The 110174-nt window shown below is 67.3% G+C and carries 120 protein-coding genes, 1 tRNA gene and 2 pseudogenes (2 of these 123 cut by a window edge); 77 read left to right on the forward strand and 46 right to left on the reverse strand.

What is annotated here, in order from left to right:
• The 8 genes from hisA to glnT form a co-directional block, all read left to right on the forward strand.
• Positions 1 to 304, forward strand: the end of a protein-coding gene (gene hisA, locus KBY65_RS00645) for a 1-(5-phosphoribosyl)-5-[(5-phosphoribosylamino)methylideneamino]imidazole-4-carboxamide isomerase (RefSeq protein ID WP_255000319.1). The gene continues 458 nt to the left of window position 1, outside the view; the window shows 304 of its 762 coding nt (coding positions 459–762); its start codon lies beyond the left edge, outside the window; the stop codon is at positions 302 to 304.
• Positions 305 to 480: 176 nt separating this feature from the next.
• Positions 481 to 885 (forward strand): transcriptional repressor, encoded by a 405-nt coding sequence (locus tag KBY65_RS00650; protein ID WP_254994240.1) that lies wholly within the window; start codon positions 481 to 483, stop codon positions 883 to 885.
• A 61-nt stretch (positions 886 to 946) separates the two neighbouring features.
• Positions 947 to 2581 carry a DUF3685 domain-containing protein gene (locus KBY65_RS00655; protein ID WP_255000097.1) on the forward strand — a complete coding sequence of 545 codons (1635 nt, stop codon included), beginning with the start codon at positions 947 to 949 and terminating at the stop codon, positions 2579 to 2581.
• A 36-nt stretch (positions 2582 to 2617) separates the two neighbouring features.
• Positions 2618 to 3202, forward strand: coding sequence for a thylakoid membrane photosystem I accumulation factor (locus KBY65_RS00660; protein WP_254987111.1), 585 nt, complete (start codon positions 2618 to 2620; stop codon positions 3200 to 3202).
• Positions 3202 to 4575, forward strand: coding sequence for a class II fumarate hydratase (gene fumC / locus KBY65_RS00665; protein ID WP_409996602.1), 1374 nt, complete (start codon positions 3202 to 3204; stop codon positions 4573 to 4575). Before KBY65_RS00660 ends, fumC begins: the two co-directional genes overlap by 1 nt.
• 68 nt (positions 4576 to 4643) lie before the next feature.
• Positions 4644 to 5561: a fatty acid desaturase gene (locus KBY65_RS00670; protein ID WP_255000098.1), complete on the forward strand. Its 918-nt coding sequence runs from the start codon at positions 4644 to 4646 to the stop codon at positions 5559 to 5561.
• Positions 5558 to 6559: an alpha/beta fold hydrolase gene (locus KBY65_RS00675; RefSeq protein ID WP_255000101.1), complete on the forward strand. Its 1002-nt coding sequence runs from the start codon at positions 5558 to 5560 to the stop codon at positions 6557 to 6559. The genes KBY65_RS00670 and KBY65_RS00675 overlap by 4 nt, the downstream gene beginning before the upstream one ends.
• Positions 6552 to 7868, forward strand: coding sequence for a type III glutamate--ammonia ligase (glnT, locus tag KBY65_RS00680; protein ID WP_255000103.1), 1317 nt, complete (start codon positions 6552 to 6554; stop codon positions 7866 to 7868). The genes KBY65_RS00675 and glnT overlap by 8 nt, the downstream gene beginning before the upstream one ends.
• A 10-nt stretch (positions 7869 to 7878) precedes the next feature.
• Here the strand turns inward: glnT and KBY65_RS00685 are convergent, their stop codons facing one another.
• Positions 7879 to 9291: a PhoH family protein gene (locus KBY65_RS00685; protein ID WP_255000104.1), complete on the reverse strand. Its 1413-nt coding sequence runs from the start codon at positions 9289 to 9291 to the stop codon at positions 7879 to 7881.
• A gap of 93 nt (positions 9292 to 9384) precedes the next feature.
• Between KBY65_RS00685 and KBY65_RS00690 the strand changes: the two genes are divergently transcribed.
• The 15 genes from KBY65_RS00690 to fba all read left to right on the forward strand — a co-directional run bounded on the left by KBY65_RS00690 (position 9385) and on the right by fba (position 22527).
• On the forward strand, positions 9385 to 10581 hold the full coding sequence (locus KBY65_RS00690) for a F420-0:Gamma-glutamyl ligase (RefSeq protein ID WP_233128411.1): 1197 nt from the start codon (positions 9385 to 9387) through the stop codon (positions 10579 to 10581).
• A 111-nt stretch (positions 10582 to 10692) separates the two neighbouring features.
• Complete coding sequence (locus KBY65_RS00695; protein ID WP_255000105.1) at positions 10693 to 11772, forward strand: GNAT family N-acetyltransferase; 1080 nt, start codon at positions 10693 to 10695, stop codon at positions 11770 to 11772.
• The gene (gene ruvX / locus KBY65_RS00700; protein ID WP_255000107.1) at positions 11765 to 12265 is read left to right on the forward strand and encodes a Holliday junction resolvase RuvX; all 501 of its coding nucleotides are present in this window, start codon (positions 11765 to 11767) and stop codon (positions 12263 to 12265) included. Before KBY65_RS00695 ends, ruvX begins: the two co-directional genes overlap by 8 nt.
• A 19-nt stretch (positions 12266 to 12284) precedes the next feature.
• Positions 12285 to 12839 carry a DUF3727 domain-containing protein gene (locus KBY65_RS00705; RefSeq protein ID WP_254993898.1) on the forward strand — a complete coding sequence of 185 codons (555 nt, stop codon included), beginning with the start codon at positions 12285 to 12287 and terminating at the stop codon, positions 12837 to 12839.
• Positions 12839 to 13348: a YqeG family HAD IIIA-type phosphatase gene (locus KBY65_RS00710; protein WP_094559260.1), complete on the forward strand. Its 510-nt coding sequence runs from the start codon at positions 12839 to 12841 to the stop codon at positions 13346 to 13348. The genes KBY65_RS00705 and KBY65_RS00710 overlap by 1 nt, the downstream gene beginning before the upstream one ends.
• Complete coding sequence (gene proB, locus KBY65_RS00715; RefSeq protein ID WP_233128412.1) at positions 13348 to 14436, forward strand: glutamate 5-kinase; 1089 nt, start codon at positions 13348 to 13350, stop codon at positions 14434 to 14436. Before KBY65_RS00710 ends, proB begins: the two co-directional genes overlap by 1 nt.
• A gap of 37 nt (positions 14437 to 14473) precedes the next feature.
• Entirely contained in the window at positions 14474 to 15526 is a 1053-nt protein-coding gene (gene lpxD / locus KBY65_RS00720; RefSeq protein WP_094559262.1) for a UDP-3-O-(3-hydroxymyristoyl)glucosamine N-acyltransferase, read from the forward strand.
• A 78-nt stretch (positions 15527 to 15604) separates the two neighbouring features.
• A complete protein-coding gene (leuB, locus tag KBY65_RS00725; RefSeq protein ID WP_254987106.1) occupies positions 15605 to 16687 on the forward strand; it encodes a 3-isopropylmalate dehydrogenase in 1083 nt (360 codons plus the stop codon).
• Between the two features lie 81 nt (positions 16688 to 16768).
• Positions 16769 to 17671 (forward strand): phosphoribulokinase, encoded by a 903-nt coding sequence (locus KBY65_RS00730; protein ID WP_255000108.1) that lies wholly within the window; start codon positions 16769 to 16771, stop codon positions 17669 to 17671.
• A gap of 41 nt (positions 17672 to 17712) precedes the next feature.
• The gene (locus tag KBY65_RS00735) at positions 17713 to 18102 is read left to right on the forward strand and encodes a hypothetical protein (protein WP_255000109.1); all 390 of its coding nucleotides are present in this window, start codon (positions 17713 to 17715) and stop codon (positions 18100 to 18102) included.
• A gap of 7 nt (positions 18103 to 18109) precedes the next feature.
• The gene (locus tag KBY65_RS00740) at positions 18110 to 18955 is read left to right on the forward strand and encodes a prepilin peptidase (protein WP_255000110.1); all 846 of its coding nucleotides are present in this window, start codon (positions 18110 to 18112) and stop codon (positions 18953 to 18955) included.
• A gap of 48 nt (positions 18956 to 19003) precedes the next feature.
• Positions 19004 to 19879 carry an acetyl-CoA carboxylase, carboxyltransferase subunit beta gene (gene accD, locus KBY65_RS00745; RefSeq protein WP_094559265.1) on the forward strand — a complete coding sequence of 292 codons (876 nt, stop codon included), beginning with the start codon at positions 19004 to 19006 and terminating at the stop codon, positions 19877 to 19879.
• A 48-nt stretch (positions 19880 to 19927) separates the two neighbouring features.
• Positions 19928 to 20314: a hypothetical protein gene (locus tag KBY65_RS00750; protein ID WP_255000112.1), complete on the forward strand. Its 387-nt coding sequence runs from the start codon at positions 19928 to 19930 to the stop codon at positions 20312 to 20314.
• A complete protein-coding gene (locus KBY65_RS00755; RefSeq protein WP_254987102.1) occupies positions 20311 to 21381 on the forward strand; it encodes a Gfo/Idh/MocA family protein in 1071 nt (356 codons plus the stop codon). The genes KBY65_RS00750 and KBY65_RS00755 overlap by 4 nt, the downstream gene beginning before the upstream one ends.
• A 72-nt stretch (positions 21382 to 21453) precedes the next feature.
• On the forward strand, positions 21454 to 22527 hold the full coding sequence (fba, locus tag KBY65_RS00760; RefSeq protein ID WP_094559267.1) for a class II fructose-bisphosphate aldolase: 1074 nt from the start codon (positions 21454 to 21456) through the stop codon (positions 22525 to 22527).
• A gap of 92 nt (positions 22528 to 22619) precedes the next feature.
• Here the strand turns inward: fba and KBY65_RS00765 are convergent, their stop codons facing one another.
• A complete protein-coding gene (locus tag KBY65_RS00765) occupies positions 22620 to 25415 on the reverse strand; it encodes a UPF0182 family protein (protein ID WP_255000114.1) in 2796 nt (931 codons plus the stop codon).
• 204 nt (positions 25416 to 25619) lie between these two features.
• Here KBY65_RS00765 and thrC point away from each other — a divergent pair, with 204 nt between their 5' ends.
• From thrC to KBY65_RS00780, 3 genes are all read left to right on the forward strand, one after another.
• Positions 25620 to 26885, forward strand: a complete 1266-nt coding sequence (gene thrC, locus KBY65_RS00770) for a threonine synthase (protein ID WP_254987194.1) — start codon at positions 25620 to 25622, stop codon at positions 26883 to 26885.
• A 50-nt stretch (positions 26886 to 26935) separates the two neighbouring features.
• A complete protein-coding gene (locus KBY65_RS00775; protein WP_094559270.1) occupies positions 26936 to 27211 on the forward strand; it encodes a MoaD/ThiS family protein in 276 nt (91 codons plus the stop codon).
• A gap of 100 nt (positions 27212 to 27311) precedes the next feature.
• Positions 27312 to 28295, forward strand: coding sequence for a cupin domain-containing protein (locus tag KBY65_RS00780; protein WP_255000115.1), 984 nt, complete (start codon positions 27312 to 27314; stop codon positions 28293 to 28295).
• On the opposite strand, the gene ftsH is transcribed toward KBY65_RS00780, so the two are convergent.
• On the reverse strand, positions 28233 to 30086 hold the full coding sequence (gene ftsH / locus KBY65_RS00785) for an ATP-dependent zinc metalloprotease FtsH (RefSeq protein WP_409996606.1): 1854 nt from the start codon (positions 30084 to 30086) through the stop codon (positions 28233 to 28235). The two genes, KBY65_RS00780 and ftsH, sit on opposite strands and share 63 nt — an antisense overlap.
• A gap of 144 nt (positions 30087 to 30230) precedes the next feature.
• Between ftsH and rpmF the strand changes: the two genes are divergently transcribed.
• Positions 30231 to 30410, forward strand: a complete 180-nt coding sequence (gene rpmF, locus KBY65_RS00790; RefSeq protein WP_094559272.1) for a 50S ribosomal protein L32 — start codon at positions 30231 to 30233, stop codon at positions 30408 to 30410.
• Here the strand turns inward: rpmF and KBY65_RS00795 are convergent.
• Genes KBY65_RS00795 through KBY65_RS00805 form a run of 3 tightly spaced genes read right to left on the reverse strand, consistent with a single transcriptional unit; the run spans position 30371 to position 32351 of the window.
• Positions 30371 to 31255 (reverse strand): hypothetical protein, encoded by an 885-nt coding sequence (locus KBY65_RS00795; RefSeq protein ID WP_255000117.1) that lies wholly within the window; start codon positions 31253 to 31255, stop codon positions 30371 to 30373. The two genes, rpmF and KBY65_RS00795, sit on opposite strands and share 40 nt — an antisense overlap.
• Positions 31255 to 31602: a DUF565 domain-containing protein gene (locus KBY65_RS00800; RefSeq protein WP_094559274.1), complete on the reverse strand. Its 348-nt coding sequence runs from the start codon at positions 31600 to 31602 to the stop codon at positions 31255 to 31257. Before KBY65_RS00800 ends, KBY65_RS00795 begins: the two co-directional genes overlap by 1 nt.
• Positions 31599 to 32351 carry an HAD-IA family hydrolase gene (locus tag KBY65_RS00805; RefSeq protein WP_255000119.1) on the reverse strand — a complete coding sequence of 251 codons (753 nt, stop codon included), beginning with the start codon at positions 32349 to 32351 and terminating at the stop codon, positions 31599 to 31601. The genes KBY65_RS00800 and KBY65_RS00805 overlap by 4 nt, the downstream gene beginning before the upstream one ends.
• Before the next feature lie 587 nt (positions 32352 to 32938).
• On the opposite strand from KBY65_RS00805, the gene KBY65_RS00810 reads away from it, so the two are divergent.
• The 4 genes from KBY65_RS00810 to KBY65_RS00825 are packed head-to-tail and all read left to right on the forward strand — an operon-like array spanning position 32939 to position 36125.
• Positions 32939 to 33820: a hypothetical protein gene (locus tag KBY65_RS00810; protein ID WP_255000120.1), complete on the forward strand. Its 882-nt coding sequence runs from the start codon at positions 32939 to 32941 to the stop codon at positions 33818 to 33820.
• A 10-nt stretch (positions 33821 to 33830) separates the two neighbouring features.
• Positions 33831 to 34724, forward strand: coding sequence for an MGDG synthase family glycosyltransferase (locus KBY65_RS00815; protein WP_255000121.1), 894 nt, complete (start codon positions 33831 to 33833; stop codon positions 34722 to 34724).
• Positions 34660 to 34971 (forward strand): glycosyltransferase, encoded by a 312-nt coding sequence (locus KBY65_RS00820; protein ID WP_255000122.1) that lies wholly within the window; start codon positions 34660 to 34662, stop codon positions 34969 to 34971. Before KBY65_RS00815 ends, KBY65_RS00820 begins: the two co-directional genes overlap by 65 nt.
• Positions 34971 to 36125 (forward strand): glycosyltransferase, encoded by a 1155-nt coding sequence (locus tag KBY65_RS00825; RefSeq protein WP_255000124.1) that lies wholly within the window; start codon positions 34971 to 34973, stop codon positions 36123 to 36125. Before KBY65_RS00820 ends, KBY65_RS00825 begins: the two co-directional genes overlap by 1 nt.
• Positions 36126 to 36200: 75 nt before the next feature.
• Here KBY65_RS00825 and KBY65_RS00830 read toward each other — a convergent pair whose 3' ends face one another.
• Positions 36201 to 36611: an SRPBCC family protein gene (locus KBY65_RS00830; protein ID WP_255000126.1), complete on the reverse strand. Its 411-nt coding sequence runs from the start codon at positions 36609 to 36611 to the stop codon at positions 36201 to 36203.
• 250 nt (positions 36612 to 36861) lie between these two features.
• Here KBY65_RS00830 and KBY65_RS00835 point away from each other — a divergent pair, with 250 nt between their 5' ends.
• Positions 36862 to 37911, forward strand: a complete 1050-nt coding sequence (locus KBY65_RS00835) for a hypothetical protein (RefSeq protein ID WP_255000128.1) — start codon at positions 36862 to 36864, stop codon at positions 37909 to 37911.
• 136 nt (positions 37912 to 38047) lie between these two features.
• Positions 38048 to 39298: pseudogene (locus tag KBY65_RS00840) on the forward strand (cytochrome P450).
• Here the strand turns inward: KBY65_RS00840 and KBY65_RS00845 are convergent.
• Both KBY65_RS00845 and KBY65_RS00850 read right to left on the reverse strand, forming a co-directional pair.
• Positions 39282 to 41081, reverse strand: a complete 1800-nt coding sequence (locus KBY65_RS00845; protein WP_255000129.1) for a hypothetical protein — start codon at positions 41079 to 41081, stop codon at positions 39282 to 39284. The pseudogene KBY65_RS00840 and the gene KBY65_RS00845 overlap by 17 nt on opposite strands.
• Positions 41082 to 41114: 33 nt before the next feature.
• The gene (locus KBY65_RS00850) at positions 41115 to 43592 is read right to left on the reverse strand and encodes a GumC family protein (RefSeq protein WP_255000130.1); all 2478 of its coding nucleotides are present in this window, start codon (positions 43590 to 43592) and stop codon (positions 41115 to 41117) included.
• A 174-nt stretch (positions 43593 to 43766) separates the two neighbouring features.
• Here KBY65_RS00850 and KBY65_RS00855 point away from each other — a divergent pair, with 174 nt between their 5' ends.
• The 7 genes from KBY65_RS00855 (at position 43767) to KBY65_RS00885 (ending at position 47707) form a co-directional block, all read left to right on the forward strand.
• Positions 43767 to 44870: an SLBB domain-containing protein gene (locus KBY65_RS00855; RefSeq protein ID WP_255000132.1), complete on the forward strand. Its 1104-nt coding sequence runs from the start codon at positions 43767 to 43769 to the stop codon at positions 44868 to 44870.
• Position 44871: 1 nt separating this feature from the next.
• Positions 44872 to 45345, forward strand: a complete 474-nt coding sequence (locus KBY65_RS00860; protein ID WP_255000133.1) for a dual specificity protein phosphatase family protein — start codon at positions 44872 to 44874, stop codon at positions 45343 to 45345.
• A gap of 422 nt (positions 45346 to 45767) precedes the next feature.
• On the forward strand, positions 45768 to 45926 hold the full coding sequence (locus KBY65_RS00865) for a hypothetical protein (RefSeq protein ID WP_255000136.1): 159 nt from the start codon (positions 45768 to 45770) through the stop codon (positions 45924 to 45926).
• Between the two features lie 161 nt (positions 45927 to 46087).
• Complete coding sequence (locus KBY65_RS00870; RefSeq protein WP_255000137.1) at positions 46088 to 46705, forward strand: transposase family protein; 618 nt, start codon at positions 46088 to 46090, stop codon at positions 46703 to 46705.
• A complete protein-coding gene (locus KBY65_RS00875) occupies positions 46699 to 46992 on the forward strand; it encodes a PIN domain-containing protein (protein ID WP_255000139.1) in 294 nt (97 codons plus the stop codon). The genes KBY65_RS00870 and KBY65_RS00875 overlap by 7 nt, the downstream gene beginning before the upstream one ends.
• 205 nt (positions 46993 to 47197) lie before the next feature.
• Positions 47198 to 47494, forward strand: coding sequence for a hypothetical protein (locus KBY65_RS00880; protein ID WP_255000141.1), 297 nt, complete (start codon positions 47198 to 47200; stop codon positions 47492 to 47494).
• Between the two features lie 78 nt (positions 47495 to 47572).
• Complete coding sequence (locus KBY65_RS00885; RefSeq protein WP_255000143.1) at positions 47573 to 47707, forward strand: hypothetical protein; 135 nt, start codon at positions 47573 to 47575, stop codon at positions 47705 to 47707.
• Between the two features lie 49 nt (positions 47708 to 47756).
• On the opposite strand, the gene KBY65_RS00890 is transcribed toward KBY65_RS00885, so the two are convergent.
• The 5 genes from KBY65_RS00890 to KBY65_RS00910 form a co-directional block, all read right to left on the reverse strand.
• Positions 47757 to 48107 carry a hypothetical protein gene (locus KBY65_RS00890; protein WP_255000144.1) on the reverse strand — a complete coding sequence of 117 codons (351 nt, stop codon included), beginning with the start codon at positions 48105 to 48107 and terminating at the stop codon, positions 47757 to 47759.
• A gap of 219 nt (positions 48108 to 48326) precedes the next feature.
• Entirely contained in the window at positions 48327 to 48596 is a 270-nt protein-coding gene (locus KBY65_RS00895; protein ID WP_255000146.1) for a hypothetical protein, read from the reverse strand.
• Positions 48597 to 48739: 143 nt separating this feature from the next.
• Positions 48740 to 49111: an integrase core domain-containing protein gene (locus KBY65_RS00900; protein WP_255000148.1), complete on the reverse strand. Its 372-nt coding sequence runs from the start codon at positions 49109 to 49111 to the stop codon at positions 48740 to 48742.
• A 21-nt stretch (positions 49112 to 49132) separates the two neighbouring features.
• The gene (locus KBY65_RS00905) at positions 49133 to 49486 is read right to left on the reverse strand and encodes an IS3 family transposase (protein WP_315860007.1); all 354 of its coding nucleotides are present in this window, start codon (positions 49484 to 49486) and stop codon (positions 49133 to 49135) included.
• Positions 49487 to 49619: 133 nt separating this feature from the next.
• Positions 49620 to 49862 (reverse strand): hypothetical protein, encoded by a 243-nt coding sequence (locus tag KBY65_RS00910; protein ID WP_255000151.1) that lies wholly within the window; start codon positions 49860 to 49862, stop codon positions 49620 to 49622.
• A 134-nt stretch (positions 49863 to 49996) separates the two neighbouring features.
• Between KBY65_RS00910 and KBY65_RS00915 the strand changes: the two genes are divergently transcribed.
• From KBY65_RS00915 to KBY65_RS00925, 3 genes are all read left to right on the forward strand, one after another.
• Positions 49997 to 50959 carry a LysR family transcriptional regulator gene (locus tag KBY65_RS00915; RefSeq protein ID WP_255000153.1) on the forward strand — a complete coding sequence of 321 codons (963 nt, stop codon included), beginning with the start codon at positions 49997 to 49999 and terminating at the stop codon, positions 50957 to 50959.
• A 90-nt stretch (positions 50960 to 51049) separates the two neighbouring features.
• On the forward strand, positions 51050 to 52945 hold the full coding sequence (recJ, locus tag KBY65_RS00920) for a single-stranded-DNA-specific exonuclease RecJ (RefSeq protein ID WP_255000155.1): 1896 nt from the start codon (positions 51050 to 51052) through the stop codon (positions 52943 to 52945).
• A 1-nt stretch (position 52946) separates the two neighbouring features.
• Entirely contained in the window at positions 52947 to 54284 is a 1338-nt protein-coding gene (locus KBY65_RS00925; protein WP_255000157.1) for a chloride channel protein, read from the forward strand.
• Here the strand turns inward: KBY65_RS00925 and psb30 are convergent.
• Positions 54263 to 54370, reverse strand: a complete 108-nt coding sequence (gene psb30, locus KBY65_RS00930; protein WP_094559277.1) for a photosystem II reaction center protein Ycf12/Psb30 — start codon at positions 54368 to 54370, stop codon at positions 54263 to 54265. The two genes, KBY65_RS00925 and psb30, sit on opposite strands and share 22 nt — an antisense overlap.
• 127 nt (positions 54371 to 54497) lie before the next feature.
• Here psb30 and KBY65_RS00935 point away from each other — a divergent pair, with 127 nt between their 5' ends.
• The 12 genes from KBY65_RS00935 to KBY65_RS00990 all read left to right on the forward strand — a co-directional run bounded on the left by KBY65_RS00935 (position 54498) and on the right by KBY65_RS00990 (position 65003).
• Positions 54498 to 54884 (forward strand): YkgJ family cysteine cluster protein, encoded by a 387-nt coding sequence (locus KBY65_RS00935; RefSeq protein WP_255000159.1) that lies wholly within the window; start codon positions 54498 to 54500, stop codon positions 54882 to 54884.
• A 20-nt stretch (positions 54885 to 54904) separates the two neighbouring features.
• Positions 54905 to 55258, forward strand: coding sequence for a TMEM165/GDT1 family protein (locus KBY65_RS00940; RefSeq protein ID WP_094559278.1), 354 nt, complete (start codon positions 54905 to 54907; stop codon positions 55256 to 55258).
• 15 nt (positions 55259 to 55273) lie between these two features.
• Entirely contained in the window at positions 55274 to 55606 is a 333-nt protein-coding gene (locus KBY65_RS00945) for a TMEM165/GDT1 family protein (RefSeq protein WP_094559453.1), read from the forward strand.
• A gap of 138 nt (positions 55607 to 55744) precedes the next feature.
• On the forward strand, positions 55745 to 58090 hold the full coding sequence (locus KBY65_RS00950; RefSeq protein WP_255000162.1) for an RNB domain-containing ribonuclease: 2346 nt from the start codon (positions 55745 to 55747) through the stop codon (positions 58088 to 58090).
• A gap of 3 nt (positions 58091 to 58093) precedes the next feature.
• Positions 58094 to 58750, forward strand: coding sequence for a flavin prenyltransferase UbiX (locus tag KBY65_RS00955; RefSeq protein WP_094559280.1), 657 nt, complete (start codon positions 58094 to 58096; stop codon positions 58748 to 58750).
• A gap of 1 nt (position 58751) precedes the next feature.
• Positions 58752 to 59234: a hypothetical protein gene (locus tag KBY65_RS00960; protein ID WP_255000163.1), complete on the forward strand. Its 483-nt coding sequence runs from the start codon at positions 58752 to 58754 to the stop codon at positions 59232 to 59234.
• A 48-nt stretch (positions 59235 to 59282) separates the two neighbouring features.
• Positions 59283 to 59684, forward strand: coding sequence for a DUF2996 domain-containing protein (locus KBY65_RS00965; RefSeq protein ID WP_094559282.1), 402 nt, complete (start codon positions 59283 to 59285; stop codon positions 59682 to 59684).
• Between the two features lie 48 nt (positions 59685 to 59732).
• Complete coding sequence (gene acsF / locus KBY65_RS00970) at positions 59733 to 60803, forward strand: magnesium-protoporphyrin IX monomethyl ester (oxidative) cyclase (RefSeq protein WP_255000164.1); 1071 nt, start codon at positions 59733 to 59735, stop codon at positions 60801 to 60803.
• 44 nt (positions 60804 to 60847) lie between these two features.
• Positions 60848 to 62266, forward strand: a complete 1419-nt coding sequence (locus KBY65_RS00975) for a TldD/PmbA family protein (protein ID WP_255000165.1) — start codon at positions 60848 to 60850, stop codon at positions 62264 to 62266.
• Positions 62267 to 62268: 2 nt separating this feature from the next.
• Positions 62269 to 63639 (forward strand): TldD/PmbA family protein, encoded by a 1371-nt coding sequence (locus KBY65_RS00980; protein ID WP_255000166.1) that lies wholly within the window; start codon positions 62269 to 62271, stop codon positions 63637 to 63639.
• A 35-nt stretch (positions 63640 to 63674) separates the two neighbouring features.
• Positions 63675 to 64715, forward strand: coding sequence for a methionyl-tRNA formyltransferase (fmt, locus tag KBY65_RS00985; RefSeq protein WP_255000168.1), 1041 nt, complete (start codon positions 63675 to 63677; stop codon positions 64713 to 64715).
• Positions 64716 to 64817: 102 nt separating this feature from the next.
• A complete protein-coding gene (locus KBY65_RS00990) occupies positions 64818 to 65003 on the forward strand; it encodes a hypothetical protein (protein WP_094559287.1) in 186 nt (61 codons plus the stop codon).
• 6 nt (positions 65004 to 65009) lie between these two features.
• On the opposite strand, the gene KBY65_RS00995 is transcribed toward KBY65_RS00990, so the two are convergent.
• The 5 genes from KBY65_RS00995 to KBY65_RS01015 form a co-directional block, all read right to left on the reverse strand.
• Positions 65010 to 65195 (reverse strand): hypothetical protein, encoded by a 186-nt coding sequence (locus tag KBY65_RS00995; protein WP_094559454.1) that lies wholly within the window; start codon positions 65193 to 65195, stop codon positions 65010 to 65012.
• Positions 65196 to 65280: 85 nt separating this feature from the next.
• The gene (locus tag KBY65_RS01000) at positions 65281 to 66558 is read right to left on the reverse strand and encodes a DEAD/DEAH box helicase (protein ID WP_409996607.1); all 1278 of its coding nucleotides are present in this window, start codon (positions 66556 to 66558) and stop codon (positions 65281 to 65283) included.
• A gap of 236 nt (positions 66559 to 66794) precedes the next feature.
• A complete protein-coding gene (locus tag KBY65_RS01005; RefSeq protein WP_255000169.1) occupies positions 66795 to 67478 on the reverse strand; it encodes a hypothetical protein in 684 nt (227 codons plus the stop codon).
• Positions 67471 to 67836, reverse strand: a complete 366-nt coding sequence (locus tag KBY65_RS01010) for a DUF6464 family protein (protein WP_094559289.1) — start codon at positions 67834 to 67836, stop codon at positions 67471 to 67473. The genes KBY65_RS01005 and KBY65_RS01010 overlap by 8 nt, the downstream gene beginning before the upstream one ends.
• A complete protein-coding gene (locus KBY65_RS01015) occupies positions 67833 to 68615 on the reverse strand; it encodes a TerC family protein (protein WP_255000170.1) in 783 nt (260 codons plus the stop codon). The genes KBY65_RS01010 and KBY65_RS01015 overlap by 4 nt, the downstream gene beginning before the upstream one ends.
• 91 nt (positions 68616 to 68706) lie before the next feature.
• Between KBY65_RS01015 and KBY65_RS01020 the strand changes: the two genes are divergently transcribed.
• A complete protein-coding gene (locus KBY65_RS01020; RefSeq protein WP_254987076.1) occupies positions 68707 to 69423 on the forward strand; it encodes a hypothetical protein in 717 nt (238 codons plus the stop codon).
• Here the strand turns inward: KBY65_RS01020 and KBY65_RS01025 are convergent.
• Complete coding sequence (locus KBY65_RS01025) at positions 69420 to 70172, reverse strand: hypothetical protein (protein WP_254987075.1); 753 nt, start codon at positions 70170 to 70172, stop codon at positions 69420 to 69422. The two genes, KBY65_RS01020 and KBY65_RS01025, sit on opposite strands and share 4 nt — an antisense overlap.
• 73 nt (positions 70173 to 70245) lie before the next feature.
• Here KBY65_RS01025 and mfd point away from each other — a divergent pair, with 73 nt between their 5' ends.
• Entirely contained in the window at positions 70246 to 73788 is a 3543-nt protein-coding gene (gene mfd, locus KBY65_RS01030; protein ID WP_255000171.1) for a transcription-repair coupling factor, read from the forward strand.
• A gap of 101 nt (positions 73789 to 73889) precedes the next feature.
• On the forward strand, positions 73890 to 74069 hold the full coding sequence (locus tag KBY65_RS01035; protein WP_254987073.1) for a hypothetical protein: 180 nt from the start codon (positions 73890 to 73892) through the stop codon (positions 74067 to 74069).
• 6 nt (positions 74070 to 74075) lie between these two features.
• On the opposite strand, the gene KBY65_RS01040 is transcribed toward KBY65_RS01035, so the two are convergent.
• From KBY65_RS01040 to KBY65_RS01055, 4 genes are all read right to left on the reverse strand, one after another.
• On the reverse strand, positions 74076 to 74306 hold the full coding sequence (locus KBY65_RS01040; protein ID WP_255000172.1) for a DUF6737 family protein: 231 nt from the start codon (positions 74304 to 74306) through the stop codon (positions 74076 to 74078).
• Between the two features lie 4 nt (positions 74307 to 74310).
• Positions 74311 to 75657: a S41 family peptidase gene (locus KBY65_RS01045; protein WP_094559306.1), complete on the reverse strand. Its 1347-nt coding sequence runs from the start codon at positions 75655 to 75657 to the stop codon at positions 74311 to 74313.
• 100 nt (positions 75658 to 75757) lie between these two features.
• Positions 75758 to 77014 (reverse strand): (E)-4-hydroxy-3-methylbut-2-enyl-diphosphate synthase, encoded by a 1257-nt coding sequence (ispG, locus tag KBY65_RS01050; RefSeq protein ID WP_255000173.1) that lies wholly within the window; start codon positions 77012 to 77014, stop codon positions 75758 to 75760.
• Between the two features lie 81 nt (positions 77015 to 77095).
• Positions 77096 to 77725, reverse strand: a complete 630-nt coding sequence (locus tag KBY65_RS01055) for a uracil-DNA glycosylase (RefSeq protein ID WP_255000174.1) — start codon at positions 77723 to 77725, stop codon at positions 77096 to 77098.
• A 112-nt stretch (positions 77726 to 77837) separates the two neighbouring features.
• Here KBY65_RS01055 and KBY65_RS01060 point away from each other — a divergent pair, with 112 nt between their 5' ends.
• From KBY65_RS01060 to KBY65_RS01090, 7 genes are all read left to right on the forward strand, one after another.
• A complete protein-coding gene (locus KBY65_RS01060) occupies positions 77838 to 79046 on the forward strand; it encodes a pyridoxal phosphate-dependent aminotransferase (RefSeq protein ID WP_255000175.1) in 1209 nt (402 codons plus the stop codon).
• Positions 79047 to 79093: 47 nt separating this feature from the next.
• Complete coding sequence (locus KBY65_RS01065; protein ID WP_094559309.1) at positions 79094 to 80053, forward strand: putative selenate ABC transporter substrate-binding protein; 960 nt, start codon at positions 79094 to 79096, stop codon at positions 80051 to 80053.
• A gap of 61 nt (positions 80054 to 80114) precedes the next feature.
• On the forward strand, positions 80115 to 80351 hold the full coding sequence (locus tag KBY65_RS01070; RefSeq protein ID WP_255000176.1) for a hypothetical protein: 237 nt from the start codon (positions 80115 to 80117) through the stop codon (positions 80349 to 80351).
• 101 nt (positions 80352 to 80452) lie between these two features.
• Positions 80453 to 81196, forward strand: a complete 744-nt coding sequence (locus KBY65_RS01075; RefSeq protein ID WP_094559310.1) for an ATP-binding cassette domain-containing protein — start codon at positions 80453 to 80455, stop codon at positions 81194 to 81196.
• Positions 81193 to 82779 carry a phosphonate ABC transporter gene (locus tag KBY65_RS01080; protein ID WP_255000177.1) on the forward strand — a complete coding sequence of 529 codons (1587 nt, stop codon included), beginning with the start codon at positions 81193 to 81195 and terminating at the stop codon, positions 82777 to 82779. Before KBY65_RS01075 ends, KBY65_RS01080 begins: the two co-directional genes overlap by 4 nt.
• The gene (locus KBY65_RS01085; RefSeq protein ID WP_094559458.1) at positions 82736 to 83416 is read left to right on the forward strand and encodes a GDSL-type esterase/lipase family protein; all 681 of its coding nucleotides are present in this window, start codon (positions 82736 to 82738) and stop codon (positions 83414 to 83416) included. Before KBY65_RS01080 ends, KBY65_RS01085 begins: the two co-directional genes overlap by 44 nt.
• A 210-nt stretch (positions 83417 to 83626) precedes the next feature.
• Positions 83627 to 84511, forward strand: a complete 885-nt coding sequence (locus KBY65_RS01090; RefSeq protein WP_255000179.1) for a sigma-70 family RNA polymerase sigma factor — start codon at positions 83627 to 83629, stop codon at positions 84509 to 84511.
• On the opposite strand, the gene KBY65_RS01095 is transcribed toward KBY65_RS01090, so the two are convergent.
• Positions 84430 to 85230 (reverse strand): DUF92 domain-containing protein, encoded by an 801-nt coding sequence (locus KBY65_RS01095; protein WP_255000322.1) that lies wholly within the window; start codon positions 85228 to 85230, stop codon positions 84430 to 84432. The genes KBY65_RS01090 and KBY65_RS01095 overlap by 82 nt on opposite strands.
• A gap of 121 nt (positions 85231 to 85351) precedes the next feature.
• Here KBY65_RS01095 and KBY65_RS01100 point away from each other — a divergent pair, with 121 nt between their 5' ends.
• A complete protein-coding gene (locus KBY65_RS01100) occupies positions 85352 to 85717 on the forward strand; it encodes a hypothetical protein (RefSeq protein WP_255000180.1) in 366 nt (121 codons plus the stop codon).
• Here the strand turns inward: KBY65_RS01100 and KBY65_RS01105 are convergent.
• Both KBY65_RS01105 and KBY65_RS01110 read right to left on the reverse strand, forming a co-directional pair.
• Entirely contained in the window at positions 85714 to 86496 is a 783-nt protein-coding gene (locus KBY65_RS01105) for a 16S rRNA (uracil(1498)-N(3))-methyltransferase (RefSeq protein ID WP_255000181.1), read from the reverse strand. The genes KBY65_RS01100 and KBY65_RS01105 overlap by 4 nt on opposite strands.
• Before the next feature lie 8 nt (positions 86497 to 86504).
• A complete protein-coding gene (locus KBY65_RS01110; RefSeq protein ID WP_315860008.1) occupies positions 86505 to 87035 on the reverse strand; it encodes a DUF3531 family protein in 531 nt (176 codons plus the stop codon).
• Between the two features lie 62 nt (positions 87036 to 87097).
• Here KBY65_RS01110 and KBY65_RS01115 point away from each other — a divergent pair, with 62 nt between their 5' ends.
• The gene (locus KBY65_RS01115; RefSeq protein ID WP_094559316.1) at positions 87098 to 87757 is read left to right on the forward strand and encodes an ABC transporter ATP-binding protein; all 660 of its coding nucleotides are present in this window, start codon (positions 87098 to 87100) and stop codon (positions 87755 to 87757) included.
• The gene (gene hslO / locus KBY65_RS01120; RefSeq protein ID WP_255000182.1) at positions 87754 to 88668 is read left to right on the forward strand and encodes an Hsp33 family molecular chaperone HslO; all 915 of its coding nucleotides are present in this window, start codon (positions 87754 to 87756) and stop codon (positions 88666 to 88668) included. Before KBY65_RS01115 ends, hslO begins: the two co-directional genes overlap by 4 nt.
• Here the strand turns inward: hslO and KBY65_RS01125 are convergent.
• The 6 genes from KBY65_RS01125 to KBY65_RS01150 all read right to left on the reverse strand — a co-directional run bounded on the left by KBY65_RS01125 (position 88655) and on the right by KBY65_RS01150 (position 92725).
• The gene (locus KBY65_RS01125) at positions 88655 to 88957 is read right to left on the reverse strand and encodes a hypothetical protein (protein WP_255000185.1); all 303 of its coding nucleotides are present in this window, start codon (positions 88955 to 88957) and stop codon (positions 88655 to 88657) included. The two genes, hslO and KBY65_RS01125, sit on opposite strands and share 14 nt — an antisense overlap.
• Positions 88958 to 89293: a hypothetical protein gene (locus tag KBY65_RS01130; protein ID WP_255000187.1), complete on the reverse strand. Its 336-nt coding sequence runs from the start codon at positions 89291 to 89293 to the stop codon at positions 88958 to 88960.
• A 44-nt stretch (positions 89294 to 89337) separates the two neighbouring features.
• Positions 89338 to 90027 (reverse strand): CPP1-like family protein, encoded by a 690-nt coding sequence (locus KBY65_RS01135; RefSeq protein WP_255000190.1) that lies wholly within the window; start codon positions 90025 to 90027, stop codon positions 89338 to 89340.
• A gap of 68 nt (positions 90028 to 90095) precedes the next feature.
• Positions 90096 to 90335, reverse strand: a complete 240-nt coding sequence (locus KBY65_RS01140) for a hypothetical protein (protein ID WP_254987028.1) — start codon at positions 90333 to 90335, stop codon at positions 90096 to 90098.
• A gap of 65 nt (positions 90336 to 90400) precedes the next feature.
• Entirely contained in the window at positions 90401 to 92029 is a 1629-nt protein-coding gene (locus KBY65_RS01145; protein ID WP_255000192.1) for a peptide chain release factor 3, read from the reverse strand.
• Positions 92030 to 92050: 21 nt separating this feature from the next.
• A complete protein-coding gene (locus KBY65_RS01150) occupies positions 92051 to 92725 on the reverse strand; it encodes a class I SAM-dependent methyltransferase (protein WP_255000194.1) in 675 nt (224 codons plus the stop codon).
• 129 nt (positions 92726 to 92854) lie between these two features.
• Here KBY65_RS01150 and nrdJ point away from each other — a divergent pair, with 129 nt between their 5' ends.
• Both nrdJ and KBY65_RS01160 read left to right on the forward strand, forming a co-directional pair.
• Positions 92855 to 95221 (forward strand): ribonucleoside-triphosphate reductase, adenosylcobalamin-dependent, encoded by a 2367-nt coding sequence (gene nrdJ / locus KBY65_RS01155; protein ID WP_255000196.1) that lies wholly within the window; start codon positions 92855 to 92857, stop codon positions 95219 to 95221.
• A gap of 65 nt (positions 95222 to 95286) precedes the next feature.
• Positions 95287 to 95371, forward strand: a tRNA-Ser gene (locus tag KBY65_RS01160).
• 27 nt (positions 95372 to 95398) lie between these two features.
• Here the strand turns inward: KBY65_RS01160 and KBY65_RS01165 are convergent.
• The gene (locus KBY65_RS01165) at positions 95399 to 95590 is read right to left on the reverse strand and encodes a hypothetical protein (RefSeq protein WP_255000197.1); all 192 of its coding nucleotides are present in this window, start codon (positions 95588 to 95590) and stop codon (positions 95399 to 95401) included.
• Between the two features lie 273 nt (positions 95591 to 95863).
• On the opposite strand from KBY65_RS01165, the gene KBY65_RS01170 reads away from it, so the two are divergent.
• Both KBY65_RS01170 and KBY65_RS01175 read left to right on the forward strand, forming a co-directional pair.
• The gene (locus KBY65_RS01170; RefSeq protein ID WP_255000198.1) at positions 95864 to 96322 is read left to right on the forward strand and encodes an Hsp20/alpha crystallin family protein; all 459 of its coding nucleotides are present in this window, start codon (positions 95864 to 95866) and stop codon (positions 96320 to 96322) included.
• 36 nt (positions 96323 to 96358) lie between these two features.
• The gene (locus tag KBY65_RS01175) at positions 96359 to 96892 is read left to right on the forward strand and encodes a hypothetical protein (RefSeq protein ID WP_255000199.1); all 534 of its coding nucleotides are present in this window, start codon (positions 96359 to 96361) and stop codon (positions 96890 to 96892) included.
• On the opposite strand, the pseudogene KBY65_RS01180 reads toward KBY65_RS01175, so the two are convergent.
• Positions 96814 to 98402: pseudogene (locus KBY65_RS01180) on the reverse strand (IS3 family transposase). The gene KBY65_RS01175 and the pseudogene KBY65_RS01180 overlap by 79 nt on opposite strands.
• Between KBY65_RS01180 and KBY65_RS01190 the strand changes: the two are divergent.
• From KBY65_RS01190 to KBY65_RS01200, 3 genes are all read left to right on the forward strand, one after another.
• Positions 98402 to 99286: a class I SAM-dependent methyltransferase gene (locus KBY65_RS01190; protein WP_255000202.1), complete on the forward strand. Its 885-nt coding sequence runs from the start codon at positions 98402 to 98404 to the stop codon at positions 99284 to 99286. The pseudogene KBY65_RS01180 and the gene KBY65_RS01190 sit on opposite strands and share 1 nt — an antisense overlap.
• Positions 99287 to 99312: 26 nt before the next feature.
• Positions 99313 to 100092 (forward strand): hypothetical protein, encoded by a 780-nt coding sequence (locus tag KBY65_RS01195; RefSeq protein ID WP_255000203.1) that lies wholly within the window; start codon positions 99313 to 99315, stop codon positions 100090 to 100092.
• A gap of 152 nt (positions 100093 to 100244) precedes the next feature.
• Positions 100245 to 100436 (forward strand): ribbon-helix-helix domain-containing protein, encoded by a 192-nt coding sequence (locus KBY65_RS01200; RefSeq protein ID WP_255000204.1) that lies wholly within the window; start codon positions 100245 to 100247, stop codon positions 100434 to 100436.
• An 11-nt stretch (positions 100437 to 100447) separates the two neighbouring features.
• On the opposite strand, the gene KBY65_RS01205 is transcribed toward KBY65_RS01200, so the two are convergent.
• From KBY65_RS01205 to KBY65_RS01225, 5 genes are all read right to left on the reverse strand, one after another.
• Positions 100448 to 100777, reverse strand: coding sequence for a hypothetical protein (locus tag KBY65_RS01205; protein ID WP_255000206.1), 330 nt, complete (start codon positions 100775 to 100777; stop codon positions 100448 to 100450).
• A 419-nt stretch (positions 100778 to 101196) separates the two neighbouring features.
• Complete coding sequence (locus tag KBY65_RS01210) at positions 101197 to 101562, reverse strand: hypothetical protein (protein ID WP_255000207.1); 366 nt, start codon at positions 101560 to 101562, stop codon at positions 101197 to 101199.
• Positions 101559 to 101807 (reverse strand): hypothetical protein, encoded by a 249-nt coding sequence (locus tag KBY65_RS01215; protein WP_255000208.1) that lies wholly within the window; start codon positions 101805 to 101807, stop codon positions 101559 to 101561. The genes KBY65_RS01210 and KBY65_RS01215 overlap by 4 nt, the downstream gene beginning before the upstream one ends.
• Before the next feature lie 40 nt (positions 101808 to 101847).
• Positions 101848 to 102462: a DUF4335 domain-containing protein gene (locus KBY65_RS01220; RefSeq protein WP_094559323.1), complete on the reverse strand. Its 615-nt coding sequence runs from the start codon at positions 102460 to 102462 to the stop codon at positions 101848 to 101850.
• A 13-nt stretch (positions 102463 to 102475) separates the two neighbouring features.
• Complete coding sequence (locus KBY65_RS01225; protein ID WP_094559324.1) at positions 102476 to 103018, reverse strand: DUF3038 domain-containing protein; 543 nt, start codon at positions 103016 to 103018, stop codon at positions 102476 to 102478.
• A gap of 41 nt (positions 103019 to 103059) precedes the next feature.
• Here KBY65_RS01225 and KBY65_RS01230 point away from each other — a divergent pair, with 41 nt between their 5' ends.
• Complete coding sequence (locus KBY65_RS01230) at positions 103060 to 103584, forward strand: adenine phosphoribosyltransferase (protein ID WP_254987024.1); 525 nt, start codon at positions 103060 to 103062, stop codon at positions 103582 to 103584.
• Between the two features lie 35 nt (positions 103585 to 103619).
• Here the strand turns inward: KBY65_RS01230 and KBY65_RS01235 are convergent, their stop codons facing one another.
• From KBY65_RS01235 to dapB, 5 genes are all read right to left on the reverse strand, one after another.
• Positions 103620 to 103832, reverse strand: a complete 213-nt coding sequence (locus KBY65_RS01235; protein ID WP_094559326.1) for a DUF2949 domain-containing protein — start codon at positions 103830 to 103832, stop codon at positions 103620 to 103622.
• Positions 103833 to 103878: 46 nt separating this feature from the next.
• Positions 103879 to 105090, reverse strand: a complete 1212-nt coding sequence (locus KBY65_RS01240) for an FAD-dependent monooxygenase (protein ID WP_255000209.1) — start codon at positions 105088 to 105090, stop codon at positions 103879 to 103881.
• A 79-nt stretch (positions 105091 to 105169) separates the two neighbouring features.
• Positions 105170 to 105427 carry a high light inducible protein gene (locus tag KBY65_RS01245; RefSeq protein ID WP_255000210.1) on the reverse strand — a complete coding sequence of 86 codons (258 nt, stop codon included), beginning with the start codon at positions 105425 to 105427 and terminating at the stop codon, positions 105170 to 105172.
• A 214-nt stretch (positions 105428 to 105641) separates the two neighbouring features.
• Positions 105642 to 106289: a hypothetical protein gene (locus KBY65_RS01250; RefSeq protein WP_255000211.1), complete on the reverse strand. Its 648-nt coding sequence runs from the start codon at positions 106287 to 106289 to the stop codon at positions 105642 to 105644.
• Positions 106289 to 107140 (reverse strand): 4-hydroxy-tetrahydrodipicolinate reductase, encoded by an 852-nt coding sequence (dapB, locus tag KBY65_RS01255; protein WP_094559330.1) that lies wholly within the window; start codon positions 107138 to 107140, stop codon positions 106289 to 106291. Before dapB ends, KBY65_RS01250 begins: the two co-directional genes overlap by 1 nt.
• A gap of 107 nt (positions 107141 to 107247) precedes the next feature.
• Here dapB and KBY65_RS01260 point away from each other — a divergent pair, with 107 nt between their 5' ends.
• Positions 107248 to 110174, forward strand: the 5' portion of a protein-coding gene (locus KBY65_RS01260; RefSeq protein WP_255000213.1) for a magnesium chelatase subunit H. The gene runs 1078 nt beyond the window's last position; 2927 of the gene's 4005 nt are visible here — the first part of the coding sequence; it begins with the start codon at positions 107248 to 107250; its stop codon lies beyond the right edge, outside the window.

A 110174-nucleotide genomic window follows, 5' to 3' on the forward strand; every position in this document is an offset into this window, starting at 1 on the left:
CCGCTTCAGCGCCAGCCCCCTGGCCGCCCTGATCTGCACCGACATCGCTACCGATGGCACCCTGGCGGGGCCCAACCTGGATTTTCTGCGCGCCATGGCCGAGGCCAGCAGCGTGCCGGTGATCGCCTCCGGCGGCATCGGCAGCCTGGAGCACCTGCTCTCCCTGCTGGCCCTGGCGCCCCTGGGGGTGGAGGGGGTGATCGTGGGCCGCGCCCTCTACGACGGGTGGGTGGATCTGGCCGAGGCCCAGCAAGCCATTGGCGACGGCCGCCTCCAGGACCCCATCGCCAGCACGGTGGCCTGATCCCGTAAGCGGATCGGGTGTGGGTTAGCTATAAAGCCATAACACTTCCTGAGGTGTGTCGCGTGAGCGTCGACGCCCTTTCCCCTACCCAACCCGCCGGTGTGGCTCCGCCCAGCACCAACCTGGGCTGCGCCACCAACGTGGATGAGGTGTACCAACGCTGTCGGGACTTGGGCATGCGGCTCAGCCGCCAGCGCCGCATGGTGCTCGATCTGCTCTGGGCCGAAAAAAGCCATCTCAGCGCCCGGGACATTTTCGAGAAGCTCAACAACCTGGGGCGCAACATCGGCCACACCTCGGTGTACCAAAACCTCGAAGCGCTGCAATCGGCCGGAGTGATCGAGTGCCTGGATCGGGCCAGCGGGCGGCTCTATGGCTACCGCAGCGACCCCCATAGCCACCTCACTTGCGTTGAATCGGGCGCCATTCAAGACCTCGATGTCGAACTACCCCGGGAGCTGCTCGAGCAGATCGAGCGCCACACGGGCTTTGCCATCGAGAGCTACACCCTGCACCTCACCGGCCGCCCCCGGGCCCGCGCAAGCCGTCACCACCGCCCCCCCGCCATCGACCATTCCTGATCGAGGGCTGGAGAAACCCGCCCAACATCGGTAGCGTTGGCCGAACCACCTGGCCCGACCTGTGAGTGCGCAGCTGCTGCTGTTTGCCGAACCGCTGCTGCGTGATGGGCTCAATCGGCTGCTGACGGCCCAGCCCGGCCTGTATCACGTTGCCGAAACGCCTGACCAACTCAAGGGTCTGCCTGCGTTGGTGATCTGGCAGGCCAGCAGCCAAGACATGAGGGGAGGCCTGGCCCAGGAGGTGCTGCGCCTGCAGGAGCGCTGGCAGCCGGCACCGCTGCTGTTGCTGCTGCCGGCAGGCCACGGCCTTCAGAGCGAGGCCCTGCTGCAACTGCCCGCGGCTGGACTGCTGGAATCGCCGAGTCCGCAGGAGCTGCTGGAGGCGATCCCCACCCTGGTGGCCGGCGGCCGGGTGCTGGCCGTAGCCGATGACACCCCAACGCCCACGCCAACGGCCACCCCGGCGCTGGGGCTGGGCCAATGGCTATTGATCAGTGGCCTGCAGCAGATCGATGCCGACATCCAGGCCATCGGGCGTCTGCTGACACCGCCCCCCACCAACCTGGTGCAACTGCTGGTGCTGCAGGGTCGCCTCCGGGAACTCTCGGCGGCCCGCCAGCTGCTGCTGCTGCTCTGGGGGCCCGTGAGTGTGGCCTGGGGCCCTCTGGCCTCCAGCCTCAGCCCCACCCTGGCCGCAGCCAACGCCCCGGGTGGCGGCCCCGAACCCGTGCTGGCGATCACGCTGCAACAGCGCAGCGCCGATGGCATCTGGCATGCCATTCGCCAGCGGCTTGAGGCCGGCACCGACGCTGGCCTGAGCAACCAAACCGGCCAACTGCTGGCCATTGAGGGGCTCAGCGGGGAGCGGCGGCGGGATCTGCTGCGGGCCCTGCTCAGCCAGGTGGACAGCCTGCGCCAGCGCTTGCTGAGCGACCCCGCTCCTCAGCAAGCGCTGCAGGAGCGCTGGCAGCAGTGGCAGCCGGAACTGCGCCAGCAAGCCCTGCGCAGCCTGGTGAATCCCTACGTGCAACTGCCCCACGAGGGCAACCTCCAGCCCGTGGCCGAAACCCTGATCCGCTGCAGCAACCTCGCCGCAGGCGACCCAGAACTGCCCGATGCCCAACCGATGTTGGCAGCGCTGGTGCGGGCTCAGCCCCTGCTGGTGCAGGGTCGCTTGCTGGCGGCCGATGAGCCGCAGGCCGTGTTGCATCTGGAGCTGCTGCTGGCCAACTGGCTGGTGCGTAGCGCCGAATTGGTGAGCGCTGAGCTGCTGGCCAGCTGCGCTCACTGGCCCGAGCTGCGCCGCTACCTGCTCCAACCCGACCTGCTCGCCACCCGCAACCTGGAGCGGCTGCGCAACCAGCTCAATGCCCAGCAGCGCTGGAGCAGCTGGGTGGAGCGGCCGATCAGCCTCTACGAAAGCCGCCGCCGGCTCTACTGCCTGCGCGATGGCGCCATCCGCTACCAGGAGCTCACCGAACCCCGCGACGCCGAATTGCGCCAGCTCGGCTGGCTGCAGCAACTGGTGACCCTGGCGCTGGAAACCCGAGATGCGCTAGCTCCCCAGGTGCAGAGCCTGGTGCGCGGCCTGGGCGATCTGGTGGTGGTGGTGCTCACCCGGGTGCTGGGCCGGGCCATCGGCCTGGTGGGCCGGGGCATCGCCCAGGGAATGGGCCGCAGCCTGGGCCGTGGCTGAACGCCACAATGGCCCCATTCAAGCCAGCGGATCGGGATGACGGGCACGGCGACAACCACCAAGAGCGTCCTGCGGGCCCTGCTCACCTCCGCCCTGGGGATGCTGCTGGCGTCGGGCCTCTGGGGCCTGTGGAGCCCGCCGGCCCAGGCCTCGCTCACCAATAACACCTACGACGGCAACATCTACGCCCTCTACGCCGGCAACGGCTCCCTGGTGCCGCCCCGCAGCAGCCTCGCCCAGGCCCTGTCCGACCACCGCACCACCGTGGTCGTCTACTACCTCGATGACGACGCCGCCAGCAAACAGTTTTCGGCGGTGGTGTCGGAGCTGCAGCGGGTGTGGCTCAACAGCATCGAGCTGATCCCCCTGGTCACCGACCCCCTGCAGAACCGCGCTGACGCCGGCCCCACCGACCCAGCCCACTACTGGTCGGGCTCGATCCCCCAGGTGGTGGTGTTCAACCCCGAGGGCCAGGTGATCTTCGATCAACAGGGCGCCGTGGACGTCGATGCGATCAACACCGCCGTCAGCCAGGCCACCGGCATCCCCCTGCCGGAAGGGGGCACCAGCAGCACCACCGAGAGCTTCAACGAACTCAATTCGGAGGTGGTGAGCCGCTGATGAGCCGCCTGGAAACCGACAGCATGGGCGCCATCGAGGTGCCCGATGAGCATTACTGGGGCGCCCAGACCCAGCGCTCGATCCACTACTTCCCCTTCGGCCAGGCCATGCCCCTGGCGCTGGTGCACGCCTTCGGCCAGCTCAAGGCGGCCTGCGCCGAGGTGAACCAGGCGAAGGGCAAGCTCAGCCCAGAGCTGGCCGCCCTGATCGTGGCGGCAGCTGACGAGGTCGCCGCCGGCAGCCTCGATGCGGAGTTCCCGCTGAAGGTGTGGCAGACGGGCTCCGGCACCCAAACCAACATGAACGTCAACGAGGTGATCGCCAACCGGGCAATCGAAGCCTCCGGTGGCGTGCTGGGCAGCAAGAGCCCGGTTCACCCCAACGACCACGTCAACCTCAGCCAGTCGAGCAACGACACCTTTCCAGCCGCCCTGCACGTGGCGGTGGTGATCGAGCTGGAGCGCCGCCTGATTCCGGCGGTGGAAGCGCTGCGCACCGCCCTGGCGGCCAAGGCCGAGGCCTATGCGGAGATCATCAAGATCGGCCGCACCCACCTGCAGGATGCGGTGCCCCTCAGCCTGGGTCAGGAGTTCGGCGGCTACGTGGCCCAGCTGGAGTTGGGGCTCGAAAGCCTGCGCGCCAGCCTGCCCCAGGTGCGCCAGCTGGCCATCGGCGGCACAGCCGTGGGCACCGGCCTCAACGCCCCTGCCGGTTTCGGCGAAGCGGTGGCGGCGCGGCTGGCCGAGCGCCTTGGGCTGCCTTTCAGCTCAGCGCCCAACAAGTTTCAGGCGCTGGCGGGCCATGAGCCCCTGGCCTCCGCCCACGGCGCTCTCACGGTGCTGGCCGGCAGCCTGATGAAAATCGCCAACGACATCCGCTGGCTGGCCAGCGGGCCCCGCTGCGGCCTCGGCGAGCTGGTGATTCCGGAAAACGAACCCGGCAGCTCGATCATGCCGGGCAAGGTGAATCCCACCCAGGCCGAAAGCCTGACCATGGTGGCCGTGCAGGTGATGGGCAACAACACCGCCGTGCAACTCGCCGCCAGCCAGGGCAACTTCGAGCTGAACGTGTTCAAACCGCTGATCGCCCACAACGTGCTCGAGAGCATCACCCTGCTGGCGGGGGCCTGCAGCAGCTTCCGCGAGCACTGCGTCGAGGGGCTCAAGGCCAACGAAAGCCGCATCGAAACCTTGCTCGACCAGAGCCTGATGCTGGTGACGGCCCTCACCCCCGCCATCGGCTACGACCGGGCCTGCGCCATTGCCAAGCACGCCCACAACCACCAGCTCAGCCTCAAGGAAGCCGCCCTGGTGCTCGGCGAGATCAGCGCCGTAGAGTTCGATCGCTGGGTGCAACCCAACCAGATGGTGTGAGGGGCTGAGGCTCAGATGGTCGCATCGCCTACCGAAGCCGGGGCCAGTGAGCTGGTGGGATAGGGCCCATGGCCCAACTCTCCCAACCGCTGCTGGAGCGCGATGCGCTGGCCAGCCTCAACACGCTCCGCGATGGCCCAGCCATCCTGCGGCTGATCTGTCACCTGCTCACGATCGTGTTGGGCGGGCTGGTCTGGGCTCACCAGGGCTGGCCCCTGGCCCTGCGGCTGCTGGGCCTGCTGCTGTGCGGCATCGGCCTGGCCACCTGCTTTGCACCGTTGCATGAGTGCGGCCACCGCACCGCCTTTCGCAGCCGGCGGCTGAACGACACCGTGGCCTGGCTCGCCGGGCTGCTGAGCTTCTACAACGCCACCCACTACCGGAGGTACCACCAGTGGCACCACCGCTACACCCACCAACCGGGGCTCGATCCCGAGCTGGAGGATCCCGTTCCCACCAACGCCTGGGCCTACTTGCAGGAGGTGAGCGGCTGGACCTGGTGGACCGGCAAGCTGACCGGCTACCGCCGGTTGCTGTGGGGCGACATCAGCGCTCTGAGCTACCTCAGCCCGGAGGTGATCCCCCAGGTGCGCCGCTCGGTAAGGCTGCAGTTTGCGGTGTACGGAGCTCTGGCCCTGGCCTCCCTGGTGGGGGGCAACGGATTTCTGCTGTGGTTCTGGCTGCTCCCCCTGGCGGTGGGGCAGCCCTTCCTTCGCTTTGTGCTGCTGGCGGAGCACAGCGGCTGCAGCTTCAGCCGTGACGGCACCGAAAACACCCGCACCACCCTCACCAACCCGGCCGTGCGCTGGCTGATGTGGAACATGCCGTTCCATGCCGAGCACCACCTCTATCCGTCTCTACCTTTCCACGCCCTGCCGGCCGCCAACGGCCCAATCGCCCCGCACCTGCGCCATTGCGATCGCGGCTACCTCGCGGTGCACCGCCGGCTGCTGCGCAACCTGCCGGCCCTGCATCTGCCGGCATGAGCGCCACTGCCGTTGCCCAGCGGGCCCAGCACTGCCTCGGCGATTGGCGCCTGGCCTGCGGCCGCACCATCCCCGGCGCCCAGGTCAGCTATCTGCAGATCGGCGAACCCAACGCCGATCGCTCCAACCTGATCCTGGTGCCCACCTTCTATGGCGCCCGACCCGAGGATCTGGCCTGGCTGGTGGGGCCGGTGCTCGATCCCGAGCGCTGGTGCGTCGTGATCGCCGGCATGTTCGGCAACGGCGCCTCCAGCAGCCCCAGCCACGGCGCCATGGGCCTGGCGGAGCAGGGCTGGGTGGTGAGCCACCGCGACAATGTCGCCGCCCAACGTCAGCTGCTGAGCGAGGTGTTCGGCGTCGAACGGCTCCCCCTGATCTATGGCTGGTCGATGGGGGCCCAACAGGCCTACCAGTGGGCCGTGGACCATCCCGAGCAGGTGGAGCGGATCTGCTGCGTCTGCGGCACAGCCCGCACCTCGCCCCACAACCGCCTGTTCTGCTTGAGCCTGCGCCAGGCCCTCACCGCTGATGGCCACTGGAACGGCGGGGGCTTCGACGCACCGCCGGATCAAGGACTGCGCACCTATGCCCTGATCTACGCCAGTTGGGCCGCCAGCCAGCCCTTCTTCCGCAGCATCCCCGAGCCGATGGAGGAGCACGTGGAACGCCAGTGGCTGCCCCACTACCAGCGCCACGACCCCCGCGATCTGATCGCCATGCTCGACACCTGGCTCGCCCACGACGTGGCCGCCGGAGGTGATCTGGCGGAAGCCCTGGGCCGGATCCAGGCCCGCACCGCCGTGGTGGCCGGCAGCCACGACCTCTACTTCCCGGTCGACGATCTGGCCGCCGACGCCGACGCCATCCCCGGTGCTGCGCTGCACCTGATCCGCTCGCAGCTCGGCCACCGCGCCGGCAACCCCCACAGCAGTCCGGCGGAGCAACAGAGCCTGCACCGCATCGTTGCCACCCTCCTCCAGCAAGCGTCCCATGTCTGATCTCGCCCAGCAGGTGCAGAAGCTCAACCTCAAGTTTCTGCTGATCTCCTTCGCCGACCTGTTCGGCATCCAGCGGGCCAAGCTTGTGCCCGCCTCAGCGGTGGCCGGCATGGCCCGGGACGGGGCCGGCTTCGCTGGCTTTGCCGCCTGGCTGGATCTCTCACCCGCCGATGGCGATGTGATGGCGATCCCGGCGGCCGCCAGCCTCACGCCCCTGCCATGGCAGCCGGAGGTGGGCTGGGTGGCGGCCGAGCTGCAGCTCAACGGCGCGCCGATGGAGCAGTGCCCCCGCCGGCTGCTGCGCCGCCAGCTGGAGCGGGCCGCCGCCGTGGGCTTCGAGCTGCGCAGCGGCGTGGAGGCGGAGTTCTTCCTGCTCGATCCCTCTGGTGAGCAGATCGCCGATGGGGCCGACAGCCAGGAGAAACCCTGCTACGACCAACTGGCCCTGATGCGCCGCTACCCGCTGATCGGCCCCCTGCTGGAGGCGATGGAGGCGCTGGGCTGGGGCCCCTACCAGGCCGACCACGAAGATGCCAACGGCCAGTTTGAGGTCAACTGGACTTTTGCTGACGCCCTCACCACCGCCGATCACCATGCCTTCTTCAAGGTGATGGTGAAAGCGATGGCCGAGCAGCAGGGGCTGCGGGCCAGCTTCATGCCCAAACCCTTCGCCGAGCTCACCGGCAACGGCTGCCACACCCACCTCTCGCTCTGGGGCACGGCCGGCAGCCCCAACGCCAACCAGAACCTCTTCCACGATCCCAGCGGCCCCCTGGGCGTTTCCACCCTGGCCTACCACTTTCTCGCCGGCCTGCTGGCCCACGCGCCGGCCCTCAGCTGCCTCACCAACCCCACGGTGAACAGCTACCGCCGGCTGGCCGCGCCACCGACCAGCTCCGGCGCCACATGGAGTCCGGGCGGCATCAGCTACAGCGGCAACAACCGCACCCACATGGTGCGCATCCCCGACGACCAGCGCCTCGAATTGCGCCTGCCCGACGGCGCCGCCCATCCCTACCTGCTGCAGGCGGCCGTGCTGGCGGCCGGCCTCGATGGCATCGAGCGCCAACTCGATCCGGGCCCCCGCCACGACAACGACAACTACGCCGAGCCACTCCCCACCGGCACCGCCGGACGACTCCCCGCCAGCCTCGGGGATGCCCTCGATGCCTTTGCCGCCGACACCGTGCTGCGCCAGGCCCTGGGCGAGGCGTTCTGCCAGGCCTACGAGCGTCTGCGGCGGCGCCAGTGGGATCAGCACCGCTCCGAAGTGACCCCCTGGGAGCGGCGCACCGGTCTCGACGGCTAGGGAACCAAGCTCAGAGCAGGTTGGCCGCCAGCTCAGCCAGTTCGCTTCGCTCACCCCGCAGCAGGGTCACGTGGCCGGCCAGGGCCTGGCCTTTGAAGCGCTCCACCAGCCAGGTGAGGCCGTTGCTCTCGGCATCCACGTAGGGATTGTCGATCTGGTAGGGATCGCCGGTGAGCACGATCTTGGTGCCTTCGCCCACCCGGGTCACGATCGTTTTCACTTCGTGGGGCGTGAGGTTCTGGGCCTCATCCACCACCATGAACTGGCGGGGAATCGAGCGGCCGCGGATGTAGCTGATCGCCTCCACCTCAAGCAGACCCATGCCTTTGAGGTCGGTCCAGTTGCTGCGCGGCCCGCGGTGGCTGCCGCCCCGGCCACCCGCTCCAGCGCCACCGCTACCGGCTGTCCGCCCGGCACCGCGCCCCTCGTCCTCGCCGCTGCCGCCCAGCAAAAAGTCGAGGTTGTCGAGGATCGGCTGCATCCAGGGCCCCATCTTCTCCTCGAGATCCCCCGGCAGAAAACCGATCTCCTTGCCCAGGGAGATCACCGGCCTGGTCACCAGCAAGCGCTCGTAGAGCCGCTCATCGGCCACCTGGTGCAGGCCCGCCGCCAGGGCCAGCAGGGTCTTGCCCGTGCCGGCCTTGCCCACCAGGGTGATCAGCTGAATCTCGGGATCCAGCAGCAGATCCAGGGCAAAGGTCTGCTCCCGGTTGCGGGGCTGGATGCGGCCGAGCTTGGCCTTGGGCGCCCGCTGCAACGGCTGCAGGGTGCCGGTGGCTGCATTGAAGCGAGCCAGCAGGGTGTGGGCCGGTTGGGCCTGGTCGATCAGGGTCACCCCCTCATTGGCCTGCAGGGAGGTCTCCACCGCCAGCCCGTTTACCTCCAGGCCCGGCGGCAGCTTGAGCCGGTCCATCTGCTCGGCACTCACCCACAACTCACACAGGCCGGGGTAAAGGTCGCCGATGTCAACCCGATCGCTGGTGTAGTCCTGGGCGATCAGGCCCACCGCATCGGCCTTGATGCGCAGGTTGGTGTCCTTCGTCACGAGGATCACCGGCGGCTGACTGCCCATCACCGCCTGCAGCCGCTGCTCCTCGAGGGCCACCGCCAGGATGTTGTTGTCGCCGTTGCCGGCCTTGAGCTCCGGCGGCAACTGGCTGAGGGTTTCACTGCGGCAGAACACCACCTTGAGGGTGCCGCCCTGGTCACCGTTGGGCACCCCATCGGCCAGGTTGCCCTGGGCCCGCAGCCCATCCAGCAGGCGCGACACCTGGCGGGCGTTGCGTCCCTTCTCGGCCGGATCCCGCTTGAAGCGATCGATCTCCTCCACCACCTCGATCGGAATCAAGATGTTGTTGTCTTCAAACCGGGTCAGCGGATCGTGTAAGAGCACATTGGTGTCGAGCACGAAGGTCTTGCGCATGCCGGGCACCGAAATCGCGACGGTTTGAAGCTGACGGTTTGAAGCTAAGACCGCAGGCCCACTTACGCTCCGGCGATTCTTGCCCGGTCGCAATTGGCTTCTTCGCTTGTCGCCCTCGCCCTGCTGAAGCTCGTGCTGGTGCTGGCCCTGCTGTTGGGCCTCACCCTGGTGTGGCTGGAGCTGCGCCACCGGCTGCGGCCCGCGTCGCCGCTGCAGCTGCGGGCCGATGGCTTCCAGGTGGAGCGCACCCCCGCGGGGTTGGAGGTGACCGGCACGATCACGATCAGCAACCCCCATCGCCGCATGGAGGTGATGGTGCCGGAGATCACGCTGCGGCCCACCCTGCTGGGCCGGGGCGACCTGGCGGGCGTCACGGTGAGCAGTCGGATCGAGGCGCTCCATCCGGATGAGGAGTCACGCCCGGATGGCTACTGGGCCGCCTACATCGTCAAGGGGCGCAAGAGCACCAGCGCCCGCATCCACATCAGCCTCAGCGGAGCGCCGGGCCAGCCCCTCGAGCAGCTGCTCGACACCCTCTGGCTGGACATCCTCTGGATCAATTACGGCCCCTTCGGCCGGCTCGAGCGCCGTGACGGCGTGCTCGTGCCGCTGCAAATGCCCACCCCCCTGGCCGCCGCAAATGCCCGCTGGCGCGACGGCGACCGCTGTCGCGTGCTGCCGTTGGGCACCCACCTGCTGGGGGTGCTGGATGATCCGGAAGCTGTGCTGCGCCGCTACGCCGGCGGCTTGATCCAGCCGGGCGACGTGCTGACCATCGGCGAAACCCCGCTGGCGGTGATCCAGGGCCGCTATCACCACCCTTCCACCGTGCAGCCCAGCGGCCTGGCCCGGCTGCTCTGCCGGGTGTTCCACCCGACCAGCTCCCTGGCCACCGCCTGCGGCCTGCAGAGCCTGATCGATGTGGTGGGGCCGGCCCGGGTGCTGGGAGCCTGGCTGGTGGGTCTGGCGCTGAAGCTGGTGGGGAGCAAGGGCTGGTTTTACCGACTGGCCGGCGAGCAAGCCCGCCTGATCGACGACATCACGGGCACCACCCCGCCCTACGACCAGACGATTGTGCTGGGCCCCGACCAGCCCGCTGCCTTCTGCGCCGCCATGGCTCGCTCCCTCGGTGTGGCGGTGGCGGTGGTGGATGTCAACGACCTAGGCCGGGTCAAGGTGCTGGCCTCGAGCCCGGGCTGCGATGAGGCCTTACTGGAGCGGGCCCTGCGCCCCAACCCGGCAGGCAACGCCAACGAGCGCACCCCCCTGGTGCTGGTGCGGCCGGCCTGAGCGGCCGCGGGGTGGGGCGCACATCGGGCGCCGCCGATACAGTTGGGTGATCGGATCAGCCTCGGCGCCCGTTCAGCCCCGGCATCTTCGCCACGCCCCATGCTCGGGATATTGCAGCCCCCCTCTGCCCAGCCGGCACCACCAGGGCGGCCCGAACCCGACAGCTGGCGGCTCGAGCCTCTCGCCGGCTGGCACTTGCCTCTGCTCAGCGACCCCGCCTTCCTGCCGCTGCAGCCGCTACTGCAGCGCGCCTTGCTGCTGGGGCTGCCGGAGCGCCTGCTGCAATCCCTGCTGGCCCGTCCATCCTTGGCGCCCCAGGTGCTGGTTGCCCTCAACGGCCAAACACCCCTGGGCCTGATCGTGTGCCGCCGGCTGAACCGCAGCGGCAGCTGCTGGCAGATGCAGCACCTGCGTCTGGCCCCCGCCGCCGCCCGCCAGGAGCTGGCCGCCACCCTGCTACGGGCCGCGATTCAGCGGGCCAAGGGCGCCGCCAGCTGGATTGCCGCGGCCTCCACCCTCGACGACACCCGCCTGGCGATGCTGCGCGAGCAGGGCTTCCAGCCCCTGCGCACGGATCGCCTCTGGTGCTGGCAGCAGCCCGCGAGCGCATCCGCAGCGCCCCCCCTGCCAGCGCCTGCCGACCTGCAGCTCACCGCCCTGAACCGCCGCTCGGCGCCGCTGCTGTGGCACCTGGAGCAGGCGGTCTGCCCGGCCCGGTTGCGGCACCTGCTGGATCGGGGCGTCGAAGACCTGCTCGACCAGAGCCACGGCCGGGGCTGGATGTGGGTGGATCCCAATCGCGAGCAAGCGGTGGCGGCCGTGCGCTGGATCGGCGACCATCCCGGCGGCGGCCACGACGTGGAACTGAGTGTCCATCCCGGCTGGACGCATCTGGTGGGCCCCGCCACCGAGCTGTTGCTGCAGCGGGCACAGAGCGAGCTGGGGGCTGGTGAACCCCTGTGGCTGCGCTGCGATCTGCGCGACGAGGCCCTACAGCTCTGGATGGCGGGCCTCGGCGCCCAGGAGCGCGGTGAGCGGGTGCTGATGGCGCGCAGCGTCTGGCGGCGCCAGGGCCTGCAGGCACCCGCCCGGGCCGCCCAGCGCCTGGAGGCGATCCTCGGCCAGTGGCAACCCCGCCGCCGTCCACTTCCCACACCCACCCCTCTCACACCCACCCTTCCCCGTGCGTGACGCTGCCCAGCGGGCCCGCCGCCAGCCTCCCCAGCCCCGCTCGACCCTGGCCCTGGATGTGGGCCGCCGGCGCATCGGCCTGGCTGGCTGTGACCCCCTGGGGCTGACGGTCACGCCCCTGCCGGCCCTGGCCCGGGGGCGCTTTGCCACGGATCTGGAGCACCTGAGGGCGCTGGTGCGCCAGCGGCGCGTCAGCGCCTTGGTGGTGGGCCTGCCCCTCGATGAGGCCGGCCAACCGACCGCCCAGGCTCAGCATTGCCAGCGGTATGGCGATCAGCTGGCCCGAGCGCTCCAGCTGCCCCTGGCCTGGGTCAACGAGCACACCAGCAGCTGGGCCGCCGCCGAGCGCCATGGCCTGCACGGCGACCGCAGCGGCGCCCTCGACAGCGCTGCGGCAGCGCTGCTGCTGGAGCAGTGGCTGCAGGAGGGCCCAGAACCGGTGCAGCCGGCGACCATTGGCGGCGGCGAGATGGCCGTCGTTGCACCATCCTGAGAAGACACGCGCCCCCTGCATGAGCCCCGAAGCCCCCTCCCAGCCCCCCTCGGAGAGTTCCGCCGATGTGCCCACGGTGCTCGTGCACGACAGCCGCGGCCGCCAGCTGCTCTGCTTCCTCGAGCAGCTGATCCCCCTCGACGGCCACGACTATGTGCTGCTCACCCCGGTGGACACCCCGGTCTGCCTGTTCCGCCTGGACGACGACGAAGACCCGGAACTGATCGACACGATCGATGCCACCGAGCCGATCCTGTCTGTCGCCGATGTGGTGCTCCAGGAGCATGACCTCACCCTGGTGCGTTCGGCCGTCACCCTCACCGTGAGCGGTGAACTGGACGAACCCGAGGAGCTCGACGACGACGAGGACGCTGATGACGACTCGGAAACCTACGAACTGCTGGTGAGCTTCTTGGTGGACGAACGGGAGTACGGGCTCTACATCCCCCTCGATCCCTTCTTTGTGGTCGCCCGGATGGACGGCAACGGTGCCGTGCTGGTGGAAGGCGAGGAGTTTGAGCGGGTCCAGCCCCGGATCGAGGCTGAGCTGGAGGAGCGGGAGGGCGACGACTGATGCTGCGTCAGTTGCTGCGCCCCAACTGGCTGCGGGAATGCACCTTGGCCGAGCTGCCCCTGCAGGAGCTGCTGGACCAACCGATCCGGGCCCTGGTGCTCGATGTCGACCGCACCCTGCTGCCCCGCCGCCAGGCAGAGCTGCCCGACAGCGCCCTGCGCTGGCTGCGGCTGGCGCGGCAGCACATGCCGATCCACCTGTTCAGCAACAACCCCTCCCGCAAACGGATTGGAGCCGTCGCGGCCCAGCTCGACCTCCCCTACACCATCTCTGCGGGAAAACCACGACGCAGCGCCCTGCGCAAGGTGCTGGCCGAGCTGCAGCTGCCCCACCAGGAAGTGGCCCTGATCGGTGATCGCCTCTTCACCGATGTGATTGCTGGCAACCGGCTCGGGCTGTTCACCGTGCTGGTGAAGCCGATCGATCCGCTCGGCCAGCCCTGCCAGCGGGATCGGCTGCAGAAGCTGGAGCTGCGCCTGGCCCGTTGGGTCGGCACGACCCTGGGCTGATGGCACACGAGCAAAGCGCCATGCGCCGGGTAATCAAGGTGGGCACCAGCCTGCTGCGGGGCAGCGGTGATCGCCCCACCGCGGCGGTGATCGCTGATCTGGCGGCCAGTCTGAGCCGTCAGCAGCGCCGTGGCGACGCGATTGCCCTGGTCACCAGCGGTGCCGTGGGCCTGGGCTGCGTCGCCCTGGAGATGGACCAGAGACCCAGTGAGGTGGTGGCCCTGCAGGCCGCCGCCGCCGTAGGCCAGGGGCGGCTGATGGCTCTGTATCAAGACGCGTTCGCGGTGCGGGGCCTGGCCGTGGCCCAGGTGCTGCTCACCCGCGGCGATCTGGCCTCCCGGCGTCGCTACCAGAACGCCTGCCGCACCCTCGAGCAGCTGCTGGACTGGGGGGTGGTGCCGGTGGTCAACGAAAACGACACCCTGGCCACCGATGAGCTGCGCTTCGGCGACAACGACACCCTGTCGGCCCTGGTGGCGGTGGCGATCGGCGCCGACGAGCTGGTGCTGCTCACCGATGTGGATCGGCTCTATTCCGGCGATCCCCGCACCGATGCCGAGGCGCGGCCGATCGAGGAGGTGCGCAACCTGGCGGAGCTGGACAGCCTGCACAACGTGGCCACCGGTGGCGGCCAGTGGGGCACCGGTGGCATGACCACCAAACTGGCTGCCGCCCGCATCGCCACCTCCAGCGGCATCCGCGTGCGGCTGGCCGACGGCCGCGACCCCGCCGTCCTCGATGCCCTCCTGGCTGGCGAGCGGGTCGGCACCGTGTTCCAGCCGAGCCCCACCCCCCTGCCCGACCGCAAGGGCTGGCTCGCCCATGCCCTGCTGCCCAAGGGAAGCCTGCACCTCGATGCGGGCGCCGAACAGGCCCTGACCCGCCAGGGGGCCTCCCTGCTGGCCGTGGGGGTGAAGGCTGTGGAGGGCGACTTTGGCCGCCGCGAGGCCGTGCGGCTGCTGGCCAGCGATGGCCGGGAGCTGGGCCGGGGGCTGGCCACCCTCAGCAGCACGGAGCTGCGGGAGCTGATGGGGCGCGCCGGCGTGGAGGTGGTGCACCGCGACCAACTCGTGCTCACCAGCTCCTAGGCCCGGCCTACGATCCGGCCTGGACGGCTCCCTTAGAATGCGCTTCAGCGACCTGCTCAGCCATCTGAGCGACGTGACTGATGCCAGCCCGCGCCACCTGGCCGGCGACCCCGAGATCCGCGGTGCCGCCGCCCTCGACCAGGCCGGGAGCGGCCAATTGAGTTTCCTCGAACCGGGGAATGCCCTGGCGGCGGCCTTGCAGGCCAGTGGCGCCAGTGCGGTCCTGATTCCGGTCCGGGGCGAGGAGGCCGAGGCTCTCCAACAGGAGGCCAGGGATCGCGGCCTGGCCTGGGTCGCCCTGGCCGATCCCAGGCTGGCCTTTGCCGAAGCCCTCGAGGCGCTCTACCCCCGCAGCCGCCCGGCCTCCGGCATTCACCCCAGCGCTGTGGTGGATCCCAGCGCCGTCGTGGGGATGGGCACCCATGTGGGAGCCCAGGTGGTGATCGGCGCCAACGTGCAGATCGGCGCCAGCTGCATCCTTCACCCCCGGGTGGTGCTCTACGACGATGTGCAGGTTGGCGAGGGCTGCGAGCTCCACGCCGGGGCTGTGCTGCAGCCCGGCACGCGCCTGGGCCGCGGCTGCGTGGTGCACTCCAACGCCGTCATCGGCAGCGAGGGCTTCGGCTTTGTGCCCACCGCCAACGGCTGGCGCAAGATGCCCCAGACCGGCCAGGTGATCCTCGAAGACGGCGTGGAGGTGGGTTGCGGCAGCACGGTGGATCGCCCCTCGGTGGGTGAAACCCGCATCGGCGCCGGCACCAAAATCGACAACCTGGTGCACATCGGCCACGGCGTGATCACCGGCCAGGGCTGCGCCCTGGCAGCCCAGGTGGGAATCGCCGGTGGCGCTCGCCTGGGCAACGGCGTGATCCTGGCGGGCCAGGTGGGGCTGGCCAACAAGGCGGTGATGGGCGACCGCTCAATCGCCTCCTCCAAATCCGGCGTGCATGGCGAGGTGGCCGCCGGCGAAGTGGTGAGCGGCTATCCGGCCATCCCCAATCGCCTCTGGCTGCGCTGCTCGGCCGCCTTCAACAAGCTGCCCGAGCTGGCCAAGAGTTTGCGCCAACTGGAGAAACGCGTGCAGAGCTGAGCCCGCCAGGGGTGCAACCAGCCAGCGCCTAGCCTCGCCGCCAGCCCTAAACACCGCCGGCGGCACCCCCACACCACCATGACGACCAGCTACCGGATCACCCTGCTCCCCGGCGATGGCATCGGACCGGAGATCACCGCAGTGGCCCGGCAGCTGCTGGATGCGGTGAGTGCCCGGCATGGCTTTGACCTCGCCTACGACGAGCAGCCCATGGGCGGCGCCGCCATCGATGCCACCGGCGAGCCCCTGCCCGCGAGCACCCTGGAGGCCTGCAGGCATGCCGATGCGGTGTTGCTGGCCGCCATCGGCTCCCCCCAATACGACACCCTGCCCCGGGAGCAGCGCCCCGAAACCGGTCTGCTGGGGCTACGGGCAGGGTTGGGCCTGTTCGCCAATCTGCGACCCGTCAAGATCCTTCCGGCCCTGATCGACGCCTCCACCCTGAAGCGCGAGGTGATCGAGGGGGTGGACCTGCTGGTGGTGCGCGAACTCACCGGCGGTGTGTACTTCGGCACCCCTAAGGGGCGTGTCGAAGCGGAAGGCCGGGTGCGGGCCTTCAACACCATGGCCTACTTCGATGACGAAATCGATCGGATCGCCAAGGTCGGATTTGAGCTGGCCATGCAGCGAGGCGGGCGCCTGTGCAGCGTCGACAAGGCCAACGTGCTGGATGTGAGCCAGCTCTGGCGCGACCGGGTCAACGCGATGGCGAGCGACCACCCAGGCGTGGAGGTCAGCCACATGTATGTCGACAACGCCGCCATGCAGCTGGTGCGCAACCCGCGCCAGTTCGACGTGCTGCTCACCAGCAACCTCTTCGGCGACATCCTCAGCGATGAGGCCGCCATGCTCAGCGGCTCGATCGGCATGCTGCCGTCGGCCTCCCTGGGGTCCAGCGGTCCGGGCCTGTTCGAGCCCATCCACGGTTCTGCGCCAGACATCGCTGGGCAGGACAAGGCCAACCCGATGGCCATGGTGCTCAGCGCCGCCATGTTGCTGCGCATCGGCCTGCAGCAGCAGGCAGCTGCCGCCGATCTGGAAGCAGCGGTGGATCGCGTGCTGGCAGCCGGCTACCGCACCGGCGACCTGATGGCCGAGGGCTGCACCCAACTGGGCTGCCGCGCCATGGGCGAACAACTCTTGGCAGCGCTGGAGGGCTGATCCTGCAACGGTTCACCGCAGGGATGGGGGAATCGGTCCGGCGACCTGCCAAACTCACGGTCGGTTTTTGAATCCCCGCGCATGTCGAAGCGTCACCCGGTTGTGTCTGTCACCGGTTCCTCCGGCGCTGGGACCAGCACCGTCAAGCGCGCCTTCGAATACATATTCAAGCGTGAGGGGATCACCCCGGCGGTGGTGGAGGGCGACAGCTACCACCGCTACGAGCGGGGCCCAATGAAGGAAGCGATGGCCGCTGCCGTGGCCAAGGGCGAGAACTTCTCCCACTTCGGTCCCGACGCCAACCGCTTCGACAAGCTTGAAGAGCTGTTCAGCACCTACGGCGAAACCGGCGGCGGCGAGAAGCGTTACTACCTGCACTCCGTTGAGGAGGCCGCTGAGCACAACGCCCGCCTCGGCACCAACCTGGAGCCTGGTCAGTTCACCCCCTGGGAGCCGATTCCCGGCGACACCGACCTGCTCTTCTACGAGGGCCTGCACGGCGGCGTAGTGGGCGAGGGCTGCAACCTGCGCAATCTGGCGGATCTCCTGATCGGCGTGGTGCCGATCGTCAACCTGGAGTGGATCCAGAAGATCGCCCGCGACAACCAGGAGCGCGGCTACTCGGCTGAAGCCACGGTGGATACGATCCTGCGCCGGATGCCGGATTACATCAATCACATCTGCCCACAGTTCAGCCTCACCGACATCAACTTCCAGCGGGTGCCCACCGTGGACACCTCCAACCCCTTCTTCATCCAGACCATCCCCACCCCGGATGAGAGTTTCGTCATCATCCACATCCGCAAGGTGGCCCGCGACAAGTGGGGGATTGACTTCCCTTACCTGCTCAACGTGATCAACGGTTCCTTCATGTCCACACCCACCTCAATCGTGGTGAACGGCGGCAAGATGGGCTTTGCCATGGAGTTGATCCTCACCCCGATCATCCACCGCATGATCGAAGAGAAGAAGAAGCTGGCCTGATTGCATCTGCAGCCTTTAGTCTGGGACTGCAATTCGTTCTGGTGAGGCCGATTTCCTTCGCCACACCCACGAATCCACCCCGTGTGGAACACCACCAGGCGGATCAACCACAGACCTCGGCGCCGTCGTTTCTGATTCCGGGGGCCTCCGCCAAGGCGGCTCCCGGACTTCGTCTCGATCAGATCAACAGCCAGCTGGTGATTCAGGCGGCACGGCGGGTGCTGTTTCGGGCTCTCAACAATGCCTCTGCGGGGGCGGATCCTGCCGGTGTGGTGCTCCACGGCAACCAGGGCCGCCTGGTGTTCGACCTGCCGGTGCTACTGCCGGACGAACACTTTGTGCCCATCGATCTGATCCGGGGCCGGCTGGGCCGCAGCGGCGGATCCCGCTTGCGCCTGCCCCGCAAACCTTCCTCCATGCCTCCCGCCTGAGGTCCGCTTGAGCGCCACGGCTCCACTTCTGTCCAGCTTTCCAGCCCTGCCGCTGCTGGCGGCCCTGCTCGGGGCCTGCGTCGGCAGTTTTCTCAACGTGGTGGCCTGGCGCCTGCCGCGGGAAGAATCGATCGTGCTGCCCCCCAGCCATTGCCCCCACTGCGGCAGCCGGCTGCGCTGGAGCGAAAACGTGCCTGTGCTCGGCTGGTTGCTGCTGCGGGCCCGCTGCGGCTACTGCGGCGCCCCGATCGCGATCCGTTACCCCCTGGTGGAACTGCTCTGTGCCGGTCTGTGGGTGGCGGCGCTGCTGGCCCGCCCTAGCGCCATGGGCCCCCAACCCCAGCCCTGGCTGCTGGTAGCGGCGGGCTGGTTGCTGCTCAGCTGGCTGATCCCCCTGGTGCTGATCGACCTCGATCGCCTCTGGCTGCCGGAGCCCCTCTGCCGCATCGGCCTGGTGCTCGGCCTGGCGGTGACGGCCCTGATCGGCTTCCAGCAGGACGCGGGCGTGGGCCGCGAGCTGCTGTTCCACCACCTGGTGGCCTCTGGTGTTGGGCTGGTGGGCTTTGAGGCGGTCAGCGCCCTGGCCCAGAAGGCGATCGGCAAGCCGGCCCTGGGACTGGGGGACGCCAAGCTGGCCGCCCTCCTTGGAGCCTGGCTCGGGCTGACCGGCCTGGGGCTCACGGTGATCCTGGCGGTGTTCAGTGGCGCCGTGGTGGGCAGCATCGGCCGTCTCAGTGGCCGGCTCGGCAAGCACCAGCCCTTTCCGTTTGGGCCTTTCCTGGCCGCTGGCGGGGCCGCCGTGTGGCTGCTGGGCCACGACGTCTGGCTTGCTGCGCTGGGGCTGGTGTGGTGAAGCGCCTTAAATAGGTCCATCGCCAGGCCCACTGCCCCCCGAGATCGCATGTCGTTGTTCGACTGGTTTGCGGATCGCCAGAAAAATGCACCAACCGTCCGGGTCACCCAGGACGTGGAGGAAGGCGATGGCCTCTGGAGCAAATGCCCGGAATGCGGGCTGGTGGTGTATCGCAAGGATCTGGTGGCCAATGCCAGCGTCTGCAAAGGATGCGGCCACCACAACCGCATCGACAGCGAAGAGCGCATCGCGTTGATCGCCGATCCGGGCAGCTTTGAACCGCTCGACAGCGCCATGGCGCCCACCGACCCGCTGGCCTTCAAGGACCGCCGCAGCTACGCCGACCGCATCCGCGACAGCCAGCAGAGCACCGGCCTGAGAGACGCGGTGATCACGGGGCTGTGCCGCACCAGCGGACTGCCCCTGGCCCTGGGGGTGATGGATTTCCGCTTCATGGGCGGCTCGATGGGTTCGGTGGTGGGCGAGAAACTCACCCGGCTGATCGAAACGTCCACGGCACGCCGCGTCCCAGTGCTGATCGTGTGCGCCTCCGGCGGCGCCCGCATGCAGGAGGGCATGCTCAGCCTGATGCAGATGGCCAAGATCTCCGGCGCTCTGGAGCGCCACCGCGAGGCCGAGCTGCTCTACATGCCCCTGCTCACCTACCCCACCACCGGTGGGGTCACCGCCAGCTTCGCGATGCTGGGCGATCTGATCCTGGCCGAACCCAAAGCCCTGATCGGTTTTGCCGGCCGCCGGGTGATCGAGCAGACCCTGCGCGAAAAACTCCCCGACGGCTTCCAGACCGCTGAATACCTGCGCGACCACGGCTTCGTGGACGCCATCGTCGAGCGCACCACCTTCAAGGCCACCTTGGCCAGCCTGCTGAAGATGCACGGCTGCCGCGAAACGGTGCCCGCTTGAGCAACCTGGCGTGAAACAGTTGCTGGCGTGAAACAGATCATCTCCACGATGGTGTCCCGAATCGCAGCCCTGGTGCTGCTGGTGGCGCTGTTCATGGGCGCAGCTGACCCTGCACTGGCTGGCCCCGTGGACTGGCACGAAGTGGCCACCACCAGCGAGGGACGCCAGTGGTGGGACGGCGGCAGCCTGCGGCGCAGCCGCAGCGGCAATGTGTCGGTGCTGAGCCGATTTCAGCCCGCCGCCACTGAGGACAAGCCCCGCCCAGTGAGTGATCTTTACGTGATGGAGATCGATTGCGGCCAGGCACTGTTCCGCGACACCTCGATCAACGGCCTGCCCCAGTTCGGGGCCGAGTGGCAACCAGCCGCCGGAGACTCCCTGATCGCCAGCGTGATCGGCGAGGTGTGTGCCGCCGCCCCTGAGGCCCTGTCATGACCAAACCCCTGGGCGTGGCCATTGCGGGCCTGGGCTTTGGCGAGGCGGTGCATCTGCCGGCCCTGCGCGCTTGCCCCGGCGCCACGCCGGTGGCCCTCTGGCACCCCAGGGCGCAGCGGCTGGAGGCCGCCTGCCGCAGCGCCGAGCTGCCCGGCACCAGCGACTTCGACGCCCTGCTGGCCAACCCCGCAGTGGAGGCGATCGTGATCGCCACCCCCCCGGCACCCCGCTTTGATCTGGCCCGACGGGCCCTGGAGGCCGGCAAGCATCTGCTGCTGGAGAAGCCCGTGGCCCTCTGCGCCGAGCAGGTGGAGAGCCTGCAGCGCCTGGCCTTGCAACGGGGCCTCACCGTGGCGGTCGACTTTGAATACCGGGCCGTGCCCCTGTTTCAGCAACTGGCAGCCCTGCTGGAGAGCGGCAGCCTGGGGGAGCTGGTGCTGGTGAAATTTGACTGGCTGATGGGCAGCCGCGCCGACTCCTCCCGCCCCTGGAGCTGGTATTCCCAGGCCGCCGAAGGTGGCGGCGTGCTGGGCGCCCTCGGCACCCATGCCTTCGACACCCTGCACTGGCTGGTGGGACCCACCCATTCCCTGCAGGCCCAGCTGAGCACGGCCATCCGGGAGCGGCCGCTGGCCGATGGCAGCGGCCGGCTGGCCAGCGTCGATGCCGAAGACATCGCCCTGGTGCAGCTCGAACTGGAAACCCACCAGGGGCAACGGGTGCCGGCCCAATTGAATCTGGCCTCGGTAGCCCGCCGAGGAAGGGGCTGCTGGCTGGAGCTCTACGGCCGTGACGGCACCGCCGTGCTCGGCTCCGACAACCAGGCCGACTACGTTCATGGCTTCGGGCTGTGGCAGTCCCAGGCGGGGGAGCCCTTGCGGCCGGTCGATGCCGACGCCCGCTGGAGCTTCGCCCGCACCTGGTCCGACGGCCGGATTGCCCCCGTGGAGCGAATTCACAGCTGGTGGAGTGCCGCGGTCCGGGAAGGCCGGCCGATGGTGCCTGGCCTTGGCGAAGCGGTGCGCAGCCAACACTGCTGCGACTGGGCCCGCCAGTCAGGCAGCTAGCGCCGTTTTCGGCCAAAGGGCATCCCCTAGACTCCCCCCCAGTCCCAACTTTCGACCCCGAGAGGTTTTCCCATGGCGCTCGTTCCGCTTCGGCTGCTGCTCGACCATGCCGCTGAGAACGGCTATGGCATCCCTGCCTTCAACGTGAACAACCTGGAGCAGGTGCAGTCGATCATGGAGGCGGCCTACGAAACCGACTCTCCGGTGATTCTGCAGGCCTCCCGGGGCGCGCGCCAGTACGCCGGTGAAAACTTCCTGCGCCACCTGATCCTGGCTGCGGTGGAAACCTATCCCGACATCCCGGTGGTGATGCACCAGGACCACGGCAACAGCCCCGCCACCTGCTTCGGTGCCGCCGCCAACGGCTTCACCTCGGTGATGATGGATGGCTCGCTGATGGCCGACGCCAAGACACCCGCCAGCTACGAGTACAACGTGGCTGTCACCAAGGAAGTGGTGGACGTGGCCCACGCCATCGGCGTCAGCGTCGAGGGTGAGCTGGGTTGCCTGGGCTCCCTGGAAACCGGCATGGGCGAGGCCGAGGACGGCCACGGCTTCGAGGGCAAGCTCGACCACAGCCAGCTGCTCACCGACCCCGCCGAAGCCGCTGACTTCGTGGCCAAAACCAAAGTGGATGCCCTGGCGATCGCCATCGGCACCAGCCACGGCGCCTACAAGTTCACCCGCAAGCCCACCGGTGAAGTGCTGGCCATCAGCCGCATCGCCGAGATCCACAAGGCGATCCCCAACACCCACCTGGTGATGCACGGCTCCTCCTCGGTGCCCCAGGAGTGGCTGGACATGATCAACAAGTTCGGCGGTGCCATCCCAGAGACCTACGGCGTGCCCGTGGAGGAAATCCAGGAGGGCATCCGCAACGGCGTGCGCAAGGTGAACATCGACACCGACAACCGCCTGGCCTTCACCGCCGCCGTGCGGGAAGCCGCCTTCAAGGATCCCGCCAACTTCGATCCCCGCCACTTCAACAAGCCGGCCCGGCAGTACATGAAGCAGGTGTGCCTGGATCGCTACCAGCAATTCTGGTGTGCCGGCAACGCCAGCAAGATCAAGCAGCGCGACATCAACTACTACGCCGGTCTGTACGCCAAGGGCGAACTCGACCCCAAAACCGCCGTGGCTGCTTGAGCTCAACAGCCGCCTGATCAACCTGGCAGCTGGGCCATCCGGCCTGTCTCCAACAACAGCATGGGCCCCGAAAGGGGCCCATTTTTATGGCGTCAGGGGGTGGTTGTTTCAGCTGGGCTGGGGAAGGTCGGGAGGGAGCGGCGGGGGTCCAGCAGGGCCTCGATCGCTTTCTCGAGGGTGGTGTCCATCGCCACCCGGCTTCCATCACTCACCACCACGCGGGTGAGGGTGGGCAGTCCACCATTGCGAGCCTTGAGATACACCGGCTCCACATAGAGCAGAGCCTCTCCCACCGGCACCACCAGCAGGTTGCCCTGGATCACTTCCGATCCAGCCCGGTCCCACAAGCCAAACTGCTGGCTGATGCGAGGGTTCTGGTTGATCAGGGCCTGCACCTGCTCCGGACCGAAAATCTGGGTCTGGGTGGGGAAGCGCAGCAGCACCAACTGGCCGTAGTTGGGCGCATCGCTGCGGGCCGCCAACCAGGCCGCCAGATTGGGGCGGGCCAGGGGCGTGAGGGGCTGCAACAGCAGGAATTCGGGTGGCAACTCCGGAGCCAGCTGGGCACTCACGTGATAGGGCTTCACCGGGATCTGGCTGCGGCCATAGAGCTCCTTGGGCACCTGCCAAACGTCGTCGCCGCTGTAAAACACCCGCGGATCGGTGACGTGGTAGCGGAGCAGCTGGGCGGTTTGGAGCTCGAACTGGCGCTGGGGGTAGCGGATGTGGTTCTGCAGCGGCGCCGGCATGGCCGAAAGGGGCTGAAACAGGCCCGGGAACAGCCGCTGCCAGCCGGCGATGATCGGGTCGCGTTGATCCGCCACGTAGAGCACGGCAGTGCCGTTGTAGGCATCCACCAGCGCCTTCACCGAGTTGCGCAGATAGCGGATATCGGGATCGCTCGGCACCGCGGCGCTGTAGGGATAGCTGCGGCTGGTGGTGAAGCCCTCCACCATCCAGAACTGGTGCTGGTTGGGGGCGAAGGGACCAGGATCCTTCAGCTGCACCGACACCAGAACGGGATCGCCTTCGAAGCGCACAAACGGAGCCAGGGTGCGCAACCGCTCGCGCACCTCGCGGCGCAGCAACAGCCGGGTCTGCGGCGTGATCGCCCCCTGCACCAAGAGCTTCGGTTCCCCCAGGTAGATCGCCGAGGCCAGCCGCCCCCAGGGTGAGCCGATCGGCACCCCGCCCGACCCGGCGTAGTGGGTGTAGAAATTTTCATCCCCCTGGGGATAGTCAAACTCCTGCACCCGGGTGGGGGCGAGGGCGTAGGGCGATACCAGGGCCCCGAAGTAGAGGCTGGGCTGGCCGATCGGAATGCCAGCGCGCACATCGGCGGTGGTGATGCCGAGCTGGCTGTTGCCCTGCACCCGCGTGGACGCGCCCAGGTCGCTGATGAAGTAATCGGGCAGGCCATCAGGACTGCTGGTGTTCACCGGTGAAACGGTAAAGCCGTAGCCGTGGGTGAACACCAGGTGGGTGTTGAGCCAGGTGCGTGCTGCAGGCGGCAGGGACGCCTGATCGAGCTCCCGTGCCGTGATGATCACCAGTTGGCGCCCCAGCGCAGGGTTGCCACTGAGGCCGTAGCGATCCACCGCAGCCCCGGAAAAGCGGTAATAGACCCGCAGTTGTTGCAGCTGACGGTTGGTGGACAGCAACGGCTGACTGTCCCAGAGCCGGATGTTGCGCAGGGTGGCATCGCCCGCCTGCACATCGGCCCGGGTGAGGCGGCAGCGCGGTTTGACAAAGCGGGTGCTGATGTCGTCGAGCTGGAACGCGGCCCGGGTGGCCCGGATCGAACGGGCCAGGTAGGGGGTTTCCAGCTGCAGTTCCCGGGGTTTGACCAGCAACAGCTGGAGCACGGGAGTGAGCGCGGCTTCCAGCAGCGGCACCAGCAGCAGGGCCAGCGACACCCCAAGCAGAAGGCCCCCCCGGATCCCCTGCCGCGGCAGGGGAAGCAGCAGGGCCACGGCGGTGAGCACAGCCACCACGGCGGCCAGGGTGCGCAAGGGCAGCACCAGGTGCACATCCAACCAACCGGCGCCCGGCACGCTGCCGGCGGTGCTGAGCAAGAGCTGGTGGCGGCCGAGCCAGAAGCTGCAGGCCACCAGCAACGCCATCAAGGCCAGGGGCCAGCGCAGCCGCAACAGCTGGGCAGCGGAGAAGCCGTGGAAGCGACCGTCGCTGAGCTGGGGCGGGCGGGCCACGATGCCCCACAGCCCTGCCCCCAAGTGGCAGAGCACCAAGGCGATCAACAGGGTGAGACCAAAGGCCAGGGCGGGAAAGCGCACCAGCCCAAAGACGATGTCGGCCTGAAGCATGGGCTCGCGCAGGCCGCTGTCCGGGGCGAGCAAGGCCAACGACCACAGACCCCACGCCCTGCCCAGGGCCGTGGCCGCAGCCAGCGACGCCATCGCCGCCACCAGCCGGGGGGCCGTGCGGGGACGGGCCAGCAGGGCCCCAGCCAGCCCCGCCAGCAGGAGCAGCAGCGGGGCCGACACGCCACTGAGCACGGTGAGGCCGTGCAACCGGCGGGGATCGAAGGGGTCGACCATCAGGCGCTCGGCCAGCCGCAACAGCAAAGCAAGCGGCACCAACTGGGCCAGGGCCAGCACCACCAGGCTGGCGGCATAGGGCAGGGGCGCCAGGGCGAAGCGCCGCTCCGGGGCAGCCGCCGGCGCAGGGCGCCAAAACCGGATCAACCAGCGCTGCTGAGCCAGGCCCACCACCAGGCCAAAGGCAGCCGCAGCCAACTGCAACAGCCAGCGGTGCAGCAGCACCTCCCCCTTGGCGAATTGCTCAAACCATTGCCACTCCACCCACAGGCGCGCCGCCAGCACAGTGAAACCAGCCAGCAGGGCCAGACCAAGGGCCACGGAGGCCACCTGGCGGACAGCAGAGGGCGAGGAACGCCTCAGCATGGGGGATCGGGGCACCGGCCGAGGGTAGGAAGCCCTGGCTCAACAGCAAGCCCAGCAAGCCCCGAGACGCGCTCGGACCACTGGCCATGAATACCCGACTTCTGCAATCGGGATTAAGTCGTCGCACCTGGAAGCGCTGTTAGCCTCCTTCGATCGCTGGGCGTGACTGTGACTGCCACCCTCTCCCGCTCCACCTTCACCGGGCTGCGCTGCAAGGAATGCGGCCATCCCTATGAGGCCGGTGCCCGTCACGTCTGCGAAGACGTCTGCTTCGGCCCACTGGAGGTCGTCTACGACTACGACGCCATCAAAAACCGCGTCAGCCGCGCCACGATCGAAGCCGGCCCCGCCTCGATCTGGCGCTACCGCGAATTTTTGCCGATCGAGGGCGATCCCATTGATGTGGGCACCGGCTTCACGCCCCTGCTCAAGGCGGGCAACCTGGCCAAGCGCCTGGGGCTCAAGAGCCTCTACATCAAGAATGACGGCGTCAACATGCCGACGCTCTCGTTTAAAGATCGAGTGGTGTCGGTGGCGCTCACCCGCGCTCGCGAGCTGGGCTTCACCACGGTGAGCTGTGCCTCCACCGGCAACCTGGCCAATTCCACCGCGGCCATCGCCGCCCACGCCGGCCTTGATTGCTGTGTGTTCATCCCCAGCGATCTGGAGCTGGGCAAGGTGCTCGGCACCCTGATCTACAACCCCACCCTGATGGCGGTGAAGGGCAACTACGACCAGGTGAATCGCCTGTGCTCGGAAGTGGCCAACACCTACGGCTGGGGCTTCGTCAACATCAACCTGCGCCCCTACTACTCCGAGGGCTCGAAAACCCTCGGCTATGAAGTAATCGAGCAGCTGGGCTGGGAGCTTCCCGACCACATCGTGGCGCCGCTGGCCTCCGGGTCGCTGTTCACCAAGATCCGCAAGGGTTTTGATGAATTCATCAAGTGCGGGCTGGTCGATGAGAAGCCCGTGCGCTTCAGCGGTGCCCAGGCCGAGGGCTGCAGCCCGATCGCCCAGGCCTTCGCTGAGGGCCGCGACTTCATCACGCCGGTGAAGCCCAACACCATCGCCAAATCGATCGCCATCGGCAACCCGGCCGACGGCCCCTACGCCATCGACATCGCCAACAAGACCGGCGGCTCGATCGCGGCCGTCAGCGATGCCGAGATCATCGAGGGCATCAAGCTGCTCGCCGAAACCGAGGGCGTGTTCACCGAAACCGCTGGCGGCACCACGATCGCGGTGCTCAAGAAGCTGGTGGAGCAGGGCAAGATCAACCCCGAAGAGCGCACCGTGGCCTACATCACCGGCAACGGCCTCAAGACAACAGAGGCAGTGGCCGACTGCATCGGCGCGCCCTACACGATCGAAGCCCAGCTCGACAGCTTCAAAGCCGCCTGGGCCCAGGCCCAGTCCGCCCAGCAGGCCTGATCGCCGGCACCACAACTGACACCGTCCTCCTCCTCCTTCCCATCCAGCCCATGGCCGTTCAGGTTCTGATCCCCACTCCCCTGCAGAAGTTCACCAACGACGAGGCCAGTGTCGATCTCGAGGCCAGCAGCGTTGATGGGCTGATCGAGGCACTGGAGGGCCGCTACCCCGGCATCAAGGGGCGCCTTTGCGATGAGGCCGGCAAGCTGCGCCGCTTTCTCAATCTGTACGTCAACAGCGAGGACATCCGCTTCCTCGACAACCAGGACACGCCCCTCAAGGACGGCGATGAGGTGTCGATCGTGCCCGCGGTGGCCGGCGGCTGAATCGCGAACGGTGCTCCCTGCAGCAGCACGGCAGCGCTGAAGTCGGGCTCAATAGGTTGGATCCCACAGCATTAGCCCATCTCGCTTGGAGGCGTTTCCGATGACCCAAGCCCCGATCCAACCGGGCGACCGCGCCGTTGAAGCCAGCCAGGCCAGCGCGTCCAGCTGGCAGGCCAAAGCCCAGCTGTTCGATTACCGCCAGGCCGCCAACCCGGTGCGCCCTGGCCTCACCGAACCGATCCGCTACCACCAGTGGTCGCCGGAGCTGCATCAGAGCGGCCCCACGGCGGTGATTTCCCTGGATCTCAGCGCCAAGCTCGGCTGCAGCGGCCCAGCCACGAGCCCCGCTCTGGCGGCCCATTTCCTACGAATCCAGGCCGGCGAGGGGCTGAATGCCGCCGCCAACGCCACCAGCTCCCTCTTCTACGTGCTCCAAGGCGCCGGGCAGCTGCAGTGGGCGGCTCGTGCCCTGCACTGGGGCGCCGGCGACCTGTTCGTGCTGCCCGCCGGGGAGGCCCCCCTGCTGCAGGCCGAGCACACCAGCGTTCTCTATTGGGTGCACGACGGCCCCCTGCTCAGCCACCTCGGCGTGGAGGCGACCCAGGCCCGTTTCGAGCCCGCCCACTACCCGGCCGCCTGGCTGCAGCAGGAACTCGACCAGCTGCTGGCCGACCCCACGGCCGCCCGCAGCAATCGCCTCAGCCTGCTGCTGGCCAACAGCGACCTGCCCCAGAGCCGCACCGTGACCCACACCCTCTGGGCGATGCTCGGGCTTGTGCCCCCCGGCGCGGTTCAGCCTCCCCATCGGCACCAATCGGTGGCCCTGGATCTGATCATCGATTGCGACCCTGGCTGCTACACGCTGGTGGGCACCGAGCTCGATGCCAGCGGCGCCATCGCCAATGCCCGCCGCATCGACTGGCAAGCCGGCGGAGCCTTCATCACCCCCCCGGGCCACTGGCACGCCCACGTCAACAGCAGCAATCGCCTGGCCCGGCTGCTGCCGATTCAGGACGCTGGCCTACACACCTATTTGCGCAGCCTCGACATCTGCTTTGCTGGCGGCATCCACAGCGACAGCTGAGCGGGCTACCACGGCCCGGAAAGCCTCGCCCTCAATGGTTTCCTCCCGGATCAACAACTCCACCAGCTCGTCCATCAGGGTGCGGCGTGCTTCCAGCAACCCCACAGCCTGATCGAGGGCTCCGCGGGCCAGATCCCGCACCAAGACGTCGATGCGATTACCGGTTTCCCGGGAGTAGTGGGGCTCCGAGCGCAACCAGTCGCGCCCCAGAAACACCTCCGCCCCATCCCCCTCCAGAGCCACCGGACCCAGGCTGGAGAAGCCATAGCGGGTGACCATCTCGCGGGCGATGCGCGTCACCATGTCCAGATCGCCACTGGCCCCCTGGGTCACTTCCCCAGGACCGAACACCACCAGCTCGGCGGCGCGCCCCCCGAGGGCGACCACCAGGCGGGCGCGGAGGTAGGCCTTGCTGATCAGACCGGAATCGAGAATCTCCTCATCGGGCATCATCCGGGCGAAGCCGCCAACACCACCGGCCCGGGGCAGCAGGGTCACCTTGTCGAGGGGATCGGCGTGGGGCACCAGGGTGGCGAGCAGGGCATGGCCCACTTCGTGATACGCAATCAAGCGCTTCTTGGCACTGTCCTGCAGGGGTGCCGCTGACAAGCCCATGGTGATCCGCTCCAGGGCACCGGCCATGGCGGCATCGTCAATTTCGCTCTGGTGGCGGCGGGCCGTGAGGATGGCCGCCTCATTGAGCAGGTTGGAGAGGTCGGCTCCGGAGAAACCCGGGGTGCGGCTGGCCCAGGCCGACAGCGACACCGCCGCCGCCAGCGGACGGCTGCGGGCGTGGACCGCCAGGATCGCCTCGCGGCCGCGGCGGTCGGGCAGGTCGACGGTGATGCGGCGATCGAAGCGGCCTGGGCGCATCAGGGCAGCGTCGAGCACGTCGGGGCGGTTGGTGGCGGCCAGCAGAATCACGCCGGAGTTGTCGGCGAAGCCATCCATTTCGGTGAGCAGTTGGTTGAGGGTCTGCTCCCGTTCGTCGTTGCCGCCGCCGATGCCAGCACCCCGCTGGCGGCCGACCGCATCGATCTCATCGATAAAAATGATGCAGGGCGCCTTGGCTTTGGCCTTGCGGAACAGGTCCCGCACCCGACTGGCCCCCACACCCACGAACATCTCGACGAATTCGGAGGCGGCCATCGAGAAGAAGGGCACCCCCGCCTCACCGGCGATGGCTCGGGCCAGCAGGGTTTTGCCGGTGCCGGGTGGCCCCACCAGCAACACCCCCTTGGGAATCTTGGCGCCGACTGCGGTGAATCGATCGGGCTCCCTCAAGAAGGTGACCACCTCCTGGAGCTCCTCTTTGGCTTCGGCGATGCCAGCCACGTCTTCAAAGCGCACCGTCACAGCACCATCGGCCTGGAGGCGTGGCTTGCTGCTGCCAAATCCCATCGCCCGGTTGGCCACCTGGGCCGAGCGACGGATCAGCAGCGCCAGGCCGCCGAGCAGCAACAGCACCAACATGCCGTTGGCCACCAAACCGGCCAAAGCCCCATCGGCGCGATCGTCCCGCACCGTGAGCGGCACCTTCGCCTGCTCGGCGGTGCGCAGCAGCAGCTGGTCGTTGCTGAACATCGGCACGGAGGCCTGGCGGCCATCCTCGAAGCGCACCTGCACCTCGCGCTGGCGCAACGACAATTCCAGGTCCTTGACCTTGCCGGCCCGCAGATCCTTCAGCAGCTGGCTGTAGGAGGGCACCGGTTCACGGGCCGACAGGGCGTCCCAGCGAAAGGGCTGCGGGCCTGAAGGAGGATTGCCCGGAGCAGAACTGCCTGAAGACAGGCGTCCCGGAGGAAGACTTCCCGGAGTGAAGGCGTCCGGAGGAAGGCTGTCGCTCACTGAGTTCAGGCTTTGGCAGGAGCTTAGCGATTTGACGAAAGGCCAGGCGACAACGGAAGATCTTAGTTTGGCAGTGAGTGTGCGGGGATGGCTGTTCCCAAGAAGAAAACCTCCAAGGGCAAGCGCAATCAGCGCCACGCCACCTGGAAAGGCAAAGCTGCTGTTGCGGCCCAGAAAGCGCTCTCGATCGGCAAGGCCGTGCTGAGTGGCCGTGCCCAAGGCTTTGTTTATCCCGTGGATGAAGAGGGCGACGACGGCGAAAGCTGATCGTTCTGATCCCTGATCCAGCCACCACACCAGCGGCGGCGTCCATCCAGGACAGCCAAACCAGCGGCTTTGTGGATTAGAGGATCCTGGTAGTAACCCGGGGGCAGCGAGCAGAGGCTGGAGCGCACCAGCCGCTCGAGCGCATCGGATGGAAGCCAGGCAGCGCCACGGCGGCGTTGCCTGGCTTCTGCTTGAAAACGCCAGCGGCGCGGCAGGTGCCACCACTGCGGACGCAGCAACCAGAGCTGGCTGCATTGATCCCAGAGCGGCTGGTAGGCCTCCAAGGCCTGATCCCAGCGGGATAGCCACGTTTGTTCGTCGCTGCTCAGGCCCGCCACCCCATGGGCCTGAAGCTCCAGGAGCCGGGTTGGCCCCAGCGGCCGGCAGCCCAGCAACCAGCCTTCCAGCAGAAGCACCTCAGCCTCACGGCCGTCGATCCCATCCCGGTCGCCCTGGCCACCGCGCAGGGTTTTGTCAAACCGTGGCAGGTGCAACGGGCCTCCAGCCCGCCAGGCCTGCAGGCAGGCCAGCGCCAAGGCGACGTCGTGGCTGCCCGGAGGCACCCGCGAGACGCCGAAGGGATTGCCGGCCAGGGCCAGCCGGCGCGGCTCCCAGGGCAGGTAAAAGTCGTCGATGGAGGCCACAGCCAGCTTCAGGCCCCGAGCGGCAGCCCGTTGACGCAGAAGCGCCGCCAGGGTGCTCTTGCCGGCGCCCACCGGTCCATTGAGGGCCACCACAGGCCGCTGTCCGCCAGCTCCAAGGCGCACGAGCTCCGCCATCAGCGGCTGAAGCCAGTGGCGATCCAGGCCTGGATCAATGCTGGGATCCAGCGCAGGGGAGGCCATCAAGTGCCGAGTTTGAAGGCCTCCAGCACCACCGCATACACCGCCCCAACGCGCAGGTTGTCAACCACCAGCCAGCCCAGGCCAGGCGCCGTCTTCACCAGCCGGCCCCGCAAGCGCACGATCAGCTCCACCAGCAGCACCATCAGCAACACCGCCATGGGCCGCCCCCCGGGGATGAGCAACAGCACGTAGGCGGTGACGTTGCTGCCGGCGTAGAAACCCAGCAGCAGCGCTAGCAGCACGGTGCTGCGATGGCGCCAGTTGCCGCGCAGGCTGCCGAGCAGCAGGGCTCCGAGCTGCTCCAGGGCTTGGTTGAAGCGGGTGCGCTGAAGGGGCAGGCGCGTCACAGCTGTGGAGCCTCCAGCAGATCCTGCAGATAGGAGAGCGTGATCTGTCCGCCCTGGCAAGCAGGGCCCCACAACACGCTGGCACCGCTGCCCAGCTGTGTCACCACGGCCCGAGCCCGGCTGAACCGCTCGGGCGGTTCGGCGCTGCCGTAATGGCTGAGCGTCAGCAGGCAGGCCACCCCGGCCTGATCGGCCGCTGCCAGGCCATTGCCGGAGTCTTCCAGGGCCAGCGCCGCCCCGGGGGGCAATCCCAGCTGCACCAGGGCGCGCTGGTAGGCCTCGGGATCGGGTTTCTTGCGGGCGACATCGTCGCCGCACACCCAGACGCTGAAGCAGGGGGCCAACGGACCCAGCAGATGCTCGGCCAGGGCGGCCACGGCCAAGCGGCCGCTGGTGGTGACGATCGCCTGGGGCAGACCGGCGGCATGCACCGCGGCGATCAGCTCCGCAACACCAGGGCGCAGCTGCAGCTCACCGGCACCCACCAGGGCGGCGTAATGGCGTTGCTTGCGGGCCTGCAGATCGGCCACCAGCGCGGCCTCGGGCGGGGCCCCCTGCAGCTCCGCCAGGGCGGCGGCAATGCGTTCGCGGCCGCCGCTGATGGCCAGCAGCTCGCCGTAGCGCAGCCCATCCCAGTGCAGGGGCAATCCCAGCTCCGCGAAAGCCCGGTTGAAGGCGAGGCGATGGCCGTCGCGCTCCGTCTCCGCCAGGGTGCCATCGACATCCCAGAGCAGGGCCCCCAAGGCCATCGGCCGGTGCTGCAACGGGCAGAAGGTTAGGAGCCTCTGGCGCATAACCCCGGCCCGCCTCGGCACCATGGCAGCGCCATCCCCGTGGCGTTGTGAAGGACCCTGCTGAAAGCCAAGAGCTACTGCAAACTATGCCTCTCCACCCAGGGGCCCTTGAACAGCAACTTCAAGGTGAACAGCGGTTGCACCAACCAGGTTGAGATGAAGCCGAACCGCAAGCAGATCAGCCTTCTGCTCCGCGGCACACGCAAAGACACCACGTGAGTTGCCTTCTCCCAACGGCACGCCTTCCTCTGCCGTGGATTTGGGGCGGGCAAGTGCTCTCCAATCTCGGCACCCAAGCCAGCCTGTATGGATTGGGGGTCTGGCTGTTGCAACAGCAGCAAACCTTGCAACCGTTGGTTGTTGTGGCCGTGGCGGTGCAGCTGTCCAAGACAGCCATCCTTCCTTAGATCGCACCGCGCCTTCTTCATTGGCCCTGGCGCGTGGTGTTGCTCACCGCCAATGCGATAGCTGCAGTGGCGACCCTCTCGATGGCAGCGCTGCTGGTTTGGGCTCGATGGCCTCCGGTCAGCTTGCTGCCACTGTTGGCTTTGGCAGCCGCAGCAGAAGCCGTTCTTGTGTTGGCGCTTGCCACCCTGCTGCCCGTTGTGGTGCCTCCCCCAAAACTGCCGCAGGTGAACGGCTGGCTGGTGACCAGTGATGCGCTGGTGCAACTCTCCGCTCCTGCCCTTGGGGCTGCAGTTGTGGCGACGGGTGGGGTCGCAGCAGTGGTGGGTCTCGATGCCTTCAGCTTTCTGATCGGCATGGGATGTGTGGCCCTGGTGAACGTGCCGCCCTGGATCGGTGCCCCGAGCGGCCGCAGGCACTCACCGAGGCAGCAACCACCCATGTGGAGCACGGTTCAGCAGCTTTGGCAGGGTCGGCGCAGCCGAGGGTTGCTGAGCACTTCGATGGCGCTTTCGTTTGTGCTGGCCTGCACCGAGGTGGTCTTCCCAGCGTGGGTGTTGATGGCCTTGGGAGCAGGTTGGCTGATGCCGGCACTGCTACTCAATGGGCTGGCCTATGGCTGTGGCACGGTGATTTGGTTTCGGTTGGGTGATCGTCGGTTGCTCGTGCCTGCCCTGCTGGGGTGGCAGGGGCTGATGTTGCTGGGTGCAGCCCTGCCTGGCATCACCCAGTTACCGCTCCTCTGGAGTTGGGGTGTGGTGACGTTTACTGCTGCGGTTCCGATTGTGTTGGCTGCCGTGCAGGGTCGCTGGCAGCGATTGATTGCGCCCATGGATCAGCCCCGCTGTTTTGCTGCGCGCTTTGGGGGCGAATGGTTGGCCCGCTTGCTGGGCCTGCTCAGCGCTGGATTGCTGGTGGATGGCGTGTTCCGGCCCGCACTGGCGGAAGGACAGGCAGAAGCATTTGCGTTGGCAGCGGTGGGAGCCCTGCTGTTGGCCGTGGTGCCCTGGCTGCGATGAGGTGCAACCGATGACCCTGCCGAAGCCCGTCCCCTTGCGCGTGCTGATCATCACCTCGAGCGCAGGCACGGCCCACGACTCGGCGGCCTATGCGCTGCAGCAGTGGATCCAGCAAAGCCGTCCGGAAACAGAGGTGCTGGTGGAGCACCTGCTTAAAAACGCCAGCGTGATGATGCGGTTGGGGGTGAGCTTCTACAACTGGATCCAGAAGAGGGCCCCCTGGTTGATGCAGGGCTATTGGCGCCTGGCGGAGTGGGAAGACCTGATCAAACCCCGCACGGTGATCTTTGGCAGGGCTTACACCGCCCGGTTGCTGCGCCGCTTTCGGCCCGATGTGCTGATCGCCACCCACCCCCATCTCAACCGAGGTCACTTCGATCTGGCCAAGCGGGTGCTCGGCCCACAACTGCGCTGCATCACCTGTTGCACCGAACTGGATGGAGGCTTCGGCTTCAGCCGCAACTGGATCAGCCTGGCCTGCGATCGCTTCTGGACGCTCACCCCGGAGGTGGACCGCCACGTGGCGCACCAGCACGTCTGGCGGCGCCTGCCGGCTCAGCGCTTGCAAGGCCTGGGCCCGCTGCTTTATCCCGCCTTCCACCAGGGGCCAGTGGCGCCCGCGGAACCCCCGGCTGGGCTGCCGGTGTTGGTGTTGGGCAGTGGCGCCAATGGGGCCAACAACCACACGGCCCTGTTGGAGCTGCTGTTGCCCCTGGCTGGGCATGCGGGTGGTGGCGCTGTGCGGCCGGCGGCAATCAGCGCGCAGCTCCCTGCTCGCCTGGGGTTTGGCCCATCCCCAGCTGGAGTTGGAGGTGCGGGGGTTTCAGGACGCCGCGGCGATGGCGGAGCTGTATCGGCGAGCCTGGGCGATGGTGGCCCGCCCCGGTGCCCGCACGGCCACTGAGGCGCTGGTGATGGGGTGCCCGCTGATTTTCAACCGCTACGGCAGCACCATGCCCCAGGAGCTGCTGGCACCGCGCTACTTCGCGGCCCGGGGCCTCGACACCTCGGTGCGCTCCCCAGGGCAGCTGGTGACCGTGGTGCACCAGTGGCTGGATGATCCGGAGGCCTACGCCGCGCGGCGGCGGCGCTTTGCCGCCGAACGCTTGCGCTGCCATCCCCAGCAGGTGCTGCAGGGGTTGCTCGATTGATGGCGTTGCAGCCGGGCGGGTTGGAGGGCGTTGCATGGCTGGTGGCGGCCCTCATGGCTGGGTTGGTCGTCTTGCACCTGCGCCTGGCCTGGCCCTTTCTGCGGGGCAGCGCCCCAAGCCCTGTGCGCGCGGCCCTGGCTGCACCCTCCAGCTGGCCAGCAGCGGAGGTGGTGCTCTGCCTACGGGGCGCCGATCCGGCCTTGCCGGATCTGGTGCGATCCCTGGCAACGCAGAGCTACGCAGGCCCCTGGCGGTTGCAGGTGGTGGTGGATTCCTCGACCGATGGGGCCTGGCTGGTGGTGGAGAGGGCCCTGGCGCACCGAGGGCCGCAGGCCAGCTGGCAGGAGGCGCGGCTGACGGCGTTGGCCGATCCCCAGGGCGCCGCATCGCGCAAATGCGCTTCGTTGTTGCAGGCGTTTGCAGCCCTGGATCCCTCCACGCTGGTGGTGGCTTTGGTGGACGGGGATGCGGCGATTGGCACCAATTGGCTAAGCGAGCTGGTGGCCGCTTGCCTCCAGCCGGGAGTGGGGGCGGTGTCGGGCAACCGCTGGTATGCGCCGGCAACGGGCAGCGGCGTGGGGCAGGTGCGGGCGATCTGGAATGCGGGTGCGCTGCTGCTGATGGGGTGGATGCAGGTGCCCTGGGCCGGGTCGCTGGCCCTGCGCCGCGAGCTGCTCACCACCACTGGCTGGCTCAGCCAGCTGCGCACGTCCCTCTGCGAAGACACGCCCCTGCTGAACCATCTGCACCAGGCGGGCTGGCGCTACGGGCTGCTGCCCCAGTTGCTCTCCTGCGACTGCGAGGATCTGCGCTGGCACGACCTGCCCGCACTCGAGCGCTGGATCAGCCGGCAGCTGCTGCTCGTTCGTCTGCACCATCCGGCCTGGCCCTGGCTGGCGGCGCATGCTGTTGCCACCAGCACCCTATCGCTCGTGGCCGTTTTGCTGCTAGGGCTCGGGCAGCTGCCGGGGCTATGGGCGATGGCGCCGGCGCCCAAGGGAGCCTTGCTGGCAGCCTTGCTGACGACGGATCTGCTGTGGGCTGGGCTGCTGTGGAGCTTGGGCCGAGCCCTTGGGCAGCCAGCGCCGCGACAGCTGCTGGCGTTGCCGCTTTGGGTCGCCCTCACGCAACTCATCTATGGCCTGCCACCTTGAGGGCGGCCTGCGCGCAACAGGTGGAATGGCGCGGCAGCTGCTACGCGCTGCGACGGCAGGGCGGGCAATGGCACGTCAGCCGCGCAGCAGCGCCCGGCGCAGAGATTCGAGCGCCTGCCGCAGGCTGGTTTCGTTGAGCGCGTAGTAGCTGGGCAGCAGGGCCGCAGGCAGGTTGGGCTCGAGCTCGATCCGGTGTTGCAACACCACCCCACCCTGGGCGGGCACCACGGTCCAGCTCCCCTGCAGGCGGCGGATCTGATCGGCCTGCAGCAGGCTGTAGCTGAGGGTGCGCGGGGCCTGTTCCTCGAACAGCAACCGGGCTTGAATCGGCAGACCAAAGGTGTAGGGCGCCTGATACACCTGCTCCACTTCCACCCGGTTGCCCTGCCGGCTCAGCACACGCACCCGCTTGATGTCGGGCACCACGCTCGGCAGCTGGCTGTAGTTGGTGAGCAGGCTCCAGGCCTTCTGCGCTGAAACGGGCACGAACACACTGCCCAGATAGCGGCCGCGGCTGCCCCGCAGGCTGACGCCGGGCGGCGCTTGGGTTAGTGCATGGCTCCATGCAGCCTTTGCATCCTGCGGATGTGCAGCAGGCGCGCTGCGTACCTTCGCATCATCTCCCGAGATCGCCCATGCAGACGTGTGAGGCATCGCAGCAGCGATGTGCAGCGCTGCTGCCGAAAGCACGGCTGCCATAGCCAGTTTATCCGCCGTTGTGGCGCAAAGACTGTATGTGCTTTCAGGCTTTGATCCGCGCGGTGCTGCTCCCCTGCATCGCCTGCTCAAGCAGGTGTTTCCTATTGGCGCCCGGCCGAGGCAGCAGGGATGGCTGAGCCGCTGGCCGCTGGAGCCAGCTGGTGCTGCGGCCGAGTTGGCCGGCGAGGAGCTGGTGTGCCTCCACTGGGATGACATCGCCCGCCGCCATTGGCCGCGCCAGCCCCTTGCCCTCTTGGTAGACGGTTGGGGTCTCTACAAGTGGTACCTGGGCAGTGGGGGATTCCCTCAGGTGGCCCGCCTGGCACCAGGTGCAGCGTTCACCGGCCTCTATCCGGTGTTGGTGGTGTTGCTGCTGGCGGCGCTGGCGTGGGCTGCGGCCTGGTTGGCCGGCGGGATTGGCGGGGTCTGGTGGGCGCTGAGCGCGGCTGGGGTGGTGTTGGTGCTGGGCTGGCAGCTGGCTGAGCGTGTGGCGGTGGGCTGGCTATTTCGCACCCTGCGCTTCACCCACCGGCTGGCGGAGGAGCGGGTGCCGGAGCTGCCGCAGCGGCTGCGGGTGTGGGCCGACCAGATCGTGGCCCTGGAGCAGCGGTGTCCCGCCGCGGAGCTGGAGCTGGTGGGCCACAGCTGCGGCAGCTTTGTGGCGGTGATGCTGGCGGCCGAGTTGCGGCGCCGGCCGGAGGCGGCAGCGCTGGTGCAGCGGCTGTCGTTGCTCACCCTCGGCCACAACATTCCACACCTGGCCCTGTTGCCCGCCGCCAGCCCCTTTCGCGCCGATCTGGCCCAGCTGCTGGAGCAGCCCCGTCTGCCCTGGCGGGATTGGAGCTCCGCCGACGACTGGCTCTGTTTTGCCGGGGTGAATCCCTTGGCCGTGGTGGGGCTGGCGGATGGCGCCGGCAACTATCCAGAACAACTGCTGTTGCCGTTGGCCAACCGCCGCGGGATTCCCGCCGGGCTGCGGGGCTTCTGGGGCCGCTTGAGCCAGCAATTCCAGCTGCATTTCGACTATTGGCAGTGCTTGCCGCACGCTGGCGGTGGCGGCCACTCCAGGCCTGCAGGCCATGGATGATCTGGCCCACGGCTGGGTGCCGCCCCATCCCGAGCCTGGGGATCCGAGTCGGCCGTTTTGGCTGCGGCTGTGGCGTGGTTTCCACTGCTGGTTTGCCCTGTTGTGCCGCTACGACTACGAGCTGCCGCTGGGCTCGATGCGTTTCCTGGGGCGCCAGTTTTTCGTGGTGAACGCCCCTCAGCCGGTTCGTCGGGTGATGGTGGATGAGGTGGAGGCATTCCCAAAACATCCCTACACGGCCTGGACGCTCCAGCCCTTGATCGGCGAAGCGATCTTTTCGGTGAACGGCGCGCAGTGGCAGCAGCAGCGACGATTGGTGGATCAGGCCTTTCAGCTGGCCCAACTGCAGCGAGCCTTCCCACGCATGGCGGAGGCCTGCGCGGCATCGCTGGCGCGCCTGGCGCCCCTGGCCGATGGCCGGCCGGTGGAGATCGATCAGGAGATGACGCTGGTGACCGCCGATGTGATCGTGCGCACCCTCACCTCGGCCGCGCTCAGCCCGCATGAGGCGGCACCGATTTTTGCGGCCTTTGCCGCCTATCAGCAGCGGGCGGCCCGGGCCCTGGTGTGGCGGCTGTTGCGCTGGCCGAAACAGGTGCTGGAGCAGGGATTGCTGCAGGCGGCGGCGCCGATTCGCGCCTGGATGGCCGCAGCGGTGGATCGCCGCTTGGCCTGCGCCCAGCCCCCCAACGACATGCTGCAGGCCTTGATTGAGGCTCGCGATCCAGCCAGCGGTGCGCGCTTTGGCCGTGACGCGCTGGTGGATCAGCTCTTTTTTTTGTTTCTGGCCGGCCACGAAACCTCCGCCAGCTCCCTGGGTATGGCGGTGTACCTGTTGAGCTGTTGCCCAGAGCTGCAGCAGCGGCTCCGCCAGGAGCGCCAGGCCGTGCTGGGCGACTCCAGGCGCCCGCTGGCCTATGCCGACCTGCGCCAGCTCGAGTGGCACGCGGCGGTGTTCAACGAAACCCTGCGCCTCTACCCCCCGGTGAGCTTCTTCATTCGCGAGGCCAGCCGCAACACCGAACTGGGCGGCCAGCGCTGCCCCATGGGGGCGCTGCTCACCATCTCCCCCTGGCTGATCCAGCGCCATCGCGACCATTGGCCCGATCCCGACTGCTTCCGGCCCGAGCGCTTCTAGAGCAGTGCCGACGATCGAGAGCTGCGGCTGGCTCGGGACGCTTTCCTGCCCTATGGCCTGGGACCACCCAAGTGCCCGGGGGCGGCGTTTGCCCAGCAGGAGGCGGTGTTGGTGTTGGCGGAGTTGCTGGAGCGGTTCACGGTGTTGCCAGTGCCGGAGCACACGCCCGACCTGGTGGGGCGGCTGACGCTGCGCTCCCGCAATGGCATCCGCGTGCGGCTGGTGCCCCGGTTCAAAACAGCACGCTGATCCGCGTGCCCACCCGCACCTGATCGCTGCTGAGCAGGGTGCCGAGGTCGAGCAGGCCTGCGGCGGTGCTGGCGTAGACGTCGACAAAGGTGTTGGGGTTGGCCAGCCAGCGCAAGGCCACGGTGCCATTGCTGCTGCTGAAGTCGGAGGCCACCAGGTTGGCTTCCGGGATCAGCTGCCAGTGCTCCCCCAGCTGGATGTTGGCCGCCAGGCCAAAGCCCCAGGGGCTCTCCACGCCACTCCAGGCCAGCTTGGGGCCAAGGCTAATCGCCAGTGTGTCGCTGGCCTCCCAGGTGCCCATCCATTCGCCAAACAAGTAGCCCTGGAAGTTGTCGCCGTTGTTGCGGCCCAGGCTGATGCGGCCGGCACCGGTGAAGGGAGCCCCGCGCAACTGGCTGAAGGCCACCAACTTGCCGCCGATGCGCGTGTTGAAGCCTCCGTTGTTGGCGTAGGTGTCAACGAGGGCATTGCGCGGCTGCACGTCGTTGAACACACCGCCGTTGAACAACTCGAACTGGAAAATGTTGGAGGCCGACCAGCCCAGAAACCCAAACACGTTGCCGCGGCTGTCGGCGTTGGCCGACACCTGCCAGCTGCCGGAGGGCGGCACCCAGGCCGTGTTCACACTGAGTCCGCCGATGCTGAAGGAGCGCTGACGCGAGCTGAGCGGGCCCTGGGGGGTATCGGGTTCACCGGGATTCCAGCGGAAGCTGGCGCTGTAGAGGAGGCGGTTGTCGGAGGGCAGGGCCAGCAGGGCCGTGGCCGGGGTGGCACCGAAGCCATTGGTGAGGGCGCCCTGCAGGCTGATACGTGGATTGAGGATCACATTGGCGCCCAGGTTGATGATGGGCACCCGCGCAAACTCCAGGGCGCTGTTGAAGCTGTTGTGGCCGGGGCCCAGCGGCACCAGCACCGAGCCGAGCAGCTCCAGTTCTGGAAGCACCCGCCAGCTGGCTCCAGCCCCCAGGGTCACATTGGTGCCATAAAAGATGCCGCTGCCACCTTGTCCGGCGCCTTGGCTGACGGGCAGGACGCTGATGCCCGGCACCAGGGTGAACTGCAGGCTGTCGGTGGCCCGCCAGCTGAGGGGAAGGGCCAGCGAGCCCACCACGTTGTTGGTGTAAACCTTGCTGCCGGAGTTGTTGAAGATGTTGGCGCCGCCGCTGGAGCCACAGCTCACGCTGCCGCCGCAGCCGCTGGCCACCGTGAACAGCTCCAGCGAACCCTCCAGGGCCAGCTCCCAGCCGGGCCGCTGGGGCCAGAGCGGCCGATCCCCGGCCAGCCGCACGCGGCTAGAGCCGCCCAACACCTGCCAAAGATTGGCCACCGGGTTGGCCTTGCCGGCGATCGCGGCGTAGAGCGGGTCGTCGGCCTGGCTGGCAAAACCCGACACCATCCAGCGATCGCTCAGGCTGAAGTCGGCGCGCACGGCGTAGTTCTGGTTGCCGGTGCCGCTGGATTCACCGAGGCCATCGGCCCAGATCTGAGTGAATCGCACCTGCAGCTGGGCCTCGTCGAGCCGGTTGGCGGTGGGCACCGCCAGGCCGAGCTGCAGCGGCGGCCCCAGGGCAGCGGCAGAGCGCAAGGTGGCAAGGTCGAGCGGGGCGACCTCCTGAGCAGGAGCAGCGATCGGCGGATCGGTTGGTTCTTCGATCAGCTCATCGGCGGGCATGAGCTCCCAGCGCGGGGCCTCGGCCTTGGCCTCGGTGTCTGGCTCAGGCGGGATGAGTTCCCACTCCAGGGCATGCAGCGGCGCAGCCAGCCAGCCGGCTGCTGCGGCCATGGCCGTGATCAGGGGCCAGCCACGCCTTGGCATTCAGCGATCAACCCACCGCACGAAGCGGCGCCACTGGCCCTGGGCACGAGCCAGGGGGCCCGATGGCGTTGGGCCGTTGGCATCCGCTGGCGACGGGGTGGGTTCGCTGGTGGCGTAGTAGGCATAGGCGTTGCCGGCGTTGTAGGCGCCGTAGCCGTAGCTGGAGCCATAGCCGTATTGGCCGTAGCCATAGCCATAGGCCGGGGCACCATGGCTGTTCTCCTTGATGGCGTTGGTCACCAGTCCCAGGAGGGGAGCTCCGGAGCTGCGGATCCGGGCCACGGCTTCGCGGGGCAAACCGCGGTCGACCCGATCGAGGCTCACCAGCAGCATCAGGCCATCGAGTTGCTCGGCGAGCAGGGCGGCATCGGCCAGGCCGAGCACTGGCGGAGTGTCGTAGAGGATCAGGTCAAATACCTGGCTGGCAGCCAACTCGGCCACCAGCTGGTGCATGCGTGGCGAGCTGAGCAACCGCGCCGGATCGGGCGGCCGGCGGCCCGCAGTGAGCACGGTCCAGCCGTCGTAGCTGGGCATGGTCTGCACCACATCGCGCCAGTGCAGATCGTCTTCAGTGAGCAGGTTTGAGAGGCCCACCAGGTTGTTGAGGCCAAGGCGGTGGTGCATCTGGGGCTTGCGCATGTCGGCATCCACCAGCAACACCCGCTGGCCCATCTCAGCCAGGGTTTTGGCCAGCAACACGTTCACCAAGCTCTTGCCCTCGGCGGGGATCGAACTGGTGAGGGCCACCGAGCGCAGGGGCTTGTCGCTGTTGAGGAAGCGCAAGCTGGTGAACAGGTTGCGGAAGGCCTCCTGATAAAAGAAGCGCTGGTAGCCGCTCAGCTTCAGCAGTTCAGCCGCTTCATCGGCTGGGGCCGCTGATTCGGCGCCCGTTGCACCGGCGATGCCCCGGTCAAGCTCTTCGAGCAGAAAGCGCTTCTGCTCACGCACCCCCGCAAAAAAGGACACATGGGGGATGTGGCCGAGCAGGGGCTGCTGCAGCTCCTCGCGTAGCTCGGCCGGGGTGTGGAACACGTGATCGAGCCGATCGCGCAGCAGGCCGGCACCGGCCCCAGCCACAAGCCCCAGCAGGGTACCGAGCGCCAGGTTGCGCGGCACCGAGGGACTCACCGGATCGGGGTTGATGGTGGGCGGAGCGATCACCCGCCAGGGCACGCTGCGCTGGGCCAGCTCGAGCTGGAAGGTTTCGCGGGTTTTGAGGAAGCTGGCCAGGTTGTCGTTGGCGATCAGCAGGTTTTGCTGCAACTGCTCGTATTGGCGGATCAGCTGGGGTTGCTGACGAAAGTCGGCATTGAGCTGCTGTTCCTGCTGGCGAGCCGTGGCTAAGCGGGCAGCGTTGAGGCCCAGGGCCGAATCCACGGCCTCGAGTTGGTTGCGGCGTAGCAGCGGCAACAGCTGGCGGCGGCGCGCCTCCAGCCCCTGCACGATCGAGGAATCAGCTGTGAAGCGAGCGCGGGCATCGGCCAGCTGCTGGTCGAGCTTGGTGAGCTGCTCCAGCAGCCCCTGGTTGGCATCAGCCACGCTCAGGCCCTGGTTTTGGCCGCCCCCAGCGGTACTGGGGCCGGTGCCGATCGCCTCCTGAAAGCCGGTGGCCGTGATCGTGCCATTGGCAATCGATTGGCGAACTGCCTGAAGCCGGCTGCGCTCGGCGTTCAAGGCCCGCACGGCATCGCCCTGTTCCACCACCTTGCCGCGCAGGGCGGTGCCCTCCTCACTGGGTTGCAGCAGGTTGTGGCGTTCGCGAAACGCGGCCAGCTGCTGCTGCAGCTCGGCGCTGCGCTGCTGCAATTGGGGGGCCTGGCGGTCGAGGAAGTTGATGCCATCGGCCAGCCGCTGCTGCCGCTGGGTGAGGGCCGCCTGCAGGTAGGCGGCCGAGAGATCGCTCAGCAGGCGTTCGTCGGCCACCGGATCGCGGCCGGTCACGGTCACGTGCAACACCCCTTCGGCCTGCTTGTTGCGCTCGCCACCGGGGGCAATGGCGATGCGGTCGGCGAGTTGGGAGGTGGTGAGGTTGAAGCGCTGGGCGATGGGCTGCAGCAGGGCCGGGCTGCGCAGCACCTCGATCAGGGTGGGCAGATCGGCCTGGGTGGTGTTGCGGGCGAGCTCTTCAAACACGCCGCCCTGGAGGGCGGCACCGGTGGTTCCGCGGCTCTCATTGTTGATCGGGTCGCTGATCAGCAGCGAAAAGCTGCCCTCGTAGACCGGCCGAAACAAGCGCTGGTAGGCGGTGACCAGCAAGCTCAGGCCTACCACCCCAGCGGCCGTAACCGCCACCCACTTGCGGCGGCGGCGTAGGGCGCGCCAGAGCTCGCGCAGGTCGATCTCATCATCGCCACCACCGATGCCCCCAGAGGCCGCTGCCGCAGGCCCGTCCGCCAACTCGCGCACCTGCACCCACTGGGTGGGCTCCGGCAGGGGCGCGCCCGGCGAAAAGCCTGGCCGGGAGATGAGATTGGACACGCGGCTCCAGTTGATGGATCCTGTTTAAGCGGAGCCGCCGGCCTGGGGGCGGCATGCCTAGGGCGCGCATAGCGCTATGCACCGATTGACCAGTTGAACAAGAGTGTGGCCTGCTCCATTTAGACGGACTTGGATTGAAGTGAGTGCATGCTGCCCCAGCCGTTGTCATCGCCCGTGCGTGGCTTGCTGGCGGCCCCGCTGCTCTCGGCGCTGGCGTTGGCCCAGATTCCGGGGCTTGCTGCCATGGCGCAGCCCCAGCCTGCTGCCGAGGCCGCCCAAGCTGGAGCAGTGCCGCTGGGAGCTGTGCAGGCTCTAGCCGACGACGCATACATCCTCGGCCCGGGAGATGTGCTCGGCCTGCAGATCTTTGATGCCCTCGAGCTGTCGGGCAACCTCGATGTTCTCAACGACGGCAGCGTGTCGCTGCCATTAATCGGCAGTGTGCGGGTGGTGGGGCTCACGTTGAGCCAGGCCCAGCAGTGGTTTTCCACCCTGATGGCGCGCCAGCTGCAGCGGCCCGAGTTGCTGCTGCGGGTGGTGAGGCCCCGGCCGATCCGGGTGGCGCTGGTGGGCGAGGTGGAGCGGCCTGGCATCTACTCGCTCACCACCAGCGAAACCGCCCAAACCGAGGGTGGCCCCGCCCTCACCCTCAGCGGCCTGCCCACAGTGGTGGATGCGATTCAGAAGGCCGGCGGCATCACCCTCAACGCCAACCTGCGCCAGGTGCAGCTGCAGCGGCGTCTGCCGGGGGATGCGCCGCTCTACAAGCGGGCGCGGCTGGATCTGCTGGCGCTGATCCGCGAGGGCGATCAGCAGCAGAACCCCTTCCTGTTTGATGGCGACACGATTCGAATTGGCAAAGCTGAGCAGCCGGTGGAGGAAGCGGTGGAAGTGGCGGCCGCCAACCTCTCACCCCAGCAGATTCAGGTGAATGTGGTGGGCGAAGTGGTGAGCCCCGGGCGCATCCAGGTGCCCGCCAGCCTGCCGCTGGTGCAGGCGGTGCTGGCGGCGGGCGGGCCCAGGGCTGGCCGGGCCAGCGACAGCAATGTGGAGTTGATCCGCATCAATCGCAACGGCACGGCCGCGCGTCAGCGTTTCCGGCTCAACCTGGCCCAGGGCGCCTCCAATGCCCAGAACCCGCCCCTGCGCGACGGCGACACGGTGATCGTGAACCGCAGTGGCATGGCGGTAGCCACCGACACGATCAGCGCCGTCACCACGCCGCTCACCGGCCTGGCCAGCATCCTGGCCCTGATCGACATCGTGAACCGCAACTGACGTGGCCTCTGTGCCACCAGCTCCGCGTTCGCGGTTTCGCCTGAGTTGGCTGCTGGCCCATGAATTGGCGGTGGGGCCGGCCCCTGCGGCCGAACGCCATCTCGATCGGCTGCAACAGGAGGGGGTGGCGGCGGTGCTGAGCCTCTGCAGCGAGGAGGAGGCGCCCCCTCCCCCGGGCCTGCAGCAACGCTTTGCCTGCGGCCGCTTGGTGTTGCCCGACCATCGCACCGCCCGGGCAATGGAGCTGGCGGAGCTGGAGCAGGCCTTGGCTGTGCTTGCCGAGCTGCGTGAGCGCGGCCCGGTGTTTATGCACTGCGTGGCGGCGATGGAACGCTCGCCGCTGGTGTGCATGGCCTGGCTGGTGACCCGCCATCGCCTCAGCCCCCAGCGGGCCCTCGACTACCTGATGCAAACCCATCCGGGCACCAATCCCTTGCCGCAACAGCTCGCCCTGCTGCGGCAGCTTGCGGGCTGAAGCGGATGGCTTTGCCCCAAAAGATGCAGGATTTGCATGATTTGGATAGGTCTACGCATTCTGATATGCGCAGCTGGGATGAACTGCGTCTGCATGAGGCTGCTGCGGAAATGATGGGGGGCTCCAGGCTCGTGGTTGCTGGAGCTCCTGCTCGCACCCGGTCAGCACCGTTTACAGGATTGGTGTGTCTGTTGTTCCGCGCGCGTCCCCTGCCATACCTGCCACGGCGCGCTGACGTCAGCGAAGATCTGCACTGCTCGCTGGTCAACGCGCTGGCCGCACTACCCAATGACGCATCTCCACACCACAACGGGTATGTTCACCCTTGAAATCCGTCGTCTGGTTGGTGAGCTGGTATCGACAGTTTTATGGCATCTGAACAAACCGCGCAGCCCCAACCCAAAGTCGCCCTGATGACTGAGGTGGGTGCCGCGCTGAAGCTTCTTGCCGCCGGAGGCGATTTTGCGGATGGGGTGATCGCTTACAGCAACCCAGCGCTGGGAAGTGAACAGTTCACGACGTTTGCCAGGGAAGCGGCACGGCTGCTGGCTACCGCCGGTGAGCCCGTGCTGCTGCTCTGAGCGCCGCGCCACTACCACCACCACCACTCCTGCTGCAGCGCACACCGCGCCTGGCTGGCCGTTCGAGCTGATGTGCCCCCAGGGCTGTTTCAAAGTCCATCACAGGCGACATTGCCGGGGCTGTCAGCATGGGTTGAGATCGGCGGAATCGCCTCCTCCTTGTGCTTAAAAGCGCATCCGCCGCAAGCGATCTCGACCTGATCAGCTGTCTGAGGTCGATCCCTGATTCGCGGATGCGACGCGGCGTTCGGTTTCCGGCCTGGTATCTGCTGCTGGTGGCCGTGCTCGTAATCCTGAGTGCCTGCCAGAGCTTGCGGGACCTGGAGCGATTCGCCATCCGCCACCACGCCGTGCTCACCGAGGCGCTGGGCGTGGAGCTGCGGCGGCTGCCATCGGATTCCTCATCCCGCTACTTCTTCCAGCAGGTGGATGTGGCTGCGCTATGCACGGCGATCCGTAACTGGACGATCGCCCAGATTCCAGGCGGCGCAGTGGATCTTGATCAACTGGTCTGTGATGGCAAGACCTTGAGGGGTTCGCACGAGCCCACCGCTGGTGGCGGCTCGGCGTTCATTGCCAAGGTCACGCTGTACTCCGCCGCCCTTGGTGTGGCGATCAGCCAGGCCTGCTACCCCACTGGTCACAATCACGAGCGGGCGATGCTGCGGCAGCTGCTTGGCGAGCTGGATCTCGAGGGCGTGCTCATCCAGACAGACGCGCTCCATACCCGGCACCCGTTTTTCGGCAGCTCCAGGAGCAGGGGGCCGACTTCGTGCTGACGGTCAAAGCCAATCAGAAGATGCTGCACCGCCAGATCCGCAGCCAGTTCCAGGGAAAGCGCAAGATCCCTTTCATGGCTTGGGATCACGAGATCAGCCATGGCCGCAACATCAGCTGGACGCTACGCACCAAGCAGGCCCCTGATCAGATCACTGAGGCCTGTCATTCCCTCTCGTTGGCTGATGCCTGGATCGCGGCGGCCGCGCAGCATGTGGGCGCCACCTTGCTGCACAAGGATCCTGAGTTTCGTGCCATCGCCAACCTTCCGCAGGAATGGCTCGGTTGATCGCCAGAGAGGAGGACGCGGTAATTGAGGCCTGGCCATCAACTCGATCCGCACTTCCACGGATGCCCTTGTTAGTACAGGCGTTCTAAACTGTGCCCAGGGTTTGGGCTGGCTACGGTGTTGCTTGGATTTGACCGTCAAGGCTGGATCACGGTTTTCGCCGCCCTGCTCCTCGCCCTAATCACGCTTTTTACCAATTACGCCCATGTCGACCTCCTGGGAGCCGCTTCCGTCGACCTACCGCAGCAAGCAGGCATTCCTTGCATCGCTGCCGCCGTGGCGACGGCTCTTGCAGAAGCTCAATTGGCATCCAACCGTAGAGCTGAAAGTGCAGCGTTACGAGCTGGAGCAGAGGATGCGGCAAATGAGGAAAGAAGACGAGCGTCTGAAGAAAGAAGACGAGCGGCTCGACGAGCTCAGCAGCAAACTCAGTGCAATCTTGTCCAGCTCCGACACCAGCTCGACCCCTCGGAACGCAATGCCAGGCGAGTCCGAGATGTGATCTCGCTGCTGGAAGAGTACGGGGGAGTGGCTTGAGCTTTCTTGTCCTGCCGCGGCGCTCAGGCCCCAGATCGACGCCATGGAGGCCGCCATTCGTCGTCAGGACGCATCCGGCGCCCTCGACCTGCTGGAGCAGTTGGTGCCCGAGTGGCGGCGGGGCGGAGATAGCGGCCAGTCCAGGGCGACAAACCCAGTGGAGGTTGTCCAGGGCTGAAGGATGCTGCGGCTTGCGGTCTTGCTTGGGTTTAACCGTCAAGGCTTGATCACGGTCTTCTGTTCATCAGATCGGAATCAAACACAGCGGCACCATCAGCCCGTTTGCGCTGGTGACGGCGGGCCTCCCGGCGGCTGAACTCGCTCACACTCGGATTGCTCACCACCGGATCCACATGAGCCACCTGCTGCCACAGCTCCCGCGGTGCCCAACGGACGCGGTGCTCGTGCTTGCTATGCCGGGTGATGTGGCACCAACGGCTGGTGCCGCAATCAGGGCAAAACAGCTCTTCCAGCCATTCGTTGTTGAGAACCAACACTGGATGGGCCTGAATCGCCAGGCGAGCGGTCTTATCGGGCACGCCCCGCTGTTTCAGCTCTTCTGAGGTCAGCAGATGCAAGTAATACTTTCTGCCAGTGCCACCCAATTGTTGGTCGGGGTGGGCTGGGCAACGCAAATCGCGTCGTTTTGGGCGCCGGCGAAATCCCGCTTCTTGGCCGCTGCCATGGTCAACCGAGAAAAATATGCCTGAATCCTTCAGAATTTCATCCGTGCTCGAAGGCATTCTGGCCTATCAGGGCAGACCAGGAAGACCCTAGCCAAATCACGCATAGCCAAATCACGCATAGCCAAATTCATCTTGAGCCGCGGCCAGCGAGCTCAATTCTTTTTTATCCAAGACATCTTGAATACGCAAGATCAGCGACTCCGCAATGCGCACATAGCGCTTTGCATTGTCTTTTGCCCGCTGATCTGAACAAGAAGAGCCAAGCTCGGCAAGTTCGTTGAGCTTTTTTGAGTGATACATAACCAAGGCACACATATTGACTACGAGTTCGTTGAACTCATATGTCACGACAAAGGGGCGATCCAGTTCGTTGTCGAGCATGGATGAATCCTGAAAACACGGGGGATGGAGAATAAAAGCGGGGGGGGGCGGGGGGGGGGGGGGGATGTTAAAGCCGAACATTTGATAATTCTTAGCTTGGCGCCATGGAAAGACATGGGCATGAGCCATGAGGTGGGTGCCTTTTATTGGACAGTTCCGGCCCCTGACATCGTTAACCCCGGGCGGGTGGAACAGGGTTCGGCCTCAGTGTAGGCCGCATGGGGAGTTCGACCTCCCAGTGAACTGTGGGGTCTTACATGGCAGTACCTCCACAGGAAGTGAGCCAGATTGATTTCGGCGTCCCAGCCATCGCTGTAGGCACGCAGGTAGACCTCCTCGTACTTGAGTGTCCGCCACAGCCTTTCAACGAGGATGTTGTCGTAACAGCGCTTTCGGCCCGACCAGCTGATCTTGATCTCCTTAGCCTGCAGCCGGGCCACAAAGTTTCTAGAGGTGAATTGGCAGCCCTGGTCGGAATGGAAGATCTCCGGCCTGCGGCCACTGCTGAGGGCCATCTCCAGGGCCTCCAGGCAGAACTACGTGTCAAGTCTGTTGGAGAGCCTCCAGCTGAGCACATGCCTGGAATGGAGATCCATGATCCCCACCAGGTAGAGAAAGCCTTTCTGTAGCGGGATGTAGGTGATGTCAGTTGCCCACACCTGGTCCACCGCTGTGATCCGCCTGAGATCGACCAGGCAGGGAAATCGCTCTGATGGCGACCCCGGCGTGGTGGTTCGGGGTTTCTGGTAGATCGCCCGTAATCCCATGCGCTGCATGAGATTTCGGATTCGGTCACGGCTGATCGGGATCCCTTCTCGGGCCATGTAATTGACCATTCGGCGGCTGCCGCTGCAGGGATCCTCCAAGTAGAGCGCATCGATCCTGGCCATGATTCGCAGCGTCGATTCACGCGCTGGCGAATGCCAGTATAGCGTGAATCACGGCAGGCCCAGCAGCCCACACTGACGGCTGATGCTGAGCTCAGGGTGGTCGTGATCGACCAGCTTGCGCAGTTCATGGGCATCAGAGCAGCTGAGACTTTTTTTTGAGCCACTCCAGCTCCATCTGCAGCCGCCCGATCTGCTGGAACAGCTCTGCCTCCTTGGCCTGCCCCTCCTCCTTGTCCTTCGTCTTCTTGCCTCTGGTGAACAGCTCGCTGGCGCCCTCCAGCAGCTGGCGCTTCCACTGGCTCACCTGGATCGGGTGGATGGACCGTCCAACCAGAGAGCGGGAGAGGGAAGGAAAGCCGTGGGACTCAAACCCCATCTTGCCACCCGAAAAGCGAATATTGTTATGCACAACGCAAATAAACCCAGTGCAGCCTATGCGGATTTGGCATTTTTTGGAAAAAATAGCGCAATTTTGCAGCGTAGATGCGACTATTCATATCTAGGAGATGGATGCAGCTAGGCATTCTCCCCTCTCAAGTCGCCATTCCTGTTGTGTTTGACGAGAGCGTCCTCTCCGACCTCGATGTGCTGGATCACATCCAGGTTTTTGGCAGCACGGTAAAAGTGGCCGAACAGCTGGGGCTTTCCCAGAGCAGTTGTTCGCGGCGATACCGGTTGCTCAGCGACCAGCTCGACCTGGGCTTTGATCGAGGTGACGACGGCTACATGCCACGCCGCAACTTTGACGTGTTGTCGGCGCTGCGCGAGGCGTCCCAGAAGCTACGCGTTCGCCGGGCCGTGTTGCGCTGCTCCAAAGGCTGGCAATCTCCCGGATTGGATCTGCCCTTGGGGTGTAAGCAGCTCCAGATCTCCTCCATGAGCACGGACCGAGCACTCTCGCTGCTCGACGACCGCCTCGTCGATGTGTGGTTTGGTGGCTTGCTCGAATGTCAGCCCCTGATTCCTGCTGCGCTGGAGGTCTTGCAGGCCAACCGCCTGGCCCTAGGCCAATGCCTGCTTGCGATTCCCCTGTTGAGATGGGAGTACGTGTTGGTGAGCCATCGCAACCATCCCCTTCAAAGGTGCTCCAACATCACCCCGGACGATTTAGCGCTTTATCCATCACCAGCCCTACCCATGGGGGTGTCACCTCTCTTCACCAAAGCCTTGCAGCAGCATGGCCTTTCCAGCTGCCCCTATGGCGGCGCCGACTACGACGCCCATCGTTGGGAGGATGTTGCCACTGATGGCCACAGCCTCACAGTGGTGCCGCCTCATCGCCTCGCCGAGCTTGAGTCCAAACTCGGGGTGGTGCCTTTGCCCTACCAACTGGATGTCGAGGAGGTGATGGCCTTCATCGGCCACCGTGATGTGATTGCCGATCCATCGTTTCTCAGATCCTTCCAGCTGCTCAAAGGTGTCCTGCGCACCTCGCCGATTGGACGCTGCATCGCGGTGCAGTGGCTGCACTGATGGCAGGGTGAACTGCCTGCATTGGGCCTGAGCAGGGATGCATCCGCACGGCAGGCGCCGCACAATGGCGGGGCCCCGGTTGCGCCGTCGTTGCTGCCTGCCCTTGATCAGCAACGCTGGCACCTGCCTGGCCCCCTGGCGCCCGAAGGACTCTGCCAGGCGCCAGCAGACAATCCGCTGCCGGAGGCCTTGCTGGCGGTGCTGAGCCGGCGCGGCTTCAACACTGCAAAGGCGATCGCGGCCCTCTTGGATCCGCCCGCCGCACCGCCGGCTGGCCGCCACTTCCCCGACCTGGCCAAGGCCGTGGCCCGGCTGAAACAGGCCTGCAGCCAAGGGGAAGCGGTGGCCATCTGCGGCGACTACGACGCCGATGGCATGACCAGCACGGCCCTGCTGGTGGGAGTGCTGCAGCGCCTGGGGGCCCGACCCGTCGCGGCAATCCCCAGCCGCATGGACGACGGCTACGGCCTCAACGCCGCCATGGTGGAACGGCTGGCCGAGCAAGGCGTGGCCCTGCTAGTGACGGTCGACAACGGCGTCTCAGCCCTGGAGGCCCTGGTGGGGGCTGAGGCGCTCGGCGTCGAGGCGATCCTCACCGACCACCACACGATTCCCGATCCCCTGCCGCCCCACCTGGCCCTGCTGCACCCGGAACGCACGCCACCCAAGTCGCCCTATCGCGGTCTGGCGGGCGTTGGCCTGGCCTACGTGCTGGCGGCGGCCCTGTGCCAAAGCCTCAAGCGGGCCGATGGCCTGCAGATCGCCCTCAATCTCTTTTGCATCGGCACGATCGCCGACATGGCGCCCCTGGTGGGGGTCAACCGGCGCTGGTTGATCGACGGGCTACCCGGGCTGGGGGGCAGCCCCCTGGCGGGCCTGCAGGCCCTGCAGCGGCTGGCCGGACTGGACGAGGCCCCGCTCGATGCCCAGGCGGTGGGATTTCAGATCGCCCCGCGGATCAATGCCGTGGGCCGGCTGGGGGATCCCCAGCTAGTGGTGGAGCTGCTCACCACCGACGATCCCGACCGAGCCCTGGATCTGGCGAGGGACTGCGAGGCCCTCAACCGGCAGCGCCGCGACCTCTGCAGCGCCATCGAGGCGGAGGCGATCGCCCTGCTGGAGGCCGATGGTCCCCGGCGTCCCGCCTTTCTGCTGCTGGCTCAAAACCACTGGCACCACGGCGTAATCGGCATCGTGGCAGCGCGGCTGGTGGAGCGCTTCGGGTTGCCCGCCGCCCTGCTGGCCGGCGAGGGGCAGGGCCGCCTGCGGGCCTCGGTGCGGGCGCCCCGGGGCTTTGCGGTGGACCGGGCCCTTCAGCACTGCGCCCCGCTGCTGGAGCGCTTTGGCGGCCACCCTGCGGCGGGGGGGTTCACGGTGCGGGCCGAACAGGTGGCAGCGCTGCACGAGCAGCTCAACCAATTGGCCGACGCCTGGCTGCAACAGGCCGGCCAGGGCACCCCGGTGGAACCCGAGGCCCTGCTGCCGTTCGCCCAGATCGACCGCGACTTCCACCGGCAGCTGCAGCGGCTCGAACCTTTTGGTATCGGCCACCCCCAGCCAGTGTTCTGGAGCCAGGGCTGCGAGGTGGCCAGCCAGAAACTGCTGCGCGGGGGACACCTGCAGCTGGAGCTGCGCCAGGGTGAAGCTGGCCTGCGGGCCATGGGCTGGCGCTGGCAGGGCGAGGCCAACCTGCCGGGGCGGGTGGATGTGGCCTACCGCCTGGCGCTCAACAGCTGGCAGGGGGAGGAGCGCCTGCAACTTGACTTGGTGGGACTGCGGCCCAGCGCCGGCGGGGCGAGCGGCAGCGATGAAGTGGTGCTCAAGCGGCGCGACCGCACCTACTGGTGCCGCCGCGAGGGGGCCGGCCTGGTGGTGCGCAATGCGGCCGGGGATGAACTCACCAGTGCGGAGGGCAGCAGCCATGCCCATCCCTATGTGCGGGCCCTCATCCAGGATGCGGCCATCGCCTTGGGACTCGTTGCCTGAGATGGCCTTCCCCCTGCTCCGCCCCCCCCTGCGCACCCTGCTTCAGCTTCTGCTGATCGGCGTGCTGGTGGGTCTGGCCTGCTGGCCCCTCAACCTGGTCGACCGCGCCCAGGACCTGCTGCTGCTGCAGCTGCCCGGTTTCCGGGGTGGGCACTGGACGCCCCAGAGCCTTGCCCTGGCCTTCGCACCGGTGCTGGTCATGCCCCTGCTGCTGTGGCTGCAGGCTGGGCCGCTGGCCCTGGGCGCCGGCTCCGGCATCCCCCAGACGATCGAAAGCCTGGAGCATCCTGCGCAGGCCCCACAGCTGATGAGCCGCGGCCCAACGCTGGCGCGGATGGCGCTCTGGAGCACCGCCAGCCTGGCCCTAATGCCCCTGGGCCGGGAAGGGCCGGTGGTGCAGGTGGGCGCGGCCGTGGCCCATGGGCTGCGCCGCCGCTTTCCCCGCTTGCTAGGCGCGCTCGCGCCCGAGAGCTTGATGGCGATCGGCGCCGGCGCCGGCCTGGCAGGCGGGTTCAACAGCCCGCTGATGGGGATGGTGTTCGTGCTGGAAGAGCTCACTGGCAGCTTCCAAACGTCGGTGCTTTGGCCTGCGGCGGTGGTGTGCGCCGCCGCCGCCCTCGTGAGCAACCTCAACGGCATCTCGATCTTCACCCTGGGCCTGGTGCAGACCCCTCAACCCGAGTGGCAGCAGCTGCTCTGGGCCCTGCCGGTGGGGATCGGCGGCGGCCTGCTGGGCGGACTGCTCAGCCGCCTCCTCTGGACTGGCACTGCGCTGCTGCGCCAGCGGGTGCGGCAACGCCCCCTGACCTGGGGGCTCGGGCTGGGCCTGGCCCTGGGCCTGATCGCCTTTGCTAGCGGTGGCTGGAGTGGTGGCGATGGCGAGGCGCTGATGAGCCAGCTGCTGGACAGTCAGGGGAGCTTGCCCATCCCGGGGGAGCCGATGAGCATCGCCGCCTGGTGGCTGGTGCTGGGCTCACGGATCGTGGCGCCCGTGCTGGCCCTGGCTGCCGGAGTCCCTGGGGGGCTGATTGACCCGGCCTTTGCAATCGGCGCCCTGTTCGGCAGCGGCTCACTCGAGCTGCTCGGCGGCGACGCCCAGCTCGGCCTCGCGTTGGGCATGGCAGCAGGATTGGCCGGAGCCACCCAGCTGCCGCTGATGACGGTGTTGTTCGCCCTGCGCATGCTGGGCGATCAGCAATGGCTGTTCGGCATCCTGCTCAGCGCAGTGGTTGGAGCCAGCGTTGGTCGCCGGGTCCAACCCGAACCGATTTATCACGCCCTCTGGAAGCTGGGCAGGATGCCAGAGCTGGCGTTGGATCAGAGCGCGCCGCGGCGGTAGAAGAGCACGAAGATCACGGCCGGACCGGCTAGGGTGATTAGGGCGAGGGCGGCGAAATTCGCGATCAGATGAAAGTCGATACCCATGGTGGTGGCGGCTGAGAAGCGGCAAACGCTGCGACCACAGGGTAGGCGCCGCGCCCGCCGCTCCAGGGCTTCGGCTTGGCTCTGTGACAGCTTGTCACAGCGGCGGCGCGGGAATCACTGTGGCTGAATGGACAGCAACCGCGACCGGCCGATGGACCAGGAGAAGTGGAGCTGCATCAGCGGTTGCGGGGCCTGCTGCCGCCTGGATCCGAGCCTGCGGCAGGAGGCCATCGACGCCCTCAGCCCCGCTCAGCAGGAGCAGTATCTGGCGATGGTGGGCGCCGATGGCTGGTGCATTCACTTCAACACCGGCTCCCGCAGCTGCCGGATCTACGCCGACCGCCCCGATTTCTGCAACGTCGCCAACCTGGTCAAGCTGTTTGGTTCGCCCGAGGACCCCGGCGCCGGCGACCGCCTGGCGATCGGCTGTTGCCTCCAACAGATCCGCAGCGAATACGGAGGCCGTGGCAGGGTGTTGCGGCGCTTCCGGCGGGCCATCCGACAGCGCCCATGAGCACGCCCATGAGCACTCCCATGAGCAACGACAGCGAGCTCCCCAAACCCGCCCCAGCCGGCACCTGGGGTGCGGTCTTTTTGACGACCTTCACCACGGTGTTCCTGGCAGAGCTGGGCGACAAGACCCAGCTCGCCGCCCTGCTGCTGTCGGCCCAGTCGGGACGTCCGGTGGTGGTGTTTGTGGGGGCCTCCCTGGCCCTGATCAGCTCCAGCCTGGTGGGGGTGCTTCTGGGCCGCTGGCTGGCGCGGGTGATGCCGCCGCAGCAGCTGGAACGCCTGGCGGGAATCCTGATGGTGGCCCTGGGGCTCTGGCTGGGCCGTCAGGCCGTGCTGGGGCTGGTGCCCTCTCCCTCCGAACTCCCCCTCAGCTGAACGACCGTGTCCGCCCTGCCGCTCGCCCTGCTCGCATCCACCTTCGTCACTGTGTTCCTGGCCGAATTGGGGGACAAGACCCAGCTGGCCATCGTCACCATCAGCGGCACCTCGACCCGCCCCGGGGCGGTCTTCGCTGGTAGCTCCCTGGCTTTGGTGCTGGCCAGCCTGCTGGGGGCAGCGGCGGGCGGATCCCTCTCGGCCGTGATCCCCACCAATGCGCTGCAACTGGCGGCCTCGGTGGGCTTCCTGGTGATCGGCGTGCGGCTGATCCAGCGCTCCAGCGGCGAAGAGGGCGAAAAGACCGTCGCGGCGGCCGCCGCGGCTGAGGATCCCTCAGCCGACTAACATTTGAAATGAAGGTTTTGGTGGCCGTGGGCATCGCTCCGAGCCCAGTCCGCCATCAGCCGCCTTCATCCCCTCGCCGCCCGCCCCTGCAACCCGGGGCATTCCTGGGTGGCCCACAGCCAACCAGCCCTCCCACCGATGAAGTTCACGGTCGCCGACCTGCTCGACCAGCTTCCCGCCCATGAAGCCCTGCCACTGACCAAGCTCGAAAAGGCCCTTGGCCTGAGCCAGAAAGCTGAAAAGCAGCAGCTGCAGATCGGGCTCGACGGACTCACCAAGCTGGGGCTGGTGGAAATCAGCGATGCCGGCATCGCCCGGCGCGAGGACCCCGAGCTGATTCCCGCGCGGCTGCGCTGCTCCAGCAAAGGCTTCTGCTTCGCCCTGCGGGAAGACGGCGGCGAAGACATCTACATCCGCGATCACCAGCTCAACCACGCCTGGAACGGCGATAGGGTGCTGGTAAAGGTGACCCGCGAAGGCGGACGGCGCCGCTCTCCGGAAGGGGGCGTGCAGTGCATCCTCGAGCGGCACACCACCTCGCTGCTGGCCCAGGTGGAGCAGCAGGAGGAGCGGTTGGTGGCCACCCCCCTCGACGACCGGCTGCTGACCGCTGTGGAACTGCCGGCCGGTGATGCCACCCATCTCGACAGCGAGCAGAGCTCGGTGGTGGAGGTGCTGGTAGACCGCTATCCAGTGGGCCAGTTTGCACCCCTAGGCCACGTGGCCCGGTGCCTGCCCGTGAACGGCGGCGAGGCCGCCGACCTCGATCTGCTACTCACCAAGCACCGGCTTCACAACCGTCCCCAGCCCCCTCGGGCCACCCTCAAGGCCCTGGCAGCCAAAGAGCGCACCGACCTCACCGGCCAAGCAGCCCTGCTGCTGGAACCGTGGAGCGGCAAGGAAGCCCCGGGACTGCCGGCCCTGGCCCTTGAGGAGCGTGAAGGCGGCTGGACCCTGTGGGTGCATACCCCGGCCATCGCGGAGCGCTTCGCCAACGGCACCGCCCTCGACGCCTGGCTCCGCAACCAGGCCGATGCCTACTGCGTGGGCCGACAGTGGCTGCCCCTGCTCAGTCCAGCCCTGGCCAAGGCCAGCGCCTTCAAGGTGGGCGAGGTGCAGGCAGCCCTGTCGGTGAGCCTGGAGCTCAGCACCGACGGCAAGCTGGAGCACTACCGCTTCTGCCGCAGCCAGATCCAGCCGGTAGCCGCCGCGGGCCTTGAAGCCCTGACCGCCCTGGGGGATCGCAAGCCCAAGAGCCGCACCGTGCCGGCGGCCCTCAAGGGACTTAAAGATCAGCTGCCCCTGCTGGAGCAGCTGATCGCTGTCACCGGCCTGCTGCGTCAACAACGTCAGGCGGCCGGCTCCCTCGACCTCAACCTGCCGCTGCCCGCCATCGACAGCCTCGGCGACCTGGCGGTGCCAGGTCCTGATGCTCCCCTGGAGGGCTGGATGGTGACCCTCGAACCCCACCATCCCCTGGCGCTGCTGCGCGAAGCGGTGCTGGTGGCCGAGCAGGCCCTGGGCCAGCACCTCCAGACCCTCGAGCTGCCAGCGGTTTACGCCACCAACGCCCCCGCCGACGCCAACGACCTCAACGACGTCGCCCGCTCGGCCCTCGCCCTCGACATCCCCCTCGAATTGAGCGAGGAGGGCAACGCCAGTGGGGCCGAACTGGCGGCCGCCTTCGCCGGCACCGATCGCAGCCGGCCTCTGCAGCAGCAGCTGCAGGCCATCCTCAAGCCGATTCAGCTGAGCAGCGCCCCCGGCGCCCATGCCCTATCGGGTCGGCTAGAGGAGGATGCGGCCCTGGCCCCGTGGTGCTGCCCGACCCTCCATTACGCGGACATCTGGAACCAGCAGCTGCTGGTGCTGCTGCTCACCGAGGGCAAGGATCGCCCAAGCGTGCGCCACAAAACCACCGTCGACCTGGCCTCCGATGCCTGCCACGGCGCCATCGACTGGCCGCTGCTGGCCCCCAGCCAGCTCACCCCCTTCCTGGAGGCCCAGGAGCATGGGCTGGTGCAACGCCTCAATGGCCGGCGCCGTTTCCTGGCCGAACTCCAGGCCGACCTGCTGGCGATGCTGCAGGCCCGCCAGGCCGAGCCGCTGGTGGGCCAGGTGCTCCCTGGTGTGATCAGCGGCGTGCAGAGCTACGGCTTCTTCGTCGAAGTCCCCCCCTCCCAGGTGGAGGGTCTGGTGCACGTCAGCTCCCTCAAAGACGACTGGTACGAATACCGCTCGCGCCAGAACAGGCTGGTGGGACGCAAGAACCGCCGCACCTACATGCTCGGCGACCAGGTGGAGGTGGAGATCCAGAAGGTGGATGCCCTGCGCCATCAGATCGATCTGGCCGTGGTGCTACCCGAAGGCGTGATGGCCGACGGGGACGGGCTGGCCGAGGGGGCCGATGACGCCGATGACGCCCGCGCTCTCGAACATGACCACGATCCGTTTGCGCCGATACCGGTGTTGAGCGAGGCCTGAGCCATGACCCCTGCGGCCGGAAGCGGGCCGGTGGTGCTGGCTGTCTCCGGCGCCTCGGCTCAACCGCTGGCGCAGCGGGCCCTGCAGCTGCTGCTTGAGGCCGGCGAGTCGGTGGAGTTGGTCACCTCCCGCGGCGCCATTGGCGTGTGGCAGGCGGAGCTGGGCCTGAGGGTGCCCTCGGAGCCTGCGGCCCAGGAAGCGTTCTGGCGCGAGCGCACCGGTGTCCGCTCCGGCCAGCTGCGCTGCCACCGCTGGAACGACCAAGCTGCCGGCATTGCCAGCGGCAGCTTCCGCACCCGCGGCATGGTGATCCTGCCCGCCTCGATGGGCACCGTTGGTCGCATCGCCTCCGGCGTGGCTCTGGATCTGGTGGAGCGCGCCGCCGATGTGCATCTCAAGGAGGGACGCCCCCTGGTGATCTGCCCACGGGAAACACCCTGGAGCCTGATTCACCTGCGCAACCTCACAACCCTGGCCGAGGCCGGCGCCCGCATCGCCCCACCGGTGCCCGCCTGGTACCACCAACCCCAGACCATCGACGACATGGTTGATTTCCTGGTGATCCGGGTGTTTGACGTGCTCGGCTACGAGCTCGGCAGCCTGCGCCGTTGGCAGGGGCCGCCCCACCAGCCAGGATCCCCGGACGACCCTTCCGCCTAGGTTGGCCCTGCTGCAACGCCTACTGCTGCTCCCCCTGCTCGCCCCGCTGCTGCTGGTGCTGCTGGTGGCTGCCCTCAACCCCAGGCCCAACCAAGCCTTGCGGCTGCTGATCTGGAGCACCCCAGCACTGCCGATCGGGGCCTGGATCGCCCTGGCCGCCGGCGGTGGCGCCGGCCTCAGCGCTGCCGCCGCCGCCTTGGCCCTGCAAACGGGGCCGGTCTCGCTGCGCCGCCAGGTGCGGCGCGAACCCCGCGACCCGGTGGAGTCCTGGGAGGAACCGCCCCAAGCGGCAGCGCCCCCGCCACCACCCCGGCAGGCCGCCGGGCCACAACGTCCACCCGGCGATCCTGCACCCACCGTGGCGGTGCCGTTCCGGGTGATCCGCAAGGGCCGCTCAGCAGCTGCCGCCGAGCCCGCTAGCGCCACGCCCCAAACCAGCGCCGTGGGCGACGGCTGGGACAACCCCGGCGGCGACGACTGGTGAGCGCGATCTGCGTAGAGTCGGCGCAGAAGCCAAAAGGGGCCTGCACCGGTGAGCGAATCCGCCCAGCCAGCCGCCAAAGCCAAGCCACCGGCCCCGGAAGACCAGCCGTTTGCCACGTTTGTGCCCGAGCTGCTGCTCCCCGCTTTGGCTGAGGAGATCCAGGGGTACGGCGGTCCGGCCCCCGAGCTGGCCTTCGAGCAAGGTCCGATGCCCGTGGTGGGCGCGGACTGCTGGATGGTGAAAGGCGAGCTGCCCGGGGAGCGGCGTTTCTGGCTGTGCTTCACCACAGCGGACATCAATTCCCCCAAAACCGTGGCCGTGGCCGAAGCCGGCAGTGAGCCGAGCCTGCTGGAGTCCTTTCTGATCGATGAGAAGAAAATGAGCCTGGCGCTGCTGGTATCCCGGCTGGTGCAGCGGCTAAACGGTCAGAAATGGCTGGGCCCGAACTGACGGGCGGTCCCTCTACGATGACCTCACTGCCGTAAGCCGCAACGCTCAATGGTTCCTCCCGCCGCACTTGCCAGCCCAGCTGCACCGGCCATCAAGGATCCGGTCAAGGACACGATCCTGACCCCGCGGTTCTACACCACGGATTTCGACGCCATGGCGGCGATGGATCTGCGCCCCAATGCCGTTGAGCTGGAAGCGATCTGCGAGGAGTTCCGCAAGGACTACAACCGCCACCACTTCGTGCGCAACGCGGAGTTTGAAGGCGCCGCCGACAAGCTCGATCCTGAAACCCGCCAGGTGTTCATCGAGTTTCTGGAGCAGAGCTGCACCTCGGAGTTTTCTGGCTTCCTGCTCTACAAGGAGCTCAGCCGCCGCATCAAAGACAAGAACCCCCTGCTGGCGGAGTGCTTCGCCCACATGGCCCGTGATGAAGCCCGCCACGCCGGCTTCCTCAACAAGGCCATGGGTGATTTCGGCCTGCAATTGGATCTTGGCTTTCTGACTGCCAGCAAGGCCTACACCCACTTCAAGCCCAAGTTCATCTTCTATGCCACCTACCTGAGCGAGAAGATTGGCTACTGGCGCTACATCGCGATCTTCCGTCACCTCGAGAAGAATCCCGACAGCAAGATTTTCCCAATCTTCAACTTCTTTGAAAACTGGTGCCAGGACGAGAACCGCCACGGCGACTTCTTCGACGCCCTGATGAAGGCCCAGCCCGACACGGTGCGTGGCCTGACCGCCCGCCTCTGGTGCCGCTTCTTCCTGCTGGCGGTGTTCGCCACCATGTATGTGCGCGACGTGGCCCGCAAGGAGTTTTATGAGGCCCTGGGCCTGGATGCCCGTGACTACGACAAGTACGTGATCGCCAAAACCAACGAAACGTCCGCCCGGGTCTTCCCGGTGGTGCTGAATGTGGAGCATCCGAAGTTCTACACCCGGCTGGAGCGGCTGGTGAGCAACAACACCAAGTTGAGCGAGGCCGATGCCAGCTCGGCTCCGGCCCCGATCAAGGTGCTGCGCAAGCTGCCCTATTGGATCGCCAATGGCGCCGAGATGGCCAAGCTCTATTTGATGGCCCCGATCCGCAGCGAGCAGTTCCAAGCCTCGGTGCGCTGAGGCCTCTGCGGCCCAACCCTTTTGCCCCCCATCGCTGATCTCTTTTGGTTGCCTCCGCACCCGACGCCTTTGACCTGGCCTGGCAGCCCCGTCTCGAAAGCCTGTTGGCGGTAGGGCAGGGGGCTGGGGCCGATCTGGTGGAGATCTTTCTGGAGCGCACCGATCACCTCGGGGTGCTGGCCGAGCAGGAGACCATCACCAGTGTCAGTCCGTCCTTCGGCATGGGGGCCGGGATCCGGGTGTTTCGGGGCGATCGGGATGGCTTCGTCAGCACCAACGACCTGAGCGACTCCGGCCTGCTCCAGGCCCTTGATCAGGCCCTGGGCATGCTCGGGCTGCTGCGCAGCAGCGCCCCCGCCGCCCAGTTCGACGGCCTCGGTACCCTGCGCGACTTTGCCGCCGCCAAGGCCGACTGGCTGGAACGCTGCCCCTCCTTGGCGGAGGCCACGCTGAAGCTGCTGGACGGCACGGGCCGCCTGGCCCACCACGGCCGCCACCTGCAGGCGCGCCGGGGCAGCTACTCCCGCGACTGGCAAGCCGTGCTGGTGGCCGCCAGCGACGGCACCTTCGCCCGCGACATCCGCCTTCACCAATCCCTGGGCCTGAACGTCCTCGCCGCCGATGGCGACCACCGCGCCGGCCTCGGCCGCCGCTACGGCACCTCCGGCCGTCCCGACGACCTGCGCGCCTGGGATGCGGACGCGTCAGCCCAGGACGTGTGCGCCAGCGTTGGCACCATGCTCTACGCCGACTACGTGGAAGCCGGCCAGATGCCGGCGGTGCTGGCCAACCGCTTCGGTGGCGTGATCTTCCACGAGGCCTGCGGCCACCTGCTGGAAACCACCCAGGTGGAGCGCGGCACCACCCCCTTTGCCGACAAGGTGGGCGAGCCCATCGCCCACGCAGCGGTGACGGCCATCGACGAAGGCCTCACCGACGGCGCCTTCGGCTCCCTGTCCATGGACGACGAGGGAATGGAGCCCCAGCGCACGGTGCTGATTGAAAACGGCATCCTCAAACGCTTTCTCAGCGATCGCGCCGGCGAACGGCGCACCGGCCATGGCCGCACCGGCAGTGGCCGGCGCCAGAGCCATGCCTTCGCCGCCGCCAGCCGCATGCGCAACACCTTCATTGCCGCCGGTCCGTACACGCCCGACCAACTGATCGCCTCGGTCGACAAAGGGCTCTACTGCAAATCGATGGGCGGCGGCAGCGTCGGCCCCACCGGCCAGTTCAACTTCGCTGTGGAGGAGGGCTACCTGATCGAAAACGGCCAGCTCACCAAGCCGGTGAAAGGCGCCACCCTGATCGGCGAAGCCAAGGAGGTGATGCCCCGGATCTCGATGTGTGCCAACGACCTCGAACTGGCGGCTGGCTTCTGCGGCTCCGTCAGCGGCAGTGTCTACGTCACCGTGGGCCAGCCCCACATCAAAGTCGACTCGATCACCGTGGGGGGCCGCTGACGATGGCCACCTCCGCCGGCCTCAATGCCGAGGCCCTGAGCAGCCGCCTCCAGCAGCTGGCCCAGCAGACCGGCATCCAGCAGTGGGATCTAGGCGCCTCCTGCAGCACCGACACCTCCGTGCAGGTCGACCGCGGCGAGGCCAAACAGATGAAAGGGGCCCAGCGCAGCGCCATCACCGTGAGGGTGTGGAACGGCGATGGCCTGGTGGGCATCACCAGCACATCCGACCTCAGCGACGCAGGTCTGGCCCGGGCCCTCGCCGGTGCCCGCGACGCCAGCGCCTTTGGCAACGCCGATGAGACCCCGGCCTTCTCGCCCCTGGCCACGGCCCCCCTGGCCAGCCTGGAGCAGCCCCTGCATGAGCCCCAGCCGATCCTCACCCTGCTTGAGACCCTCAAGCAGGCCGAACGGCAACTGCTCGATCGCCATGCCGCCATCGGCACCGTGCCCTACAACGGCCTGGCCCAGCGCAGCAGCGAGCGGCTTTACCTCAACAGCGAGGGGGCCTGCCGCCACCAGCGCATTACCACAGCCAGCCTGTATCTCTACGCCCGGGCCGAGGAAGCCGGCCGCAAGCCCCGCAGCTCGGGCGCGGTGCGCCTGGCCTACGGCACCGCCAACCTCGACATCCAAGGCTGCATCGACGAAGCCGCCCAGCGCACCATTGCCCACCTCGACTACGCCCCGATCGAGACCGGCCACTACACCTGCGTGTTCAGCCCCGAGGCATTCCTGGATCTGATCGGCGCCTTCAGCAGCCTGTTCAACGCCAGGGCGGTGCTCGATGGCGTCAGCCTCAGCCAGCGCGATTCCCTGGGCCAAACCCTGGCGGTGCCATTCCTCAGCATCCGCGACAACGGCCTGCACCCCGGCAACGTGGGCGCCTCAGCCTTCGATGGCGAGGGCACACCCACCGCTCCCCTCGACCTGGTGGACGGCGGGGTGCTGCGGCATTTCCTGCACTCGGAGGCCACGGCCCGGGCCTTCGGTGTGCCCCCCACCGGCCATGCCGGCATGGGGGCCAAGGTGTCGGTGGGGGTCGACTGGTTGGAGATCGGCGCCACCCCGGGCAGTGGCGGTGGCCAGCAGGGCCTCAACCGCCTCGGCCACGACGGGCCCGTGGTGGTGATCGATTCCCTCTCCGCCCTGCACGCCGGCGTCAAGGCCAGCCAGGGCTCCTTCTCCCTGCCCTTCGATGGCTGGCTGGTGCAGGGCGGTAACAGCCGCTCGATCGAAGCCGCCACCGTGGCCGGTGACATCCGCACGCTGCTCCAGGCGATCGTCGGGTTTGAGGGCGAGGCCAAGGTGACCCCCGATGGCCTCTGCCCCTACGTCTGGGTGGAAGGTCTCTCCATCACCGGCGAAGCCTGACCCCCCAGTTCTGAACGGGCCCTGAGGTCGCTGTTGTGAAGATCCTGTTCTGGGGCACCCCTGCCTACGCCGTGCCCAGCCTGGAGGCTCTGGTGGCTGCCGGTCACACCCTGGTGGGGGCGGTGAGCCAGCCGGATCGTCGCCGTGGGCGCGGCAAGGAGCTGCAGCCCAGCCCAATGAAGGCAAGAGCCCTGGAGCTCGGGATTCCGGTGTTCACGCCGGAAAGGATCCGGCGGGATCAAGCCTGCCAGCAGCAGCTCGCGGCCCTGGGCGCCGACGTCTCAGTGGTGGTGGCGTTCGGTCAGATCCTGCCGCCCGAGGTGCTGGCCCAGCCCCCCCTGGGCTGCTGGAACGCCCACGGCTCCCTGCTGCCCCGTTGGCGCGGCGCCGGGCCCATCCAGTGGTGCCTGCTGGAGGGCGACGCCGAAACCGGCGTGGGGATCATGGCCATGGAGGTGGGGCTCGACACCGGTCCGGTGTTGCTGGAGCGCAGCCTCGCCATCGGTCTGCGGGAGAACGCCCAACAGCTGGGGCAGCGGCTGGCCCAGCTCAGCGCCGAGCTGCTCGTTGAAGCCCTGCCCCGGATCGAGGCCGCTGGCACGGGCCCGGAAACCGAACGGCTGACCCGATTGGGAGTGCGCCCCCAGGGGGAGGCGGGGCTCACCATCGCCCGCATGCTGACCAAAGACGACGCGGTGATCGACTGGAGCGCTTCCGCCCTGGCGATCCACCGGCGGGTGATGGGTCTCTATCCCGCAGCCCACACCAGCTGGCGGGGCAAACGGCTGAAACTGCTCAGCACCGAGCCGCTGGTGGCTCGCCTTGCCGAGCAGCTGAGCCCCGAAGCCCAGGCGGCACTTGCCTCCAGCAGCGGAGCCGCACCAGCTCAGCCGGCAGCGGCCGTTGCCCCAGGCACGGTGCTGGCGCTGCTAGCAAGCACAGGCCTGGTGGTGGCCACCGGTGGTTGCCCTGTGCTGGTTCGTGAAGCCCAGCTGGAGGGCAAGGCGACCGCCCGGGGCGGCAGCCTGCTCCAACAGCTCGCGGCCCAGCCTGGCGATCGCCTGGGCTCCGCATGAAGCTCCATGACGGCATGGCTTACGTTCTGTGTTGTTAGGGCTCGCACACTTTTCCTGATCCCCCAAGGTCGCTACAGAGGGTGGAGACTTTGCTGAGGATCCATGGGAAGCGAGCTGTCCTATGTCGGTGAAACAGGCCAGGGCTGCCTGATCTACCGGGAGACGTCGGGTCGCTACGTGGTCAGCCACGAACAACAACCCAAGCAGCGCCGCAGGGTCGCCACGCTGGCCAGTGCCTACGCCACCTGTCAGTGCCTCCAGATGGAGCGGATCACCGAGGCCAGCTGATCGCGATCAGCCCAAGCCAATCTCCTTGCGGTAAAGCCCATGGAGGCCCTCCAGCTGGTTGTGCACCGACACCAGCTGGTCGCGGATGTGCTGGCTGTTGTCGATGCGCCCAAGGGCCAGGAGCATCGCCTCAATCTGCCCCTTGCAATCGATCAGCACGCGGCACTCCGGGGATCCGGGCTCGTAGGGCATGTCAAACGTCTCAACCGCACCATCCGAGCGGAGACCCACCGCAGCCGGTGTGTCCATTGCTGCCGTTCAGCGCGACTGCTGCCGTTCAGCGTCGCGCGCCAGGAGCGCGCGGACTGCGACGGCCCTCACGGCGGGCCCCCTGGGGGGAGGCGTCGGGTCGGGAGGAGGAGGGGCGGCGTCCGCCGCGACCCCGGCCGCCACTGAGATCGAGAGGTGGAGCGGAGAGCACCTTGGGTTCGAAGCCGGGCACCTCCTGACGCGGCAGGCGGGTGCCGATCATGCGCTCGATGGCACGCAGCAGCTCACTCTCTTCGGCCGCCACCAGGGAAATGGCGTGGCCGTTGTAGCCGGCCCGACCGGTGCGGCCGATCCTGTGCACATAGTCCTCGGCCTGGTTGGGCAGATCCAGGTTGACCACGTGGGGCAGCTGGTGGATGTCGATGCCCCGGGCAGCCAGGTCGGTGGCCACCAGCACCCGCAACGTGCCGGCCTTGAAGTCGGCGAGGGCCCGGGTGCGTGCCCCCTGGCTCTTGTTGCCGTGGATGGCGGCCGCCGACATGCCTTCGCGGCTGAGCCGCTCGGCCATCCGGTTGGCGCCGTGCTTGGTGCGGGAAAACACCAGAACCTGCTGCCAATCGTTGCTGCGGATCAGGTGGCTGAGCAGATCCGCCTTGCGATCCATGTCACAGGGATGCAGCAGGTGCTCCACCGTGGGGGCCGTGCGGTTTTCCGGAGTGGCCTGGAGCTGCACCGGGTTGTGCAGCAGTCCAGTGGCCAGGCGCCGGATATCACCGGAGAAGGTGGCTGAAAAGAGCAGGTTTTGACGCTTGGGAGGCAGCAGCGCCAGGATTTTCTGGATGTCACGGATGAAGCCCATATCGAGCATCCGATCCGCCTCATCGAGCACCAGGATCTCAACCCGATCGAGCCGCAGGGCCCGCTGCTGGTAGAGATCCATCAAGCGGCCCGGTGTGGCCACGAGCACATCGGTGCCCTTCTGCAACCGGCTGATCTGGGGGTTGACCTTCACGCCGCCGAACACCACGTCGCTGCGCAGGTCGAGGTAGCGGCCATAGGCCCGCACGCTCTCGGCCACCTGGGCCGCCAGCTCGCGGGTAGGGGTGAGCACCAGCGAACGCACCACACCGCCGCGCGCATGGGGGCCATGGCGCAGCCGCTCCAGCATCGGCAGGGTGAATCCAGCGGTTTTGCCGGTGCCGGTCTGGGCGGCCGCCATCACGTCGTGGCCCGCCAACACGGCCGGAATGCACTGGCCCTGGATCGGCGACGGCTTGGTGTAGCCCTTTTCGGTCACCGCCTTGAGGATCGGCTCACCCAGTCCGAAGGAGGCAAAGTCGACCAACGCCGTGCTGGTTGCTGGATCAGCGGCAGCCTGCGACTGGCTAGCAGCCTGCACCTCGCTAGCAGCCCTCACGAGACTGTCAGGCTCCTGGAGACTGGCAACGGCCGGATGACTGGAAACGGCTGCTGGGCTGGAGATGGCCGTTGCGGTGCGGGATCGGGGAGGGGACTGACGGATCGCCGGCTCTGCGGGATTCTCCACCCTAGGGGGGACCTGGGCAACGGACCGCACCCCTGTCAGGGGCCATAGAGCCGCCAGGCCTGGTCACAGATGGCCAGCAGATCCCTGTCGCAGAGGGCCAGAGCCTCGGGCCAGGCCCCCAGAAGCCACAGCCGCAGACGGGCCGGATCCACGGCATCGCTGGGGGAATCGCGCCAGTCGCGGAAGAAAGCGTCCTGGGCTGCCAACACCCGAAATTTGAAAAACTCCAGCAGGCGCGCCCACAGGCGGGTGCCTTCGATAGTCCAGAGGCGGTTTGGGTCCACCCCGAGGGCGATCTCCACACCGGGCGCAATCCCCTCCAGCGGCGGCGCCAGCACTTCCACCACCTGGGGCGGCTGCCCGTGGCGTTGTTTGGTCTGCGGATCGGGCTGATAGATCCACCCCTCCACGGCAGGGGAGTCGCCGCAGCGCACCAGCACACGCCAAAACCGAAAGGTCTCCGGCGGATGGCGATCGGTCCAAAGGAGCTGCTCAAAGCAGTGGTCGGGGTGCTCGCTGCGCAACTCCAGGGGTGCCAGGCTGAGGTTGAGGGTGCCGGCGAAACAGTCAGACAGATCCAGGCCCCGCTGGGCAAACAGGGGGCGCTGCAGGCTGATGGTGCCGGCCGGGTAGGGGGAGCCGGGATCGCGCCCAGAGGCGACGCCATAACCCCGGATCAGGCGCCCCGTGATCCAGACCGGCTGCTCTGGTTCAGCCATGGCCGGCAGCGCCCGCCACGGCGAAGTGGCTGCAGCGCTCGCAGGGGCCATCGGGCAGCACGGCGCAGCGCAGCAGCGGGCTACGGGCGTTGAAACGGCAGCTGGGATCGCCGATCACCCATTGGTTCTGCCACCAGCGGGCATCGGCGGGCCGCCGCTGGGCCTTTACTTGGAGCGCCACGGAGGCGAGTTCATAGCGGCCATTGCGCAGCTGGTAGCGGTGGCGGCGCTGCAGCACCAGAAAACTACGGCCAGCCGCCTCCAGCCAACGGCCGGGCTGGGGCACCTCACCAAGCTCGGCCACCTCCAGGGCATCGAGCAGCTGATCGCTGCCGATCTGGCGCAGCTCCACCCTCATGGCTCGGGCGGTATTTCCAGTGGGGCGTTGCGCGCCGAGAAGCCCCAGGCGAAGAGGGCCGCTACCACAAGCAGCAGCACCCATTCCGGCGGCACCACCTGGGGCAGACCAAGCCGCAGCAACAGCCGAATCCCCACCAGACCCACCGCCAGGTAGCCGGCGGTCTCGAGGTGCCGGTACACCTCCAGCCAACGGATGAACAGCTCGGCGGTGAGCCGCAGGGCAATCACTCCGATCACACCACCCACCATCACCAGCAGCAAACGATCACTCACCGCCACCGCCGCAGCCACGCTGTCGAGGGAGAAGGCGAGGTCGGTGAGGGCCAGGGTGGCCACGATCGAGCCGAGGCCGGCGTGGTGGAGCGAGCCGGGATGGGTTGATCCACCGGAGCCTTCGGCACCAGCGCCGGCTGTGGCCAAATCACTGGATTCAGCCCCATCTCCGGGCTCCGACCACACCAGCAGCAGATGCCGGCCGCAGAGCCACAGCAGATACCCCGCTGCCGCCAGCTGCAACGGCCAGAAATTCAGCACCCACTGAGCCGCCACAATCAGGCCGAGACGAAACACCAGCGCCAGCGCCAGGCCCAGGTTGAGAGCCTGGCGCTGACGCGCCGGATCCTCCAGGCCACGGGCGATCGCCGCCAGGGCAATGGCGTTGTCGGCGGAAAGCACGGCCTCGAGCGCCACCAGCAAGGGCAGCAGCAGCAGCACCTCTTTCCACTGATCGGCCTGGTTGATCAGGGGAGTGAGGGACTGGATCGACTCGGCTTCCACGGGCTGCAGCGGGCCAAGATGAAAAGCAGTCTAGAAAGACACCCTGAGCCGCCCGCTGCAGGATTCACAGCTCGTGGAGGGTTTACAGCAATTGGAGGAGTCACAGCTGGAGGTCCAACTGGTGCATGCCGACCACGGCAGCCGGGTGGTGCTGGTGCAGGCGCGGCGCGGCGGCACGCTCGTCGACGGTGCCCTTGGGGAAGCCGCCACGGCGGAGGAGGCCGAAGACAGGGCCCGCCAACGCCTGGCAGCTCGCCTCACCCCCAAAACCCCGCCAGCAGCCGCAGCGACTCCAGCACCCGCTTCAGCAACCCCATCAGCCCTGCCCAGCAACCCAACGCCCAGCCCGCCGCCACACCAAGAGCAGCCGAGCCCGCCGGCCGCCCAGCTCGCCGAGGAACCCCCTGCCGATCCGGAGGACTGGAGCAGCGAACTGGCCCGACTGGATCTGGAACTGCAACGGCTCGGCTGGGACCGCGACCAGGAGGCGATTTACCTGGAGCGGGTGTTCAACCACCCCAACCGCAATCGCCTCACCAGCTACGGCGATCTGCTGGCCTACCTCCAAGCCCTGGAGGGATTTGCACCGGGCACGGATCCAGCCACCGCCCCGGCTCCGCTGCGGCGCCGGGAGCTGCTCAGCCAGTGCGACGCGCTGCTGGGACAGTTGCAATGGGATCCCGGCCAGGGCCGGGCCTTTCTCGAGCAGCACTTCTCCCTCACCAGCCGCCAGCAGCTCAGCGACGCCCAGTTGCTGCAGTTCAACATGCTGCTGGAGAGTGAATGGCTGGCCGGGCAGAACCCTTAACAGTGCTGGCGCACCAGTTGGGCACCCAGACCCGATTGAGCCTGGTTGGCATAGGCCTCCCGCTCGAGCTGCTGTTCGTGGGCTGAGGCCTGGCGGTACACCGGATCATTAAGCACCCCCGCCAGGTGGGCCGGCAAGGCGGTAGGCAGACCCAGCAGCCGCGGACTGGAGCGCACCCCCCGGTTGCGGCAGCTCTGGGCCACATGAATGGCCTCATGGTTGAGCACCGTGGCGAATTCCGCACTGCCCTTCTCCACCACCCGGGGCTGGATGCGCAGCGTGCGCGCCTGGGGATCCCATTCACCCGCCGCCCCCAGCTTGTGCGGCTCGGTGAGCTCCAGGCGCACCCCCGCTGTCGCCAACACGCTCAGCAGTTCAGCAATCGCCTGCCGCTCCACTCCAAAGCTGGGGGGATTGGCGATCAGGGCACGCAGCTCAGCCACTGAAAGCGTCGGTTGATCGGCGCGGCGGCGGTAGTGGTAACGGATTGCACCGTTGGCAAGGGTTTCTGCCCTGGGGATCCACTGCTGATCGGCCACAGCCAATTGCTGCAGCAGAGACGCCTCCAATGCTGACGACGGGGCAGCGGGCTGGGAGAGGGCGGGCGGGGGAAGCGGCGGGGCCTCCACCCCAGGCCTCGACAGTTGGGCTACCAATCCGGCGCCCAGTAAAGCCAGCAGCCCGCTGAGCACACGCAGGGAAACCTGGCCGTGGGGGCGATCCAGGCGGGACGGACGGCGAGAACGCACCAGGGCAGTCGGACGGTCCGCACCAGTCTGAGGCTGGTTGCGAAGATCGGGGCTTCTTGCCTCCCGCGCCTCCATGCCCCTCTCCGCCCTGGTGCGTCAACTGCAGCAGGCATCCCTCACCGGGGAGGTGCTGGAGCGCAGCAAGCGGCCCGAGCGCCTGCGACTGAGCGGCGCTGGCCGGGGGGCCAGGGCTCTGATCAGCTCGGCGCTGGCGGGCGCCGCCGGCGCTCCCCTGCTGGTGATCGTGCCCACCCTGGAGGAGGCCGGGCGCTGGGCGGCGCTGCTGGAGCTGATGGGCTGGCCCAGCTGCCAGCTTTATCCCACCAGTGAAGCGAGCCCCTACGAGCCCTTCGATCCCACCAGCGAAATCACCTGGGGCCAGCTGCAGGTGCTGGCGGAGTTGCTGGATGGCGGCCAGCGCCTGGCGATCGTGGCCACCGAGCGGGCCCTGCAGCCCCACCTACCGCCGCCGGAGGCCCTGCAGTCCCTGAGCCTGCGCAAGGGCGACACGGTGGATCTCGACGAGCTAGCCACCACGCTGACGCGCCTTGGCTATGAGCGGGTGCCCATGATCGAGCAGGAGGGCTGCTGGAGCCGCCGCGGCGACATCATCGACGTGTTTCCGGTAAGCGCCGAGCTGCCGGTGCGGCTGGAATTTTTTGGCGAGGAGCTGGAGAAGCTGCGGGAGTTTGATCCAGCCTCCCAACGCTCCCTCGATGCCGTTGAGGTGGTGCGCCTCACCCCCACCGGCTACGGCCCACTGATCGCCGATGCCCTGCGCGAGGCGATGCCCGATGAACTGGATCAGCTGCTGAGCGCCGAGGCCAGCGACCAGCTGCTGGAGGGCGGCACCCCCGAGGGCCTGCGGCGGCTGATGGGGCTGGCCTGGCAGCAACCGGCCTGCCTGCTCGATTACCTGCCCGCCCACACCTTGATCGCCGTGAACGAGCGGCGCCATTGCCTCTCCCACGGCCAGCAGTGGTTCGACCATGTTGTGGAGCATCACAGCGAGGTGTGCCAGGAGCTGGCTCTGCTGCCACCGCTGCTGCACCGCCCGCCCAGCGAGGCCCTGGAGCAGGCGGCAGCCTTCGGCGGCTTCGATCTGGCCGAGCTGCACGAAACCGACAGCCACCCCAACAGTCTCGATCTGGCCTCCCGCTCGGTGCCGGCCTACCCCAACGCCTTCGGCAAGCTGGCGGGGCTGGTGAAGGGCTTTGTGGCCGAGAAGGCCACGGTGTGGCTGCTCTCGGCCCAGCCCAGCCGGGCGGTAGCCCTGCTGGAGGAGCACGACTGCATCACCCGCTTCGTGCCCAACCCCACCGACTTCCCGGCCATTGATCGGCTGGTGGAGCAGGCCACGCCGGTGGCGCTGAAAACCAAGGGCACCGCCGAGCTCGAAGGGCTGCAGTTGCCGGCCTGGAAGCTGGTGCTGATCACCGATCGGGAGTTCTTCGGCCAGCACGCCCTGGCCGCCAGCGGCTATGTGCGGCGGCGGCGCAAGGCCGCCAGCCGCACGGTGGATCCCAACAAAATGCAACCGGGCGACTTTGTGGTGCACCGCAACCACGGCATCGGCCGGTTTCTGAAGCTGGAAAAGCTGGCGATCAGCGGCGAATCGCGCGACTACCTGGTGGTGCAGTACGCCGACGGCCTGCTGCGGGTCGCCGCCGACCAGCTGGGCAGCCTCGGCCGCTACCGCGCCAGCACCGATGCCCCGCCCGAGCTCAACCGCATGGGCGGCACGGCCTGGACCAAGGCCAAGGAGCGGGCCCAGAAGGCCGTGCGCAAGGTGGCGCTGGATCTGGTGAAGCTCTATGCCGAGCGCCACCAGGCCCCGGGTTTCGCCTTCCCGGCCGATGGCCCCTGGCAACACGAGCTCGAAGACTCCTTCCCCTACGAACCCACCCCCGATCAGGTGAAGGCGATCGCCGATGTGAAACGCGACATGGAGCAGCCCCAGCCCATGGACCGGCTGGTGTGCGGCGATGTGGGCTTCGGCAAAACCGAGGTGGCCATCCGCGCCATCTTCAAAGCTGTGACCGCCGGCAAGCAGGTGGCGATGCTGGCCCCCACCACCGTGCTGGCCCAGCAGCACTGGCGCTCCCTCTCGGAGCGCTTCGCGCCCTATCCGCTCAAGGTGAGCCTGCTCAACCGCTTCCGCACCGCCGGCGAGCGCAAGGTGATCCTCGAGGGGCTGGCCAGCGGCAAAGTCGATGTGGTGGTGGGCACCCACCAACTGCTCTCCAAAGGCACCGGCTTCAAGCAGCTGGGCCTGCTGGTGGTGGATGAGGAGCAGCGCTTCGGCGTAAACCAGAAGGAAAAAATCAAGGCCCTGCGCAAAGACGTGGACGTGCTGACGCTCAGCGCCACACCGATCCCACGCACCCTCTACATGAGCCTCTCGGGCGTGCGCGAGATGAGCCTGATCACCACACCGCCGCCGCTGCGCCGGCCGATCAAAACCCACCTGGCCGCCCTCGATGAGGAGGCGGTGCGCAGCGCCATCCGCCAGGAGATCGACCGCGGCGGCCAGATCTTTTACGTGGTGCCCAGGGTGGAGGGCATCGACGATGTGGCCGCCCAACTGCAGAGCATGATTCCGGGCCTACGGCTGCTGGTGGCCCACGGCCAGATGGCCGAGGGGGAGCTGGAGAGCGCCATGGTGGCCTTCAACGCCGGTGAGGCCGACCTGATGCTCTGCACCACGATCGTGGAGAGCGGCCTCGACATCCCCAGGGTGAACACGATCCTGATCGAGGACGCCCACAAGTTTGGTCTGGCCCAGCTGTATCAGCTGCGCGGCCGGGTGGGCCGCAGCGGCATCCAGGCCCACGCCTGGCTCTTCTATCCCGGCGATGCCTCCCTCAGCGAAGCGGCACGCCAGCGGCTGCGGGCGATTCAGGAATTCGCCCAGCTGGGCAGTGGCTACCAGTTGGCCATGCGCGACATGGAAATCCGCGGCGTGGGCAACCTGCTGGGGGTGGAGCAGAGCGGCCAGATGGAGGCGATCGGCTTCGACCTCTACATGGAGATGCTGCAGGAATCCCTCGCCGAGATCCAGGGCCAGGACATCCCGGCGGTGGACGACACCCAGATCGACCTGCCGATCACCGCCTTCATCCCGGGCGACTGGATCACCGAGAACGACGAAAAGATGGCGGCCTACCGCGCCGCCGCCGACTGCAGTAGCAAGGAAACCCTAGTGGAGCTGGCGGCCGGCTGGGTGGATCGCTATGGGGCCATCCCTGCGCCGGTGCAATCGCTGCTGCAGCTGATGGAGCTGAAGCTGGTGGCCAAGCGCTGCGGCTTCTCGCGCATCAAGCCGGAAAAGCCCAACATCGCCCTGGACACACCGATGGAAGAGCCGGCCTTCCGGCTGCTGCGCCAGGGTCTGCCCCAGCACCTGCATGGGCGGCTCGTGTATCAGCCGGGGTCGGGGAGCACCGCCAAGGTGCTGGCCCGGGGCCTGGGCGTGCTTCCCGCCGAGAAGCAACTGGAGGAGCTGATGGGCTGGCTGAACCAGATGGCGGCCCAACTCCCCGGCGCCGATGGCCTCACCGAGGCCCAGCGCAGCGAGCAGCAAGTGGTTCAGAACGAGGCGGTTTTAACGGTGTGAGAGCGGGCGGCGTGAGAGGGCTGGCGGTGCTAATTCCCGCCCCTGCCCCAAAACCCTCAAAGTTCCGTTACATTCATGAGAACTTGTGTAACGGTGGTCCGATGGGCGAGGTGATCGACGCGACTTCGGGCTTCGGCGGCTTCAGTGGTGGCTTCAGTCTGATCTCCGGAGTGGTCAGCCTGGTGGCCTTGGGCCTCTACGCCCTCCTTCAGGGCGACACAAACAACAACGACGATGACGATTCCAGCCCCGGTGGCGGCCTGATGCAGCCTGTTTCCTAGGCCGTTTCAGGGCTCCAGGCTTTGGCGCTCCTGCTGTTGTGCCCGATAGCTGGCTGGCACCAGCACCAGAAATAGCAGCCACCAGAGCAGCACCACCAGGGCCACAGGCCCAGTGATCCACCAGCGCTGCAGGAGAAACCAGCTCACAGCGATAACACCCGCTCCGGTGAGCACGATGCTCCAGGGCTGACACCACCAGGGTTTCAGGGTCCAGATCGACTCAGCGGGAGCCGTCATTCAGTCAGCGGGCGGCGCCCGTTGGTTTGGCCAAAGCCGAAGGCAGGTTGGTGCTGGCCGGGTTGTAGGCCTTCTCCACACCATTGGCAGCGCGAAGCCGCTTCACCAGGGTGGTCTCGGCCACCCGGTATTGGCTGTCTTTGCGGGTGCCGAGATCCTCCAGCTTGAGCCGCTGGGCCTCCAGCTCGGTCATCTTCGCCGTCACATCGGGGTCGATGCCGTGCTTGTGGATGTCCCGGCCACTGGGGGTGAGGTATTTGGCGATGGTCACGGTCATGCCGGAGCCATCGGAGAGCCCCCGCACCGACTGCACCAGACCCTTGCCGAAGGTCTTCTGCCCCACCAACACCGCCCGCTGGTTGTCCTGCAGAGCGCCGGAGAGGATTTCACTGGCACTGGCCGAGCCTTCATTCACCAGCACCACCAGCGGCTTGTTGGTGAGGGCGCGGCCGTTGGCCCGCTTCACATCGCGGATGCCATCGCGGGTTTTGGTGGACACAATCGTGCCCTCGTTGAGCCACTGGCGGGCGATTTCCACGCTCGCCATCAGCAGGCCGCCGGGGTTGCTGCGCAGATCCAACACGTAGCCCTGGGCGCCTTTCTCCTCCAGATCCTTCACCGCCAGACGCATGTCCTTGGTGGCCGTGGCGTTGAACTGGCGCAGGCGGATGTAGCCCACCTTCACCCCATCAGTGGTGGTGTTGATCTGATGGTCAACGGCATGGAGCTCAATGCGCTCGCGGGTGAGCGGCACCTCCAGGGTCTGGCCCTTGCGCTGCAGGGTGAGGGTTACCGAGGTGCCGGCCTGACCGCGGATCAGTTTGACCGCGTCCTCGGTGCTCATCCCCTTGGTGCTCTTGCCATCGATGGCCACGATCACGTCCTTGGGTTGCACCCCCGCCTTGGACGCGGGCGAGCCCTCGATCGGCGACACCACCACAAGATTTTTGGTCTCCTTATCGAGACTCAGCTGGATGCCCACCCCGGAGAGCTCTCCGGAGGTGTCGATCTGCATCTCCTTGAATTCCCGCGGATCGAGAAAGCGGGTGTAGGGATCATCGAGGCTGCCGAGCATGCCCCGGATCGCTTCGTAGGCCTCTTTGGTGCTGCCGTAGCTCTTGGCCAGCACACTGCTGCGCAGGCTGCGCCATTGCTCCGGTTTGTACTTGCCGTTGATGTCCAGATAGTCGCGGAAGACGATCTGCCAGGTCTGGTCGATCACCTCCTTGGGGCTGTCGCTGATCCGCGACGTGCCCCCCGGGGGCGTGACAACTTCCCGAGCTACAACCGCCGTGGCCGCACAGGCACCGATGCCTACCAGCACAACCAGGCTGGTGCGGGGGCTGGCCATCAGAAAAAGCCGTGGAGGCCCGGGAAACGTTCTCTGAAACTAGCGCCGCCGCAAGGTTTCCACGGGGGTGGGTAACCGGACGACAACAAGCCAGGACCGCTCAGGGATCAACCCAGCGGCCGTCCTTCCGGATCAGGGCAATCAGGGCCTCCACCCCTTCCGCCTCCGGCACCCGGCGAATCTCCTCGCGGCCGCGGTAGAGGGAGATGCTGCCAGGGGTCTTGCCGACGTAGCCGTAGTCGGCATCAGCCATCTCGCCGGGGCCGTTGACGATGCAGCCCATCACGGCGATGTCGAGGCCGGTAAGGTGGGCGGTGGCGTTGCGCACCTTGTGCAACACCTCCTCCAGGTTGAACAGGGTGCGGCCGCAGCTGGGGCAGGCCACATATTCGACCATCGTTTTGCGCAGCCCCAGAGCCTGCAGGATCGAATAGCAAACCGGGATCTCCTTCTCCGGCGCTTCGGTGAGGGAGACGCGAATCGTGTCGCCCAGGCCCTCGGCCAGCAGGGGCGCAATGCCGGCGGTGCTCTTGATGCGGCCATAGTCGCCGTCGCCGGCTTCGGTCACGCCCAGGTGCAGGGGGTAATGGAACCCCTCCGCATCCATGCGGGCGGCCATCATCCGGTAGGCGGCCATCATCACCGGCGCCCGCGAGGCCTTCATCGACACGACGATGTTGTGGAAGTCGAGCCGGTCGCAGATGCGGATGAACTCCAGGGCGCTCTCGACCATGCCCATGGGCGTGTCGCCGTAGCTGAACAGCATCCGCTCGGCCAGGGAGCCGTGGTTGACGCCGATGCGCAGGGCCTTGTCCTGCTCCTTGAGCAGGCTGACCAGCGGCTCGAAGGTGTCGGTGATGCGCTCGCCGATAGCGGCGATCTCCTCGGGGCTGAATTCGGTGCGGTTGGGGTCGGGCTTGTCAAACACAAACAAACCGGGGTTGATCCGCACCTTGTCGACGTGCTGGGCCACCTCGAGGGCGATCTTCATGCCGTTGTGGTGCACGTCCGCCACCAGCGGCACGGGCTTGTAGCTGTCTTCCAGCCGCTGGCGGATCTCCTTCACCGCCTTGGCATGGGCCAGGGACGGCACGGTGAGCCGCACGATCTCGCAGCCGGCCTCATGCAGCCGCCGAATCCCAGCCGTGGCCCCTTCGATGTCGAGGGTGTCTTCGTTGATCATCGACTGGACCACCACCGGGTGGTCGCTGCCGACCCAGATGCCGCCCACCCGCACGCTGCGGGTTTTGCGGCGGTGGATCTGGGTGTCGAAACGGGGGTCGCTGGCCCAGTCGTTGGTCGGGTCGGTGGCCCGGTCGGGAGAGGAGGCGTCGGGGCGGGCCAGGGTGCCGGTCATGACGGGAGAGCGCTGGGGGCCGGAGGCTGCGCAAAGCCTGTCACAACATCACCACCGCTGGCGGATCAGCCAAGTGATACCTCAGCCAAGTGGCGGGTCGATCAAACGGCGGCGCAGCTCGGCCAGATCGCGAACGGTGTGCCAGCGGGGAGATCCCTCCGCCTGGGAAGGATTGCGCAGCAGATAGGAGGGATGCAGCAGGGGCATCAACCAGCGCCCCCGCAGGACGCCAAGGTTCGGGGTGTCCTGGTCACTGGCGCGCCACTGGCCCCGCAGCCGGGTGATGCCGCCGCGGATGCCCAGCACGGCTTCCAGGGCCGTGGCGCCCACCAGTCCAATCACCAGGGGATCCACCAGGGCGATCTGCTGCTCCAGCCAAGGGCGGCAGGCAGCCATTTCCGCAGCCGTGGGCTTGCGGTTGCCCGGCGGCCGGCACTTCACCACGTTGCACACGTAGGTGTCGCTCTGGCTGTCAAGCCCGGCGGCGGCCAGCAGCTGCTCGAGCAGCTGGCCGGAGCGACCCACAAAGGGAAGCCCCGCCAGATCCTCCTGGGCACCCGGCCCCTCGCCGATCAGCATCAGCCGGGCGGTTGGATTGCCTCGGCTCACCACCACCTGCTGGCGGCCCGCCGCCAGGCCGCAGCGGCGGCAGGCAGCGCAGGAGCGGGCCAGCTGCTGCAAGGGGTCGCGCGGCGGGAGTGGGGAAGTCATCAAGGACCAGTGGTGACGCTCAGCAACGAACTGCCCCTTTCGTGCCAGCTCGAACCGTAGGTGGAGAAACCGTGCGGCAGGATGGATTTCAGTGCTGAAGCCGCGCATCCCGATGCCGGACACAGGGATGTTCGCCGCACCCACCACCAACACCCCTGGGCTCTCCGCCCGAGCGAGGGCGCTGCAGCCCTCCCTCACCCTGGCGATTGCCGCCCGCGCCAAGGCCCTCAAGGCCGACGGCCACGACATCTGCAGCCTCAGCGCCGGCGAACCGGACTTCGACACGCCCGCCTTCATCCGTCAGGCCGCCACCGCGGCCCTGGAGGCGGGCCACACCCGCTACGGCCCCGCCGCCGGCGAACCGGCCCTGCGCGAAGCGATCGCCGCCAAGCTGAGCCAGGAAAACGGCGTAGCCACCACCGCCGACCAGGTGCTGGTCACCAATGGCGGCAAGCAGGCCCTCTACAACCTGTTCCAGGTGCTGCTGGAGCCTGGCGACGAGCTGCTGCTGCCGGCGCCCTACTGGCTCAGCTACCCCGAAATCGCCCGACTGGCCGGAGCCTCGGTAGCGCTGATTCCCAGCTCAGCGGCCCAGGGATTTCGGCTCGATCCCGCCGCTCTGGAAGCGGCCATCACCCCGGCCAGCAAGCTGCTGGTGCTCAACAGCCCCGGCAACCCCACCGGCATGGTGCTGAGCCGGCCAGAGCTGGAGGCGATCGCCGCGGTGCTGCGCCGCCATCCCCAGGTGGCGGTGGTGTGCGACGAGATCTATGAGTTTCTGCTGGCTCCTGGCCACAGCCACCACAGCTTTGCCGCGGTGGCACCCGACCTGGCCGATCGCATCTTCACCGTCAACGGCTTCGCCAAGGGCTGGGCCATGACCGGCTGGCGCATCGGCTGGCTGGTGGGTGCACGGTCGGTGGTGGCCGCCGCCAGCGCCCTGCAGAGCCAGAGCACCAGCAACGTGTGCAGCTTTGCCCAGTTCGGTGCCCTGGCCGCGATCAGCGCCTCCCGCGACTGTGTGCGCGCCATGGCCGCCCAGTTCGATGAGCGCCGCAGCCTGCTGACGGCGGGACTGATGGCGATCGAACGGCTGGAACTGCTGCCGCCGGAGGGAGCCTTCTACGCGTTCCCCGACGTGAGTGCCTACGGCCTCGAGTCCATGACCCTGTGCAATCGCCTGCTTGATGAGGTTGGTCTGGCGGTGGTGCCCGGCGTGGCCTTCGGCGACGACCGCTGCATCCGCCTGTCCTGCGCCGCCGGACCTGCCACCATCCAGGACGGCCTGGCGCGCTTGCAGCGCTTCTTGGCCAGCCTGTAGCGCCAGCCGATGGCGGAGGATTGGGTCGTTTCCGAGCCACTCCTGCCTTGATCACACGAGAACGTTGGGCCGTTGCACTCGCCGGCCTCCTGCTGATCGGTCTGCTCCCAACGGCCTGCTCCAATCCCTCCGATCGCGGATCTTCAGCCCCCGGCACAGGGGCCGACCTCGCGGTGCAGCCGCAAGACAAGCGGGTGCTGCGCATCAGCGCCATTCCCGATCAAAACCCCGAAAAACTGAATCGGCTGTACGGCCTTGTGGCCGATGAACTGAGCGAGCAGCTGCAGGTGCCGGTCAAGTTCATCCCGGTCACCGATTACACCGCCGCGGTGACCTCTTTCCGCACCGGCGATCTCGACCTGGTGTGGTTTGGCGGACTCACCGGCGTGCAGGCCTGGCTGCAGAAGCCCGGCGCCCGCGCCCTGGCCCAGCGTGACATCGACCGCTCTTTCCACAGCGTGTTCATCGCCAACCCCCGCAGCGGCCTCAAGCCAATCAGCGGCGTGAACGGCCTGCGCGAACTGAAGGGCAAGCGCTTCACCTTCGGCTCGGAAAGTTCTACATCAGGCCGGCTGATGCCGCAGTTTTATCTCAATGAAGCGGGCGTGCAGCTCAATGATTTTGCCGGCGGCGCACCGGGCTTCAGCGGCAGCCACGACGCCCTGATCGCCCTGGTGAAAAGCGGCACCTACGATGCCGGCGTGGTCAATGAAGAGGTGTGGACAAGCACGCTCAAGGCCGGGAAAGTAACTACCCAACAAGTCATCCCGATCTGGCGCACCCCTGGCTACGCCAACTACACCTGGGTGGTGCAACCCAATCTTGACCAAGAGTATGGCAAGGGCTTTACCATCAAACTTGAGCAGGCCTTTGTGGGGCTCAAAGCCAGCAACCCTCGCCAAGCCCAGATCCTCGACTTGTTCGGTGCTGAGCGCTTCGTGCCAGCCAGCAACGACCAATACAAGGCCATCGAATCCGTGGGACGCCAGATCGGCAAGATCCGCTAACAGGCCCCACGCCCAGGCTGGCCACGCTGGGTGCCAGACCATTCACAATTGACGCATCCCGGTGCCTCTGTCTGTGGTCTGGTTGATCGATCTGGTGCTGCTACTGGCTGGCCTGGTGCTCTGGCGCCGGGCGGGCAACGAGGGCGATGAGGCGTGGTCGTTGTTTCTGCGCAGCATCGCCTCCCTCGATCTGGCCTTCATCGCCTTCGGCAATGGCCAGCTGTTGCTGGAGATTCCCCTGCTGGCGGTGGCCCTGGCGCTGCCCTCGGCGGCCAGCCTTGAGCGGCGGCGCTTCTAATCCGGCCATGAACCCCCGCGGCCCCGATCTGATTGAGATGAGCCTGGTGGCTTTGATCCTGGCGCTGATCGTCTATCGACTCACCCTGGCCTGACCTCACCTTGCCGTCCCTGCTGAGCCTGGAGTCCATCACCGTGCGGGGGCGCACCCAGCCGCGGCTGGATGGGGTGTCGCTGCAGCTAGAGCCCGGCGAGCGGGTGGCCCTCTTGGGGCCCAGCGGCGCCGGCAAGAGCACCTTGATTGCGGTGGCCAACGGCCTGCTCGCCCCGGATCACGGCCAGGTGCGGTGGCAGGGCGAACCCCGGGCCCGCAGCCGCCGCGCCCGTCGCCGCCAGCAGGCCCGCATCGGCACCCTCTGGCAGGACCTGCGCCTGATCGAGGAGCTGACGGTGCAGCAGAACCTCAACGCCGCCCGTCTGGCGGCGTGGGGCTGGCCGCGGGCCCTGCTCAACCTGCTGCTGCCCCTGGACACCCCGGCCTGCGCAGAGGTGCTGCAGCGGCTGGATCTGGATCCGGCCCTGCTCAACCAACCGGTGTCGGCGCTCTCAGGCGGCCAGCGGCAGCGGGTGGCCCTGGCCCGGCTGCTGCGCCAGGAGCCGCTGCTGCTGCTGGCCGATGAACCCCTGGCCAGCCTGGATCCGCGCCTGGCTGCCGATCTGCTCACCCTGCTGCTGGAGCTGGCCGGCCCGCCGCGGGGCCTGCTGCTGAGCCTGCACCGCCCCGACCTGCTGACGGGTTTCGATCGGGTGGTGGGGCTGCGGGATGGGCGTCTGGTCTTCGACCAACCCTGCGCCAGCCTGGATCCTGGCCAACTCGAGGCGCTCTACGCCGGCGCTGAACCATGAGGCCCGCTGCGCCCCTGTGGGTGCTGCTGCCCGCCCTGGTGCTGCTGCCGGTGCTGGCCCTGCTGCCCGGGATCAGCCATGGCGGCGGCTGGGAGCTGGTGGGGCAGTTTGCGGCGGCAGCGCTGCAGCCCTCCCTCGATCCGCTGGTGCTGAGGTCGGTGCTGGGAGGGCTGGGCGTGACCGCAGGCATCGCTCTGCTGGGCTGGGCCGGCAGCCTGGTGCTGGGCCTGGGGCTCGGCATCGCCAGCTCCCGGGTGGTGTGGCGCACCTGCACGGGCAGTGCCGCCCCGGCCGGTTGGATCCGCCGCCTGCTGGCCCTGCCCCGCTCGCTTCACGAACTGCTCTGGGGGTTGCTGCTGCTGCAGCTGGTGGGCCTGCAACCGGAGGTGGCGGTGGTGGCGATCGCGATTCCCTTCGGGGCCCTGGTGGCCAGGGTGGTCAGCGACCTGCTCGACACCCTGCCCATCGCGAGCCTGGAGGCCCTGCGCTCTGGCGGAGCCCCGGCCCCGGCGGCCCTGCTCACGGCCCTGGGGCCGCCGCTGCTGCCCCAGGTGATCAGCTACAGCGGCTATCGCCTCGAGTGCGCCCTGCGCAGCGCCACCCTGCTGGGGGTGTTCGGCCTGGGGGGTCTGGGCACCGAGCTGCGGCTCACCCTGCAGTCGCTGGCCTTCCGTGAGCTCTGGACCGGCCTGTGGCTGCTGCTGCTGTTGATGCTGCTGCTCGAAGCGCTGCTGGGCTGGCTGCGGCGCCGCTGGGCCATGCCGGCGCGGCTGGGGCTGCGTCAGCGAGCCGTGGGACGGCAGGCGCGCGAGCTGGTGGCCGCGGGCCTGGCCCTGCTGCCGCTGCTGGCGGTGGTGGCCTGGCGGCTGGAGGTAGAGCCCGCCGCCTTGTTGCAGTGGCAGGGCCTACCCCCCCTGGGCCCGGCCGACTGGGGCGCCGTGGCCGCCTTGCCCTGGCCAGGCCTGATCGCCAACACCGTGCTGTTAACGGTGCTGGCCGCGGCCCTGGCCGTGGGTCTGGCACCCCTGCTGCTGTTGGTGGTCGCGCCCTGGCCGATTGGGGGCGCTTTGGTGCGCGGGCTCTGGGCCCTGGGCCGGCTGTGGCCGCCACCACTGACCGCCCTGCTGCTGCTGTTTGTGCTCCAGCCCGGGGTGCTCACCGGCGCCCTTGCCCTGGGGTTCCACAACCTCGGCATCCTCGGCCGCTTGCTGCTGGAGGCCGCTGAAACCACTGGCGCACCCCAGCAGCAGGCCCTGCTGGCCGCCGGCGGCGGGCCGCGCCTGGCCCTGCTCTACGGCCGCTTCAGTGGCCTGGCCCGCCCCTACCTGGCCTACGGCGCCTACCGGGCCGACGTGATCCTGCGGGAATCGGTGGTGGTGGGTCTGGTGGGCGCCACCGGTCTGGGCAGCCAGCTGCTCGAGGCCCTCAGTTCGTTTGCCGGCGACCAGCTGCTGGCGCTGGTGCTGGCCTATGCGTTGCTGACGCTGCTGGGGGAAGATCTGAGCGATCGCGCCCGCCTGTGGCTGTTGGAGACCCCCCATGGTGATGGCCATCCCCAGGAAGCTGGTGGCGCTTGGCGATAGCGGTGTGTTCGGCTGGGGCGACCCGCTGGAGGGGGGCTGGTGCGAGCGGCTGCGGCGCCATTGGATGGACCTGCCGGGCGGCCCGGTGCTCTACAACCTGGGCGTGCGGGGCGACGGGCTGGAGCGGCTGGCTGCTCGCTTGAGCGCCGAAGTGGGTTGCCGCGGAGAGCTGCGGCGCCAGCAGCCCCAGGGAATCCTGCTGGGGATCGGGCTCAACGACACGGCCCGGGTGGGACGGGCTGATGGCCGGCCCCAGCTCGATGCCGAGGGCTTTTTGTTTGGCCTGCAGCAGCTGCTGCAACAGGCCCGAGCGATCGCCCCGGTGCACGTGATCGGGCTTACACCGGTGGAGGAGGCCGCCATGCCCTACGCCGACGTGCTCTGGTATTCCCTAGCCGACATCCGCCGCTACGAGGGCCTGCTGGAGGAGGCCTGCCTGGAAGCCGACGTGCCGTTCCTCCCCCTGCTGAAGGGATTGCTGGCCGATCCCGACTGGCCTCAGTGGCTGAGCAGCGATGGCCTGCATCTCAACAGCGACGGGCATCGTCAGGTGTATGAGCGGGTGCGCAACTGGCCGGCCCTGCTGACCTGGGCAGATCTGCAGCCCCTGCACGGCCAGACGCCTCTGGCCTACTGAGGGGCGATCCCCCATTTGGGTGAGCGCAAGTCCCCCGCGCGGGGGAAGCGACGGTTGGGGCACCGCGGCGACGGTGAAAACACCGACGTCTCGCCCTCCATGGCACCCGCTCCGAAGGTCCCCGCTCCCCAGTCTCTTGCTCCCAAGCCCACCGCATCAACACTCGCCGCATCCGAACTTCACGCGCGCAACCGCAGCTGGCTCGAAGCCATGGCAGCCAGCCCCGACGCCACCACCCGACTGCTGTGGCGCAATGCCCTGGTGGAGCACAACCTGGCCCTGGTGCGCATGGTGGCCCAGCGCCACACCCGCCGCAGTGGCCAGCCCTTCGACGACCTAGTGTCGGCCGGAGGCCTTGGCCTGATCCGGGCCGTGGAGGCCTTCGACCTGCGCCAGCGCTGCAACTTCAGCAGCTTCGCCGTGCCCTACATCGAAGGGGCCATGCGCCACGACGTGCGCGACCACGGCCAACCGCTGCACACACCGCGGCGGCTGCGGGAACTGCAGCAACGGGCCCGGCGCCTGCAGGAGCAGCGCCGCGGCCAGGGTCTGGCTCCCCTGCAAACGGCCCAGCTCGCCGAGGAGCTTGGCTGCACCCCGACCCAGCTCCAGGAGGCCGCAGCGGTCCAGCGAGCCCTGCAGGTGCGCAGCCTCGATGCCCCGCTGTCCGGCAGCGATGGTGAGGAGGCCAGCTGCCTGCTCGACCAGCTGGCCGCTGGCCGTAGCGCCCATGACGCAGACAGCACAGCGGGTTGTGCAACGGGTTGTTCAACAGGCTGGGCAACAGCAGGAGCAACACCCCACACCGAATCAGACACCCACACAGACTCAGACTCAGAGCAGCAGCTGCAGTGCCGCTGGTTGCACAGCCAGCTCGCCCGCCTCAACCGGCTGGAGCAGCGGCTGCTGGAGGGGCGCTGGATGGAGGGCCTGAGCTGGAGCGAGCTGGCCCTGGAGCTGCGGCTCACCAGCTGCCAGGCCAAGGTCCGGGGGGATGCCCTGCTGGCCTGGCTTCAGGAGGCCGCCGCCAGCACCAGCGGGGCCAGCAGCAGCGGAGCCAGTGCCATGGCGAGCAGGGCGGCAATCGCCGTCTGAATCCCATTCACCAGTTCGTTGCTGAGCCAGGCCCAGCGCTGCTGAGCACTGGCGCCGATCAGGCTTTCAATCAGGGTGGCGGCCAGTCCCACCAGGGTGATCAGCAGCCAGACGGCTCCTGGGTTGACGGCACTGGAGCTGACCGAACTGCCAGCCCCCAGGCCCAGCACCAGCATCAGCGCCGCCATCAGGCCGCTGCCCGCGAGGCTGGCGGCGGTGCCCTCGAGGCTGATCGCCCCTTCGGTGCCCGGCGGCACGGGGCGCAGGGAGGTGATCAGCACCGTGTGGCGCCCCCAGCGCTTGCCGATCTCGCTGCCGCAGGTGTCGGCGAACTTGGCGGCGAAGCTGGCGGCAAAGCCGAGCAGCAGCAAGGGCTGCCAAGACGGCGGCGCCAGCACCGTCGCCATCGCCAGCAGGGCGCCGGTGGCCGCCGAACCCCAGACGTTCTCCGGCCCCCGGGCCCCACCCCGCCCCTCCGCCAGACCGCGGGCCTGCTTGGTGCGGAAGCCCAGGCGGGTCACCAGGGATCCCAAGGCCAGATAGAGCACCACCGCCAGCCAGCCCCTCAGCCCAAGGCAGCCCCACAGCAGGCTGCCGAGGATGCCGGCGTGCACCCAGCCGGCCCGGGTGAGCAGGGGCAGGCGCTGGGCCACGCCGATCAACAGGGTGTTCAGGGCCAGGGCCACCAACCAGTGGCTCCAGGGGGGGGGGGCCACCAGGACTGGGGCGGGGATCGGCACGGGGCGGCGACGGCGCCATCAAAGTGTGTTGCATAGCGCGACCAGTGGCGCAGCTGGGGAGCGGGGCAGCGGATAATCGACCTACGACGCTGCTGCCGTGATGGTGTTCAACCGCAAGGCCTCCTTCTTCCTAGACCTGGGCAGTGAAGGCGCCGAACCGGCCAAGGTGGCCATCGCCGAACCCAAAGTCCCGCCAACCAAGTCAGCCGAGGGCCAGAGCGCGCCGATCCAAATCCCTGCAGCCACCCCCGCACCCAGTCAGGCCAGCGCCAGCAGCAGCCTCACCACGGCCGAAGCCATTGCCGCTGAGCTGCGGGCGGCCCAGGAGGCCCTGCCCCCGCCCAGCAACGCCACCTTTGCCCCCGACTGCCTCAATCCGGCCAACACCCTGCGCAGCCGCCGCCGCCTGGCTGGCGCCAACCTGGCCGGCTTCAAGGAGATGGCCTCCGGCATGTTCCGCAACTAGGGCAACCGCTGGGCACGCCAGTGGCTGAGCAGGGCTGCTGCAGCCACGGCGGCCGTGCTGCAGCGCAGGATTGTGTCGCCCAGGCTCACGGCTTGCCAGCCGTGCTCCCGGGCCAGGTCCTCTTCCTGCGACGTCCAACCACCCTCCGGTCCAATCGCCACCGTCAGGGCTCCTGGCAGGCCATCGGGTGTGGAACCGAGAGCTGCCAACGCCTCCGCCAACAGGGGCGTGCTGCTCTGGCGCGTGGTGCAGAGCCATCCCCGGCCTGGGCCGCCTGGCGGTGGCCCCCCCAGCAGCTCCTGAGCCGGCAGCGATGGGGCCAGTACGGGCTGCCAGAGCCGCTCGCATTGCTCCAGCGCCTCCCGCAGGATGGTGCCTGAGCGGCCCGGCGTGAGGGGTTCAGGGTCGACGCTCCGCTCGGCCTGCAGGGGGATCAGCCGGTCGATCCCCAGTTCGCAGACCATGCGCAGCAGCACATCGGCATCCCGCCGGGGCAGGGCCACCGCCAGCTCCAGGGGCACCGCCGGCGGCGGCTCCATCTGCAACGGAGCCGCCAGGGGTTGCTCCAGGTGGGCGCGATCGTTGGCTTGCAACACCGCACTCCAGAGCCGGCCGGCCCCGTCCACCACCGCGAAGCGATCGCCGGGGCGCAACCGCAACACGCGGCCGAGGTAGTGGCCCTCGGCCCGTTCGAGGCTGAGGGCCAGGGCGCCCGATCCAGCCGCAGCAGCAGCCAGGCGCTCCGGGGCGATCAGCAGGCGTCGCAGTTCGCGAGCCACAGCGCCGGCTAGCTCCAGGCCTCGTTGCCGGACGCATCTTCTTCCTCAGCGTCAGCGTCCTCGTCGGCGTGCTCGTCCTGATCATCGATGGCATCCAGGCCCGCAAACATCGCTTCGGGCTGCTCCTCAATCGGCCAGTCGTCATTGAGGCCGCCGATCAGCAACTCCTCGATCTCCAGCACGTCGTTGTTGAGCTGACCCAGGGCATTGATCAACACATCCAGGGCGAAGGCATCGCTGGTGCCCAGGTCCACCCAACAGCGGGCCCAGTCGTCCTGGTATTCCATCGGGCCCATGTTGTGCATCAGGGCCGGCAAGGCGGACGCTGCCGCCTCATGGCTGTAGGCCATCCAGCCCAGCTCCGCCCCCTCCTCATGGGCCTGGAGGTTTTCGGCGTTGAAGCCGCCCAGCTTGCCCAGGAAAAACCAGCTGTCGAAAGCGGTTTCCAGATAGCCCCGCTCCCCTGAGCCCAGGGGATGGGGGAAACGCATCCAGATCCAGCAATTAAAGGGGTTGAACTCGCGGAAGCGCACCTCCATGGCAGAGCGGGATCGGGGGGAAGACTGGCTCCATCAAACACGCCCGGCGGCATGCTGGGTCGATGCTCGAGCTGCGCAACGTCTGCTATCAGCCCGCTACGGCGCAGGAACCGGTGCTCAAAGGCGTCAACTTGACCCTGCCGGTGGGCCGCGCCGTGCTGGTGGCCGGCCGCAGCGGCAGTGGCAAAACGACCCTATTGGAGGTGATCAGCGGCCTGGCCGAGGCCTCCGCCGGCCAGCTGCTCTGGGATGGACAGCCCCTCAACGGCCGCCAACGCCGCTGGCTGTGCGGCCTGGTGTTTCAATTTCCGGAGCGCCATTTCCTCGGCCTCAGCGTGGGCCAGGAGCTCAAGCTCGGCCACCGGCGGCTAACGGCCGAGCAGGCCCAGAACGCACTGCAGCTGGTGGGGCTGGAGGGCCTCTCGCTGCAGCAGGCGCCAGAGCAGCTCAGCGGCGGCCAGCAGCGGCGGCTCGCCCTGGCGGTGCAGCTGTTGCGCAATCCTCAGGTGCTGCTGCTGGATGAGCCCACCGCCGGCCTCGACTGGGCCGTGCGACGCGAGGTGCTGGAGCTGCTGGCCGCCCTGGCCGAGGAGCGGGCCGTGCTGGTGGTGACCCACGAACCCGAGCTGTTCAGAGGCGTGATCGATGGGGGCTGGCGGCTGGAGGCGGGCCAGCTGAGTGAGCTCCGTACGATGCCTTCACATCGAAACGGCGAGCCTTGAGCGATCAGCTGCTGCGGGCCACGGCCGCCGGCGGGGGCATCCGGATGGTGGCGGTGAGCACCACCCACACCAGCCGCACCGCCCAGGAGCGCCACGGCCTCTCCTTCCTCACCACGGCCCTGCTGGGCCGTGCCATGACGGCGGGGCTGCTGCTGGCCAGCTCGATGAAGGTGGCCCATGGCCGCGTCAACCTGCGCATCCAGTCGGACGGCCCGCTGCGGGGGCTGATGGTGGATGCGGGCCGCGACGGCAGCGTGCGCGGCTATGTGGGCCATCCCGGCCTGGAGCTGGATCTGGTGAGCGAGCCCGACGGGCTGCATCACTTCGATTTCCGCACCGCCACCGGCACCGGCTATCTCCACGTGGTGCGGGATCTGGGCGAAGGCGCGCCGTTCAGCTCCACCGTTGAGCTGGTGAGCGGTGGCATCGGCGACGATCTGGCCTCCTACCTGCTGCATTCGGAGCAAACCCCCTCGGCGGTGTTCGTCGGCGAGCAGATCGACAGCAGCGGCGTGCGCTGCAGCGGTGGCGTGCTGGTGCAGGTGCTGCCCAAGGCTGCCCGGGAACCGGCCCTGGTGGCCCTGCTGGAAGAGCGCTGCCGCGAGGTGCAGCACTTCAGCCAGCGGCTGGCCGCCTGCGAGGGGCAGCTGCATAGCCTGCTGGAGGACATCTTCCCCGACCTCGATCCCCAACCTCTCGACGACCGTGCAGCCTGCACGCCGGTGCGCTTCCACTGCCCCTGCAGCCGCGAGCGCAGCGTCGGTGCCCTCAAGCTGCTGGGCCACGACGAACTCAGCGCCATGCTGGCCGAAGACGGCAAGGCTGAACTCACCTGCCACTTCTGCAGCGCGGTGTACGAGGTGGATGGAGGCGAGCTCCAGGAGCTGATCGACGAGCTCACCCCCGCCTGATGGCGGGAAGCAGCAGCTGGGCCGTGGCCTGGTAGATCCGGTCCTCCAATACCGAGAGGATCGACTGGCCCGGCACCATCTCACCGGTGCCATCCAGCAGGCGAATGATCAGGTTCAGATGTTGCAGGGCAGAGCGGGTGTCCGGATCGCGCAGGTCAACCTGCCAAGGCCGATGCAGGTCGAGCAGGGCTCGCTCCAGGCTGAGGGCGCGATCCTGGTCCACCAGATAACGCGCTAAGAGGGGCCGATTGAGGTTGTAGGCAATGCCAACGTGAGGGTGGGTGCGCACCTACATCGCCTCGCCCGGCAGATACATGAGCGAGCGGCCCGCTTCAGCCGAAAACGAGCGACCACCAATGCGGTAGTCGATCCGGCCGAGCTGCAGAAACGCCATCACGGCCTCGTGGTGGTCATCCACCAGGGCAGCCGTGGGCGTGCAGGCCATCGCCGTAAGGCCGATGTCACCCACCAGGCGCAGGGCCGAGCGCTGGGCCAGCGTCACGCGGTTGGCGCAGGGCTCGAGCCGACGCAGGTTCATCGCCAGCGAGAGCCTCTCGTGCAGCTCATCCAGGTTGTCGAACAGCTGGGCCTCGCCATCGCCGAACGGCAACTGGGCGACGGCCACCCAGCCCGCTGAATCAACAACTGGGCCCAGACCGTGCATGGTGCTCAGCTGCGCTCGTTACCGATCAACAGGGCCCCCAGCAGCAACAGCAGCAGAGCCGGCAGGCTCTGGACCTGCAGGGGCGTCAGAGGCAGGCCCAGGGGCAGGCTGGTGGAGAGGGCACCGGCCAGAATCGCTCCAACCAACAGGCCAAGGCAGAGCAGGCCAAAGCCCCAGCCCACAGCTGCCAGAAAGCGGCGATTCCGCCACTGCAGGTTGATCACCGCCATGGCAGTGGCCAGGGCTAGCACCAGATCCGGGGGGAAACCCGGAGCCAACAGCAGCAGGAGCAGCAACACCCCGGCGGTCGCCAGCGGGAACCACCGCTCCCGGCCACTGGCCAAGGCGAGGCCCGGCAACTTGAGCTGGGGCGCTGCCATCCGAGGCAGGGGCAGCTGGGGCAGCGCCGCCACCGCCAACTTCGGCGGTGGCGGGGCCAATTGTTCGCGCTGGGAGGCGGATTTGGCGGCACTGCTGACACGGCCCTGTTGACGCTCCTTGAGCCGCTCCATCAACACAGCGTCGTAGGCCGCCTCAATGCGGGAGCGGGCCATCGTGTCATCGCCTACCTCCTCAAGGCGGGCCAGTTTGGCAGCCTGCACCGCATCGAAACTGGCATCAGACGGAACACCCAACCGCTCATAGGGGCCCGAGGGGTCGGCCGCCGGAGAGGGCTGATCGGAGCGTTGAGTCATGACGAGCCGCGTCGCGGCACCAGGGAGATTGCAGGACGTTGCCTGGGCTAGAGCGTATCGAGACTTGGCTAAAAAAGGGGCTCACTGCAGCGGAAACCGGCTTCGAGCTGCAAATGGCGGCGGCAATGTTCCGCCTCTTCTGCACCGAGGCGCTTGCGGTGCTTGAGCAGGGGCAATTGGGGGGGAAGGTGGCTCCCCTCCCGCATCTCCACCGTGGTCGCACCGATAGGTCCCTGGGCGGGCAGGAAACTCACGTAATCGCAGCCCCCGTCCGGGCGGGGACGCACCAGCCAGAGTGGCTTGGGCATCGCTGTGATGGTTTGTTACGCATCAGTCTGGCGCGCTCCCTGGCTGGCCGTGGACCCACCTGCCCCTAGAGCCCGATCGGCTCAACCCCACTCACCACCGGCGCCACGGCGCTCAACTCCAGCTCCGGATGCTCCTCCAAGAGCTGGTTGAGGTTCCAGTCGTTCTTGAACAGCAGCACCGGCCGCCTCCAGGCGTCGCGCACGGTTTTGCAGTTGAAAATCCGCCCCACCTTTTCAAGCTCGCTCCAGCCACCCACCACCCAGCGGGCCACCGCGAAGCCCAGGGGCTCCAGGCGCGTCTGCACGCCGTATTCATGCTCGAGGCGGTACTGGACCACCTCGAGCTGCAGCTGGCCCACCGCCGCCAGGATCGGATCGCGCTTGCTCTCGTCGGTGTCGTACAGGATCTGCACCGCGCCCTCCTCCCGCAGCTCGTTCACCCCCTTGCGGAAGCTCTTGAAGGCCGAGGGGTTGGGGTTGCGCAGCCAGGCGAAGATCTCTGGGCTGAAGCAGGGAATGCCCTCGTATTCCACCTTGGGGCCCAGATAGAGGGTGTCGCCGATGGCGAACATGCCGGGGTTGTTCAGACCGATCACATCGCCGGGGTAGGCGTCCTCCACCACCTCGCGGTCCTGGCCGAACAGCTTCTGGGGGCGCGAGAGGCGAATCGCCTTGCCGGTGCGGGCGTGCTGCACCGTCATGTCCTTTTCAAACTTGCCGGAGCACACCCGCACAAACGCCACCCGGTCGCGGTGGCGGGGATCCATGTTGGCCTGCAGCTTGAACACAAAACCGCTGAAACCCGCCGCCACCGGCTCGATCGACCCGGCGCTGCTGGCCCGGGCGATGGGTTTTTGGGCCAGCTCCAGGAAGGCATCGAGAAACGGCCGCACGCCGAAGTTGGTCATGGCCGAGCCGAAAAACACGGGGCTGAGCTCACCGGCATGCACCAGCTCCAGGTCGAGGTCGGCCCCAGCCCCCTCCAGCAACTCCAGTTCCTCCAGAGCCTGAGCCAGCAGTTCCGGCTCCACGGCACCTGAGTCGCGGGCCTCCTCCACCGACAGCACCTTTTCCTCGCTCTGGCGTCCCCGCTCGGCCCGCTCAAACAGGATCACGTCATGGCTGCGCCGGTCGATCACACCGCGGAAGCGATCGCCGCTGCCGATCGGCCAGTTCACCGGCAAGCAGGCCAGGCCCAGCTGCTGCTCGATCTCATCGATCAGTTCGAGCGGCTCCCGGCCCGGCCGGTCCATCTTGTTGATGAAGGTGAAGATCGGGATGCTCCGCATCCGGCACACCTCAAACAATTTGCGGGTCTGGGGCTCGAGCCCCTTGGCCGCGTCCTCGAGCATCACCGCGTTGTCGGCGGCCGCAAGGGTGCGATAGGTGTCTTCGGAGAAGTCCTGGTGGCCTGGGGTGTCGAGCAGGTTGACCGTGCTGCCCGAGTAGTCGAACTGCAGCACGGTGGAGGTGATCGAGATGCCGCGCTGTTTCTCCAGCTCCATCCAGTCGGAGGTCACCTTCCGCTGCTCCCCCTTGGCCTTCACGGCACCGGCTTGCTGGATGGCACCGCCGTAAAGCAGCAGCTTTTCGGTGAGGGTGGTCTTGCCCGCGTCCGGGTGGGAAATGATTGCGAAATTGCGGCGCCGGGCCACGGCCTCGGCCAAGGCCGCCAGTTCGGGAGAGCTCGTCATGGGGTCAGCCTGCCAGGCCATTCACGCGATGCGCCCCCACACCTCCAGGTAGCGCTGCTGCCGCGGCGCCACCTGCAGCTGTCCCGCCAATCCCGCCTGCTCAAGCTGCCCCACCACCTCCTCAGGCGTGAAGGCGGCATGCAGGGAGGCCCGGTAGTCGTGGCGCAACACCTCCGGGGCACCCCCCATCTGCTCGGCCACCAGGGCCTCCACCGCCGCGGGGCTGGCAGGGCGGCGCAGATCCTGCACAACCACAAAGGCCCCTGGTGCTGCCAGCTGGGCCACGGCCCGCCAAAGCCCCCCCGGATCATGCAGATGGTGCAACAGGCTGTTGCTCACCACCGCCGAGAAGGCAGCGGCCAGGGAGCCCGGCTCGGCCAGGGGCAGCAGTGCCTGCTGAAACTGCAGCCGTTCTGCCAGCCCAGGCTCAGCCGCAAGCCGCTCCTGGGCCAGGGCCAGCATCCGCGGCGCGCCATCGAGTCCGAGCACGCGCGCCAGCGGCCAGCGCCGAGCCAGGCGGAGGCTGATGTTGCCGGGGCCGCAGCCCAGATCCACCAGCCGCCCGCCGGGATCACCGCCGCAGAGCGCCGATAGGCGATCCAGCATCGCCTGGTCGGAGGCGTCGAAATCGGCGGCGCCATAGGCCTGCACCTGGTCGGCCCCATCCATCAATTCCGGCTCGGGGATTCGCTGCATCGGCACACCACACCTGCCTTGCCAGTCTGGGGGCGCCGGCGGGGCCGCGCACTGTTGCTGGTGTCAACGCTGTCTTGCACACCCCACTGGTGGCGTTATGGTTCGGCTCACCATCAGGCCATACCACCTGTGACCCTCTCCGCTACGCCCCCCACAGCCGCCAGTGCTGAGAAGGCCTTTGCCGCCCCCAGCGGCAGACCGGCGGGCGCAGCCCAAGACTTTCCGGCCACCGCTCCTGCAGCCAATCCGGTCTTCTATCGCACCTACAGCCGCAAAACCGAAACTGGCCGGGAGAGCTGGCATCAGGTGGCCGAGCGCAACCTCGGCGGACTGCGCCGCCTGGGTGATCTGAACGATGCGGAAGTGGACCTGCTGCGCCGCATGCAGCAGCAGCAGAAGGCCCTGCCCTCCGGCCGCTGGCTGTGGATCGGTGGCACTGAATGGATCGAGCGCAGCGAAAACTTCTCCGGCTCCTACAACTGCACCTCCACCAACCTGGTGGACTGGGAAGCCTTCGGGTTAATGATGGACCTGGCGATGATGGGCTGCGGCACCGGCGCCATCATTGAGCCCCATCTGATCAACCGTCTGCCGGCGGTCCGCAATCGCCTCAGCGTCACCGGCGTCACCGACATCGGTGCCACCCCAGCGGATCAGCGCCAGGACCACACCAGCCACACCATCGAGGGCAACCGGGTGGCGATCAAGGTGGGCGACACCCGTCGCGGCTGGGTGGACAGCTACCAGCTGCTGCTCAACCTCTGCAGCGACGCGCGCTTCGACGCCAACAGTCCGATTGAGATCGCCGTTGATCTCTCTGATGTGCGCCCGGTCGGCGAAACCCTCAAGGGCTTCGGCGGCATGGCCAACCCGGTGAAGCTGAAGGATCTCTACGGCCGGGTGGCCCAGATCCTCAACAAGGCCCAGGGCCGCCAGCTCACCTCGGTGGAGTGCTGCCTGCTGATCGATGAGGCCGCCGTCACGATCGTGGCCGGCAACATCCGTCGCAGCGCCGGCATGCGCCAATTCAGTGCTGAAGACAACTCCGCCGCCGGCGCCAAGGAGAACCTCTGGCAGCAGGACAGCGAGGGCAACTGGAGCATCGATCCAGAACGCGACGCCCTGCGCATGGCCAACCACACCCGTGTCTTCCACAGCCGCCCCTCACGGGAGACGGTGCTGGAGGCCGTGATCAAGCAGTTCCAGAGCGGGGAGGGCGCAATCCAGTTCGCGCCTGAGGCCATTGCCCGCTCCAACGCCGACCTGCTGACCACCCCCGAACTGCGCACGGAGTTCATCGGCATCTACTGCGACCAGGGCCGCGAGCAAGCCGGCCGCTGGCTCACAACCCACCACCCCGACATCAGCGCCGCTGAGCTGGAGCACCGCCTGGGGCGCTACGGCCTCAACCCCTGCGGCGAAATCCTCGGCGCCGACTTCCACTGCAACCTGGCGGAGATTCACCTCAACCAGATCGATCCAGCCGACCTGGTCGCCCAGGAGGAGGCCTTCCGCGCCGGCGGCCTGGCCGTGGCCTGCCTGCTCAACCACCGCTTCGAGGTGGAGCGCTACCGCCAGAGCCGCGCCTGGGACCCGATCGTGGGCGTGAGCTTCACCGGTCTGTTCGACTTCTTCGTGCACGCCTTCGGCACCCCCTGGCTGCAGTGGTGGGAAGCGGGCCGCCCCAACACGGAAGCGGGCCTGGCCTTCAAGGCCAAGGAGGCCGAATTCCTCAGCCGCTGGAAGGAGATCGTCAACGAGGCCGTGTGGGATTACTGCGATCGCCACGGCCTACGGCGCCCCAACCGCTGCACCACCGTGCAGCCGGCCGGCACCAAGAGCCTGCTCACCGGCGCCTCCCCCGGCTGGCACCCCCCCAAGGCCCAGCGTTTCATCCGCCGCATCACCTTCCGCAAGAACGATCCGGTGGCGCTGGCCTGCATGGACTACGGCTACACGATCGTGCCGAGCCAGAGCGACAAAGACGAGCAGGGCCGCCTGCTGGACGATCCGTTCGATCCCCGCTGCACCGAGTGGCTGGTGGAGATCCCAACGGAAGTGAGCTGGGCCAACATCCCCGGCGCTGATGCGGTGGAGATCAACAACTTCTCCGCCCTGGCCCAGTTCGATTTCTACATGCAGGTGCAGAAGCACTACACAGCCCACAACACCAGTGCCACGGTGGAGTTCCGCGAAAATGAGATCGAGCCTCTGGCCGAGGCCATCCACCAAGCGATCGACAACGGCGAGGGCTACATCTCCGCAGCGCTGCTAGCCCGGTTTGATGCCAACGCCACCTTCCCGCGGCTGCCGTTTGAACCGATCGACCACGCCACCTACCTGCGCCTCAATGCCGAGGTAGCAGCGCGGCGGCGCACCGATTGCTTCTTCGAAGCCCTGCAGCGCTACGACCGCGGCGAATTGGTGGAAGCTGGTCCGGCCGGCTGCGACTCCGACAAGTGCCTGCTGCCCCTGGCCAAGCCCAGCAACAACTGAGCGAGTCCAGACCTCCCACCATGGGAAAATAGAAAGAGGTGCGGCAGCAGCCGCACCTTGCACCTGGAGAGGTGGTCGAGTGGTTGATGGCTCCGGTCTTGAAAACCGGCGTGCCGAAAGGCACCGTGGGTTCGAATCCCACCCTCTCCGTTGATTCAGTTTTGATTCATTTTTGATTCAGCTCTGTTCCACCTCGGCGTGCATCGCCCAGATCGAGGCCTGCAGGCGGCGTGCCTCATGGTCGAAGCAGTCAGCCAGCTCGGAGGTGCATTCTGGGTCCTGGCGATGGGCCAGGGTTTCCAGCAGCAGAACCTGCAGAACAGCCAGCCGATTGGCATAGCACTGGGTCGTGACGGGAAAGGATTGCATCGCTGAACGTGACATCACGGCATCGCCATCAGCAGACCATTCCTCCGTGCTGCGAGCAGCGGCAGGCTGCACAGTTGGGGCATGACTGCAGCGACAGTGACCCAGAACAAATCCGTTGGGGGAATCCTGAAACAGCCCTGCCCCGGGCATCCAACCCACTGATGAAATGCAACGATGAGAGACAACGCTGATGAGCTGCACACCTGCAGCTGCGGCAAACGGCAGTCCTGAACCAGCCATACCTTGCTTGAGTCGTGTTGCATCTATCGTCCAATGGCCCTGATCAAGTGGGATCCACTGCGGGATATCGAAGACATTGTTGAGCGCTACAGCCGAACGCTCAGCACACCTGTTTTGCGCTCATCCGAGCTCAACCGTGCATCAGAACACCTGGCCAATGGCGAATGGAATCCTCGGGTGGATATCAGTGAAACGGATACAGCTTTTCAGATCAAGGCTGAAGTATCAGGCGTGTGCAAAGAGGACGTCAAAGTAACGCTGGACAACGGCGTGCTCACCCTTCAAGGGGAACGGCACCAGGAACAGGAGGAACACGGATTGCGCTTCCACAGGGTCGAGCGCTGCTACGGCAATTTCATCCGCAGCTTCACCCTGCCCAACAACGTGGATGCCCAGCAGCTCAAGGCCCACTTTCACGACGGACTGTTAGAGGTGGAGATCCCTAAATCCAGCGAAACACAAACCAGCGTGGTGCAAATCCCGGTCGAGTGATGGGCCAGCCGCAATCCCTCCCTTGCTTGCACCTCGATGGCCCACGCCAAAATCGTTCGCCATTTCGAAGCTGCCGGGATCGAGCTCAACGGCCCGCAGCCCTGGGATCCGCAGGTGCACGATCCAGGCCTCTACAGCGATCTGATTCGCAGGGGCAGTTTGGCCCTGGGGGAGGGTTACGTGCAGGGGCGCTGGAACTGCGACCAGCTCGATGGTCTCTTCACCAGGCTGTTGCACCAGAACGGCGGCGAACGTGCCGTGCACGGGCTGGATGCCACGGCGCCGATCCGTCGCAAGCTGCAGGCTTGCAAGGATCAGCTCCTCAATCGGCAATCACCCCAAAGAGCCCATCAGGTGGGACGCCGGCATTACGACGTGGATCCACGGGTGTATGCAGCGATGCTCGATGCCCGGCGCATCTACAGCCGCGGCTACTGGCAACAAGCCCAGACCCCGGTAGCTGCCAGAAAAGATGACGCCTCTGCTGCCATTCAGGCACCCAACATCAACGTAGCTGGATCTGGCTCGATTTCTGGTGGCGGTGGGTTGATCCAGACCTCTTCCGGCTGACGCCAGCAACGCGTCGATCGTGACCACCGGCGGGGATGCCGTTGGCGTGCTTGTTCGTAGACGACAGCACGGTGGCGGCAGATCTCCACAGCCTCACCGTTGTGGCGCTGATGGGGCGTGACGAACTTGATGCCGCTGTGCCGGTGTCGGTGGTTGTACCAGTCCACGAACGCCGCCACCCACTGGCATGCCTCCTGCACGCTGGCGAATGGCCGCCTCGGGTAATCAGGCCGGTACTTTGCGGTTCGGAACAGCGATTCTGAGTAGGGGTTGTCGTTTGACACCCTCGGCCTTGAGAACGACCGCAGCACGCCCAGCTCCTCCAGCCGTGATTCCAGCGTGGCGGCACGCATGGCGTTGCCGTTATCGGCGTGGAGGGTCAAGGGTATCTGGCGCCCCTTGCTGATCCGCTCGCGCAGGCAGGCTCTGCTCACCAGATCGGCTGCAATTGCTGGGTCTTCTCGCTCAGCGACATCCCAGGCCACCACCTTGCGGCTCCACACGTCGATCACCAGATAGAGATAGAGCCACACGCCACGCACTGTTGTTGGCAGGTAGGTGATCTCCCAGCTCCACACCTGATTCGGGCCTGCGGCCCGCAGCCGTGGCACTGGCCTCGGCTCCTGTGGTGGTCGGGCGCGACCGCGGCGATTCGCCTGGCCATGGGCGTGCAACACCCGGTAGAAGCTGCGCTCTGAGCCAATGAACAGGCCCCGGTCCGCAAGGATCGGCACGATCTGCCCGGGGGGCAGCGCAGCGAATTCCGGCTCGTTGCAGGTGAGCAGAATGCGCTGGCGCTCTTCTTCGCTGAGGCGGTGTGACACATTGCGGTAACTGCCTTTGCGGCAGTCCACACCGCCGCCTTCACCGGCAAACTGGCGGCGCCAGCGCTGCAGCGTGGTGAGGCCAATACCCAACAGCAGGGCCAGTTGTCTGGCACGAGCACCAGCGGCAATCCCCTCATCCATGATCTGCAAAGCCTTCTGGCGGGCGTCGGGCGAGGTCAGTCGTCCGCGTCCTCTCCCCAGAAGGCCTGGATCTTTTTTGCTGCCAACAGCAGTGCCGCTGCTTCTGCCAGGGCCTTCTCCTTACGGCGCAGCTCTTGTTTGAGCTGTTTGATTTCACGCTGGTCCTGCTGATGGCGTCGGTCTAGATCCTTCTGCTCTGTCAAGGTGAGCACTGGCTTTTCGTTGGCATCCTGGGATGCTTGACGCCAGCGGTCCACCTGTTCCGGATAGAGGCCCCGCTCACGGCAATAAGCGCTCAGCTCGGTGGCATTCAACCCAGCGGTTTCCAGCACCACCGTGAACTTGTCGGTGGAATCCCATCCCTCTGGTTCCTTTTCGGATGCCGGCACCACCTCTCCTTGCAACCGCCAGGCCTTTCTCCAGTTGTAGAGGCTGGCCACGTGAATGCCCAGCTCTGCTGAAATCTGGGAAACGCTCTGGCGGTTCGGCGGAGTCATACGCCTCCTCACATCAGCCTTAAAGGCCTCGCTGTAACGACGCATTGCCCTGCTCCATCAAGCCCCCTGGTGAAAAAAGTGGTCGGGTTGGAGAGGCGTCAACTTTCCTGGCAGAGGGGGCCCTGGAGGAGGCCCAGGAGCACAAGCTGCGGCTGATCTGCGAAAAACTGGAACTGTCAGCCGGCCAGCGGCTGCTTGATCTGGGCTGCGGCTGGGGAGGCCTGGCGGTGTTCGCCGCCCAGCACTACGGGGTATCGGTGCTGGGCGTCACCGTGTCAGAGCAGCAGGCCGAGGCTTGCCGCACCCAGGCCATGGGACTGCCGGTGGAGGTGCATCTGGCCGACTACCGCTCACCGCTGATCCAAAACGCGGGCCCGTTCGATCGGGTGGTGTCGGTGGGGATGTTCGAGCACGTCGGGCGCCGCAACGACCGCACCCTGTTCGCCACCCTTGACGGCATACTCCAGGACGACGGGCTCTGCCTGCTGCAGACAATCGGCAGCGCCACAACCTGCGATTGGTTCGATCCGTGGATCGACGTCTATATCTTTCCGAACGGACGCCTGCCCTCCGCCATGCAGTTGTGCCGGGGCTGGGAGCCCTGGTTTGTTCTGGAGGACTGGGAGAACTTCGGCGCGGACTACGACAAAACCCTGATGGCCTGGCATGCCAACTTTGAGCGCGCCTGGCCCGATCTGTCACATCACCTGAGCTCTGAATTTCAGCGGCTCTGGCGTTACTACTTGCTCTCCTGTGCAGGCCTGTTCCGCTCGCGGCGAGGGCAGCTGTGGCAAATCGTGCTCTCAAAGCGCACAAGAGATCAAACGTACCGATCGATCCGGCCCCGCAGTTGCGTGCTGGCCGATGACCTGCGGCAAAACAATGGGCCATCTGCTGTAGGAGCCAACCCAGCCAGCCGACCTGCATAGGTTGACCACAGAGCGAGATTTCAGGCATGCAGCGGCAACACCAGGAAACCCTTCATGCGCTGTTTGCCCATCCGATCCAGCGGGGCCTGCACCAGTCTCGGGTGATCGAACTCTGCCGAGCGCTGGGAGCAGAGGTCAGCCAACTCGATCAACATCGCTTGAAACTGCGTTGGCCCCACGGCGACGAAACCTGGCTGCACTGCGGCTCAGGTACGGGCAGCAACACCCTGAATGCCGAGGCGTTGATGCGGTTGCGCCACGTTTTGGAGCAGCAGGGAATCAGCCCCGACCATCCCGAACCGAGCCAAGACATCCAGCGGGGCGACCAGAGCCACCGGCTGGTGGTGCGAATGGACCATCACCAAAGCGATGTCTTTCATCTGGTTGGCGCGGATGTGGAGCACGCCGTCCTGCACCCCCATGGGCTCTGGGCCACGGGCCAACGGCTCAGCCATCGCCACGACCGGGACATCGCCGGCCAACGGGCGCCCCTCGACCACGACTATCTCAAACGAATCGAGCAGGCCATCGCGCAGGCGGAGGTGGTGTTGCTGGTCGGCCATGGCAAGGGCCAGAGCAACATGGCGGAGGTGCTGCAGAACCATCTGCGCCAGCACCAACCCCACTTGCTGGAGCGGGTGACTGCGATCACGATCAACGACACCAACCTCAGTGATGACGCCCTGTTGGCTTTGGCACGGCAGCAATTTGGCAATCTGCCCCACCGACGCACCCTGCGGATTCCAGGACAACCGATTCGGGAAGCGAGGGATAGGGAAGCGGCAGGCAGGGACTCTGTCGATTAGAGCGCGGGCATGAACATCGGCAACCGCGATTGAGGGCTTTGCTCCAGCCTCGTTTATGCGTATCCAGCATTTGATGCGCAAACGCCTCAATCTGCATCAACTTTGTTGGCATCTATTCAGCCAAGCTGGGGCGAGCATCGTCACGAATGGTCATGCACTCCAGCACCACTGAGATGAATCACAGCGCCATCGATGCACACTTCAGAGCACCCAAACGGCTATCGGTGACCTTGCCCCACGCCACCTACGAGCAGTTGGTGCAAAAAAGTGGCTGGGAGGGTCGCTCAATCAGCAACCTTGCTGCTTTTTTGCTGGAAAACGCGCTGAAACCATCGAGCTTCTGAGCAGCAATGCCTCAACAGCCAGCTCCTGGGGCGGAGGAGATGGCCTGGATCCTTTGAGTGACCGTGAGCCCTGGCAACTCAGCTGAGCGATCGGCGCTGGCTCGGTTCAATTCGCGCTCCAGGTTGAGAATGCGTTTCTCATGCAGGCAGTATTTGCAACCACCTGTGGTTTGGAGATGCTTCTCAGGGGTGATGGAGATCTCCTTCACCGGATGACTGGTGCAGCGGATCTTGATCGGCGTCTTGTAGCTCTTGTAAACGATGGCCGAGTAGTCGTATTGATCGCCAAACCGGGATCGCGCCCGTTCCAGAAAGAGCTCTCGACTGATTGGGTTCCCCATGGCCAGGCCCCGATCGCATCAGTCAGCAGGCCAAAGGTTACGGGGGATCAAGCCTGCCCCGCCCAGGCCTTCACAGTGCGTGATCCAGTGAAAAAGGGGTGGATTCGCTGGCCACAACGGAGCCCCTCCCTACGGTGCCATCGAGCGCCATGAAGGGAGTGGTGATCAGGCAGGGAGGAATCCCTGCTTTTTTATGGGATCCCAGCGGTGCGAATCTGGAACACCATTGCCCCACCGTCTGTCGCCCATGGCCCCCGAGTCTCCCCAGCGTCCAGCCTGGTTGAACTGGCTGTTTCTGCTGGCCTTCCTATGGAGCTCTTACCAACTGGCGGGGCTGTGGTTCCAGCGGCTGCACAGCTGACATCAATGGTTGGGGGCGATGAACTGCTAGGTGCGCGCCTCGAGGACTAGGCCCCGGATCAACGGCGGGGCGAGGGCTGGGGCAAGAAGGCCCGCACCAAACGGATCAGTCCAGCCGCCACCAGGCCGAGGGCCGCGATGGCGACCAGCACCAGCAGCACCACGGCCAGCAACTGCAGCAAACCCCAGAGCGCCTGCTGCACCCCTCCGATCAGGTTGGCCAAGGCGGTGCTGAGCACCAGGAACGTGTCGAAGCGCTCGGGCAACTGCAACAGGGCGATCAGCAAGCCCACCCCGGCTGCCCCCAACAGCAGGGCAATGCCGACCTGTCGCCAGCGGACTGGCCGCCGGCGGCGGCGAAACACCCGCCGCGTCGAAGTGCCGGTGGCCGGAAGCTGCAGGGCACGGCGGCGGGGAGACGTCATACCTCGAGGGCGTAGCCGGCACCGCGCATCCAGCGCTCAAATTCCATCAACACCAGCTCGTTGGGGCAATCGATCAACGAGAGATCAACCACGGTGCAATCCCCCTGACCGCCGTGGTGCAGAGACAGGCGAAAATCAACGCCGCTGAGTCCACAGACCTCCGGATCGCTGCGCACCACCACATCCAGGGCCGCTCCAAGCCGCGCCACCCGGATCCGCAGTTCCGACCAGGTCATCGCCGCCATGGACTCTTTGTCCCTCAGTGTGGCCAGCCGACCGGCAACGTCAAGGGGAAGGAGTCGCACCCCGGGCCGGCTGACTGGACTCCGGCCGGCCAGGGGCGGCGGCGGGCTTGGGCTCGGGGATCAGCAAACCCAGGCCCGAGGCCAGGGCCAGGGCCAACACACCGCCCAGCGGCGCCGCCAGGCGCTGGGCAAGGGGGCGCCGCTCCAGCAGTTCGCGGGCCCGCAGGGGCACCGGAGCGGGCAACTCCAGGGGCAGCTGCAGGCGCGCGTCGAGCCGCAGCTGATCGAGCACCCGCACCAGATCAGCCAGCTCAGCGTCATCGAGGGCGAGCTGCAGGGGCGGTGTGTCGGGCTGGCTGCTGCGCAACAGCAGGCTGTGGCCCCCCTCGGAGGCAGGGCCAATCTCCACAGGCTGGGGCTCGGCACCGAAGCGCCGCGGCACGCCGCTGATCAGGTAGCGGGCATAGGGCAGCACCACCTGCATCAGCGCCAACAGGTGCTCTTTGCGGCCTTCCAGCTCGGGGCGTCCCGCCCACTGCAAGGACCAGCCCGTGATGATGCCGAGAGCAGCACCGCTCTGGCCCACCGACACATCCGGCAGGCCCTCCACCTTGAGACGGCAGCTGAGTTGGTCGAACTGCAGGATCTGCTTCATGGGTTGACCTGCTTCATGACTGGGCATCGAGGAGGCTGGCCCGCAGGCGCTCAAAGCCGCCCACACCGGAACCCAGCGAGAGGGCCTGCACCAGCAGCCGCGCCTGGCGGGCGCCGCCCTCTGGATCCAGCAACAGTTGCACGCCGCTGCGGCGGGGGTTCATCCGCTCGCGAATCAATTCGGCCAGGCGGCCGCGAAACAGGGCCCAGCGCTGGCTCAGCACCTCGGGCGGCTCGGCCGTGGAGAGCAGGCCGCGCAGCAACGGGTAGAGGCGATCGGCCAGGGCGCAGAGGATGCGGATCAGGGCATCGGTTTCCGCTGGCTCCAGCGCACCGCGGCGGGTGGTGCGGCGCAGGGGGTTGGTGCAGCGACGCTTCCACAGCTCCACCCGGTTGGGGAAGAGGCTGGTGAAACCCATCTGCTCACTCATCCACACCATCGCCTCACCGCCGTTGAGGTCGAGGGCCTCCACGCTGAGCAAGAGCAGGTCGAGGCGTTCCAGGCCCCGGCGGGGAAGCCGGGCGCTGGATTCCGGCGCGGTTGGGTCCTGGGGCATGGCTGCGATGATGCCAGCAAGTGCACCCACCCGTCACGTCCATGGCTCCAGACCTGCGGGAATTCGTGCGGGATGTGCCTGATTTCCCCAAGCCCGGCATCCTGTTTCGCGACCTGACACCCCTGATGCGCGACCCCGACGGCTGGCAGGAGGTGATCCGCCAGCTCACCTCCGTGTGTGAGCGGCTGCAGCCCGACTTGATCGTGGGCATCGAATCGCGCGGCTTCATCGTGGGCACCGCTCTGGCCACGGCCGTGCGGCTGGGCTTTGTGCCGGTGCGCAAGCCCGGCAAGCTGCCGGGCACCGTGACCGGGGTCGACTACGCCCTGGAATACGGCAGCGACCGCCTGGAGATCCACAGCGATGCCCTCGCCGATGGCTCCAAGGTGCTGATCATCGACGATCTTCTGGCCACCGGCGGCACCGCGGCGGCTTGCGCCGAGCTGGTGGCGGCCGCCGGCGGGCAGCTGTGTGGTTTCGGCTTTGTGGCCGAGTTGGCGGCCCTGGAGGGACGGCGCAAGCTGCCTGACGATCAGCCGGTGGAGTCGCTGATCATCTACAGCTGAACTGAGCTGAACTGGAAAACTGAGCCGGGCGGGCCCTAGGGGTTGCTGTCCTGCCAGGCCAGCAGGGCATCGAACTGCTCGAGGCTGATCAGGCCAAAGCGCCAGAGCACCACCGGCAGGGGTGCCTGCTCCTGCTGGGCCTGGCGCAGGCCCAGGGCCAGGGCGCTCTCACTCAGGCCGAACTGATGGCGCAGCAACCGCACCAGGGCTGGCGACGGCGGCGGCTGGGAGGTGGTGCTGATCACCATGGGCAGCTCAGCGGGGGATCGAGCGCTTGGAGCACCTCCATGCTGATCAACGCCGCAGCAGCTGGCAAGGGCCTTGGGTCATGGCCGCCAGGCACAGCTGCCGCAGGGGCGCCAGGCGGGCCAGCAGGAGCAGGGCAAACCGGCGCAGGGCCAGCAGCAGTGGCGCGCGGTTGGAGAAGACACGCACCAGCAGGTCGGTAGCCACCAGGGTGAGCAACAGATCGGGCCAGCGGCGGCGCCCGTAGGCCGCTGGCAGCCGCTCCACAGCCATGCGGCCGGCACGCACCCGCCGGGCCAAACGATGCAGCTGGGCCACGTCGCGCCAGCACAGATTCAGCCCCTGGCCGCCCACCGGATGGCAGCGGTGGCCACTTTCCCCCACCAGCACCGTGCGGCCGCGGTGCAGCCGGCGGGCCAGCAACAACGACACCGGGAAAGCCCGAGGGTCGTCGAGCAGAGCATCGGGTTGGAGCTGATCCGGCAGGGCCCCGGCGAGGGCATCGAGAAAGGCGGCATCGCCCAGGCTCTCGAGCTGACGGCAACGCGGAGCCGGCGCACTCCACACCAGCTGAAACTGCCCTGCCCCCAGGGGCAACACTGCAAACGGCCCTTCCGGACGCAGCAGCTCCCAGGCCTGGTCGTCGGCGCTGCCGCGCAGCTGCACAAGGGCCGTGAGGCAGCTCTGGCGGTAGGGCCACTGAACCACCCCGATGCCGAGGGCGTCGCGGCTGGGGGAATGGGGCCCGTCGGCGGCCACGATCAGATCTGCCGCATTCAGATCAGCCGGGCTCAGATCTGCCGAGCTCAGATCAGCCGGGCGGGCAGGATCCGCTGTTGCCCCCACCCCCAGCTTCAGGCTGATGGCTGGGTGGGCGGCCAGGCGCTCCAGAAGCACGCCGAGCAGGGGACGGTGCAGGGCCACCCAACCCACCGCCGCTCCAGGGGCGGCCGCCAGCCGCCGGCCCAGATCCGCCAGGCCAAAGGGCACCTGCTGATCGATGGCCAGATCCAGCAGCTGCAGGGAGCGGAACGGCACCATGGCCGCTCGGAGCTCCTCCCACAGCCCTAACTGCGCAAGCAGGCGCTGGCTGGAGTGGGTGAAGGCGTAGGCCCGGTTGCGCTCCAGCAGGCTGGCGGCGAGCAACGGGTCGCTGATGGACACCTGCCAGCCGGCATCCGCCAGGGCGAGCGCCGCCAGGGCTCCGGTGGGTCCCGCCCCGTTCACCTGGGCCCGCAACACCGGATTTGAAGGAACCATGGCGGGAGATAGCGCAGCCCAGGGCAGGGGCACAAAAAAGCCGCAGCAAAAGTGCTGCGGCGATGGCTCAGCAGGAGCCTCAGCCGATGCCGAGCAGACCGCGGGTGAAGGATTCACCGCCCAGGGCGAATTCGGTGGCGAGCAGGGCGATGAAGCCGAGCATGGCCATGCGGCCGTTGAGCTTTTCGGCGCGCTCATGGAAGCCCCAGCCGCTCTCGGTGGACACCACTTCAATGCGGGGCTCGGTAGCAAAGGCGTTGAGGCGGCCGCCGTCTTCGGTGGTGACGGTGGCACCGCGGATAGTGGCGGCTTCGATGGAGGGGGTGGTCTGAGTCACGAGGAGCCTCTGGCGTGGCAATAAATGAATTGTAACGCAATATTGCAGCCTATAACGGGTCCCGCGCTCATCGTGGCGGGCGAGCCGGGGTGCCCACTGCGAGAAGCCCGTCTCATAGGCGATTTCGGTTTGTTCAACAGGCTGTTGAACAACGTCCAGTTTCCAAAAACAGCCAACACGTCCAACGCCAGGCGGCGCCAGCCACGCATTGGCGTTAGCGGAACCGCTTCAGGCAGAGCTCTTCAAAGGCCGGCCGCAGCAGGAACGGGTACTCGCCCACCCACAGCTTCAGCTGGGGGAGCCAGGCGTCGCTGATCGCCCCCACCCGTGAGAAGTCCTTGCGCTCGCTGAGCACCAGCACCCGCACCACCATGCCGGCCCGGATCTGCTGGTGCTTCTTCTCGAACGGGAAGCGCACCTTGCCGAGATAGCCCTCCTCATCCGCCAGCTCAAGGGTGAGCCAGGTGCGCCGGTTTTCCACCAGCTCGAGGCGGCCGTTGTTGTTGGCCTGCTCGCGGCGCTCCTCAACGATCTCGCGGGTGTAGAGGTCGGCGACCTCACCCTCAAACAGGGCGGCGGCCGGGTAGCGGCGCAGGGTGGCGTTTTTCTGGCCCGCCTCCAGGATCGGCCCCCAGAGCAGGTAGAGGGCAAACACCACGCCCACCACCAGAAACACTGGACCGAACTGACTGGTGAACAACAAGGTCTGGCTGATCAGCAGGGTGATCACGGCGCCGATCACCGAGATCAGCACCCGCTGCAGCACCTTGCGGGGGTTGCCGGTGCAGGCGTTGAACTGGGGTCCAGTGGCGACCGCTGGGATCAAACGCGGCAGTTCACCCGGTCGAAGCGGAATCAACATCAGAGCAACCTCTCCAGGCCATACACCAGGCCACCCAGCTGGCGCACCTTGCGCACCGTGAGCAGCACGCCAGGCATGTAGGCGGAACGATCAATCGTGTCGTGGCGCAGGGTGTAGGTCTCCCCGGGAGCTCCGAACATGACCTCCTGATGGGCCACCAGACCGGGCAGGCGGATGGAGTGGAGCCGCAGGCCGCTCTCGCGCTGGCCGCCGCGGCAGCCAGCCAGGGTTTCGTGCTCCTCCACCTGCTGGCGGTTGAAGGATTTGCCCAGCTCTTCCATCAGCTCGGCGGTCTTGATGCAGGTGCCACTGGGGGCATCGGCCTTGCGGTTGTGGTGCAGCTCGGTGAGCTCAGCGAAGTCGTAGAAGCGGGCGGCGGCGGCGGCGGCCTGCTGCAGCAGCACCATGCCCACCGAGAAGTTGGGGATCACGGCCCCGCCCACCGAGGCTTTGTCGGCAAAGGCGGCAAGATCGGTCAGCTGCTGCGGGCTCAGGCCGGTGGTGCCGATCACGGGATGCACCCCGTAGGCAATCGCGGCGCGGGTGTGCTCATAGACCACCGAGGGGTGGGTAAAATCCACCAGCACCGCCGCGCCACCCTGGCGGGCAGCCTGACTGGCCTGGCAGAGGACCCCCTCGAAATCGGCAGTGATCGCCACCTCCAGCTCGCCCAGCCCGAGTTCGAGGCCCACATCCGTGCCCTCCTTGTCCGGCGTGGTGTCGATCGCCCCCACCAACGCGCAATCCGCCGCGGTCTGCACCGCCTTCACCACTTCGGCGCCCATGCGGCCCAGGGCACCGGCCACCACCACGGGGATCGGCGCCGGCGGAGGCGTGGCAGAGCTGGACATGGCGGCGGTAGCAGTGTTCGCGAGCCTATGGCTCAACGGCGTGCAGCGCTGGCATCCCGGCGCCTCCCTCCGTAGATTCCTTTCCAGTGCTCACTCCCACCGCGCGCATGTTCACGCAGGTCCGCTCCACCAACCGCCGCGTCACCCCGGGCGACGTGAACGGCCGGGCCGTGATGAAGGCCGTGTATGTGGTGCTCGAACCCCAATATCAAAACGCCCTCACCCAGGCCGCCACCTCGCTCAACGCCCAGAACGGCCCCCTGGCGATCGAGCTGAGCGGCTACCTGATCGAGGAGCTGCGCGACCCCCAGAACTACGCCGACTTCCAGGCCGATGTGGCCTCAGCCGATGTGTTCATCGCTTCGCTGATCTTCATTGAGGACCTGGCTCAGAAAGTGGTGGAGGCGGTGGCCCCCCACCGCGACCGGCTCAAGGCGGCGGTGGTGTTCCCCTCCATGCCGGAGGTGATGCGGCTCAACAAGCTCGGCACCTTCTCGATGGCCCAGCTGGGCCAGAGCAAGAGCGCCATCGCCAGCTTCATGAAAAAGCGCAAGGAGGCTGGCGGCGCCGGCTTCCAGGACGCGATGTTGAAGCTGCTCAACACCCTGCCGACGGTTCTCAAATATCTGCCGGTGGAGAAGGCTCAAGACGCCCGCTCCTTCATGCTCAGCTTCCAGTATTGGCTGGGCGGCACGCCAGACAACCTCAGGAATTTCCTGTTGATGCTGGCCGACAAATACGTGTTCCCGAAGGGCGACAGCGACCGCGCCGCCGTGGTGGTGGCCGAGCCCGAGGTGTTTCCCGACCTGGGCATCTGGCACCCCCTGGCGCCGGGGATGTTCGAAGACCTCAAGGAATACCTCAACTGGACCGCCAGCCGCAGCGAGCTATCTGAGGCGGCCCGCAAGGGTCCTGTGATCGGCTTGGTGCTGCAGCGCAGCCACATTGTCACCGGCGATGAGGCCCACTACGTGGCGATCATTCAGGAGCTGGAATACCGCGGCGCCACCGTGATTCCGGTGTTCTGCGGCGGGCTCGACTTCACCAAGCCGGTGAATGCCTTCTTCTACGACCCGCTCAACCCGGACGTGCCCCTGGTGGATGGGGTGGTGTCGCTCACCGGCTTTGCCCTGGTCGGTGGCCCGGCCCGTCAGGACCATCCCAAGGCGATCGAGGTGCTGAAAAAGCTCAACCGCCCCTACATGGTGGCCCTACCGCTGGTGTTCCAGACCACCCAGGAGTGGGAGGAGAGCGACCTGGGCCTGCACCCGGTGCAGGTGGCGCTGCAGATCGCCATCCCCGAACTCGATGGTGCCATCGAGCCGATCGTGCTGAGCGGCCGCGATGACGCCACCGGCAAGGCCCACACCCTGCAGGACCGGGTGGATGCGATCGCCGAGCGGGCGATTCGCTGGGCTTCGCTGCGGGTGAAGCCCCGGGCCGAGAAGAAGCTGGCGATCACCGTGTTCAGCTTTCCGCCCGACAAGGGCAACGTGGGCACCGCCGCCTACCTCGATGTGTTCGGCTCGATCCACCGGGTGCTCGAGGAGATGAAGGCCAAGGGCTACGACGTGCAGGATCTCCCGCACAACTCCAAGGCGCTGATGGAGGCGGTGATCAACGACCCCGAAGCGCTCCAGGGCGCCCCGGAGCTGGCGATCGCCCACCGCATGAGCGTGGAGGAATACGAGCGGCTCACTCCCTATTCCGAGCGGCTCGAAGAAAACTGGGGCAAGCCCCCCGGCAACCTCAACAGCGATGGCACCAACCTGCTGATCTACGGCCGCCACTTCGGCAACGTGTTTGTCGGCGTACAGCCGACGTTTGGCTACGAGGGCGACCCGATGCGGCTGCTCTATTCGCGCAGCGCCAGCCCCCACCACGGCTTTGCCGCCTACTACACCTACCTGGAGAAGGTGTGGCAGGCCGATGCGGTGCTGCACTTCGGCACCCACGGCTCGCTGGAGTTCATGCCCGGCAAGCAGATGGGCATGAGCGAAACCTGCTACCCCGATTCGCTGATCGGCGCCCTGCCCAACCTCTATTACTACGCCGCCAACAACCCGAGCGAGGCCACGATCGCCAAACGGCGCGGCTACGCCTCCACGATCAGCTACCTCACGCCGCCAGCTGAAAACGCTGGCCTCTACAAGGGCCTCAAGGAGCTGGGTGAGCTGGTGGGCTCCTACCAGCAGCTGCGCGAAGGCTCTAGAGGCGTGCAGATCGTCAACGCGATCGTGGAAACGGCGCGCCAGTGCAACCTTGACAAAGACGTGGTGCTGCCCGACGTCGACGGCTCCGAGCTCGACCTCGACGGCCGCGACGGCGTGGTGGGGGCGGTGTACCGCCAACTGATGGAGATCGAGAGCCGGCTGCTGCCCTGCGGTCTGCACACGATCGGCAAGCCTCCCACCGCCGAAGAGGCAATCGCCACCCTGGTGAACATCGCTGCTCTCGAGCGCGAGGAAGACGGTCTGCGCTCCCTGCCAGGCCTGCTGGCCGAGAGCCGGGGCCGCACGATTGCCGACGTCTACAAGGGCAACGACGAGGGCGTGCTCGCCGATGTGGAGCTCAACTGCACCATCACCGAGGTGTGTCGCGCAGCGGTGGGCGCGATGGTGAAGGCCGTCACCGGCGCCGATGGCCGGGTGACCCTGCGCGAAAACTTCGGTTGGCTGTTCAAGCTGCTCGAGCAGTTTGGCTTCAAGCTGCCCAGCCCCTGGCTGAGCGCCTGCCGCAGCGCCGGCTTTGGCGAGGTGGATCAAGCCGAGCTCGACAAATTGTTTGGTTACTTGCGCTTCTGCCTCGAGCAGATCTGCGCCGACATGGAGATGGAGAGCCTGCTCAAGGCCCTCGATGGCGAATACGTGCTGCCCGGCCCGGGCGGCGATCCGATCCGCAACCCCGGCGTGCTGCCCAGCGGCAAGAACATCCACGCCCTTGATCCCCAGTCGATTCCCACCCGCGCCGCGATTGCAGCGGCCAAGGTGGTGGTGGACCGGCTGATCGAGCGCCAGAAGGCGGAGCAGGGCGC

This window comes from Cyanobium sp. Alchichica 3B3-8F6 (assembly GCF_024346435.1).
GTDB lineage: Bacteria > Cyanobacteriota > Cyanobacteriia > PCC-6307 > Cyanobiaceae > Cyanobium_A.

What these genes read in the sequence shown, in the direction of transcription:
- KBY65_RS00650 (WP_254994240.1), top strand. Translation starts at nt 481, where the DNA reads ATGCGGCTCAGCCGCCAGCGCCGCATGGTGCTCGATCTGCTCTGGGCC.
- KBY65_RS00660 (WP_254987111.1), top strand. Translation starts at nt 2,618, where the DNA reads ATGACGGGCACGGCGACAACCACCAAGAGCGTCCTGCGGGCCCTGCTC.
- fumC (WP_409996602.1), top strand. Translation starts at nt 3,202, where the DNA reads ATGAGCCGCCTGGAAACCGACAGCATGGGCGCCATCGAGGTGCCCGAT.
- KBY65_RS00670 (WP_255000098.1), top strand. Translation starts at nt 4,644, where the DNA reads ATGGCCCAACTCTCCCAACCGCTGCTGGAGCGCGATGCGCTGGCCAGC.
- KBY65_RS00675 (WP_255000101.1), top strand. Translation starts at nt 5,558, where the DNA reads ATGAGCGCCACTGCCGTTGCCCAGCGGGCCCAGCACTGCCTCGGCGAT.
- glnT (WP_255000103.1), top strand. Translation starts at nt 6,552, where the DNA reads ATGTCTGATCTCGCCCAGCAGGTGCAGAAGCTCAACCTCAAGTTTCTG.
- KBY65_RS00685 (WP_255000104.1), bottom strand. Translation starts at nt 9,291, where the DNA reads ATGCGCAAGACCTTCGTGCTCGACACCAATGTGCTCTTACACGATCCG.
- KBY65_RS00705 (WP_254993898.1), top strand. Translation starts at nt 12,285, where the DNA reads ATGAGCCCCGAAGCCCCCTCCCAGCCCCCCTCGGAGAGTTCCGCCGAT.
- KBY65_RS00710 (WP_094559260.1), top strand. Translation starts at nt 12,839, where the DNA reads ATGCTGCGTCAGTTGCTGCGCCCCAACTGGCTGCGGGAATGCACCTTG.
- proB (WP_233128412.1), top strand. Translation starts at nt 13,348, where the DNA reads ATGGCACACGAGCAAAGCGCCATGCGCCGGGTAATCAAGGTGGGCACC.
- lpxD (WP_094559262.1), top strand. Translation starts at nt 14,474, where the DNA reads ATGCGCTTCAGCGACCTGCTCAGCCATCTGAGCGACGTGACTGATGCC.
- leuB (WP_254987106.1), top strand. Translation starts at nt 15,605, where the DNA reads ATGACGACCAGCTACCGGATCACCCTGCTCCCCGGCGATGGCATCGGA.
- KBY65_RS00730 (WP_255000108.1), top strand. Translation starts at nt 16,769, where the DNA reads ATGTCGAAGCGTCACCCGGTTGTGTCTGTCACCGGTTCCTCCGGCGCT.
- accD (WP_094559265.1), top strand. Translation starts at nt 19,004, where the DNA reads ATGTCGTTGTTCGACTGGTTTGCGGATCGCCAGAAAAATGCACCAACC.
- KBY65_RS00750 (WP_255000112.1), top strand. Translation starts at nt 19,928, where the DNA reads ATGGTGTCCCGAATCGCAGCCCTGGTGCTGCTGGTGGCGCTGTTCATG.
- KBY65_RS00755 (WP_254987102.1), top strand. Translation starts at nt 20,311, where the DNA reads ATGACCAAACCCCTGGGCGTGGCCATTGCGGGCCTGGGCTTTGGCGAG.
- fba (WP_094559267.1), top strand. Translation starts at nt 21,454, where the DNA reads ATGGCGCTCGTTCCGCTTCGGCTGCTGCTCGACCATGCCGCTGAGAAC.
- KBY65_RS00775 (WP_094559270.1), top strand. Translation starts at nt 26,936, where the DNA reads ATGGCCGTTCAGGTTCTGATCCCCACTCCCCTGCAGAAGTTCACCAAC.
- KBY65_RS00780 (WP_255000115.1), top strand. Translation starts at nt 27,312, where the DNA reads ATGACCCAAGCCCCGATCCAACCGGGCGACCGCGCCGTTGAAGCCAGC.
- rpmF (WP_094559272.1), top strand. Translation starts at nt 30,231, where the DNA reads ATGGCTGTTCCCAAGAAGAAAACCTCCAAGGGCAAGCGCAATCAGCGC.
- KBY65_RS00795 (WP_255000117.1), bottom strand. Translation starts at nt 31,255, where the DNA reads ATGGCCTCCCCTGCGCTGGATCCCAGCATTGATCCAGGCCTGGATCGC.
- KBY65_RS00805 (WP_255000119.1), bottom strand. Translation starts at nt 32,351, where the DNA reads ATGGCCTTGGGGGCCCTGCTCTGGGATGTCGATGGCACCCTGGCGGAG.
- KBY65_RS00815 (WP_255000121.1), top strand. Translation starts at nt 33,831, where the DNA reads ATGACCCTGCCGAAGCCCGTCCCCTTGCGCGTGCTGATCATCACCTCG.
- KBY65_RS00820 (WP_255000122.1), top strand. Translation starts at nt 34,660, where the DNA reads ATGGCGGAGCTGTATCGGCGAGCCTGGGCGATGGTGGCCCGCCCCGGT.
- KBY65_RS00825 (WP_255000124.1), top strand. Translation starts at nt 34,971, where the DNA reads ATGGCGTTGCAGCCGGGCGGGTTGGAGGGCGTTGCATGGCTGGTGGCG.
- KBY65_RS00845 (WP_255000129.1), bottom strand. Translation starts at nt 41,081, where the DNA reads ATGGCCGCAGCAGCCGGCTGGCTGGCTGCGCCGCTGCATGCCCTGGAG.
- KBY65_RS00880 (WP_255000141.1), top strand. Translation starts at nt 47,198, where the DNA reads ATGTCGACCTCCTGGGAGCCGCTTCCGTCGACCTACCGCAGCAAGCAG.
- KBY65_RS00885 (WP_255000143.1), top strand. Translation starts at nt 47,573, where the DNA reads ATGGAGGCCGCCATTCGTCGTCAGGACGCATCCGGCGCCCTCGACCTG.
- KBY65_RS00895 (WP_255000146.1), bottom strand. Translation starts at nt 48,596, where the DNA reads ATGCTCGACAACGAACTGGATCGCCCCTTTGTCGTGACATATGAGTTC.
- KBY65_RS00900 (WP_255000148.1), bottom strand. Translation starts at nt 49,111, where the DNA reads ATGGCCCTCAGCAGTGGCCGCAGGCCGGAGATCTTCCATTCCGACCAG.
- KBY65_RS00905 (WP_315860007.1), bottom strand. Translation starts at nt 49,486, where the DNA reads ATGGCCAGGATCGATGCGCTCTACTTGGAGGATCCCTGCAGCGGCAGC.
- KBY65_RS00910 (WP_255000151.1), bottom strand. Translation starts at nt 49,862, where the DNA reads ATGGGGTTTGAGTCCCACGGCTTTCCTTCCCTCTCCCGCTCTCTGGTT.
- KBY65_RS00915 (WP_255000153.1), top strand. Translation starts at nt 49,997, where the DNA reads ATGCAGCTAGGCATTCTCCCCTCTCAAGTCGCCATTCCTGTTGTGTTT.
- KBY65_RS00925 (WP_255000157.1), top strand. Translation starts at nt 52,947, where the DNA reads ATGGCCTTCCCCCTGCTCCGCCCCCCCCTGCGCACCCTGCTTCAGCTT.
- psb30 (WP_094559277.1), bottom strand. Translation starts at nt 54,370, where the DNA reads ATGGGTATCGACTTTCATCTGATCGCGAATTTCGCCGCCCTCGCCCTA.
- KBY65_RS00935 (WP_255000159.1), top strand. Translation starts at nt 54,498, where the DNA reads ATGGACAGCAACCGCGACCGGCCGATGGACCAGGAGAAGTGGAGCTGC.
- KBY65_RS00940 (WP_094559278.1), top strand. Translation starts at nt 54,905, where the DNA reads ATGAGCAACGACAGCGAGCTCCCCAAACCCGCCCCAGCCGGCACCTGG.
- KBY65_RS00950 (WP_255000162.1), top strand. Translation starts at nt 55,745, where the DNA reads ATGAAGTTCACGGTCGCCGACCTGCTCGACCAGCTTCCCGCCCATGAA.
- KBY65_RS00955 (WP_094559280.1), top strand. Translation starts at nt 58,094, where the DNA reads ATGACCCCTGCGGCCGGAAGCGGGCCGGTGGTGCTGGCTGTCTCCGGC.
- acsF (WP_255000164.1), top strand. Translation starts at nt 59,733, where the DNA reads ATGGTTCCTCCCGCCGCACTTGCCAGCCCAGCTGCACCGGCCATCAAG.
- KBY65_RS00980 (WP_255000166.1), top strand. Translation starts at nt 62,269, where the DNA reads ATGGCCACCTCCGCCGGCCTCAATGCCGAGGCCCTGAGCAGCCGCCTC.
- KBY65_RS00990 (WP_094559287.1), top strand. Translation starts at nt 64,818, where the DNA reads ATGGGAAGCGAGCTGTCCTATGTCGGTGAAACAGGCCAGGGCTGCCTG.
- KBY65_RS00995 (WP_094559454.1), bottom strand. Translation starts at nt 65,195, where the DNA reads ATGCCCTACGAGCCCGGATCCCCGGAGTGCCGCGTGCTGATCGATTGC.
- KBY65_RS01005 (WP_255000169.1), bottom strand. Translation starts at nt 67,478, where the DNA reads ATGGCTGAACCAGAGCAGCCGGTCTGGATCACGGGGCGCCTGATCCGG.
- KBY65_RS01010 (WP_094559289.1), bottom strand. Translation starts at nt 67,836, where the DNA reads ATGAGGGTGGAGCTGCGCCAGATCGGCAGCGATCAGCTGCTCGATGCC.
- mfd (WP_255000171.1), top strand. Translation starts at nt 70,246, where the DNA reads ATGCCCCTCTCCGCCCTGGTGCGTCAACTGCAGCAGGCATCCCTCACC.
- KBY65_RS01035 (WP_254987073.1), top strand. Translation starts at nt 73,890, where the DNA reads ATGGGCGAGGTGATCGACGCGACTTCGGGCTTCGGCGGCTTCAGTGGT.
- KBY65_RS01040 (WP_255000172.1), bottom strand. Translation starts at nt 74,306, where the DNA reads ATGACGGCTCCCGCTGAGTCGATCTGGACCCTGAAACCCTGGTGGTGT.
- KBY65_RS01045 (WP_094559306.1), bottom strand. Translation starts at nt 75,657, where the DNA reads ATGGCCAGCCCCCGCACCAGCCTGGTTGTGCTGGTAGGCATCGGTGCC.
- ispG (WP_255000173.1), bottom strand. Translation starts at nt 77,014, where the DNA reads ATGACCGGCACCCTGGCCCGCCCCGACGCCTCCTCTCCCGACCGGGCC.
- KBY65_RS01055 (WP_255000174.1), bottom strand. Translation starts at nt 77,725, where the DNA reads ATGACTTCCCCACTCCCGCCGCGCGACCCCTTGCAGCAGCTGGCCCGC.
- KBY65_RS01060 (WP_255000175.1), top strand. Translation starts at nt 77,838, where the DNA reads ATGCCGGACACAGGGATGTTCGCCGCACCCACCACCAACACCCCTGGG.
- KBY65_RS01080 (WP_255000177.1), top strand. Translation starts at nt 81,193, where the DNA reads ATGAGGCCCGCTGCGCCCCTGTGGGTGCTGCTGCCCGCCCTGGTGCTG.
- KBY65_RS01085 (WP_094559458.1), top strand. Translation starts at nt 82,736, where the DNA reads ATGGTGATGGCCATCCCCAGGAAGCTGGTGGCGCTTGGCGATAGCGGT.
- KBY65_RS01090 (WP_255000179.1), top strand. Translation starts at nt 83,627, where the DNA reads ATGGCAGCCAGCCCCGACGCCACCACCCGACTGCTGTGGCGCAATGCC.
- KBY65_RS01100 (WP_255000180.1), top strand. Translation starts at nt 85,352, where the DNA reads ATGGTGTTCAACCGCAAGGCCTCCTTCTTCCTAGACCTGGGCAGTGAA.
- KBY65_RS01110 (WP_315860008.1), bottom strand. Translation starts at nt 87,035, where the DNA reads ATGGAGGTGCGCTTCCGCGAGTTCAACCCCTTTAATTGCTGGATCTGG.
- KBY65_RS01115 (WP_094559316.1), top strand. Translation starts at nt 87,098, where the DNA reads ATGCTCGAGCTGCGCAACGTCTGCTATCAGCCCGCTACGGCGCAGGAA.
- KBY65_RS01135 (WP_255000190.1), bottom strand. Translation starts at nt 90,027, where the DNA reads ATGACTCAACGCTCCGATCAGCCCTCTCCGGCGGCCGACCCCTCGGGC.
- KBY65_RS01140 (WP_254987028.1), bottom strand. Translation starts at nt 90,335, where the DNA reads ATGCCCAAGCCACTCTGGCTGGTGCGTCCCCGCCCGGACGGGGGCTGC.
- KBY65_RS01145 (WP_255000192.1), bottom strand. Translation starts at nt 92,029, where the DNA reads ATGACGAGCTCTCCCGAACTGGCGGCCTTGGCCGAGGCCGTGGCCCGG.
- KBY65_RS01150 (WP_255000194.1), bottom strand. Translation starts at nt 92,725, where the DNA reads ATGCAGCGAATCCCCGAGCCGGAATTGATGGATGGGGCCGACCAGGTG.
- KBY65_RS01165 (WP_255000197.1), bottom strand. Translation starts at nt 95,590, where the DNA reads ATGCAATCCTTTCCCGTCACGACCCAGTGCTATGCCAATCGGCTGGCT.
- KBY65_RS01170 (WP_255000198.1), top strand. Translation starts at nt 95,864, where the DNA reads ATGGCCCTGATCAAGTGGGATCCACTGCGGGATATCGAAGACATTGTT.
- KBY65_RS01175 (WP_255000199.1), top strand. Translation starts at nt 96,359, where the DNA reads ATGGCCCACGCCAAAATCGTTCGCCATTTCGAAGCTGCCGGGATCGAG.
- KBY65_RS01195 (WP_255000203.1), top strand. Translation starts at nt 99,313, where the DNA reads ATGCAGCGGCAACACCAGGAAACCCTTCATGCGCTGTTTGCCCATCCG.
- KBY65_RS01200 (WP_255000204.1), top strand. Translation starts at nt 100,245, where the DNA reads ATGCACTCCAGCACCACTGAGATGAATCACAGCGCCATCGATGCACAC.
- KBY65_RS01205 (WP_255000206.1), bottom strand. Translation starts at nt 100,777, where the DNA reads ATGGGGAACCCAATCAGTCGAGAGCTCTTTCTGGAACGGGCGCGATCC.
- KBY65_RS01210 (WP_255000207.1), bottom strand. Translation starts at nt 101,562, where the DNA reads ATGACGTCTCCCCGCCGCCGTGCCCTGCAGCTTCCGGCCACCGGCACT.
- KBY65_RS01215 (WP_255000208.1), bottom strand. Translation starts at nt 101,807, where the DNA reads ATGGCGGCGATGACCTGGTCGGAACTGCGGATCCGGGTGGCGCGGCTT.
- KBY65_RS01220 (WP_094559323.1), bottom strand. Translation starts at nt 102,462, where the DNA reads ATGAAGCAGATCCTGCAGTTCGACCAACTCAGCTGCCGTCTCAAGGTG.
- KBY65_RS01225 (WP_094559324.1), bottom strand. Translation starts at nt 103,018, where the DNA reads ATGCCCCAGGACCCAACCGCGCCGGAATCCAGCGCCCGGCTTCCCCGC.
- KBY65_RS01230 (WP_254987024.1), top strand. Translation starts at nt 103,060, where the DNA reads ATGGCTCCAGACCTGCGGGAATTCGTGCGGGATGTGCCTGATTTCCCC.
- KBY65_RS01235 (WP_094559326.1), bottom strand. Translation starts at nt 103,832, where the DNA reads ATGGTGATCAGCACCACCTCCCAGCCGCCGCCGTCGCCAGCCCTGGTG.
- KBY65_RS01240 (WP_255000209.1), bottom strand. Translation starts at nt 105,090, where the DNA reads ATGGTTCCTTCAAATCCGGTGTTGCGGGCCCAGGTGAACGGGGCGGGA.
- KBY65_RS01250 (WP_255000211.1), bottom strand. Translation starts at nt 106,289, where the DNA reads ATGTTGATTCCGCTTCGACCGGGTGAACTGCCGCGTTTGATCCCAGCG.
- dapB (WP_094559330.1), bottom strand. Translation starts at nt 107,140, where the DNA reads ATGTCCAGCTCTGCCACGCCTCCGCCGGCGCCGATCCCCGTGGTGGTG.